Raw genomic sequence first — 111845 nt, forward strand, 5'->3', positions numbered from 1 at the left:
GGTGCGGTCATGCGCACAGGTCGCGGTCGGGCCACCGGTCGGCGGCTGCGGCGATGCTAGCGCGGCACGCCCGGGTCAGCTGCCGGGTCGCCCGGTTGTCCGGGGTCTGCCCGCAGCGCGGGCACGAGAAGCGCACATCGCCGGCGAGTTCGTCGACCGCCGCGTCGAGCGGGCGGGCGCACGGACGGCACCAGCGATGGCCGCTGACCGGCACCGCGTGGTGCGGGGAGGAGACGCACTGGTGGAGCCAGCGGCGATGCGTCCGGCAGGTGATCCGGTCGAACGGGTCGAGCTCGGCTTCTTCCCGGGCGTCTTCGTCGGTCAGCGTGCTCGCGAGCCGGAGGTCGGCGAGCTCGGCGTACCGGGCGTCGACGCGAGCGCTCGGCAGCAGCCCCAGCGCGGCCGTCCGCGCCGCCGGCACGCGATCGGGGGAGATTCGGTCAATGCTCATGGTCGCCTCGCTTTCGTTGCGTCTGAGCTTCCGCCGCGACGCTCCGCTGAACGAGGGCCGCACTGCCCGTTCCGGAGGGTCCGCCAGCTGGCGGCGACGGGCGGTTTTCTGTGCTGTCCGGGGACTTTGGCCACCGGATCGGCACCTATCGCGGTGCCGCGTCCCGAGGCTCGGCCGAGATCGCGGGCACGGACTGCCCGTTCGCGGCGGACCGAAGGACTGCCTGGACGACTGTCCCGTCGACGGTCTCCTCTTCGCGCAGCCGCTCCGCGAGCCTGCCGAGTGCGTCGCGATGCTGTTCGAGCAGCGCCACCGCCCGGGCTTCCGCCTCGCGCACCAGGCGAGCGATTTCCCGGTCCACCACCCGTTGCGTTTGTTCGGAGTACGGTCGGCCGAGCAGTTCCGGGCCGTCGCCTGCGACCCCCGGGGCACCGCCGCGGCTGTATCCGATCGGGCCGAGCGCAGGGGAAAGACCGAACTCGGTGACCATTTTCGCGGCCACCGCGGTGGCGCTGGCGAGGTCGTTGGCCGCGCCGGTCGACGCTTCGCCCAGCACGACCAGTTCAGCCGCGCGTCCGCCCAGCCGCACCGCGAGCAGATCGGCGAGGTAGCTCTCGGAGTAGAGCCGCCGCTCGGCCTCCGGCAGTTGCTCGGTGGCGCCGAGCGCCAGGCCGGCGGGCAGGATCGTCACCTTCGCCACCGGGTCGGCGTGCTCGCACAGCGCCGCGACGAGAGCGTGCCCGGCCTCGTGCACGGCGACAGATCGGCGTTCTTCGGGCAGCAGCGCGTTCGACGCGTCGCGGCGGCCGAGCAGGACGCGGTCGCGCGCGGTCGCGAGGTCGTCCGCGGTCAGTACGGTGCGGTCGTCCCGCACGGCGTTGATCGCCGCCTCGTTGACGAGGTTGGCCAGATCGGCGCCGGAGAACCCGGGAGTGCCGCGCGCGACCACCGTCAGGTCGACGTCCGGGGCGAGCTGCTTTCCGTTGATGTGGACCGCGAGAATCGACGCGCGTTCGGCCTGATTCGGCAACGGCACGGTGACCTGCCGGTCGAACCGGCCGGGCCGCAGCAGCGCCGGGTCGAGGGTTTCCGGCCGGTTGGTCGCGGCGAGCACGACGGTGCCGCTGCTCTGGTCGAAACCGTCCATTTCGGCCAGCAGCTGGTTCAGGGTCTGCTCGCGTTCCTCGTGCCCGCCGGTGCCGCCGATGCCGCGACGGCTGCCGACGGCGTCGATCTCGTCGATGAAGATGATCGACGGCGCGCGGTCGCGGGCTTCGGAGAACAGGTCGCGCACGCGGGAGGCGCCGACGCCGACGAACATCTCCACGAACGCCGACCCGGTGATCGACAGGAACGGCACGCTCGCCTCGCCGGCCACCGCGCGGGCGAGCAGCGTCTTGCCGGTGCCCGGCGGCCCGACCATCAGCACCCCGCGCGGCCCTTTCGCCCCGGCGGCGGCGTAACGCGAGGGATCGCGCAGGAAGTCGACGACCTCGGCGATCTCCTGCTTCACCCCTTCGTATCCGGCGACGTCGGCGAAGCGGGTGTCCGGGCGTTGCGCTTCGATGATCCTGGCCTTCGACCGGCCGAACCCGCCGATGCCGCCGAGCCCGCCCGGACCGCCCGCGGCGAGGGTGCGCTGGGCCCGGCGGCCCGCCCACCAGAGGAGGCCGAAGATCAGCAGGATGGGCAGATAGGCCAGCAGCGTGGTGGCGATCGAATCCCCGCTGCTGGTCTTCGTGCCGGTGACGGGGACGTTCTTTTCGCGCAGTTTCTCCGCCAGCCGCGGATCGCCCAGCGCGGTGGGGAGCTGGCTGGTGAACTTGCCGCCGTCGCGGAAGTTCCCGGAGACCGCGCCGTCGCCGCCGACCGTGACCGCGGCGACCTGATTTGCGTCCACTTTGGACAGAAGTTCGGTGTAGGCGAGCGCCGGGACCGACGAGGTCCACAGCGACGGACCGGCGATGAGCACCACGGTCACCATGACGGCGGCGGTGAGCAGGAGCCCGATGAGTCCGCCGTAGTGGCGTTCTTCGGGCTGGTGCGGGGGCGGGTCCGGAGGCGGCCCGGGGCGGGCGGTGCGCGACATCCGGGCCTACTCGCCCCTGCGGCGGCGCCGCCGGGCGTGTGCGGGCCCGTGGAAGACGCTGGCGACGAGCACGGCGCCGACGACGAAACCGAGGTCGTAGAGATGCCCGTTGTTGCGCACCTCGTAGATGCCGACGTGGTCGTTGAACAACGACACGAGGAAGGTGATCGGGCAGATGAACCCGTGCCAGAGCCCCAGCCAGAACCCCGGGCTCAGACCGGGTTCGGCGAGGGCGTCGGCGCGGGCCGCGCAAGCGGCGAGGGCAGGCATCAGCGCCAGGAGGACACCGGACGCGGCGAGCCGGCGCCGCGCGGGAGCAGTCATGGGACGACTCTGCGCAACGACGGCACCGGGCGAGAAGAGCCTAATGTCCCCGGCGGGCGGGACCTGCGGACGTCGTTCGGCGCCCGGCCCGGCGACATGCTGGACCGGGCACGCCGGACGAGAGGAGCCGCGATGACGGCGGAAATGCGAGGCTGGCGGGTGCGCGCGCCCGGACCGATGGCGGGCGGACCGCTGGTGCGGGAGCGGATGCCGGTCCCGGAGCCCCGTGACGGCGAACTGCTGGTGCGGGTGCGCGTGTGCGGCGTGTGCCGCACCGATCTGCACGTGGCCGAGGGCGATCTGCCGGTGCACCGGGCGGGCGTGGTGCCGGGCCATGAGGTCGTCGGCGAGGTGGTCGCGCCGCGGGCGGGCGGATTCGAGGCGGGGGACCGGGTCGGCATCGCGTGGTTGCGCGGTACCTGCGGCGTGTGCCGCTATTGCCGGTCCGGGAGGGAGAACTTGTGCCCGGAGTCGCGGTACACCGGCTGGGACGCCGACGGCGGCTACGCGGAGTACGCCGTCGTCTCGGCTGCGTACGCGCATCGGCTGCCGGCCGGGTACTCCGACGAAGAGCTCGCTCCGCTGCTGTGCGCCGGCGTGATCGGCTATCGCGCGTTGCGGCGGGCCCAGGTCCCTGACGGAGGACGGCTGGGTATCTACGGTTTCGGCGGCAGCGCGCACCTCGCCGCGCAAGTCGCGCTCGCCCGCGGGGCGACAGTGCACGTGCTGACCCGCAGTCCGGAAGCGCGGAAGCTGGCGCTCGAACTCGGTGCCGCGTCGGCGGGCGACGCGGCCGAGGCGCCGCCGGAGCCGCTGGATTCCGCGATCCTCTTCGCCCCAGCCGGGGAATTGGTGCCGGTCGCTCTGGCGGCGCTGGACCGCGGCGGCACGCTCTCGATCGCGGGGATCCATCTCTCGGAGATTCCCGTGCTGGACTACCAGCGCCATCTCTTCCAGGAGCGGCAGGTGCGCAGCGTCACCGCGAACACGAGAGCGGACGCGCGGGAGTTCCTCGAGTTCGCGGGAGCGCACCGGCTGCACGTCCGGACGATGTCTTATCCGCTGTCCGCGGCTGCGGAGGCGTTGGCGGATCTGGCGGCGGACCGGGTCACCGGTGCCGCCGTCCTGCACGCCGACTGAATCTGTCCACAGTGGACCAGAACGAAATCGCCGGGGAGGCGTCATGACACGGTGGCGGAATCAGCTGCCGGGCGAAGCGGTGCTGCTCGTCGCGGTCGCCGCGCTGTTGCTCGCCGGGGGAATTCTCTGGCTGTCGCGAACACCCGGCTCCGGCGGCTGCTGGGCGGCGGCGACCGCGGTCGCGCTGGCGCCCGCGCTCTGGTGGGTGGCCGAGGATCTGCGCCATCGGCGCTGGGGCGCGGATTCGCTGGCGGTGCTCGCGCTCGCCTCGACCCTCGCGGTGGGCGAGTTTCTCGCGGGCGCGGTGGTCGCGGTGATGGTCGCGACCGGGCGGGTGCTCGAATCGCGGGCACAGCGCCGGGCCGCGCGGGACTTGACCGCGCTGCTGGACCGGGTGCCGCAGACCGTGCACGTGCGGTCCGGAGACGACCTTCGCGAGATTCCGGCGGGCGAAGTGGCCGCGGGGAACACGGTGGTCGTTCTGCCGGGCGAGGTCGTACCGGTCGACGGGAAGCTCCCGGCCGCGGGGGTGTTCGACGAGTCCGCGCTCACCGGCGAACCGCTCCCGGTCGCCCGTCCGGCCGGAGACGCGGTCCGCAGCGGAGTGGTGAACGCCGGCGCCGCCGTGGAGATCACGGCGGCGGCGAGCGCGGACGAGAGCACTTACGCCGGAGTGGTGCGGCTGGCGGAGTCGGCGGCAGCGCAGAGCGCGCCCGTTGCCCGGCTGGCGGATCGGGCCGCGGTCTATTTCTTGCCCGCCGCGTTGCTGATGGCCGGTGCGGCGTGGCTGCTGAGCGGCGACGTGACGCGCGCCGTCGCGGTGCTGGTGACGGCGACTCCGTGCCCGCTGCTGCTCGCGGTGCCGATCGCGGTGACCGCGGGCATGTCGCGGACGGCGCGGGCGGGGGTCGTGGTCAAGGACGGCGCGGCGCTGGAATCGCTCGGCCGGGCCCGGGTGCTGCTCATGGACAAGACCGGCACGATCACCGCCGGGCGGCCCGAGGTGACCGACGTGGTGTGCGCTCCGGGACGTACCGCCGAGGACGTGCTCCGGCTGGCCGCGAGCGTCGAGTACTACTCGCCGCACGTGCTGGCCGCGGCTGTGGTGCGGGCGGCGGAATCGGCCGGGATCGAACGCGTCCCCGCCGCGGAGGTCGGCGAGGTGCCCGGCTCCGGGGTCCGCGGACGCGTCGGGGGACACCTGGTCCGGGTGGGCAGGCTGACCGCTGACCAGCAGACACCGTCATGGGCGCGCAGTGCGGCACGCCGGGGACGGCTCGACCTGGCGACCGTGCTGTGGGTAGAACAAGACGGCGAGCCGGTGGCGGCGCTGCTGGCGAAGGACCGGGTCCGCCCCGACGCCGCCCGCACGACGCGCCGGCTGCGGGCGGCGGGGATCACCACGATCGGGCTGCTCACCGGCGATCGGGTCGACAACGCGCGGGAAGTGGCGGCTTTGCTCGGCCTCGACCGCGTCCAGGCGGAGGTCACCCCGGCGGAGAAGCTCGCGGCGGTTTCCGCGGCTCGGGCCGAGGGGCTCGTCGTGATGACCGGCGACGGGGTCAACGACGCTCCGGCGCTCGCCGCCGCGGACGTCGGCGTCGCGCTGGGATCCCGGGGTGCGACGGCAGCGGCGCAGGCGGCCGACGCGGTGATCCTGGACGACCGGCTCGACCGGCTCGCCGACGCCGCAGAGATCGCCCGGCGCGCGCGGCGGCTGGCAGTGCAGAGCGCGGTGGCCGGAGTGGCTCTGTCGCTGGCGGCGATGGCTGCCGCCGCGACCGGTTTCCTGACACCGGTCTGGGGCGCGGTCGTGCAGGAAGGCATTGACGTCGCGGTCATCCTCAACGCCTTGCGTGCGTTGCGGGTGCCCGCGATCGCCGCTCCCGCGCCCGCCCAGCTGGTCCATCGCTTCGAGGCCGAGCACGAGCGGCTCCGCCCCGCGCTGCTGGCGATCCGGCAGGCCGCGGACGCACTGGCCGACGGACCGGTCCCGGCGGCGGATCGGGCCGTCCGCCACGCCTGCGACGTCCTGCTCGGGCAAGTCCTGCCGCACGAGACGGCGGAGGAGACCGAGCTGTACCCGGCGCTGGCCAGTGCACTGGGCGGTCCGGAAAGCACAGTGCCGATGAGCCGCGCACACGCCGAGATCGCCCGGCTGACGCGGCGGCTGGAGCGGCACCTGGCGGAGTCGCCGTCGGGGATCCAGGCGGATCAGGTCGACGATCTGCGTGCGACGCTGTACGGGCTGGACGCGGTGCTGACCCTGCATTTCGCGCAGGAGGAAGAGGCTTATTTCACGCTGCCGGCGTCGTGAGCGGGCCGGATGCCGAGCCCGGCGAGTTCGAGGGCTTGGGCGAGGTCGCCCGGTGCGGCGACTCCGACGAGTGCGCCGTGTTCGACGACGAGCACCAGGTCCTGCCCAGGACGCAGCCGCACGCTGCTGAGCACCTCGGACAGGGGCGTGTCCGGCCCGGCGATCAGGCAGGCGGGCGGTTTGACGCAGATGTCCTCCAGCCGCGTCGCGGTCCGCTCGGTTTCCGGCACCCGGGACAGTGCGGAAAGACTGACGGCGCCGACCGGGGTTCCGGTGAAGGTCACCACCGGGAAGGTCCGGAAGCGCGTGTGCGCGGCCTGGTCGAGGAAGCCCTGCACGGTGTACCAGCCGGGCGCGGTGACCGGGTCGGTGCTCATGACGTCGCGGAGCCGGAGCCGGGAAAGGAGCTGGCGCAGCGGGGCGGCGGAGAGCTCCGCGCGCGCGGCGACGGCGAGGAACCAGCTGATGGCGATCATCCACAGGCCGGAAAGCGTGCCCAGCGCCAGGATTTGCCAGGCGCCGAAGGCAGCGAGCGCGCTCGCGAGCACTTGGCCGCCCGCAGCGGCGATGCGCCGGGCACGGGTCCGGTTCCCGGTCAGCCGCCACGCGACGGCCTCCAGGATGCGCCCGCCGTCCAGCGGTGTTCCCGGCAGCAGGTTGAAGACCGCGAGCACGCCGTTGGCCCAGCCGAGCCAGGTGAGCGCCACGGTGACCACCGCGGGCAGCACCGGCGAGGCGAGCGCGCCCGCCCCGAGGAAGCCGCCGCCGACGACCAAGCTCGCGGCCGGGCCTGCCGCCGCGATGAGCAGTGCGGAGCGCGGGGTCGGCGGTTCCTCGGGCAGCTCCGCGGCGCCGCCGAGCAACCACAGAGTGATGCGTTCCGCCCGGAGTCCGTAATGCCGCGCGACGAGGGCGTGGCACAGCTCGTGCGCGAGCAGCGATGCCAGGAACACCAGCGCGCTCGCCGCGGCGACCGTCCAGTTGACCGCGACCGGCGAACCGCGGGCGCCGAGCGGAAGGACAGTTGTCGCGAGGAGATCGGCCAGCAGACCCATCACGATCAGCACGGACCAGTGCGCGCCGACGCGGATTCCGGCGATGCGGCCCAGCGGGAAAGTCGCGGATGTCATAGCCCGAATCTCTCGCCGAGCAGGCACGGGCGGCAGGGCCGCAGCGCCTCTCGCCCCGGGACCAAAGACTCCGCCGACGCGGACGTCCGCCCGCAGCGACCGGGGCCGGCGCGGCCATAGCGTCGGCTCAGAGACCCGGCTCGGAGGAGGCACGCGATGGACGAGAAGGAGAAAGCGCTGATCGAGGAGGAGGCCCGGCGCAGCGTCGCGGAGCGCGGGCAGCACGGCAAACACGGCCCGGCGATGCGGCGGTACCTGCTCGCCGAGGAACAACGGGCGGCCAGCGAGAACGAACGCGACGTCGTCCCGGAATCGGCGCCAGAGCCGCCCCGATGATTCCGCCGGTGGTCGCCGGGGTCGACGGATCGGCGGAGTCGCTGGCCGCCGTGCGATGGGCGGCGGCGCAGGCCCGTCCGCGCGGCAGCGGACTGGTGGTCTTCCGCGCCGAACGGTTCGCCGACCCGGACCTGATGCCGCACGGGAAACCGCCCGCAGGCACGGATTTGGTGCTCGAACCCGGGTATCGCCTCCTGCGCCAGGCGGCCGACGAGGCGCGCCGCGCGGTGCCCGAAGTCCGCGTGCGGATGTGTCTCCGGCTCGGGGCCGCCGCGGGTCTGCTGGCCGCGCAGTCGGCCGAGGCCGGGCTGCTGGTTCTGGGCTCGCCCAGAGCGGCCGGCGTGCGGGGAGCGGTCACCGGTTCAGTGGCGCTCAGCGTGGCGGCGTCCGCCCGGTGCCCGGTGGCGGTCGTGCGCGGGTGCGCGGATCCGGAAGGGCCGGTGGTGGTCGGGGTCGACGATTCCGGCGGCAGCGAGCGCGCGCTGGCTTTCGCTTTCGAAACCGCTGATGTGCACCGAGCTGTGGTGGAGGCAGTGCACGTGCGGCACGACGACGACCGGGAAAGCGGCGTCGGGGAGCAGGTCGAAGCGTGGTCCCGGAAATACCCGGCGGTTCCGGTGCGGGTCCGCGCGGTGCGGGCGCGTTCGGCGGGCCGGGCGCTCGCGGGCATTTCCCCCGGCGCACGGCTGGTCGTCGTGGGCAGCCGCGGTCGCGGACCGGTCGCGGGCGGCCTGCTCGGCTCCACCGGCAATGGGCTGCTGGCGCACGCGTCCTGCCCGGTCGTGGTCGCCCGCTGAACACGACGGAAGGACGGAGTCTCATGAGAATCGTTGTCGCGGTGGCGACCCGGCACGGGGCGACTCGCGAGATCGCGGAGCAGATCGCGGCGTCGCTGCGCGGCGAGCTCGCCGGCGCGGGCACGACCGCCGAGGTCGTCGTGGCGGACGCGGGCAGCGTCACGTCGTTCGACGGCTGCGACGCGGCGGTGCTCGGCAGCGCGGTCTACCTCGGACACTGGCTGGAGCCCGCCCGGACCTTGGTGCGCGAGCATCAGGACGAGCTGGCGCGCATCCCCGTGTGGTTGTTCTCCAGCGGGCCGGTCGGAGAGCGGACCAAACCCGGGGAGGACCCGGTGGACGTCACCGAGGTGCTGGCCCGCAGCGGCGCCAGGGAACACCGGCTGTTCGGCGGCAGGCTCGACCGGTCCCTGCTGCGGTTCCCGGAACGCGCGATGGCCGCGGCCTTGCGGGTGCGCGACGGCGACAACCGCGACTGGCCGGTGATCCGCGCCTGGGGCCGCGCCGTCGCGCGCGAGCTGAGTGCACTGGCCGGTGACCTTCGTCCATCGCCTTCAGGCAATCCGGCCGCGTCGCCGCGCCGGGCGCCCGGAGTTGCATGAAGGTGCGACACCGTTCGCGAAGAGAGGAGTGCGCAATGACGTCACTGTTGCCTGGATCCCGGATGGCGCTGCCGAGCATCGCCGCCTGGCTCGACCACCCTTGGCCGTTCACGGAGCACAACCCGGTGCGGATCGAGGAGTCCACTGAGGACGGCAAGTACACGGTGCGGGCCGAGCTGCCGGGGTTCGACCCGGACAAGCACATCACCGTGACGACGCACGACGGCCTGCTGACCATCGAGGCGGAGCGCGAAGCGAAGAAGAACGACGGCGGCCGCAGCGAATTCTACTACGGCAAGTTCAGCCGCACGGTGGGCCTGCCCGCAGGGGCCGAGGCCGCCAAGATCGCCGCGAAGTACACCGACGGCATCCTCGAGATCTCGATGCCGCTGGCGCAGCAGCCGCACGAGAAGCAGGTCACCATCCACGTCGACAAGGCATGACGCCCGGTGGCGGCGGGCGCGGTCGCGGCCGTGCCCGCCGCCTCGTGCGGAAAGGAGCTCCGATGAGCGCGGACCAGCCCGCCCGGGTGCTGCTGGCCGACGGACAGGTCGGCCTCGTGCGTCCGCTCGGACCGGCCGACACCGAGGCCGTGCTGCGGCTGCACACCGGCCTCGGGGAGCGGGATCGCTATTTCCGCTTCTTCGGGCCGCTTCCGTCCACTGTGGACAAGCTGGCGGCGGAGATCACCTCGGCGCCTGGCGAATGCCACCTGGCCGTCGGCTGCTTTCTCGACGGGACGCTGGCCGGAGTCGCGCACTGCGAACGGATCGGGGACACCGCCGATGCCGAGATCGCGCTCGTCGTCGACGGGAATCAGCGCACGCACGGAATCGCGACGCTGCTGATCGAACACCTCGCCGCGGCGGCGCGGGCGAACGGGATCAGCCGGTTCGTCGCGGAGGTGCTGGCCGAGAACGCGAAGGTGATCCGGGTGTTCGCCGAACTCGGCCTGCGGTACGAGATCGACCACGAGGGCCCGGAATGGTCGGTGACGATCTGGCTCGACGGCGAGGACGGTTATCCGGACGCGTTCGCCCGCCGCGACGAGGTCGCCGAAGCGGCGAGCCTGGCGCACCTGCTGCGTCCGGCGTCGGTCGTGGTGATCGGCGCGGGCAGGCGGGCCGGGTCGGTGGGGCACGCGGTCCTCGCGAACCTGGCGGCCAGCGGCTTTCCCGGTTCGGTGGAGGTCGTGCACCCGGTGGCGGAAGAGATCCTCGGCGTGCGCTGCGTGCCGTCGGTCGCGGACCTGGCCGGGACTCCCGAACTGGCGGTGATCTGCCTTCCGGCGGAGGCCGCCGCGGACGCGGTGGAGGAATGCGGCAAACGCGGCGTGGCCGCGGCGGTCGTCGTTTCGTCCGGGCTGACCGGGACCGCAGCGGGCGCGCGCGTCCGGGAAGCGGTGCGCAGACACGGCATGCGGCTGGTCGGACCGAACTGCCTCGGCGTGCTCTCGACGGATCCGTCCTGCCCGGTCGACGCGACCTTCCTCGCCCGCCGTCCGCGGGCCGGGAACATCGGCGTCGCGACCCAGTCCGGCGGCGTCGGGATCGCGCTCGTCGAGGCGCTGACCGGCCTCGGCCTCGGGCTTTCCTCGCTGGTCTCCACCGGCGACAAATACGACGTCAGCGGCAACGACCTGCTGCTGTGGTGGGCGAGCGACCGGCGCACCGAGCTCGTGGTGCTGTACCTCGAATCCTTCGGCAATCCCCGCAAATTCTCCCGGCTGGCGGCGCGGCTGGCGCGGACCAGGCCGGTGCTCGCGGTGCGGGCCGGAAGCGGCGGGACCGCCCAGCGCGCCGCTGCTTCGCACACGGCCGCCGCGGCGACGCCTGCGGTGACCCGCGACGCGCTTTACGCGCAGGCGGGCATCATCGCCGTCGACACGGTCGCCGAACTGGTGGATGTGCTCGCAGGTGTTTCCTGGCAACCGCTTCCGCGCGGCAGGCGTATCGCCGTGCTGAGCAACGCGGGCGGGGCCGGGGTCCTCGCGGCCGACGCGTGCGAGCGAGAAGGCCTCACGATGGCGAGCTTGTCCGCGGAGACGGCGGAAGGCCTGCGCGAGCTGCTGCCCGCCGAGGCCGCGGTGCACAACCCGGTCGACACGACGGCCGCGGTTCCGGCGGAGAAATTCGGGCAGGCACTGCAGATCGTGCTCGCCGACCCCGGCGTCGACGCGGTCATCGCGGCGACGGTGCCGACCGCGGTCGGGAACCCCGCGGCCGCGCTAGCCGACGTGCTGCCGGGCGCGGACAAGACCGTGCTCGCGGTCCGGCCGGGACAACGGGAACGGGTGTCGCCGCTGTGCGCGGACGGACCCGCGGTCACCGCTTGCTACGACGACCCGGCGACCGCCGCGCTTGTGCTCGCCCGGCAGGCCGAGTACGCCGAGTGGCTCGCCCGGCCCAAGACGGATGCCTCGCCGCTGCCGGAGATCGACGCCGCTGCGGTGCGGGAGTTCGCGACAGCACGAGCGGCGGAGCGCGAGGGCTGGATGGCGCCGGCCGCCGCGGCGGAACTGCTCCGGCTCGCGGGAATCCCGTTGGTGCCGACCCGCTACGCCCGCGACGAGACCGAAGCCGTTGGCGCGGCGGAGGAATTCGACGGCCCGCTCGCGGTGAAGGCGGACGCCGAGGGGCTGCTGCACAAGTCCGCGGGCGGCGGCGTGTTGCTCGGCGTCGACGGACCGCTCGGCGCGCGGGACGCGTACCGGCTGCTGCTGACGCGATTCGGTCCGGGACTGCGCGGCGTGGTGATCCAGCCGATGGCCGACCGAGGCCGTGAACTGCTCGTCGGCGTGCGGTCGGACCCGGTGTTCGGGCCGCTGGTCGTGTTCGGGCTGGGCGGGGTCGACACCGACCTGGTGGCCGACCGGGCCGCGCGGCTCGCCCCGCTCACCGGTCCGGACGCGGACCTGCTGCTCGACGGCCTTCGCTCGGCCGAGGCGCTGTGGGCGTCCGGGATCGACCGGGCCGCGGTGCGCGAACTGCTGCTGAAGACCGGCCGGCTGGCGACGCTCGTGCCGGAGCTGGCGGAGCTGGACCTGAATCCGGTCGCGGCGCGGGCGGACGGCTGCGCCGCGCTCGACGTCCGGGTCCGGCTGGAGCGCCGGAAGCCCGCCGACCCGTACCTGCGCAAGCTGTCCGGCTGAGGCGACCACGAGGAGAACCCAGTGCGAATCCTGACCCTGAACCCCGGTTCGTCCAGCCTGAAGGCGGCAGTCGTGCACGACGGCGTCGCGGTGGGCTGGGCGGCTTGGCAGAGCGAAATGTCGCGTGCGGTCGTCGATGCCGTGGAGCGCTGGCCGCTGCCGGACGCGGTGGCGGTCCGGTTCGTCCACGGCGGGACGCAGAAGAGCCCGGTGCTGGTGACCGACCGGGTGGTGGCGAATCTCGACCGGCTCGTCCCGCTGGCTCCGATTCACCAGCCGCTGTCGCTGGACGTCGCCCGGCAGGTCCGGGACCTGCTGCCGGGTGTGCCGGTGGTGGCCTGCTTCGACACCGCGTTCCACGCGAACCTGCCCGACGCGGCCGCGCACTATCCGCTGCCGCGCCAGTGGACGCGGCAGAACCGGTTGCGCCGCTACGGTTTCCACGGTTTGTCGGTGCAGTACGCGGTGCGCCGGACGGCGGAGTTGCTGCGGCGGCCGGTCGATGAGCTGCAACTGGTCTGTGCGCACGTCGGAGCCGGAGTGTCGGTGACCGCGGTGCGCGCCGGGCGGAGCGTGGACACGTCGATGGGATTCACCCCGCTGGAGGGACCCGCGATGGCCACCCGGTCGGGCTCGATCGACCCGGGATTGCTGCTGCACGTGATGAAAACCGCGCCGATGGGACCCGACGAGCTGGCCGACGCGCTGTGCCTGCGGTCCGGGCTCGCCGGGATGAGCGGGACGAGCGGCGATCTCGGCGAGGTGCGGGCGGCCGCAGCGGCCGGGAACGCCGATGCCGCGCTGGCGGTCGAGGTCTACGTCCACCGTCTCCGCCGGGAGATCGGCGCGGCCGCGGTCAGCCTCGGCCGGCTGGACGCTTTGGTGTTCACCGGCGGGGTCGCGCACTACCAGCCGGAGACGGTCGCCGAGGTCGCGCACGGTCTCGGGGTGCTGGGGGTGCGGGTCGGAGAACTCGCGCAGTCCGATGCGGACCGGGTGATCAGCTCGGCGGGCTCGGCGGTGCCGGTGCTGGTCGTCCGCGCCCGGGAAGACCTGGAACTCGCCCGCGGCGCGGAAGCCGTGCTCGCGGATCTGGGAAGTGAGGTGCACCGTGCACGTACTGCTGACCGAAGCGAAGTTCGGTGACTGCGACGCGCTCAGCGGGCCGTTGCGGGACAACGGGTGCCGGGTCAGCCGGTGCCATTCGCGGGAAGGGATCTGCCTCGCCCTCGGGCCGGGGACCTCGTGCCCGCTCGACGACCGCGCCGACCCGCCGGTGCTCGCCGTGGACGTCCGCGGCTCCGGGGACGAGATCACCGCGCGGGAGTACGGCGTCGTGTGCGCGCTGCGGGCGCTCGTCCCGGTCGCGTTGGTCCCGCCGGAACCGGGCCTGCCGGTGACCGTGCCCGCGGGGCTAGAGGACCGGGTCACCGTCACCGACGCCGCGAGTTTGCTGGCCACGTGCCGGGCGGCGTCCCTGGCGCCTGCGGGAGCGGGCAGATGACCGACGTCGCGTTCGCCTGGGACCGCTGCACGCGGGCGGTGCTCGTCGACGCGCTGGCGCGGCTGGACGTGCGCCGGTTCGTGGTCGAGACCCGGACCGGCGAGCTGGCGATCGCTCGCGTCGGCAGGCTCCGGCACGATCCCGGCGGACGCCACGTGCTCGCCGGATGCGGCACCGCGCTGTCCGCGGCCTGGATCGTGCTGCGGGGGCTGGGAATCCGTCCGGTGCTGTCGTTTCCGTGCGATCCGGGCCGCCCGGACGTCGTGGCGGCGGTGACCCCGGGCGCGGACGATCCGGCGACCACGAGCGACTGGGACCGGTATCTCGCCCTGCGCGCGGTCGCCGGGCCGCCGCGCGGCCGGGCGGTGCCGGTCGAGGACCCGGCGGTGCTCGCCGGGCTGGCGGGGGAGAACCCGTGGCCGCGCACCCAGGTGACGCCGCACGCGGGCAGCCCCGGCCTCGCGGTGACAGCCGACGGCGACAGCTGCGTCGACCGGGTTCTGGTGGGCGCGGCGGCCCATTCGCTGCGGGTCGCCGCCGCGGTCCGCGGGTTGACGACTGAGGTGCGCCCCGGGAACCAGGGCCGCGCGCCGCAGGCGGTCGTCCTGGTGTTCGAGAGCTGACTTCGAGAGCTGAAGGAGTCCGATGACCACGCATCTTCGCCCGCCGCCCGCGACCGCGGAGCCGGACATCGACGCACGGGAGCCGATCGGCCTGCTGCTGCGCGATCTCCGTTCCGTGCCGGGCGGTCTGACCAGCCGCGAGGCGGCCCGGCGGCTGCAGGCCTACGGGCCGAACGAGCTGCCGCACAAGGGCGGCAGGCAGTGGCCGCTGGCTTTGCTGCGCCAGCTGGTCCACCCGCTCGCCCTGCTGCTGTGGGTCGCGGCCGGGCTGGCGTGGTTCGCGGGCACCACCAACCTGGCGATCGCGATCGTCGGGGTGATCATCCTGAACGGCCTGCTCGCGTTCTTCCAGGAGCAGCAAGCCGAACGCGCGGTCGAAGCGCTCGGCAAGTACCTGCCGGAGCGCAGCGCCGTGCTGCGCGACGGACTGGTCGCGCATCTCGAATCGGCCGAACTGGTCCGCGGCGACATCGTCCTGCTCGCCGAAGGCGATCGGGTCCCGGCGGACGCGCGGCTGATCGAGGGCACCGTGGACGTCGACGCGTCGATGCTCACCGGCGAGTCGGCCCCGGTGACCCGGACCGCCGATGCCGCGGACGACGCCGACCGCGCGCTCGACTCCCCGGTGCTGGTCTTCAGCGGCACCGTCTGTGTCGCGGGTTCGGCGCGGGCGGTGGTGCACGCGACCGGGCGACGCACCGAAATCGGCCGGATCGCGTCGCTGTCGGCCCGGATCGGCCGCGAGGAAAGCCCGCTGGAGCGGCAGGTGCGGCGGGTCGCGTGGCTGATCGCCGGGGTCGCGGTGGTGGTCGGCGTCGGGTTCCTGCCGCTCGGCGTGGCTGCCGGACTGTCGTGGTCGGCCGCCTTCGTGTTCGCGATCGGCTTGCTGGTGGCGAACGTGCCCGAGGGCCTGTTGCCCACGATCACGCTCGCGCTGGCGGCCGGGGTGCGGTCGATGGCGAAAGCGGGCGCGCTCGTGAAACGGCTGTCGGCGGTGGAGACGCTGGGTTCGACCACCGTCATCTGCACCGACAAAACCGGCACGCTGACCCAGAACTCGATGCGAGTGGAGGAACTGCGCGGCCCGGACGGGGCGGAATCCGCGCACCCGCGCGAAACCGCCGCCGTGCTCGCCCGGTGCAGCACCGCGGATGTGGCCGGCGGCTCCGGCGACCCGACCGAACTCGCGCTGCTGCGATTCGCCGATGACCATGGCCAGAACGTCACCACGAGCGCCCGCGAGGCCGCCCGGAAAGCGTTGTACCCGTTCGATCCCCGGCTCAAGCGAATGTCCACAGTGGACCTAGTGGACGGCGGACTCGTCGTCGCGGTGAAGGGCGCGCCCGAGCAGGTGCTGCCGTTGTGCAGCACGGAACTGGGCGGAGCGGAGCTGACCGCGGACCGGCGGGCGCGGCTGTCCGCGCTGGTCGACAGCATGGCCGGGCGCGCGCTGCGAGTGCTGGCCGTGGCCCGGCGGGACGCACCGGCGATCCCGGGCAGCCGGGCCGAAGCGGAGGACGGGTTGTGCCTGCTCGGCTTCGTCGGCCTGGTCGACCCGCCTCGTCCCGAGGTCGCCGACGCGGTGGCGGACTGCCATTCCGCCGGGATCACGGTGCACGTCGTGACCGGGGACAACGGGCTGACCGCGGCCGAGATCGCCCGCCGGGTGGGCATTGGCGCCGACCGGGTGGTGGACGGCGCCGCGCTCGCGCGGATGCCGGAGCCGGACCTCGACTCGGTGCTCGTCGGCGGCGACGAGGTGGTGTTCTCGCGCGCCGCGCCGGAGGACAAACTCCGCATCGCCGACGCGTTGCGCGACTGCGGCGAGGTCGTCGCGATGACCGGCGACGGGGTGAACGACGCGCCGGCGCTGCGGCGGGCCGACATCGGGGTGGCGATGGGCGTCGGCGGCACCGATGTCGCGAAGGAAGCCGCGACCGTCGTACTGACCGACGACAATTTCGCGACCATCGTCGCCGGGGTCCGCGAGGGCCGCCGGGTGTTCGACAACGTCCGCAAGTTCGTGCTCTACATCTTCGCGCACGCGGTGCCGGAAGTGCTGCCGTTCCTGCTGTTCGCGATTTCCGGCGGCGCGATCCCGCTGCCGCTGACGGTGTTGCAGATCCTCGCGATCGACCTCGGCACCGAAACGCTGCCCGCGCTCGCCCTCGGCCGGGAACCCGCCGAGCCCGGGCTGATGGCCCGCCGCCCGCGCTCCCGCCGCGAAGGCGTGGTGACCGGCCGGATGCTCCTGCGGGCCTGGGGAATCATGGGAGTGCTGTCGGCCGTGCTCGTGCTCGGCGCCTACTTCGCGGTGCTGTACGCCGCGGGCTGGCATCCCGGTGCGGACGTGTCCGACAGCTCGCCGCTGCACCACGCCTATCTCCAAGCCACGACGGCCAGCTTCGCCGCGATCGTGTTCTGCCAGATCGGAACCGCGTTCGCCGCCCGCACCGAGCGGGTGTCGCTGCGGGCGATCGGTCTGGGCACCAACAAGCTTCTGCTCGGCGGCATCGCCTTCGAACTCCTTTTCGCCGCCGCGCTCATCTACCTGCCCTGGCTGCAGGACGTCTTCGGCACCGCGGCGCTGCCCGCGTGGGTGTACGCGGTGCTAGTGCCGATGCCGGTGCTGGTCTGGGGCGCGGACGAACTGTTCCGGCTCCTGACCCGCCGTTCTTGAGGAGGACTGTCATGACACACGTGCGAAAACTGGCCGACATCCGGCTTTCCGACGCCGAGACCGCGGGCGGCAAGGGGGCGAACCTCGGCGAGCTGATCGCCGCGGGCTACCCGGTGCCGGACGGGTTCGTCGTCACCCGCGACGCGTACTGGTCCGCGCTGGAGGCCGCGGGGGTCCGCACCGAGGTCGCCGATCTGCACGCGAAAACGCTGACCGCGGTGGACGATGCGGCAGCGCTGGCAGCGGCGTGCGAGCGGCTGCGCGAGCTGGTGCGCTCGGCCGGGCTGCCGCAGGAGCTGGCGTCCGAGGTGACCGGCGCGTACCGGGCACTCGGCGACCAGCCCGTGGTGGCGGTGCGCTCGTCGGCCACCGGGGAGGACGGCAGCGAAGCCTCCTTCGCGGGCATGAACGCCAGCTACACCAACGTCGTCGACGAAGAAGCCTTGGCCGCGCGACTGGTCGACTGCTGGACGTCGCTGTTCTCGCCGCGAGTGGTGAGCTACCGGGCGAGCCGGGGATTCACCGGCGAACCGGCGATCGCGGTCGTCGTGCAGCGGATGATCCCGGCAGAGCGGTCGGGCGTGATCTTCACCGCCGACCCGCGCACCGGCGACCGCGACCGGGCAGTGGTCGAAGCAGTGTTCGGCCAGGGCGAGGCGATCGTGAGCGGCGCGGTGGACCCGGACACCTACGTGGTGGCGAAAGAGGACCTCCGGGTGCTCAGCGCGCGGATCGGCGCCCAGACGCACAAGATCATCCCGGAAGCGGGCGGGGGAGACGTGAAGGTCGCGCTGACCGCGCAGGTCGGCGGCAGGCGCGTGCTCGACGACGCCACCGTGCTCGGGCTGACGCGGCTCGCCTGCCGGGTCGAGGACCACTACGGCGTTCCGCAGGACATCGAGTTCGCGATCGCCGAGCACAAGACGTGGCTCGTGCAGTCCCGCCCGATCACGACCCTGCCTCCGGTGCAGGAAGAAGCCGCCGGAGTCCTGGTGACCGGGCTCGCCGCCTCGCCCGGCGAGGGCAGCGGCGCGGTCCGGGTGCTGCACGACCCGGCCGAGGCACGGCGGCTGCGCGACGGCGAGGTGCTGGTAGCCCCGATGACGACCCCGGACTGGGTCCCGGCGATCCGCCGGGCCGCGGCGCTGGTCACCGACGGCGGCGGCATGACGTGCCACGCCGCGGTGGTCGCCCGCGAACTGGGCGTCCCGTGCGTCGTCGGCACCGGCGACGCCACCCGGGTGCTCGCGGACCGCACGCTGATCACGGTCGACGGCACGAAAGGCGAGGTGCGGGCGGGAGCGATCACGCACGAGGCGGTGCACGCGACCCCCGTCGCCGCTCCGGCGGCGACCGAGGCGATCGGCACCCGGCTTTACGTCAACCTCGCGATGCCCGACCACGCCGAGGAGGTCGCGGCTGAGCCGGTCGACGGCGTCGGCCTGCTCCGCGCCGAATTCCTGCTGACCTCCGCGCTCGGCGGACGGCATCCGCGCGCCTTGCTCGCCCGCGGCGAGGAAGAGTCCTTTGTGGACGCGATGGCGGAATCGCTGCTGCGGATCACGACCGCGTTCGGCTCGCGTCCGGTCGTCTACCGGGCCACCGACCTGCGCAGCAACGAATTCCGCGGCCTCGAGGGCGGAGCCGAGTACGAACCGGTCGAGAACAACCCGATGATCGGCTACCGCGGCTGCTACCGGTACGTGCGCGAGCACGACCTGTTCGCGCTGGAGCTGCGGACGCTGGCGCGGGTGCGGGAGCGGACGCCGAACCTGCACCTGATGATCCCGTTCGTGCGCACGAAGTGGGAGCTGGAGGCGTGCCTGGAGGCGGTGGACGCGAGCCCGCTCGGCAAGCAGCGCGGGCTGCACCGGTGGATCATGGCCGAGGTCCCGTCGGTCGTCTACTGGCTGCGCGAGTACGCCGGGCTGGGCATCGACGGGGTGTCGATCGGCAGCAACGACCTGACCCAGCTGATGCTCGGCGTCGACCGGGATTCGGCGGTGTGCGCCGAACTGTTCGACGAGGCCGACCCCGCCGTGCTCGACGCGATCACCCGGATCGTGAGCACCGCCCGCGCCCGCGGCATCACGTCGTCGCTGTGCGGCCAGGCGCCGTCGACGAATCCCGCGTTCGCCGAACATCTCGTGCGCGCCGGGATCACGTCGATCTCGGTCAACCCGGACGCGATCGGGGCGGCGCGCGGCGCGATCGCCGCGGCCGAACGCCGCGTCCTGCTGGAAAAGGCGCGCTGAGCGCCCGAGCCTGTGCGGAGGAGAAAGTCATGACCACAGCCAATGAACAGGAAATCGTCGTAGGCGTCGACGGATCGGCGGGCAGTGCCGCGGCGGTCCGCTGGGCGCTGACGGAAGCTAAGGCCAGCGGCCGGACCGTGGTGGCGTTGCGGGCCTGGACGTTCGACCCGCTCGCCGACATCGAGTCGGCCGTCAGCCGCACGCCGTCCGAGATCGCGTCCCGCTATCAGCACGAACTGGACCACGTGCTGGACGAGGCGCGCGGTGACTTCGAGGGGGTGCGGGTGCGCAGCGGCACGATCGACGGCGCCCCCGGCCCGGCGCTGGTCCGCGCGTCGGCGGACGCCGCGATGCTGGTGCTGGGCAGCCACGGGCACAGCCGGGTCTTGCGCCTGCTGGTCGGCTCGGTTTCCGAGTACTGCCTGCGCCAGTCGCGCTGCCCGGTCGTGATCGTCCCGGCCCGGTCGGCCGAAGAACGGGAACCGTTGCCGGACAAGGAAACCGCGGGCTCGTACTACCCCGGACCCCTGCTGTGAGGAGCGGAAGATGAAGAGAATACGCCGGATCCGCTCGGTGATGACCACCGACGTCGCGCGGATCGCATCGGGCACGTCGTTCAAAGCCGTCGCCGCACTGCTGGAAGAACGCGGCGTCGGCGGCGCACCGGTCGTCGACAAGGACGGCCGGGTGCTCGGCGTCGTTTCGCGCGGCGATCTGCTGGAGCGGAACGTCGAACACCACGGCATCGGACCGAAGGCGCGCCACGGCAGGCACAAGGCCGAAGCGCTCTTCGCTGCCGATTTGATGACCACGCCGGCGATCACCGTCTCTGCCGACGACGACGTTCTGCGCGCGGCCCAGCTCATGGAGAGCCATCGAGTGCACCGGCTGCCGGTGCTCGAATCGGACGGAACGCTCGCCGGGATCGTCTCGCGGGCGGATCTGGTGCGCGCGTATTTGCGGCCGGACAACGAGATTCGCGAGGAAGTGCGCGACGAAGTCCTGAGGCAGGAGATGTGCGTCGACCCGTCCACGCTGTACGTTTCGGTGCACGACGGGGTGGTGTCGCTGGACGGGACTGTCGAGCGCTACAGCATGATCCCGGTGCTGAAGGCCCTCGTCGGCCGGGTCGACGGCGTGGTGGAGGTGAAGGCGCGCCTGCGGGCGGAGCTGGACGACCGCGACATCCGGCCGGGGGAGCCCGCGCAGGGCGGGTTGTTCCCGGACCGGTCGATCCATCGGCCGTGAGTCCGGGCCGGGTGTTCGCCGACGGGAGTGCGCGGACGAGTGTCTCGCCGCGGTACGTCCCGTAACAGTCTCGGTTGCCCGGGCGACTCCCCACCACAACTACACCGTCGACTCCGCTGGGGTGCCGATGCCTGAGACGTTCGAGATGGACCGCGTGGACCGGATTGCCGACATTCTGTACGGTGTCGCCTCCGGGGGAGGCTTGATCCAGTACGTGCCGCTCGGCAGACGCGTCGGCGTACAGCCGAATCACCTGGGCTACTTCCTGGAGCAAGTCTCGATCCGGGCGGCGGATCAGGAAGCGCCCCTGTGGAGCGCGCTCGTCGTCTCCAAGGACAGCGGCCGGCCGAGCGAAGGCTTTTACGGCCTGGCCCGGCGACTGCGAAGCGAATACCGCGACCTCGACGAATCGACGCTGTGGCACCAAGAACGGCAGCGCTGCTACGAGGCCGCGCGCCCCGCCTGATACGGGCTGAAGGTGCGTGAGGGTTCCCCTCACGCACCTTCAGCCGGACCGCAGCGGCTCACTCGCGGAACAGAGCGACCTTCAGCGCTCCGCTGTCCTGCGGATGCGCGAAAACGTCATAAGCCTCATCCATCTCCTGCAACCCGAACCGGTGCGTGACCATCCGGCTCACGTCGAGGTGTCCGCCCGCCAGCATCCGCAGCAGCATGGGCGTGCTGGAGGTGTCGACCAGGCCGGTGGTGATGGTGACGTCCCGGATCCAGAGCCGTTCGAGATGCAGCGTGGCCGGTTTCCCGTGCACGCCGATGTTCGCGACCCGGCCGCCGGGGCGGACGAGCTCCGCGCACAGTTCGAATGTTTCCGGGACACCGACTGCTTCGACGGCCACGTCCGCACCGAGCCCGCCGCCTGCCTCGCGGACCGCGGCTTCCGCGTCCGAGGGCTGGACCGTCACGTCGGCACCCGCCGCTTTGGCTGCCGCCAGCCGGGCGGGTTCCTTGTCGATCACGATGACGGACGACGGGCTGTAGAGCCGGGCCGCGGTGATGGCGGCGAGGCCGATCGGGCCCGCGCCGACGATGGCCACTACGTCGCCGGGGCCGACCTGTCCATTGCGGACTCCGACCTCGTAGGACGTGGGAATGATGTCGGCCAGCAGCAGCGCCGACTCGTCGCTCACCGCGGGCGGCAGCAGGTAGACGGAGGTGTCGGCGAACGGGATCCGCGCGAACTCCGCCTGTACGCCGTCGACCAGGTGGCCGAGGATCCAGCCGCCTCCGCCGAGGCATTGGCCGTAGGCGCCGCGGCGGCAGTATTCGCAGCGGCCGCACGCGCTGATGCAGGACACGAGCACCCGGTCGCCCGGCTTGACCGCGGAGACCGCGTTGCCGATCCGCACGATGGTGCCGACCGCCTCGTGGCCGAGGATCCGGCCGCGTTCGACCTCGGGCACGTCGCCTTTCAGGATGTGCAGGTCGGTGCCGCAGATGGTGACGGCGTCGATCCGGACGATCGCGTCGGTCGGCGCGAGGATTTCCGGGTCCGGGCGGTCGGTCCAGGACCGGCGTCCGGGGCCGTCGTAGACGAGTGCCTTCACAGTTTCTCCTTCGCGAGACTGCGGGCGTCCGCCAGGACAGCGGACGCCCGTAAGCGGTTCAGCGCAGCCAGGTCCGGTCGCCGACGAAGGCGGCCCAGCGGCGGCCGATTCCCCACGTGTCCCCGGCGCACGCCGCGGCGAGCGCGATCAGGACGAGGGCGTAGACGAGGTGGTAGTCGAGGATCGGGTTGGTCGAGTGCGTGGGCGCCCCGGCGCCCGTGGTGCGGGCGAGCGGCCATTCCGCGGCCCACATGAGCAGCATCAGCACGGTGCCGGAAACGGCGGCGATCCGCAGCCCGGCCCCGGCGACCAGCGCGAGCCCGATGCCGAGCAGGCTCAGCATGAACAGCCAGTCGGCCCACCAGGTTCCGGCCCAGGCGTGGAACATCGAAGCGAACGGGCCGACGTCGACGTTGCTCAGGAAGCCGTTGGTGGGCGAGCCGCCGCGCAGCCAGGCCCCGGCGGCGGGGGTGGCGTAGCCAAGGCCGAACAGCTTGTCGGCGAACGGCCACAGGAACAGCAAGCCGGCGGCGATCCGCAGGACGGCGAGCGACCGCGCGCCGTAGCCTGCCCGCGGCGAGTCCGGTTCGGGGCGGTGCGCGGGAGTCCGTCCCGCGGCGGGCTTGTCGTGCTCGGGTTTGAGGGACATGGCGACCTCCATTCGTCTCTGGCCCGAGTCTGATCCGCAGGTCGGCGAACGCTCTGGAGCCGAAAGTCCCCGTCGGGCGGGCCGTTGGACGCGGACCGGCGCGGAGGGGCCGAAGGTCCGTCCGCGAGGGGACCGACGCCGCTGCCGCACGGTGCCGTCCGCGCCTACCGTCCGAGGGAAACCTGTTGCCGGAAAGGCGGAACCGATGACCGAACCCGCACTCGTCGCCGCAGTCGACGGCTCGCTGGCTTCCCTGCACGCGGTCGGCTGGGCGGCGCGCGCCGCGGCGGGGCGCGGAGTCCCGCTGCGGCTCGTGCACGTGCTCGACGAGCTGGCCCTCGACTTCCCCCGTCCATTGCGGACACTGGAGAACTTCGACCGCGTGCTCACCGCGCGCGGGCACCGGATCCTGCGCACCGCCCGCGACGCCGCCAAAGAAGCCGTACCCGCGCTGACGCCGGATCTGGTGCTGCTGCGCGGAATCGTCGGGAAGTGCCTGGTCGCGCAGTCCCGCGAGGCGGTGCTGCTGGTGCTCGGCACGCCCGGTCTGCGTCCGCTGGGCCGGATCCTGCTCGGCTCGGTCTCAGTGTCCCTCGCCGCGCACGCGGACTGCCCGGTGGCGCTCGTCCGGCCGCACGCGGGCGACGAAGAACCGCCAGCCGCCGGACCGGTCGTCGTGGGAGTCGACGGTTCGCCGTCGAGCGAACGGGCACTGGGGACGGCGTTCGAGGAAGCCTCGTGGCGGAACGCTCCGCTGACCGCGGTGCACTGCTGGGACGACCGGCTGCTGTCGGCGATCTTCCGGGAGAACCGCTGGACAGCCGACAGCGGGATCGAGCAGGAGGCGCACGTGGTGCTCGCCGAGCGAGTCGCCGGGTGGGCGGAGAAGTACCCGGGCGTGGACGTGCGGCAGCTGGTCGTGCGCGGCCGCCCGGCCGAGCAGCTGCTGGATCTGGCCGACCGGGCGCAGCTGCTCGTCGTGGGAAGCCGCGGGCGCGGCGGGTTCGGCGGGCTGCTGCTCGGGTCGACGAGCCAGGCGGCGATGTCCTACGCGCTGTGCCCGGTCATCGTCGCCGGCTCCGGCGAGGAACCGCCCGGCCCCAGCGGAAGTACGCCAGCGGACCCGCGAAATTGACGGCGATCGCGATCGCCCAGGCGGACTTCGGGCCGTTGACCCGGTCCTCCGGCCGTTTCGCGAGATCCCACCAGGCCGCCGCGGCCAGCAGCACCTGCACGGCCGCGGCGGCGATGAGGCTCCGCCGCTGCGCGGGGGACAGGTCGGAAAGCTTCCGGTGTGCTCGCATGGGCTCCTCCTCCGGTCGCGCTCCAGGCAACACCCCCCGCGCGGCGCGCGGAAAGGGGCGAACGGCCCGGCGGCCGGGGACCGCGGACTCCGGTCGCCGGCACCGGAAAAGCCTACCGTGCAAAGAAAACGCGGAGGTGCTGTGATGACCGGACTGCTGGTTTCGGATGTGATGAACTGGCCGGTGGTGACGGCCGCCCGGACACGCCGTTCAAGGAACTGATCGATCTTCTCGCTGCCAACGGCATCTCGGCGGTGCCGGTGACGAACGGTTCGGGCCGGCCGGTCGGGGTGGTTTCGGAACGTGAACTGCTCGCCAGGTACGACCGCCGGGCCGAAGGACCGAGACCGGGACTTTTCGCCTCTTCGCGCCGCCGGCGCGGCTGGGCGCGAGCGCGGGGCCGAAAGGCCGTCGACGTGATGAGCACCCCGGTGCGCGTCGTCCGGCAGGACGAACCGCTGGCCGACGCCGCGCGGTGGATGGTCGAGGCGAACCTGCGGCGGTTGTTCGTCGTCGACGGTTCCGGGGCGCTCACCGGAGTGCTCGCCCGCCGGGATGTGCTCGCGGTGTTCCTCCGGCCGGACGCGGAGATCAAGGAAATGGTCGAACGCCGGGTGCTGCGCCAGGCGCTGTGGGCCGACCCCGCGACGACGTCGGTGCGGGTCGACGACGGCGTGGTCACGCTGACCGGAATCGTGGACAGCCCCGGCGAGGTGCTGCGCGCCGAGCGGTTGACCGAGGTGCTGCCCGGAGTGGTCGGCGTGCGAAACCAGTTGCGCTGCGCTGGAGACCGGCACGAGGTCGGCGTCCGGCCGTGACGATGACGGAACGGCCGCCGCGGATTCCGGTCCGCGGCGGCCGTTCCGCGGTCAGCCTTGGTCGAGGGCGCGCCCGATGACTTCGGCGAGTTCGACAGTGCGGGCCACATAGCCCCATTCGTTGTCGTACCAGCCGAACGCCTTGACCAGGTGCCCGTCGGCTTTGGTGAGGCCCGAATCGAAGACGCACGACGACGGGTCGCCGATGATGTCGCGCGACACCAGGGGCGCTTCGGTGTAGCGGAGGATTCCCTTGAGCTGCCCGTCGGCGGCGTGCGCGAACGCGCGGTTGACCTCGTCCGCGGTGACGTCCCGCTCGAGTTCGACGGTCAGGTCGGTGAGCGAACCGTCCTCGACCGGGACCCGGATCGCGACCCCGTCGAGCTTGCCCGCGAGCGCCGGGATCACCTCGCCGATCGCCCGCGCGGCTCCGGTGCTCGTCGGGATCAGGTTCACCGCGGCCGACCTGGCCCGCCGCGGGTCCCGGTGCGGCCGGTCGAGCAGAGCCTGGTCCCCGGTGTAGCTGTGGATCGTGGTGAGCAGTCCCCGGCGGATCCCGAACGCCTCGTGCAGCACCTTGACCATCGGCGCGGCGCAGTTCGTGGTGCAGGAGGCGTTGGAGACGACGTCGTGGCGCGCCGGGTCGTAGTCGCCGTCGTTGACGCCGAGCACCAGCGTCGCGTCGAGTCCCTTGCCCGGCGCGGAAACGAGCACCTTCCGCGCGCCCGCGGCGAGGTGCCCGGCGGCCGCCTCGCGGGTGCGGAAGCGGCCGGTCGCCTCGATCCCGATCGACACGCCGAACTCGTTCCACGGCAGGTTCGCCGGTTCGGTCACGGACGTCACCTGCACGACGTGGTCGCCCACCTCGATCGCGTCGCCGATCACCCGCACCGGCAGCCGCAGCGGGCCGTAGGTGGAATCGTGGGCGAGCAGGTGGGCGAGAGTGTCCGGCGTGGTGACGTCGTTGACCGCGACCACTTCGACCGGGCTGTCCGGCCGTTCCAGGACGCGGCGCAGGATGTCGCGGCCGATGCGGCCGAAGCCGTTGATGCCGACTCGTACGGTCATGGTCTCTCCACAAGGTTGTCGGTGTTCGGACGGGTTCTTCCGGGAGCGCGGCCGAGCGCGCCCCATCCGCTGCCCGCGCGGAACGGCAGGCCGAGCCGGAACCGGGCCGATAGCGCGGCCTCGGCCAGTCGCGCGCCCGCGCGCCAGAACGCGCCGGTGCTGACCCAGTAGCGCGAGGACGACTCGTCGACGCGGGCCGGATTGTCGCCGGGGGCGAGCGGGATCTGGGCGAAGGCGGCGTCGTCGAGCAGGTCCAGCACCTGCCGCACGACCGGGGACGGCCCGGCGGACAGGGTCGTCCCGCGTCGCTGCGCGGCGATCGCGCCGACGGCCGCGTCGGCCTGAAGCAGCGCGAGATACCCCAGTTTCAGGGGGAAATCCCCGGCATCGCCGGGCCCGAAGACCTCCGGCCGCCCGAGCACCGCTCGGCCGAGCGGATCGCAGCGCAGGAATCCGCGCTCGTCGCACGGGAGACCGGAGTAATGGACGGAAGCGACCTGCGGCGGGAACGTGGCGAGGACGTCGAATTCCCGCACAGAGCCGTCGGCGAAAACGGCGCTGCGTTCGGTCGCCTTGGCCAGCGTCGCCGCGGTGCGGCCCTCGATGCCGCGCGCCTCGAACTGCCGGGAGACGAGCTCGTGCAGTTTGGGGCCGAAGGCCTGGACGTAGCTCTCCTCGCAGGTGTCGAAGGCGATTTCCACGCTGTCGCGGATCTGCTTGCGGCGCAGCCACGTGTCGAGCATCAGCGCGACCTCGTACAGCGGTGCCGCGCACTGATTGCCTGGCGGCAACACGAAAAGCACTCGCTGCGGGCGGCCGTGCCGGGCGTGCTGCGCGGCCCAGCGCAGATCCTCGCCGAGCCGGTGCAGCGCACCCGCAGCGGCGATCGAATGGGCGTGCTCGGCGAGCCCGGGGATCTCCTCCGGCCTGCTCGCGGCTCCGGTGGCGAGGACGAGCCGGTCGTAGGCCATCCGGCCGCGGGAGGTGTGCACCTGCCCGCGGTCGAGGTCGATTCCTTCGGCGGTCGCGATCACCGCCCCGATCCCGCGCCGCCGGAACGCGCCGGCGAGCGGTACGTGCAATGGCGCCTCGGCTGCTCCGAACGGCAGCCGGACCGTTCCCGGCCGGTACAGGAAATCGTCACGGTCGGACACGACGGTGATTCCCACGTCGTCCTCGCTTGCCCGGGCCCGGAGCCGGAAAGCCGTTTCCAGCCCGGCGAAACCGCTGCCGAGAACGACGACCTCGGTGCGTGCCATGCTGTCTCCTCCCTTTCGCCCCGCTCACGGTGCCCGTGCCCGCCGCAGGCGCGGCAGAGACGTTGGCGGGCAGGGCGAGGGACGTTCGTCCCTCCGTCACGAGCCCGGCGCGAGATGCGCGAGCGCGATTCCGGCTGTGTCGGCCGGAGTTCCGGTGGTGTCGAGCGGGAATGCCGAGGGCCACGGCGCGGCGTCTTCCGCCATCTCGCGGGCGACGTCAGGTCCGGCGTCGGACAGCGATCCGGTCCGGGTGGCGAGTCTGCGCTCGCGCAGGTCGTCCGGCGCGGTGCAGCGCAGCGCGCACAGTTTGCTGCCGGTTTGTCTCGCGACCGCGGCGATCGCCTCTCTTTCGGTAGCGGAGGTCCACGACGCGTCGAGGACGACGGTCTCGCCGAGCCCGAGCAGTGCGGCCGAGCGCCGGGCGAGTTCGGAGTAGGTCAGCGCGGTCCACGGGGGCGTGTAGATCCCCTGCCGGTAGTCGGCGGGCACGTGGCGTTCCGGGTCGATTCCGGCGATTTCCTTGCGGATCCGGTCGCTCTGCAGCAAGGTCGCGCCGAGCGCGTCGGCGACGCGGGCGGCCACAGTGGACTTTCCCGAACCGGGCAGACCGCCGACCAGCACCGCCCGGACCTCGCCCGCCCGGAGATGGCGAAGCGTCGTTTCCGCATACGCGCTGGCCAGTTCCGCTGCCGCCGGATCCCCTTGCGCGTGGCGGAGACAGGCGACTTTGACCCGCACGAACGCGCGATACGCGAGGTAGTGGTGGCGCAGCGCCGGGGGAGCGTTGTCCCCGGAGAATTCGGCATACGCGTCGAGCAGTTCGGCGGCGAGCGCGGGCGCACCTAGCCGTTCGAGGTCCATCGCGAGGAACGCGACGTCGTCGAGCCCGTCGACGTGGCGGAGCCGGTCGTCGAATTCCAGGCAGTCGAGCACGCGCGGGCCGTCGTCGAGGCAGAAGATGTCGTCCGCGATCAGGTCGCCGTGGCCGTCGACGACCCGGCGCTCGGCGATGCGGCGGGCGAAGAGGGGCTCGCGCCCGGCGAGGAACAGGTCCGTGCGGCTCTCGATCTCCTTGGCCGCCGTCGTGTCCAGCACGACTCCGTGGAACGGCCGGACCTGGTCGAAGCTCGCGTGCCAGCGGGCGCGGACCGCGTCGCGCGTCCCGTCGGCGTCGACAGCCAAGCCGCGGTGCGCGCCCCCGTGGAAGACCGCGAGCAACCGGGCGAGCGAGCGGATGACCGGTCCGAGCGGTTCGCCGCGCCGCACCAGTTCGGACAGCCTCCGGTCGTCCGGCATCCGCCGCATCGCGACGAGGTGGTCGCAGACCGCGCCGTCCGGGCCGGTCACGGCGGCGACCCCGAGGTAGACGTCGGGCGCGAGCCTGCGGTTGAGCTCCACCTCGCGGCGGCAGACGCGCTCGCGCACGCCACGATCGGTGAAGTCGAGGAAGCCCAGGTCGACGGGTTTCTTGAGTTTCCACGCCCGGTCCCCGGCGAAGAAGACCGCGCCGCTGTGCGTCTCCCGCACCCCGGCCCACGGTTCGGTTTCGGTCATGCCGCCCACCCTCGCGGGCGCGCGGGCGGACGGGAAAGGGCGCTTGGTCCCCATGCCGGGGACTTAAGCCGGGCGGCCTCCCGCAGGTCCGTGCGGGGAACTCGGTGGGACTCAGGGGCAATGCCAGGAACTCAAGCTGCGTCGCTCCGCTGCCCGCCGCACAGGACGCCGACCTGGCCGAAATGCCCGGTTGCCTGAGCCGCACCCAATGCGGCATCGGGTTTTTCAGGAGCGTGCTGTGCGGCGGATGCGGAGCACCGGCCTGCGGAGACGCGCTGGGCGAGGCGAAGGCAGGTGAGGGGAAACCTCACGTACTTCACCCGGGCAGCCACGCCGCACACCGCACCCGCAGCCTCGCCTGAAGTGCCCGGCATCGGACTCAGATTCCCGCACAGACGATGCGGCCGCGCAGCCGGTGACGTTGGTCCCTTGACCCGGTGGCTTGCGACCGGAGCGCGGAGCGGCCTGTCCGGGGTTGGCTCAGGGTGTTCGCTACGACAGGAGTGACCGCCATGGAGAAGACAGCGGCCGCGGCCGGCTGCCGGTCCGGCGAGTGGACGCTCGCCGAAGCGGAGGTGCTGGGCCGCTCAGTCCTGCGCGCCCCCTCGGTGCACAACACGCAGCCCTGGCGGGTCGAGCTGACCGACGGCGCGGTCCTGCTGCGGGAGCGCACCGACGTCGCACTCCCTCGCCACGACCCCCTTCGCCGCGATCTGGCGATGTCCTGCGGGACCGCGCTGGCCAACCTCGAACTGGCGGTGCGGGTCCTCGGCCGCCGAGCCGAGGTGGCCATGCTGCCGGACCCGGAGCAGACCGACGTCGTCGCGCGGGTCGAGGCAGGGGAGCCCTCGCCGCCGACCGACCAGGAGTTGCAGCGGTACGGGGCGATCATGGTGCGGCGGAGCCATCGCGGGGCGTTCACCGGACTGCCGGTCAGCGCGACGCAGACCGCGCGTGTCGTCGCCGCGGCGGTGACGACCGGGGTGGAGGCGACGCGGCTGAACGGAATGGAACGGCTGGCGAAGCTCTTCGAGCACGCTGCCAGGGCGCTTCAGGACGACGGCGCCTACCAACGCGAACTCGCGCTCTGGACGATCCGGGACGAGGCCGCGCACCGGCACGGCGCGGGAATGCGATTCTCCGCGCTGCCTCCGGGCGAACTGCCGTGGGCCGGGCTGGTGCGCCGGGCGACGGTCGTGCCGGACCCGGTCTTGCTGCGGGAACGGCTCGAGGCCGAAACTCTCCTGCTCTTCACCACCGCGGACGACGCGCGCCTGGACCACATCCGTGCCGGGTACGCCCTGGAGCGCTGCTGGCTCGAAGGAGTGACCCTCGGTCTTGCCGGCGCGGTGCTGACGCAGCCGTTGCGAGTGCCCGAGGTGCGTTCGGCGCTGTGCGAGGACTACCAGCTCGCCGGATTCCCGCAGGCGCTGCTGCGGCTGGGGCGGTCGACCCGGGTGGCTCCCGCGAGTCTGCGTCGCGGGGTGGCGGAAGTCCTCGGCGAGAAGTGGAGGGAGCGGCGATGAACACGGACCCGGTTCTGGTCGGCGTCGACGGGAGCGAGTCCGCCGCGGCGGCGGCCCGGTGGGCGGCGCGCGAGGCGGTCCTGCGGCATGTGCCGCTGACGGTGCTCGCGGCGTTCGGATTCGCGGACGGCAGCTTCGTGGGCGAACGGTATCCGCCGGTGGAGTGGCTGGAAGTGAAGGAAGCTGAGGCGGAGGAGTTGCTGCAGGCCGTCCGGGACGACCTCGCGGAGGTCGAGCCGCGGGTCCGGATCGCTGTCGAGACGAGCCCGGCGGGCCCCGAGGTCGCGCTGCGGGAAGCCTCGGCGAAGGCACGGATGCTGGTGCTGGGCGAGCCGACCGGCACGCTGTCCGGGCTCCTCGCCGGCTCGCCGGACATCGATCTGGTCGCGCACGCGCACTGTCCGGTCGTGGTCGTGCGCGGCACGATCCGTCCCCGGGAGCCGGTCGTCGTCGGAGTCGACGGAAGCCCGCTCAGCGAAGCGGCGATCGGCTGCGCGTTCGAGGAAGCCGCGGTGCGCGGCGTGCCGCTGGTCGCGGTGCACGCGTGGCTCGACGCGGACCGCTCCCGGCTGTTCGGCGACCGCGATTTCCCCTTCGAGGCAAGGGAAGCCGAGCACCGGTTGCTGGCGCAACGGATTTCCGGGTACAGCGCGCTGTACCCGGACGTGCGGGTGGAGCGGATCGTCGAACAGGACCGGCCGCGCGACCGGTTGATCGAATGGAGTTCCCGGGCCTCGCTGGTGGTGCTGGGCAGCCGCGGGCGGGGCGGGTTCACCGGCATGGTCCTCGGCTCGACGAGCCACGCGCTGCTGCACCACGCCGAATGCCCGGTGCTGGTCGTCCGGGCCGGGACCACCGCCGCGGGAGACCGATGAACGCGGTCCTGAAGTCCATCGTCCACCAGGCACGGGTCGCGCTGCTTCCGGCCGAGGCCCGGGCGGTCCTGCGCGATCGCCTCACCTACTTGAGCCCGGAGAAACTGACCCGGCTGACCGGCGCCGTCCACGAGGTCGCGAAACGCGGCGTTCCGGGCGACCTCCTGGAGTTCGGGGTCGCGCTCGGCGGTTCGTCGGTGCTGCTCGCACGCCACGCCACAAACGAGCGGCAGTTCCACGGGTTCGACGTGTTCGCCCGGATCCCGGAGCCCACCTCGGCCAAGGACGACGCCAAGTCCAAGGAGCGCTACCAGGTGATCGCCGCCGGCGAGTCGCCCGGCATCGGCGGCGATCCCTATTACGGCTACCGCACGGACCTCTACGAGCAGGTGTGCGCGACGTTCGCACGCTACGGCCGTCCGGTGGACGAGAAGCGGATCTTCCTGCACCGCGGGCTGTTCGAGGAAACCTGGCCCGGCTACACCCGCGCCTCCGTCGCTTTCGCGCACCTCGACTGCGACTGGTACGACCCGGTTCGCTTCTGCCTCAACGCGGTCCTGCCGCGGCTCTCGCCGGGCGCGACGCTGATCCTCGACGACTATCACGATTACGGCGGCTGCCGGACCGCGGTGGACGAGTTCCTCCAGGAGAACAGCGGAGCCTTCGCCGTGGACGACGGCGCCAACCTCAGGCTGCGCTTCACCGCCGGTAGCTGACGCGCGTGCCCGCTGAGGACATTGGTCCTCCCCGCTGAGGACTCCGGACTGGCGTGCCGGGGTGGTCTCCCTGCCTATTTTCGAGGCAGCACAGGGAATGCGCGGACCTCACGGAGGAGCGATGAACACGATCACGACACCGGTTTCCGCGGTGATGACCGCCCGCCCGGTCTGCGTGCGGGCCGAGATGCCGGTGAAGGAAATCGCCGCGATGCTGGCCAGGGAAGGGATCAGCGCGGTCGCGGTGGTCGACCACGCCGGGACCCTCGTCGGCGTGGTGTCCGAAAAGGACCTGCTGCCGATGCTGCGGGGCGGCCGGTCCCGGTGGTGGAACCGGCGGGAAGCCCGGAAAGCCGAAGGACGGAGCGCGCGCGAGGTGATGACGAGTCCGGTCGTCACGATCGCCGCCGACGACACCGTGTCCGCGGCGGCCGCGAAGCTGGAGAAAACCGGTCTGCGGCGGCTGTTCGTCGTCGCGGACGGCCGTCCGGTGGGAGTCGTCGCCCGGCGCGACGTGCTGCGCGTGCTGACCCGTCCGGATCCGGAAATCGAACACGACGTGGTGACCGGCGTGCTGTACGAGACGCTGCACCTCGGCCCGGACCGCGCCCGCGCCGTGGTGCACGCCGGAGTGGTCACCGTCGCCGGCCGCGTGGAGCGGCGCAGCGAGATCGCCCCGGTCACCCGGCTGATCGAAGCCGTCCCCGGCGTGGTCGCGGTCCGCAACGGACTCGACTACGTGTGGAACGACGTCGCCTGACGCGAGTGGCCGCGAAACGCGGGACCTCCCGCCTGCCCAGGGCGGTCTACGAGGCGGAGCTGGCTCGTCTCCAGATCGAACTGGTGAAGCTTCAGGAATGGGTGCGCCACGAAGGAGCCCGGCTGGTCGTGGTGTTCGAGGGACGCGACGCCGCGGGCAAGGGCAGCGCGATCAAACGCTTCACCGAACACCTCAACCCGCGCGTGGTGCGGATCGCCGCGCTGCCCCGGCCCACCGACCGCGAGTCCACGCAGTGGTACTTCCAGCGGTATGTGGCGCAGCTGCCCGCGGCCGGGGAGATCGTGCTGTTCGACCGCAGCTGGTACAACCGCGCGGGCGTGGAGCGGGTGCTCGGCTTCTGCACTCCCGAGCAGTACCAGCGATTCCTGCGGCAGTGCCCGATCTTCGAACGGCTGCTCGTCGAGGACGGTCTGTTGCTGCGCAAGTACTGGTTCTCGGTGAGCCGCGACGAGCAGGAACGGCGGTTCCGCGCGCGGATCGAGGACCCGCTCCGCCGCTGGAAACTGTCCACAGTGGACCTGGAGTCGGTGCCGAGGTGGGACGACTACTCGCGCGCCAAGGACGACATGTTCGTGCACACCGACACCCCGGAGTCGCCGTGGTACGTAGTGGACGGCGACGAGAAACGGCGCGGCAGGCTGAACATGCTCGCGCACCTGCTCGCCAGCGTGCCGTACCGGGAAATCCCGCCCCCTGCGGTGAAGCTGCCGCCCCGCTCGCACGCCTCGGGCTACGCGCGGACCGACCGGCGCTTGCTGCGCGAGGTGCCGGACCACGCGGCGACTCTGGGCAAACAGCATTCCGCTTTCGTCCCCGGGGGAAGGGACTTCGGGCTCTGACCCGTGCGGCGGGCGGCGCGTGACAGTGGAATCGGGCCGCCGGAACCGGCGGCGGGACGGGAGGCAAGCGGTGACCGCGAACAAACCCGGCGACGTGGTGCTCGTCGGGATCGACGAATCGGAGACGTCGCTGACTCCGGTCCGCTGGGCGGCCGCGGAAGCGAAGCGGCGGGATTGCCGGCTGGAGCTGTTCCACGCCGGGATCGGCGAAACCGTCGACGTTCCCGCGAAAGTCGCGGAGCGGAAAGCGCGCGAGGTGTTCGGGCGCGCGCACCGGTGGCTGAGCCGGGCCGCGGAAGTGGCCGAGGACGCGGCGCCGGGAGTGCGGACCCAGCTGGTCGCCCGCGTCGGGTTCGCGGCCGATCTGCTCATCGAACTCTCCCGGTCGGTGTCGCTGGTCGTGCTGGGTTCGCACGGGCTCGGCGGGCTGCGCGGCGCGGCGATCGGCTCGGTCGCCTTGCGGGTCGCGGCGAGCGCGTCGTGCCCGGTGGTGGTGGTGCGCGGACGCGCGGCGCCCGGCGGTGCGGTCGTGGTCGGCGTCGACGGCGCCGACGGTGCCGAGCACGTCCTGGAATTCGCTTTCGACGCCGCGGCGAGCAGGCAGGCCCCGCTGGTCGCGGTGCGCGCCTGGCACGCGGCGCTGGTCGACGAGCCGGGACGAGCCGACGCGGAGGAACGCGCCCTGCGTGAACGGATCGGCGCGTGGGCGGAGAAATACCCCGCGGTCGAGACCCGTGCGCTGGCCGTGCGGGACCGCTCGGCCGCGCGGGCGCTGATGACGGTCGAGGGGGCGCAACTGGTCGTGATCGGCAGCCGCGGCCGCGGGCCGGTGGCGGGAGGGCTGCTCGGGTCCACCGGGAACCGGCTGCTCGCGCACTCGGCGTGCCCGGTCGCGGTGGTGCACTGAGCCGCCGGTCCAACGAGGACGAGGAGAAAGCCGTGCGAGCACGGGACATCATGACCCGGCCGGTGGTCCGGGTCGGGCCGGGAACTCCGGTCCGCGAAGCGATCGCGCTGCTGACCGAACACTGTGTCGCGGCGCTGCCGGTGGTCGACGAGGGCAACCGGGTGGTCGGCATCTTCACCGAGGCGGACGCGCTGGCCGGAGTGCTGACCGGCGAGCCGGTCGACCCGGGCCTGCGGGTCGACGCGGTGATGACGAAACCGGTCGAGACCGTCGACCTCGACGCCGACGGGAGCGACATCGCGGCGCGGATGCTCATCGACCGGCTGCGCAGCGTGCCGGTGGTCGACGAGGGCGGGCTGGCCGGGATCGTCAGCCGCCGCGACCTGCTGGCACCGCTGGTCCGCCGCGACGACGCGATCGCGTCCCGGCTGCGCGCGCTGCTGCGCGACTACGGCGGGCACCGGGCCCGGTGGGACGTGTCCGTCGTCGGCGGAAGGGTGACCGTCCGCGGCGCGTTCGCCGACGAAGCGGAACGCCGTCTGGTCACCGCTCTCGCGCGGACCGTCGAAGGCGTGCTCGCAGTGGAGCTTTGCCCGCCGCGGTGAGCGCGGAGGGCACGGGACCGAGGAGGAGAAATGCACGCACAGCCCGGCGACTGGCTGGTGGTGAAGGGCGTCCGGCTGGATCTGCCGGAGCAGCGCGGCCGGATCGTCGCGACCGGAAAACCGGACGGCAGCCCGCCGTTCACGGTGCGCTGGCTCGCCGACGACCGGGTCACGACGGTGTTCCCCGGATCGGACGCGATCGTGCTCACCGAGGCCGAGGTGTCCGAACAGGACCGCAACGAACGCAAACGGTTCGAGCGGCTGCGCGCGCTGCGGCGGGCCAGGAGAGGAGCCCGCGATGTCCGGGCCTGAAGAAAGCGTGGTGCTGGCCGGGATCGACGGTTCCGCGTCGGCGCGCAACGCGGCTGTGTGGGCGGCCGAGGAAGCGGACCGCCGTAGCGCGGTGCTGCGGCTGGTGCAGGCCTACCTGATTCCCTCGCCCGGCATCACCGGTCCGTTCGTGGCCGGGGTGCGCTCGGGGTTTCAGGGGCAGGCGGAGGAGTGGCTCGACGAGGCCGAAGCGGCGGTGCGCGAGCGGTGGCCCGCGGCGCGGATCGAGCGCGTCGTCGCGGAGGGAAACCCGGTCGCGGTGCTGCTGGGGGAGAGCCGCGGAGCCGAGCTGGCCGTGCTGGGATCGCGCGGGCTCGGCGGGTTCACCGGTCTGCTGGTCGGGTCGACCGCGGTCGCGCTGGCCGCGCACGCCCCCTGCCCGGTCGTGGTCGTGCGCGGGCGGATGCCGGACGACGTCCCGCCCGCGACCGGACCGGTCGTGGTGGGGCTCGACGGCGCGGCCGACAGCGACGAGGCGCTCGAGTTCGCCTGTGCCGCGGCGGCCGCGCGGAAAACGTCGCTCACGGTCGTGCGCACCTGGAACGAACTGAGCCCGGACGGCACGTTGCGGAGCATGGAGATCGTCCCGGACGAGGTCGCCGCGGGCGAACGCTGCCGGATCGAAGGCCAGCTCGCGCTGTGGCGGGAGAAATATCCGGAACTGCGGATCGACGTCGAGATCGTGCGCGGGCGGCCGGTGCGGACATTGCTGGAGTACGGCGAGAGCGCGCGGCTGGTCGTGGTGGGCAGCCGGGGCCGGGGCGGGTTCGCCGGGATGCTGCTCGGCTCCACCAGCCAGGCCCTGCTCGCGCATTCGACCTGCCCGGTGGCGGTCGTGCGGCCGAGGAGCCAGCCGTGACCACGTCGCGCGGCCGGACCGCGCAGCGGGTGCTCGCGACCTACGAGACGGTCTTCGCGGCCGCGGCGCTGGCCGGCGGGATCTGCCTGATGGTCGGCGCGCCCGGGTTCCGGCTGCCGCTCTCCGTGCTCGTGCCGCTCGGACTGTCCAGCTGGGCGTTGCCCGGGCTGGCGCTCGTGCTCGCGATCGGCGGCACGCTCAGCTGGGCCGCGCTCGCGGCGTGGCGCGGCGACCCGGAAGCGCATTGGTTCGGCTACGCCGCGAGCGTGGTGCTTTGCGGCTGGCTCGCGATCCAGTTCGTCGTGCTCGGCTTCCGCGAGCCAGTGCAGTGGGTGACGCTCGCCCTGGCCGTGCTGCTGGTCCTGCTGAGCCGGCTCGCGCAGCGGGCGGTGCCGTCATGACCCGCGCGGCGCGGCCGGTGACGTACTACGACACGACCGGCCTGCGATTGCGCCGCCACGGCATGGCGATCAGCCGCGCGGGCAGCGAATGGCAGCTCGATCTCGGCGACGGCCGGGGACGCCGCGTCGAGGCTCCCGGCGTGGAGCAGGTGCCACACGAACTGGCGCGGCTGGTCCGCGCGTACAGCCGGGATCTGGACCTGGTGCCGATGCCGAGGCAGGCCGGAGCCGGAAGCCGGATCGGCGCCGAGACCGGCACCGCTCGGCAGGTCGCGCTCGGCTACCTGGAACGCCAGGTCGAAGCGCTCGCCCGCGCCGATCTCGCGGTGCGCCTGGAGGAACCCGAGGGCGTGCACGACCTGCGGGTCGCCGCTCGGCGGATCCGGGCCACGCTGCGGACTTTCGCGCCGGTGCTCGGCGGACGGCTCGCCGGGAGGTTCCGCTCCGCGTTGCGGTGGCTCGGCGCGAGCGTGGGGCCCGCGCGAGACATCGAGGTGCAACGCGCCCGGTTCTTCGCCGCGCTGGAAAAGCTCCCGCCAGAGGTGGTTTCGGACGAGATGCGAATCGGGGCTGAGCAGGTTTTCGACGCGCAGGCGGACGAAGCGGCCGCCGAGTGCGCGGTCGTCCTCGACTCGCCGCGGTACCTGCAACTGCTGAACGCGCTCGACGTGCTCCTGGTCGTGCTGCGCGAGCAAAGCGCTGGCGCACAAGGAAAGCGGGCGCGGCGACCGGCGGCGAAAGTGCTTCCGGGCTTGGTCTGGCCGGTGGTCGAGGAAACCGATGCCCGGGTCGGTGCGATGCCAGGCGGTGCGGCAGCGGTGCACGCGGTGCGCAAGAGCGTGAAGCGCCTCCGGTACGCCGTCGAGGCGGCTGGTTCGGCCCTGCCGGTCGATCGGGACCAGGTGCTGAAGAGCTTGCGAGGCTTGCAGGAACTGCTCGGCGAGTACCAGGACTCCGTGGTCGCGCAGGGCAGGCTGGGGGAGCTCGTCGAGTCCGGCGAAGCGACGCGGGCCCACGCTCTGGTGCTGGAAGCCGAGATCCGCTGCGCCCGCCAGTGCGCCGACGCGATGCCCGCGGCGTGGCGCGAGGCGTACCGGCAGCTGGCGCCGCTGCGGCGCTGAGGACGTTGGTCCTTCCCGCCGGTGACTCCGGACCGGCGTGCCGATGCGGTCTTGTTGCCTATTTTCGGAGCAGCACGAGGAAAGGACGGACCTGATGCGCGCACGCGATCTGATGTCCGCACCGGTCGAGACGGTGCATCCGTGGACCGCCGCCAAGGAGGCGGCGGAAATCCTGTCCGAACACGGTTTCACGGCGCTGCCGGTGGTGGACGACGACGACCGGCTGATCGGCATCGTCACCGAGGCCGACCTGATCCGCGGCCGGATCCCGGCGGACACGCGGTCGGAGTACCGGCATCCCTACCACCCGGGCGCGATCGAGACGACCGTCGGGGCGGTGATGACGTCTCCGGCGACCGCGATGTCGTCCGGCACCGACGTCGCCGACCTGTGCCAGGCGCTGGTGGACGCCCAGATCCGGGCGATGCCGATCGTCGACGGCAGCCGCCTGGTCGGCATCGTCACGCGCGGTGACGTCGTGCGCGTGCTCGCGAGGGAAGACCACGCGATCGCCTCGGACGTCCGGCACCGGCTGGAGATCTACGGCGGGACGGGCCGCTGGAAGGTCGAGGTGCACGACGGGATCGTGCGGATCGTCGACCTCTACGACGACGAAACCGATCGCCACGTCGCGACGCTGCTGGCACTGGCGGTGCCCGGCGTGGTCGGAGCGGACACCGTGTCCGCGGAACAGGAGGTGGGGAGATGACTGACCGGAACCGCACGGTGCTCGTCGGAGTCGACGGCTCGGAAGGGTCTTCCGACGCGGTCCGCTGGGCCGCGCGGCTCGCTTCGGGCCGCGATCTCGAACTGGAGCTCGTGCATTGCCTGCAACTGGCCGGGCTCGTGTACGGCGGCGGGCTCGCCGGCAGTGCGGTGCTGTTCGAAGGCATCCAGCAGGACGGCGAGCGCATCGCGGCCGAGGCGCGCGAGCTGGCGCTTTCGGAGGACGCGTCGCTCAAGGTCCGCAGCGAGGTGTTCACCGATTCGGCGCCGGCACTGCTGATCGACCGTTCCAAGAAGGCCCGGATGGTCGTCCTCGGCCGCACCGGGACCGGCGGTTTCACCGGCATGCTGGTCGGAGCGACGACCGCGGCCGTGGTGAGCCACGCCGGCTGCCCGGTGGCCGTGGTCCGCGGACGGCACGGCGACGGCCCGGTGCCGCAGGACGGACCCGTGGTGGTCGGCGTCGACGGCAGCCCGAACAGCGAGGCGGCGATCGCGGTCGCGTTCGAGGAGGCCAGCTTCCGGAAGGCGCCGCTGGTCGCGGTGCACGCCTGGGTCGACGTGGTCTACGACTCGACCGAGAGCGCGGCGCGGCTGATGCCGCAATGGGAAACCCTCCAGCCGACCGAGGAACGGTTGCTGGCGCAGCGGCTCGCGGGCTGGCAGGAGAAGTACCCCGACGTGGAGGTTCAGCGGAAGCTGGTGCGCGACCGGCCGCGGCACGTGCTGCTCGACGAGTCGGACCGGGCGCAGTTGCTGGTCGTCGGCAGCCGCGGGCGGGGCGGGTTCGCCGGAATGCTGCTCGGGTCGACCAGCCAGGCGCTGGTCCACCACTCCTCGTGCCCGGTGCTCGTGGTGCGCCCGGAGCGGAAGCGGTGACCGCGACCGAAATCCCCGTCGCGACCCTCACCGAGGAGGAACTGGCGCAGGTCGACGCCCAGTGGCGAGCCGCGAACTACCTCGCCGCGGGCCAGATCTACCTGATGGGCAACCCGCTGCTGCGCGACCCGCTGACCGCCGCGCACGTGAAACCCCGGCTGCTCGGGCACTGGGGCACCTCGCCCGGCTTGAACTTCGTCTACGCCCACCTCAACCGCGCGATCCTGGCGCACGATCTCGACGCGCTGTTCGTGACCGGCCCGGGGCACGGCGGCCCGGCGCTGCTGGCGAGCACCTGGCTGGAGGGCAGCTATTCGGAGCTGTGGCCGGAGGTCTCGCGCGACGAGGAGGGGATGGACCGGCTGTTCCGGCAGTTCTCCTTCCCCGGCGGCGTGCCGAGCCACGTGTCCCCGCACGTGCCAGGGTCGATCCACGAAGGCGGCGAGCTGGGCTACTCGCTCGCGCACGCGTTCGGCGCCGCGTTCGACAACCCCGGCCTGCTCGTCGCGTGCGTCGTCGGCGACGGCGAGGCGGAGACCGGTCCGCTGGCGACGAGCTGGCAGGCCAGCCGGTTCCTCGACCCGCGCCGCGACGGTGCGGTGCTGCCGATCCTGCACCTCAACGGCTACAAGATCGCGAATCCGACGGTGCTGTCCCGGATCCCGCCGTCCGAACTGGACTCGCTGCTGCGCGGCGCGGGCTGGGACCCGGTGTACGTCGAGGGCGACGAGCCCGCGGCGATGCACCAGGCGATGGCCGCCGCGCTGGACGCGGTGGTCGCCGATCTGGCCGTGCTTCGCCGCGACGGAGCGGGCGCGTGGCCGATGATCGTGCTCCGGTCGCCGAAAGGCTGGACCGGACCGGCCACAGTGGACGGTCAGCAGGTCGAGGGGACCTGGCGGGCGCACCAGGTTCCGCTGACCCGCGTGCGCGAGGATCCGGCACACCTGCGGCAGCTGGGGGACTGGCTGCGGTCCTACCGGCCGGAAGAGCTGTTCGACGCCGCGGGCCGTCCGACCGAGGCGGTGACCGCACTGATCCCGCACGGTTCGCGACGGATGGGCGCGAACCCGCACGCGAACGGCGGAGTGCTGCTTCGTCCGCTCTCGCTTCCGCCGGTCGCGGACCACGCCGTGCAGGTCTCCGCGCCGGGGGAGCGCGCTTCGGAACCGACCCGGGCACTGGGCCGCTTCCTGCGGGAAGTGTTCCGCCGCAACGCCGAACGCGCGAACTTCCGGCTGTTCGGTCCGGACGAGACCGCGTCGAACCGGCTCGACGCGGTGTACGACGTGACCGCGAAAACCTGGGAGCTGCCGACCGGCCCGCCGGACGACCGCCTCGCGCCGGACGGACGCGTCATGGAAGTGCTGTCGGAGCACCTGTGCCAGGGCTGGCTGGAGGGCTATCTGCTCAGCGGCAGGCACGGGCTGTTCTCCTGCTACGAGGCGTTCGCGCACATCGTGGACTCGATGGTGAACCAGCACATCAAATGGCTGCGCGTGCACCGCGAAATCCCGTGGCGGCGGCCGGTGGCGTCGCTGAACTACCTGCTGACCTCGCACGTCTGGCGGCAGGACCACAACGGTTTTTCCCACCAGGACCCGGGTTTCGTGGACCACGTGGCGAACAAGGCTCCCGAGGTCGTGCGGGTCTACTTCCCGCCGGACACCAACACCCTGCTGGAAGTGGCCGCGCACTGCCTGCGCAGCCGGGACCTGGTCAACGTGGTGGTCGCGGGCAAGAACGAGACGCCGGACTGGCTCGACGCCGAAGAAGCCGCGCTGCATTGTGCGCGGGGCCTCGGCATCTGGGAATGGGCCAGCACGCACGCGGACCGGGAACCGGACGTCGTGCTCGCGTGCGCGGGCGACGCTCCCACCCTGGAAGTCCTGGCGGCGGCCGCGATCCTGCGCGAGGAACTGCCTTCGCTGGCGGTGCGGGTGGTGAACGTCGTGGACCTGATGCGGCTGCAGCCGGAATCGGAGCACCCGCACGGTCTGAGCGACTGGGAGTTCGACGCGCTGTTCACCCCGGACCGGCCGGTGATCTTCGCCTATCACGGGTACCCGTGGCTGATTCACCGCCTGGCCTACCGCCGCACGAACCACGCCGGGCTCCATGTCCGCGGCTACACGGAACATGGAACGACGACGACGCCGTTCGACATGCTGGTGCGCAACCGGATGGACCGGTTCCAGCTGGTGATCGACGTGCTGGACCGGGTGCCCGGGCTCCTCGCCACGACCGGGCCGCTGCGGCAGCGGATGACGCGCACGCAGGAACGGCACCGGCACTGGATCGCCGAGCATGGTGAGGATTTGCCCGAGGTGCGGGAATGGCGGTGGTGGGGGAGGTAGCCGCTCGGTTGTGCTCTTCGGCGGGTGCGCGGGTTGCCGCGTACCCGCCGTGCTGTTTTCGGGGGCACTGCTGGTTCCCCAGGCGGCTGCCGGGAACCCGACGTGCTCGAGGCGGCGATCGTCTTGGGCGAGGGTGCACATTCCTGCTGCACAGCTTCGTTCACGCTCTTGTCGCCAGAATTGATGTGGGCAAGGTGAAAACAGGTGCTGGCAGTTGTCCCTCGGCCTGCGCGCGGAGGCGCGGACCGTCGAGCGAGAATGGAGAATCTCCACTCCGACGCTTCGCCGGCCCGCGCCGTTCCCCGAAGCCGCTACCGCCAGCGGCTCCGGTATGCGCCGAGAACGAACGCCGCCCCGGTCATTGTCGTGAGGAACGCTCCCAGCGCGAGCCACGTGACTTCCGCGCCGGTCTCGGCCAGGGCACCTGTCCCGGCGAGGCTGTGCGATCGCGTGGCTGCCGGTGCCGCGGGCCGGGGAGGGGCAGGCGCGGGTCGCGCGCTGGGCGGGGACGTCGCGGCGTCCGGATCCGGCTGGTACGGGCCGGGCAGGACGAAGCACCGGTGGCCGTAGGACTCCCGGGGATCGATCCCGTTCACGCCGTCGCGGACGATGAAATCGGCGGGATAGACCGTTCGCCAGGGCCCCACGACTCCCACTGAGTACAGGCCCGCCGGCACGCGGTGGAAGGTGAAGGCGCCGCCGGCGCCGCTTACCGCGCGGGCGGCGATCGCTCCGGTGAGCTGGTTGCGCAGGTATACCTTCACGCCGGGCAAGGGGTCGCCCCATGGCGGCTCGGTCGGATTGATCCCCCGGAAGACATAAAGCCAGCCGGTGACCGCCGGGGCCATGCCGCCGGGAATCGAGGCCGTCGCGGCGAGGCTGATCGATCCGTTGGCAGCCGGTGGCGCACCGATCAGGCAATGGACCCGGAGATAGCCCTCGGCCGCCATTTCGCCGGTGATCCGGACTGTCAGGTCGAAGGTCCGCGTCGTCTTGGCGCGGACGACGACTCCGGGCCCGCCCTCGGCCAGCGCTCCGGCCGCGACGTTCCCCGCGCCAGTGGTCCAGCACCGCGCGGTCAGGTCCGTGAGCGGAACCGGGCCGTTGTCGGTCAGCGTCAGCCTCAAGTGCGCGACGTCGTTGTTGCGGTACGACCGGCTGGTGAACGCCATCGCGGCGGCGAGCCGGTCGCCGATCACGGGAACCGCGCGGGCCAGCACGTCGGGGTCATGGGCTTCGTCGATCTCGACGGCCCGGCTCGGCACGTACCAGTCGCCGCTGGTGAACCACGTCCAGTAGCTGCCGGCCGGAAGGGAGGGGAACACGAAACGGCCGTCGCGGTCGGTTGTCGCGGTGTAGCTGAGATACGGCACGCCGCCTGAAACCTCCACCTTGATTCCGGCCAGCGCCTCACCCGGATCCATCGTCCCGTTTCCGTTGCGGTCGCCGTAGACCGTCCCGCGGTAGCTTCCGACGGGGTGCGCGACCGGAACGGAAACCGTGACGGTGTTGTCCGCCGGATTGACGTCGGTCTGGTCGCCGGACACGACGGCGGTGACGGTGATGGTCAAGGGGCCCGACGCTGTAGTCACGTACCCGCTGGCGGTGCCCTTCACGGTCTGTCCCGGCTCGATCGGCACGCCGAGAGGGAAGAAAGGCGACCAGAGGGTGCTCGAGAGATTGCCGCTGGACTTCAGCGAAACCGAACGTGCGGTGACGGTTCCGGTGTTGGTCACCTCGGCGTGGGCGGTGATCGGTTCCGTCGCGGTGTAGGAGGATTTGTCGAACCACACTGAGAGCCGCACGTCTACGACGTCGGCGACGGGGGCGGTCGAGCGGGCCTTGGTCGACGCCGGTGCTTCCTGGCCGGTGGTCCGGGGCGCGGTCGTGGCGGGCCGGGAGGTCGCCGCGGGCGGCGGGGAAGTTTCGCCTGGCTCCGCAGCCGGACGCGTGCCGGTACCCGGAGCGGTGGCAGCCGTGGTCGCCGGGCCGGCCCCCGCGGCCGGCGGGGTGCGGTCCGCGAACGCCGTCCCGGCCGGGACGGCCAGGCACAGTGTGAACGCCGACAGCACCGCAGCGGCGGATCTCGATAGTCGTGACATCTGGGACGCCTCGATTCGCCTGGGGGTTTCGTGCTCGCGCGCGGCGGGCCCGGAGCGATCAACCGGGGCTGTCGGACGGAAGCGGTCACCGTGCAGTCCCCTCCGTGGCGAGCGCCTTCGCGTCCAGCAAATCGCTCGGGCCCGATCGCCGGAACGGCCGTGAGTCCCGGCTGTCCGGGACCAAGGGCAGGTACCCGGGCAAGGCGCGACCGCAACGGTGCCCAGGGCCCGGGAAAGGCCGGAAATGAGGTGGTCTCGATCGAGCCGGACAGGGCGATGGGCCGCCCCGGTGCCGACGACGCCGCGCGGCTCGGGCGAGGCCGGTTTTCGCCGCCGTGATACGCCGTGAGAGAGGTATCGCGGGGAAGACCGTCGAGGGTTCAGCGGTCGTGGTGGGCGATGACCAGGAAGGTGAGCCAACCGGCGGCAGCGGGCAGCAGCCAGCTGGCACAGCGGTAGAGCAGGACGGCGATCGCGGCTGCGGGAGCGGCCAGGCCGCCCGTCGTGAGCGCGGCCAGGAGCGCGGTCTCGGCGGGCCCCGCCCCGTTCGGGGTGAGCTGGAGCCCGATGCTCGCTTGGACAGCGAGGTAGCCGACGGCGAGGGCGGGCCACGGTACCGACTCCGCGACGGCGAGTCCGCAGCACCCGAGCGACCACAGGTCCAGCAGCCAGCTGAGTGCGGCGACCGCGGCGAAACCGGCGTACTCGCGTGCTCGCGGCCGGAGGCGGGCGATCCGGGCGAATATCCGGCCGGCTGCCCGAGCGCCGGCGACCGCCCAGGCTCGGTGCCGGACGATCGGCAGACAACGCAGGACCGACCCGATTCGCCGGGAAACCCAGGCCAGCGATGCGGGACGGCCGACCAGCCACGCGGCGGCGCCGAGCAGCAGTGTGAGGAAGCACGCCAGTCCGGCAGCCGGCCACCAGCCGAGCAATCCGTCGAATGCCAGCACGAAGGGCGCCGCCGCCAGGAGGACGGCCGCCGAAAGCGTCGCCGCGACGGTGGTCGCCCACAGCGAGAGCCCGGTGTCCACGCCGCGGCGCCGCAGCGCGGCGACCGTATAGACGGCACCTGCGGTGGCACCAGCGGACGGCACGGTCTGCGCGAACGCGTTGGCGACGAAGTTGACCGCCTCCACGGTCGTGGACCGCAGGCGGTGCCCGCCCGCGACCAGCAGCAGACGTTGCAACTCCCCATAGGCGATCAGCGAAGCCGTGCCGCTCACCACACCCATGCCGAGCCATTCCCACCGCAGCGAGGCCAGCCGCGCGCCGAGGCCGTCCGTGGTCGCCAAGGTCGGTGCCAACTGCCAGACGGCGACCCCGATCCCGGCGGCTGCCAGCACCCAGTCAGCCACCAGCCGCCAGCGCGACCGCCGCGCCGACCTCAGTGCCGTCCACAGTGTCATGGAGCCACGTTCCCTGGCCCCCGGCAGGCCGGCAAGGGCACTCGGGGCGTGCGCGGAGAGGCCGAAAGGCCTTGGCGGCAACGGGATCCGGACTCCCGCCCCGGCCGCTCAACGCCTCGCGCGCGACCTTCGCGCTCGCGCCGGGCGGCGGGAACCCGGTCAGACGCGGCGGTTTCCCTCCCGTTGTCCCGAGCGGCTGTTCAGCTCCGGACGGAGGTCGTGTTTTGAGCCAGCAGGATTCGGTGGGCTCCTGCGCGCCGAAGCCGCCCGCCACAGCCCGCACGAGACCCGCCGTCGAGGGGCGAGGTGCAGTTGTTCCCGGCGTAGTCGCTGTCCCGGCAACCGCCGGTCTGGACCTCGGTTATCCGTGCGCTGGTGAAGTGTCGTTTCGCGCTGGTTTCCTGTGGCTGGCCCGCGCTGGGATCCGGTACTCCGCCACCCCGGGAAACTCTCCCGGCCGATGGGTCGCGATCAGCGCGGACCGGTCCCGGGTCGCCGCGAGGACGTCGTTCGCCAAAGCTTTCGCCGTCGGCGCGTCGAGGTGAGCGGTGGGTTCGTCGAGGATCAGGATCGGGCGCGCGGACAGCAGTGCCCGCGCGATGCCGATGCGCTGGCGTTCCCCGCCGGACACCGGCGTTCCGTGCAGGCCGAGCGCGGTGTCGAGGCCTTCGGGCAGGCCGGCGAGCCACGGGCCGAGCTGGGCCAGCTCCAATGCTGCCCGGACCTCGTCGTCGGACGCGCCGGGACGGGCGAGGCGCAGGTTTTCGCGCAGCGTGCTGTCGAACAGGTGGGTTTCGGTGCCGCACCAAGCGATCTGGGCGCGGACGGCGTCGCTGGGGAAGCCGCGGGTTTCGGTGCCGTCGAGGAGGATCTTGCCGGAAGCCGGGTCCAGGTAGCGCATCAGGGCGGCGACGACGGTGCTCTTGCCCGCGCCGGACGGGCCGGTGAGCATGAGCCGTGCGCGGTGGCCGACGGAGAAATCGGCGTCGTGCACGGCGTCGCTCCGGGAGCCGGGCCAGCGGACAGACAGGTGCGCCGCGGCGAGCTTGCCGGCTGTGCGAACGGGGTGCGGGCTGGCCGGTTCGCTGGCCGGGGCGGACATCGCGGCGAGCGCGGCGAGCCGTCGTGCGGCAGTGTGGGAACCGAGAAGCCGTTGTGCGGACTCGGGAAGCCCGGCGACGAGTTCGGCGGTCGCGAGCGGAGTCAGGGCGAGCACGGCGAGGGCGGGACCGGAAAGCGTCCCGGCTCGCACGGCCAGGATGCCCAGCACGAGACACGCGACGGCGGCGAAACCCACGCCCAGCACCGCGATCCCGCTGCCGAGGCCGCGGCGGGCGGCGGATCGCCGGGCGGCGGCGGTGGCGCGGGCGTCGAGGTCGCGCAGCGCGGCGTGCCTCGGGCGGGCGGCGTCGAACGCGATGAGGTCGGCCGACGCCTGCAGCAGTTCCACGGTGCGGGCGCTGAGTTCTGCGCGCAGCCGCGTGGTGTCGCGTTCGGCCCGTCGGGCGGCGAGTGCGGTGACCGCCGGGGCGACGATCGCGGCGAGCACGAAGCCCGTTGCGGCGGCGAGGCCGGCAGCAGGGAGGATGAAGCCGAGGGTCGCCGCGGTGGCGGCGAGCACGGCGAAAGTGGCGGTGCCGGGCACGAGGCCGCGCACCACGAGGTCCTGCTGACTGTCTACATCGGACACAAGGCGGTGCAGCAGATCGCCGCGGCGCAGGCGGGCGGTGACCGCGGGGCCGATCCGTACCAGGCGGGTCCACACGCGCACGCGGAGTTCGGTGAGCACGCGCAGGGCGACGTCGTGGGTGAGCAGCCGCTCGACGTAGCGGAGAACGCCCTTCGCCAGTCCGAAAGCACGGACGGCGACGATCGCGACCATCAGGCTCAGCACCGGCGGATGCAGCGCGGCGGTCGCGATGAGCCACGAAGAGGTGGCGGTGAGCGCGACGCCGCAGCCGAGCGCCGCGGTGGCGACGAGACAGGCCAGTGCCAGGCGCAGCCGGTGCGGACGCAGCGCGGCCAGCAGCGGGCGCCACGTCCCGGGCGGACTGTCCGGTTCGGATTCGACGGGTGCGGCGGCCGGCGCGACGGCGGCGGAAGGCGCCGCAGCGGGTGGGGCGGCGGCCGGGGAGGCAGGCGCGGGCACGGTCACGACGCGGTCGCACAGGGCGAGCACGGCGGGGTGGTGGGTGACCACGATCGCCGTTCGCCCGCCCAGCACCGCCGGCAGGCGGTCGAGGATTGCCGCCTCGGTTTCGGAATCGACCCCTTCCGTCGGTTCGTCGAGCAGCAGCAGCGGCCGGTCGAGCAGGATCGCCCTGGCCAGCGCGACGCGCCGGATCTGGCCGGTGGAGAGCCCGGCTCCGAGTTCGCCGACGGTCGTGTCGAGCGGGATGTCGAGCGCGGCGGCGGTGGCGGCCGCGCGGACGTCGGCGGCGCTCGCGTGCGAGGAGCCGAGGCGGATGTTCTCCGAGACGGTCCCGGCGAGCAGGTGCGGCCGTTGCGGGACCCAGGAGATCCCGCGGCGCCAGCTCGCCTTGCCGAGGCTGGCGAGATCGGTTCCTCCCGCGAGCACCCGGCCGCGGTCCGGGCCGCGCCAGGCCAGCAGCAGGTCCAGCAGCGTCGATTTTCCCGCCCCGCTGGGGCCGACGATCCCGACGACCTCCCCGGGTGCGACCGTCAGCGAGAAGCCGTCGAGGATCGGCCCGGACCGGCCGTCCACGGTGACGTTTTTCAGGCACAGCACGTCGTGGGCGGGCGCCGGGGTCGCCGACGCGCGTTCAGGGGCTTCCTCGGTGAGCGCCACGATCTCCGCCGCGGCGGCGAGTCCTTCGGCGCTGTCGTGGAAGCGGGCGCCGACCGCCCGGAGCGGGAGATAGACCTCCGGGGCGAGGATCAGCACGACGAGCGCGGTGCGCAGGTCGAGATCCCCGGCCAGCAGCCGCAATCCGATCGACACGGCGACCACCGCGACCGACAGCGTGGCGAGCAGTTCCAGCGCGAGCGCGGAGAGGAATGCCACGCGCAGTGTCCGCATGGTCTGCGTCCGGTAGCGTTCGCAGATCTCCCGGAGCGTCGCCCGCTGCGCGCGGGCCCGGCCGAACGCGGTCAGGGTCGCCAGCCCGGCGACGAGGTCGAGAAAGTGGTCGCCCAGCACGGAAAGCGTGCGCCATTGCCTTCGGACGTCCCGTTGGGTGAACAGTCCGATGAGGATCATGAAGGCAGGGATCAGCGGCACGGTGAGCGCGACGATCAGCGCCGCGGTCCAGTCGGCGAAGAGAATGCGGGCGCCGACCACGGCGGGCACGGTCGCGGCGACGAGCAATTGCGGGAGATAGCGGGCGAAGTAGCCGTCTAGGCGGTCGACGCCGCGGGTGGCCAGTGCGGCGATCTCGGCCGGGGAGCGCGTGGCGGCCCGGGGTCCGGCGCGCAGCGCGGCTCCGACGACCGCGTCGCGCAGTTGCGACAGCGCTTTCGCCGACGCCCGGTGCGCGGCCGTTTCGGACAGCCACGCGACACCGGCGCGTGCGAGTACCACCCCGGCCAGCAGCGCGACCGGGACGGCGAGCACAGACAGCGCCGCGCCGTCGAGGAAAGCTCGCGAAATGCTGCTTGCCAGCAGTTCCGCCTGCGCCAGAACCAGCAGCGCGCTCAGCCCGCCGAGGGCGGCGCAGCCGGCGATGAACGGCCGCACCGCGCTCGCGAGCCGCAGCAGCCGAGGATCGAGCGGCCGCATCAGCGCGCGCTCGGGAGCCCGGCGCCGGCCGGGATGGAGTGCCGCCCGACCCGCTTGCGAAACACCCAGTACGTCCAGGCTTGATAGGCCAGCACGACCGGGGTGAAGGCGACCGCGACCCAGGACATGATCTGCAGTGTGTAGTGCGTGGAGGACGCGTTGGCCGTGGTGAGGCTGAACGCCGGGTCCGTGGTCGAGGGCAGGACCGCCGGGTACAGCGACCAGAAGAGCGTCGCGGTGATCCCGACGATGGCCAATGCGGTGCAGAGGAAGGAAAGCCCGTCGCGTCCGCCCGTGCCGAGCAGGATCCCGGCCGCGAGCGACACCGCTGCCGCCGCGGCGAAGACCCAGGTCCACCCGCCGTGGTCGAGGGCGGTCCAGGCGAGGAACCCGCCGCCGCAGAGCACCGCGGCCGAACCGAGCGGCGCGATGAGCGACCGGGCGCGGTCGCGCACCTGCCCGGTGGTCTTGAGGGCGAGGAACACCGTGCCGTGCAAGGCGAACACGGAGAGTGTCGCGAGCCCGCCGAGGAGCGCGTACGGGTTGAGAAGCGTGAAGAACGAGCCGGTGAAATGGTGCTGGGCGTCGAGCGGCACTCCGTGCACGATGTTGCCGAACGCGACGCCCCACAGCAGGGCGGGCACGGCCGAGCCGATCGTGATGACCCAGTCCCAGGTGCCGCGCCAGCGCGCGCTGTCGATCTTCCCGCGGAATTCGAAGGCGACGCCGCGTCCGATCAGCGCCACCAGGATCACCAGCAGCGCCAGGTAGAAGCCGGAGAACAGGCTCGCGTACCAGAGCGGGAAGGCGGCGAAGGTCGCGCCGCCCGCGACGAGCAGCCAGACCTCGTTGCCGTCCCAGACCGGGCCGATGGTGTTGACCAGCACCCGGCGGTCGGTGTCGTCGCGGCCGAGCACGCGCAGCAGGATTCCGACGCCGAAGTCGAATCCTTCGAGGACGAAGTAGCCGGTCCACAGGACCGCGATGAGCAGGAACCAGAGGTCGGTGAGGGTCATGTCGTCGCTCCGGCTCAGTAGGCGAAGGCCGCGGGGCGCGGCTCGTCGGATTCGGGGGCGTCCGGGACCGCGGGCGGCGGCCCGGCTTTGGCGTAGCGGACCATCAGCACGCCGTCGACGACCGCGAGCACTCCGTAGAGGACGGTGAAGACGATCAGCGAAGCGAGCACGCTCCCGGCGGGAACGGCCGGGGAGACCGAATCGGCGGTCTTGAGCACGCCGAACACCGACCACGGCTGCCTGCCCATCTCGGTGAAGATCCAGCCGACGCTGTTGGCCAGGAAGGGAAACGACAGCGCGAGCGTCGCCGCCGGGTAGAACCAGCGGGCGCGGGGGAGCCTGCCCCGGCGGAGCATCCACAGCCCGGCTGCCGACAGCAGCAGGCACAGGAACCCGAAGCCGATCATCAGCCGGAACGTCCAATAGGTCACCGGGATGTCGGGCCGGTAGTCGCCGGGACCGTACTTCTGCTCGGCCGCGGCCTGCAGATTGTTGATGCCCTCGACCTGGCCGTCGAACCGCCCGGTCGCCATGAACGACAGCACGCCCGGGACGCGGATGCTGAACTTCTCCTGCGAACCGTCGAGCGAGCCGACGGTGAACAGGGAGAACGACGCGGGCGAGACGGTGTCGTAGAGCGCTTCGGCGGCAGCCATCTTCATCGGCTGCTGCTGGGTCATGAGCCGGGCCTGGAGATCGCCGGTGACGATCACGCCCAGGCTGGCGACGAGCACGGTGACGAGGGCGAGTTTCATCGACGGCCGGAAGACCTCGGTGTCGCGCTTCTTCCTGAGCTGCCAGGCGCTGATGCCGGCGACGAACATGCCGCCGGTGAGGAAACAGGCGGTGATGGTGTGCGCGAACGCGCCGAGCGCGGTCGAGTTGGCCAGCACCGCGCCGAAGTCCTTCAGCTCCGCGCGCCCGGTCGCCGGGTTCACCGCGGAGCCGACCGGATGCTGCATCCACGAGTTCGCGGCGAGGATGAAGTACGCCGACAGCACGGTTCCGATCGACGCGAGCCAGATCGTGGCCAGGTGCAGCTTCTTCGGCAGCCGGTCCCAGCCGAAGATCCACAGGCCGAGGAACGTCGATTCGAGGAAGAACGCCAGCAGCCCCTCGATCGCCAGCGGCGCGCCGAAGATGTCGCCCACGAAGCTGCTGTAGTCCGACCAGTTCATGCCGAACTGGAACTCCTGGACGATGCCGGTCACCACGCCCATGGCGAAGTTGATCAGGAACAGCTTGCCCCAGAACTTCGTCATCCGCCGCCAGCGCTCGTCGCCGGTGCGGACCCACGCGGTCTGCATGCCCGCGACGAGGAACGACAGTCCGATGGTGAGCGGGACGAAGAGGAAGTGGTAGACGGTCGTGATCCCGAACTGCCACCGCGCCAGGTCGAGGGCGTTCATGCGGGCCTCCAGCTCGCTCCGGGAAAGGTCGTCGTGAGCATCCGGCGCGCGGGGCGGCCGGGAAGAGGGTCCTTGGTCATCTCCCGGGCGGCCGCAGGGCACTTCGGCGGCGCTTGACGGTGTTTCCGGGAGCCGGGAGACTGAATCGGCGCCTGTGGTGCCAGGCAACGGAACGCGCATCCGACGGGCAGGAGCGAGGGTGAGCCAGCGGGACGCACCGGAGCAGGCCGGGCTGACGTTCCCCGACCAGCCGAGGATGGAGCTCGACCAGCTGCTGGCCCAGCTGGTCGAACGGGCGCAGGAAGTCATGGCCACGCAGGGCAGGCTGCGGGGCCTGCTGCGCGCGACCCAGGCCATCACGACCGGGCTCGCGCTGCCGTCGTTGCTCCGGCGCATCGTGGAGGCCGCCAGGGAGCTCGTCGGGGCGCGGTACGCGGCGCTGGGCGTGATCGGGCCGGACGGGCGGCTGACCGAGTTCGTGCACACCGGGATGGACCCGGACGCGGTCGAGCAAATCGGCGGGCTGCCCGAGGGCAAGGGCCTGCTCGGCGCGGTGATCGAGGACCCGCGTCCGATCCGGCTGACCCGGCTGCAGGACGATCCCCGCTCAGCCGGGTTCCCCGAGGGGCATCCGCCGATGACGAGCTTCCTCGGCGTGCCGATCCAGGCGCGCGGCGAGGTCTTCGGCAACCTCTACTTCACCGATGGCGAGCGCGGTCCGTTCAGCGCCGAGGACGAGCAGCTGGCGCTCGCGCTCGCTGCGGCGGCGGGCAGCGCGATCGAGAACGCGCGGCTGTACGAAACGGCGCGGAGCCAGCAGGAATGGCTGCGCGCGTCCGCGGCCCTGACCCGGGAACTGCTGTCGGCCGAGGCGGTGGATCCGCTGGATCGCGTCGTCGACTACTTGCGGGAACTGGCCACCGCGGACTTCGTCGCGGTGTTCTTGCGGTCCGACGAGGAAGGAAGCGTCCGGATCGGACGCGTGGCCGGTTCCGGCGCGGACGACCTGACCGAACAGGAACTGACCGCACAGTCCGCTGTGGTCGGCGCGGTGCTCGCGAGCGGCGAGGCGAGACTCGGTTCGTGGCCGGACGACCCGGCGCGAGGACTCATGCCGTCCGGTGTGGACCTGAACCTCGACGCGGTGCTGCTGGTCCCGTTCGCCGGAGAGGGGCAAGAGCGCGCGGTGCTCGCGGCCGCCCGGGTGCGCGGCCGCGCGGCGTTCAGCGACGACGACGTGCAGATGGCGGCCTGGTTCGCTGACCAGGCGGCAGTGGCGGTCGAGCTGGCGCTTGCCCGCGCCGAACGCGAGGCCGCGGCGCTGCACGACGAACGGGACCGGATCGCGGCCGGACTGCAGCGCGAGATCCTGGAGCGGCTGTACACCACCGGGTTGTCGCTCCAGACCACGGCCGGGCTCGCGCGGTCGCCGGTCGTCGCCACGCGCTTGCGAGAGACCATTTCCGAGCTCGACGACATCATCGCGCAGGCGCACAGCACGGTCTTCCAGCCGGGCGACGGCCCGCCGCGGTCCCCGGAGCCGGTCCGCGACCAGGTCCTGCGGGTGCTGGCCGAAGCCGGGGAAGCGCTGGGTTTCCCGGTGTCCACGCAGCTGACCGGGAAGCTCGAGGAGGTGCGGTCCGACGCGGTGGTGCCGTTCCTCGACGAAGCGCTGCGGCTGGTCGCCCGGCACGCGGCGGCCGAGGCGGTGGAGGTCGGGATCCAGGCGGAACCCGCGCGGACGACGGTGTCCGTCTCGTACGAAGGCGGTGGCGACCTCGCCGGGTCCGCCGCGGCGGAACTGTCCGCGCTGGCGGAGCAGGCGATCCGCCGCGGCGGGACGCTGACAGTGGCGGGCGATTCCCGGCTGGTCTGGTCGGTGCCGGTGGCGGCAACGGGTTTTTCGGCCGCGGATTGAGGACTTTCGGCACCCTCCGAGGAGGACTCCAGGTCGTACGCTCGGTTTCCGGCCGCGCGGCGCACAGCCGCGCCATAAGTAGGAGAAGGACCGATGTTGCGGGTTTTTCTGGTGGACGATCACGAGGTGGTCCGGCGCGGGGTCGCCGACCTGCTTGACGAGGACGACCGGATCACGGTGGTCGGCCAGGCGGGCAACGTTTCGCAGGCGCTGGCCCGGATCCCGGCGCTGCGGCCGGACGTCGCGGTGCTCGACGTGCGGCTGCCCGACGGCAACGGCATCGAACTGGCCCGCGAGCTGCGATCCCGGCTGCCCGAGCTGAAGTGCCTGATGCTCACGTCCTACACCGACGAACAGGCGATGCTGGACGCGGTCATGGCCGGAGCCAGCGGCTACGTGATCAAGGACATCAAAGGTCTCGACCTCGTGTCGGCGGTGCTGGAAGTGGGGTCGGGCAAGTCGCTGCTGGACGCGCACGCGGCGGCCGCGCTGATGGCGAACCTGCGCGACAGCGCGGAGAAGCAGCGCGGCCCGCTGGCGAAACTGTCCGATCAGGAACGCACGCTGCTGGGGCTGATCGGGGAGGGCTTGACGAACCGGCAGATCTCCGAGCGGATGTTCCTCGCCGAGAAGACGGTCAAGAACTATGTCTCCCGGCTGCTGACGAAGCTCGGCATGGAACGGCGCACGCAGGCCGCGGTGCTCGCCACGGAACTGCGGGGCCAGCAGAAGTAAGAAGGTCACGCGCTGAGCGGCGGCGGGTCGAACAGGACGTCCTCCAGCGCCCGGCGCGGGGTCCAGGCGACCGGCGTGCCGTAGCCGAGGCGCAGCACGATCTGCGGCCAGAGCCCGCCGCCGAGCAGATCCCGGAGCCGGGCGCGGATCGCCGGGACCTCGACCGGCTGGGAGATGAACGAGGCGTCGATCCCGTCGGCGGTGGCGGTCAGCAGGACGCGCTGCATGGCCTGCCCGGCGCGGAGCCGGTCGATCGGCTGGTCGGCGAAGGTGCCGATCACGACGACCGTCGGCGTCGCGCCCGGAGCGCGGGTGCCGTCGCCGAAATCGCGCAAAACCCAGGCGTCGTCCGCGGCGGTTTCGCCGCCGGCGGCGAAGGGAACGCCGTCCCGGTGGTCCCGGCCGCGTCCGGTCCAGCGCTGCCATTCGGCGAGGAACGCGGGGTCGTTCATCTGGACGCGGTGGCTTTCGCGGACCAGTTCCTTGAGGCCGGCGAGCTGGTCCGCGTCGAGCTGCGGCATCCAGGCGTGCTCGACCTCGGCGGCGTGGCGCAGGGATCCGATGGCGTCGGCTGGGACCGGTTTCGCGGTGAACGGCGTGCGGTTGGTGTGCCTGCGCGGGATGGCCTTGGCGAGAACGGCCAGTCTGCGGTCGACGGTGGCGGCGGCTCGCGGCCGCACGACGGCCAGCAGGTCGGGGTCGCTGCGCCGGGGCAGCAGCGTCGTGACCGGTTGGACGCCGGTCGCGTGGATCGCGGTGCGCAGGTTGAACAGCGCGGCTCCGCAGGAGAGCAGCAGTTCGCGCCGGTCGGGGTCGGCGACGGGCAGGGTGCGGTCGGCGTCCGCGTGCAGTTCGATGCCTGCCGGGCCGCTGCTGAACAGCCAGGGCTGGGTGTTGTGCGTGGACGGCGCCAAAGTAGCGGAGCGCAGCACCGACGTCACTTGGTCGGCGCTGAGCTGGCCCGCGGGTGCCACGTTGAGGCTCATTGTTCTCCCATACCGCGAAAAGCGGCACACTGTGTCGTACGTAGTCGTTCCCGCCAGCATGCGTCCGCTGCGCGGGGAGTGCACAGGGGCGAAAGTCATCTGTCCGGGGCGCACGAGCGGCGAAAGCGGGACTGATGCCGGAAACCGGGGAGGGCGGCCTCAGGCTGTCCCGGACGTTGTCGCAGCTGCGGTTGCGGGAGACGTTGCGTGATCTGCAGGAGCGGATCGAGGTGTTGATCGGCACCCGGGACAAAATGGACGGCCTCCTCGAGGCGGTGCTCGCGGTCGCGTCGGGACTGGAGCTGGACGCGACGTTGCGGCGGATCGTGCAGGCGGCGGTGGAGCTGGTCGAAGCCCGGTACGGCGCGCTGGGAGTGCTCGGCGATGGCGGCGGGCCGCTCGCGGAGTTCGTGTACCTGGGCATCGACGAGGCGACCCGGCGGAAGATCGGGCCGTTGCCCGAGGGCCATGGCCTGCTGGGGCTGGTGATCGACGACGCGAAGCCGTTGCGGCTGGAGGAGATTTCGGCGCATCCGGCGTCGGTGGGTTTTCCGGCGAACCATCCGCCGATGCATTCGTTCCTCGGGGTTCCGGTGCGGGTCCGCGACGAGGTGTTCGGGAACCTCTATCTCACGGAGAAGCGGGACGGCGAGGCGTTCACCGACGACGACGAGGTGATCGTGCAGGCGCTGGCCGCGGCGGCGGGGATCGCGATCGAGAACGCGCATCTCTACGAGCAGGCGCAGGCGCGGCAGCGCTGGCTCGGTGCGACCAGCGAAATCACGACGGAACTGCTCGGCGGCACGGATCCGGTGGACGCGCTGGAACTGATCGCGGGCCGTGCGCTGGAGCTGACCGGTTCCGACCTCACGATGCTCGCCCTTCCCGGCTCGGGCCGGCTGGGCGACGAGGAGGAGTGGGAGACCGATCCCGCCGAGCTGACCGTGACGGTGTGCTCGGGCAACGGCTCCGACGAACTCGGCGGGGTTCGGATGGACGTGGCCGGGACCGTTCCGGGCTTGGTCTTTCGGGATCGCACCCCGCGGCGGGTGACGGAGCTGACCTTGTCCGAGGACCGCAGCTGCGGTCCGGCGCTGGTGGTGCCGTTGCGGGCGGGTGATCACACGTCGGGGGTGTTGATCGCGGTGCGGGATCCGGGGTCGGCGTTGTTCGAGACGGCGCAGTTGCCGGTGCTGGCGTCGTTCGCGGATCAGGCGGCGCTGGCGTTGCAGCTGGCGGCGCAGCAGCGGGCGGCGCGGGAGCGGGACGTGTTGTCGGATCGGGACCGGATCGCGCGGGATCTGCACGATCACGTGATCCAGCGGTTGTTCGCGGTGGGGTTGTCGATGCAGAGCACGCAGCGGCGGGCGAAGACGCCGGAGCTGCGGCGGCGGTTGCAGGAGAGCATCGATCAGATGCACGAGATCGTGCGGGAGATCCGGACGGCGATTTTCGATCTGCACGGCGGCGCGGCGGGCGGGGTGCGGTTGCGGAACCGGTTGCACGACGCGATCGCGGAGCTGACCGACGACGCGCCGCTGCATCCGGCGGTCAGCATGGCGGGTCCGCTCGACGCGGTGCCCGCCCAGCTGGCCGAGCACGTGGAAGCCGTGGTGCGGGAGGCGGTCAGCAACGCCGTCCGGCACGCCGGAGCGGCCACGCTGACCGTCTCGGTGGCGGCTCGGGACGACGCCGTGCGCGTCACGGTCGAGGACGACGGGAAAGGACTGCCGGAGGAAGTTTCGCCCAGCGGGCTGGGGAATCTGCGGGATCGAGCGGAGTCGGCCGGCGGCGCCTTCACTCTCGAATCGCGACCCGGGGGCGGCGTTCGGCTGGACTGGTCGGCGCCGCTGAGCTGAGCCTGTCGGCGGCGGCGTCCACGTCGTCCGCGACAGTCTCCAGCAGGCCACGGGTGAGGTCGCACAGGGCGCGTCCGGCCGCGAGATAACCGGCTACGTGCGCGAGCCCGGGCACCTCGGCCGCGCGGTGGGCCAGACCGGTGCCGGCGAATTCGTCCCCGGCACCGGTACGCAGGACGGCTCGGGCGCGGGTGCGCCGCGCGGTCTCGTCGAACGCGATCGCGAGGGTCCACCGCTGCGAGGTCTCGGTCATGCCAGCTGCGTTCCGGGCTCGCCGCCGTTCGGCCGCGTGGCCGGGCCGGTGCTCACTCCGCCGCGGCCGGGGTCAGCCGGCGCGCCGCCTCCGGCGTGATCACCACGACCGGACACCGCGAATACCGCACGCATTCCCGGGAAACGCTGCCCAGCAGCAATTCGCGAGCCAGCCCGGTGCCGTGCGCGCCGACCACCAGCAGATCCGCGTCGGTGGACGCGGTCACCAGTTCCGTCGCCGGGTCGCCGTGCGGAGTGGCGACCGAGATTTCCGGAGCGTCCGGGAACTCCCGCCGGATGGTCGCGATGCGCTGGTACGGAGGAAATTGCCCGGCAGGACGCCTGCCGTGCGGCTGGAAAGCCAGTGACGTCCCGGGAAGGAGCGCTTCCGAGGGACGGACCGCGATGGCGCGCACCCGGTCTCCGGGCTGTGCGGCGATCCGCAACGCCCAGCGCAGGGCTGCGTCGCCGTGCGGCGAGCCGTCGACTCCGACGACGATGAGACGGCCGGGAAGGTTCATGTGCCTGCCCCTTTCTCTGGGCTACCGCCGATCGTGCGGCGAGGAACCCGCGCCGGAACAGGGCCGGAGGTCATCGCTGTGCACGGGGACGTCTGCGGTCCCCGCGATGACTTTCGGCCCCAGCACCGCGCGCCGGGGGCGGTCAGCATGAACGGGCCGGGGCGACGGATCCCGGCTCCGGGAGTGATCATGAAGACCTCGGCGACCGCAGACCTCGCCCCGTTCGAAACGGCCGCGCTCGTCCGCGCGGTCAGCCGCGCCCCCTCGGTGCACAACAGCCAGCCCTGGCGGCTCAGGGTCCGCGGCGCCGACGTCGACCTCGTCGAGCGCGCTGACGTGGTGCTGCCGTGGCACGACCCCGAGGGCCGGGACCGGTTGCTCTCGTGCGGAGCCGCGCTCGCCAATCTGCAACTGGCGGCGCAGGCGCTCCGCCGCGAGATCAGCACCTCGTTCCCGTCCGACGGCGACGTGGCCGCGACGGTCCACACCAGACCCGGCGGCGCCCCGGCTCTCGCGGAGCTGGCGCGCTACTACGCGATCGGCCGCCGCCGCAGCTACCGCCGCGAGTTCGCGCCGGGGCGAATACGCGACGAAGACCTGGCGGAACTGCTCGACGCGGTCGGAGAGCCGACGGTGCGGGCGGTGGTGCCCCCGCACGTCGAAACCCTCGCGGAGCTGCTCGGCTTCGCGACCCGGGTATTCCGCGCCGACACCGCCTACCAGCGAGAACTGGACGCCTGGACCGCGCACACCTTCGGCCGTCGCGCACTGGGCGCCGTCGACGGAGTTCCGGAGGCAGCACTCGGCGACGCGCCGCTGCCCGCCGCGGGCCTCGTCCGCCGGACCACCCCGGTTCCCGACGACGTCCGGCTGGCCGAACGGCTCGCCGCGGAGACGCTCATCGTGTTCTGCACGGACGATGACACGAGACGCGCGCACCTCGCCGCGGGCGTCGCGCTCCAGCGGGTCTGGCTGGAGGCGACCGTGCACGGCCTGGCCGGATCCGTCCTCACCCAGCCGCTGCACCTGGCCGGATTCCGGGAACACGTCGTGGCCCGCCTCGGCCTTCCCGGGCTGCCGCAGGCGATTTTCCGTTGCGGGCAACCGGTTTCGGCGGCACCGCCGTCGCCTCGGCTGCCGCTGAGCGACCTGCTCGTCCAGGACGTCCCCGGAGGGCCGCGATGAGCAAGATCATCGAAATTTCTGGACTGTACAAGGCTTTCGGCCGTACTCGCGCGCTGTCCGGACTGGACTTCAGCGTCGAAGCCGGGGAGGTGCACGGTTTCCTCGGCCCGAACGGAGCGGGCAAAACCACCACCTTGCGGCTGCTGCTCGGGCTGGTGCGCGCGGACGCGGGCCGGATGAGCCTGTTCGGCGGCGACCCGTGGCGGGACGCGGTGGCCCTGCATCGACGGCTGGCCTACGTCCCGGGAGAGGTCGCGCTGTGGCCGAACCTCACCGGCGGCGAGACGATCGACCTGCTCGGCCGGTTGCGCGGCGGCACGGATCCGGTGCGCCGGGCGCGTTATCTGGAGCTTTTCGAGCTGGACCCGGCGGTCCGGGTGCGGGCGTATTCGAAGGGCAACCGGCAGAAGATCGCCGTGATCGCGGCTCTCGCCGCCGATGCCGAACTGCTCATGCTGGACGAACCGACGGCGGGACTCGACCCGCTGATGGCCGAACAGTTCCGGCAATGCGTGCGCGAGGAGCGCTCGCGCGGCCGGACCGTCCTGCTGTCCAGCCATGTCCTCGCCGAGGCCGAGGCGCTGTGCGACCGGGTGAGCATCCTGCGCGCCGGAAAGGTCGTCGACACCGGGAGCCTCGACCAATTGCGCCACCTGACCCGGACTTCGCTGACCGTGCGGATGACGGAGCCGGCAACCGGGCTCGCCCGGCTCGCGGGCGTCCACGACCTCACCGCCGAGGACGGGCTGGTGCACCTGAGCGTCGACAACACCGCGCTGAGCGGCGTGCTCGCGGAACTGGGCGCACGGGGCGTGCGGAGCCTCGTCAGCCGCCCGCCGACGTTGGAAGAACTCTTCCTGCGGCACTACCGCGAACCGGAATCGGTGTCCGCGTGAACTCCGCGGCGGGAGCCGGCGCGCTGCTCCGGCTCGCCCTTCGCCGGGACCGGGTGCGGCTCCCGGTGTGGATCGTGGTGTCCGCAGCGATGACCGCAGCCGCGGCGGCGGCGACCGCGGGCGTGTATCCGACCGACGAGGCCCGCCGCGCGGCCGTGGCGAGCATCAACGCCGTGCCCGCACTGGTCGCGCTGTACGGCCCGATCGCCGAGCCGACCGCGGGAGCGGCCGCCGTCTTCAAGCTGACGGCTTCCGGCGCCGCGCTGGTCGCCCTCCTGACGGCGCTCACCGCGGTCCGGCACACCCGGGCGGAGGAAGAGACCGGCCGGTGGGAGTTGCTGCGCGGGGCGGCGACCGGGCGGCACGCGGGACTCGCGGCGGCGGGCGCGATGCTGGTGCTGACAGCGTTCGGGCTCGGCGCGGGCGCGACGGCCGGGCTCGCGGCGGCGGGGCTTCCGTTCGGGGGCTCGCTGGCGTTCGGGCTCGGCTGGGCGGGCGCGGGCCTCGTCTTCGGCGCGCTGGCCGGGCTCGCGGCGCAGGTCGCGCGGGGCGGCCGGACCGCAACGGAAATCACGGTCCTCGCGCTCGTCGTCGCCTACCTGCTGCGCGCCGCGGGCGACGCGACCGGTCCGCGGTGGCTGTCGTGGCTTTCGCCGATCGGCTGGGCAAGCCTGCTGCGGCCGTTCGCGGGCGACCGGTGGTGGCTGCTGGCGTTTCCGCTCGCAGCGTCCCTGCTGCTCGGATTCGCGGCGTTCGCGGTCTCCCGGCACCGGGACCTCGGCGCGGGTCTGCTCGCCGTCCGCTCCGGCGCGACGCGGGCCGGGCGGCTGCTGTCCGGCCCGGCCGGGCTGGCCTGGCGGCTCGACCGCGGCGCCGTGGCGTCCTGGACGCTCGCGTTCGCTGTGCTGGGACTCGTGGTCGGCAATCTCGCCGATTCCCTGGGCACTTTCTTCTCCACCGCACAGGCCCGGCAGCTGATCGCCGCGCTCGGCGGGGAGCAGGCGCTGACCGACGCGTTCCTCGCGGCCGAGTTCGGAGTGTCCGGCGTGCTCGTGTCCGCACTCGCGATCGTCCTCGTCGGACGGTTGCGGACCGAGGAGTCGAGCGGCCGGGCGGCCGCGGTGCTGGCCGGTCCGGTCGCCCGGGCGCGGCTGGTCGGCGGTGCGGTTTCGGTCACCGTCGCGGCCACCGCCGCGCCGTTGCTCGCCGCCGGGGCGACCGCGGGCCTCGCGCACGGCGACGTGTCGCGGCTGGTCGGCGCCGCCGTCGTCCAGCTGCCCGGGGTGTGGGTGCTCACCGGGTTGGCGCTCGCGGTGTTCGGGGCGTTCCCGCGGGCGGGCTGGCTGTCCTGGGCGGCGCTGGCCGCGTTCCTGGTCCTCGGCGAGTTCGGCCCGCTGTTCCACGCACCCGGCTGGGCGCTGGGGATCTCGCCGTTCTCCCACGTCCCGCACGTCCCGGGCGGCGTCGTCGACATCGGGCCGCTGCTCTGGCTCGCCGCCGTCGCGGCGCTGCTCGGCGGGGCGGGGTTCGCCGCCTTCGGCCGCCGCGACCTGATCGCGTGACCGAGCGGGTGAGGGCCGTTGGTCCTTCGAATTCGGGACGGGCTCCGCTACTTCGGAAGCCTGTCGCGAGCGAGGCTCGTTGCAGTGCCCCACTGACCCGGAGACCGCGATGAACGTATTCCTGCCGCTAGTCGTCGACCAAGCGCTCGCCGCCGCCGTGCGCGCGCCGTCCCCGCAGAACACCCAGCCGTGGCGGTTCGTCGTCGACGGGCCCCGGATCGAGGTGTGGCTGGACCGGGACCGCGTCCTCCCGGTCGCCGACCCGGCCGGGCGCGAGGCGCGCCTGTCCTGCGGCGCGGCGGTGTGCAATCTGATGCTCACCCTGCGGGTCAACGGCGTGCGCAGCCGGGTGCGGATCGTCCCGGACGCGGCCGACCGGGATCTGCTGGCGGTGGTCTCGATCGAGGGGAACATCCGTCCGTCCACTGTGGATCGAAAGCTGGCCGAAGCGGTTTTCCGGCGGCACACCAACCGGCGTCCGCTGTCCGACCGGGCGGTGCCGGTGGCCGCGCGGGCGCTGTTGCGCTCGGCCGCGCTGGGCGAGGGCGGCCAGCTCGAATTCCTGGACGCTTCGGGCCGGTACTCGCAGGTGTCGGCGCTCATCCGGCGTGCGGAGACCGAACAGGACACGGACCCGGCATTCCGTGCGGAGGCGGCGAAATGGACGGGCCGGGAACTGGATTCCCCGGACGGAGTGCCCACCGCCGCGTTCGGGCCGCCGGCCGACGTGCCGGGAGTGGTTTCGCTGCGCTCGGCGCATGAGAACCAGTCGATCCCGCCGCGGCAGTTCGAGCAGGACCCGGTGCTGGCCGCGGTGCTGACCCGCGACCAGGGCACGGCCGCCGAGGTCCGGGGCGGGATGATCATGGAACGCGTGCTGCTGACCGCGACCGCGGAAGGGCTCGCGACGTCGTTCCTGTCGCAGCCGTTCGAGGCCCGGTCCACGCGGGCGCAGTTGCTGGAGGCGTTTCGCGGGCTCGGGCAGGTGCACACGCTGCTGCGCATCGGGTACGGGCTTCCGACCCGGCTGACCGCACGGCGGCCCGCTGCGGAGGTGACAACGGTGCGGAGTGCGCCGGTGGCGCCGGCGCTGTGAGGAATCGGCCCAGCGCGGCTCTTCGCTTTCGCTGAGGTCCGTGAAGGGCTCCTTGCGGGAACCAGATTCCGGCAAGGAGCCCTTCACGGACGTTCGCGGTGCTGGACCGCGCTGATCGACCCGCGCGGTAACGGATTCGCTCAGGACGCCCCGGCAGCGGGAAGCACTCGCAGCACGTCCCGCAGCGTGACCATGCCGACGAGAACTCCGTCGTCCAGCACCGGGAGCGAGCGGATCCCCGCCTCGGTCATCCGGCGCGCCAGTTCGCCGCACTCCAGGTCCGCGGCGGCGCCCAGCGCCGGGCACCGCATGACCGCCCCCGCCGTGCGGTGCCCGCTGATCATCGCGCCGGCGTCCGGGTCCGCGTCCCCGGGAATTCCCGCGCGGACCACGTCTTCTTCGGTCAGCAGGCCCAGCAGCCGCCCGCTGCTGTCGACGACCGGCAGGGCGGTGAACCCGTGCCTCGCCATCAGTTCGCCTGCCTCGGGCAGCGGCACCGAGGGGGTCACCGCGATCACCGGCGTGGTCATGATGTCACGCGCGTGCATGGGAGTCTCCGTTCGTCGCGCCTGCTTCGACGATCACCCCGAAACCCCGGTGCGCCAAGGGTATTTGGTCCCTGCCGCAGTGCCCTCCGAAGCGGGTCCCGCGGCCCGCGCGTGCGGGCGCAATTCCTCTTCGGACGAGGCGGCCTCCCGGCGATGCTGAAACAGAACCCGCGAAGCCTCACGGAAGGGGCGCGAGATGAAGGCGTCGGCAGACCGCGTCGTGCGGTATTGGCACATGCTCGTCCCCGGGCGCGGTTCGGTGGCCCGGCCCTCGGACCGGTTCCAGTCCGGTCTTCTTCTCGTGGCGATTCTGGTCGCACTGGCCGCGATTCCGTTCGCGGCGGCAGCGGGCTCCGAGCTCTACGCGACCCAGAAACCCGTTTCGGCCGAGCAGGTGGCGCAGCGCAGCAAGGCGACCGCCGTGCTGCTGGCGGACGGCCCGGCGACCACCGTGAGCGGGCGCAGCGGTGTCGTCGCGAATTCGGCCCCGACGGACGCGGTCTGGCAGGCCCCGGACGGCTCGCGCCGGGTCGGCAAGGTGGCCGCCGACGAGGGTTCGCAGCGCGGCGACCAGATCTCGATCTGGGTGGACCGGGCCGGGAATCCGGTGCCGCCGCCGCTGACCGCCGCGGCCGTGCTGGTCGACGCGGTGTGCGCGGCGGTGGGGCTGTGGGTGTCGGTGTGCTTGCTGCTGGCCGCGGTGTGCGGCGGAACGGTGTTCGCGCTGAGCCGGCGCCGGCTGGCCGAATGGCAGCGCGAATGGGATGCGGAGCAGGAAAAGCGCACTCATCCGTGAGGTCAGCAGATGCGCGGGAGCTGTTCGCCGATGAGCAGGTCGACGATGCGGGTCGAGCCGACGAGAGTGCGGGCGACGACGGGCGCGGGTCCTCCGGAGGGGCGGAGGAACCCGATCGCCCGTGCGTCGCGTCCGGCCGGATGGCCGTGCATCGCGGCGAGGATCGCGTCCGCGGAGCCGGGGGCGACGAAGGCCACGAGGCAGCCTTCGTTCGCGACATGCAACGGATCGAGCCCCAGCAGTTCGCACGCCGCGGCGACCGGGGCGGGCACCGGGATGTCCGCTTCGGCGATCTCGACGGTGACGTCGGAGGCTTCAGCCAGCTCGTTGAGCGCGGAGGCGAGACCGCCCCGGGTGGGGTCGCGCAGCGCGTGCACGTCCGGTCCGCCGGTCTCGATCATGGCGGCGACGAGCCCGTGCAGCGGCCGGCTGTCGGAGCGGATGCCGGATTCGAATTCGAGTCCCTCGCGGACGCTGAGAATCGCGGTGCCGTGTGCTCCGATCGGCCCGGACAGCAGCACGACGTCTCCGGGCTTCCCTCCGGACGCACTGGGAACGGCTCCGGGAAGCAGTTCGCCGATCCCCGTGGTCGTGAGATAGCAGCCGTCGGCGGCGCCATGGCTGACGACCTTGGTGTCGCCGGTGACCACGCGGACGCCGCAGCCGCTCGCGGCCGCCGCGACCGAAGCGGTGATCGCGCGCAACTCTGCTTGCGGCAAGCCTTCTTCGAGGATGTAGGCGAGCGTGAGCGCGATCGGGCGGGCGCCGCGCATCGCGAGGTCGTTGACCGTGCCGTGCACGGCGAGCGAGCCGATGTCGCCGCCCGGGAAGAACCGGGGCGTGACCACGAATCCGTCCGTGCTGACCACCAGGTCGCGGCCCACCAGCGCGGCGTCCTCGAGCGGGCCGGGCTCGCCGAGTTCGCAGGTGATCGCGGCGGCCAGCAGGTCGGCTGACAGCCGCCCGCCGGAGCCGTGGCCGAGCAGTACGCGTTCGGTCTCGGCGGCGGGCGCGGGGCACGAACGGCGGTCCGGGTCGATGGTCGTCATCGCGGTACCTCCACAGTGGACCGGCGCCGTCCGGCGTGGTGGAACGCCGCGCACGTTCCTTCCGCGGAGACCATCGGCGCGCCGAGCGGGGAGAGCGGGGTGCAGCGGGTGCCGTAGGCGGAACAGTCGGTGGGCGCCGCGGTGCCGCGAAGGATCTGCCCGGCGATGCAGTCGGGGTGTTCGACGGCATGGGTTTCGCCGCCGGGAAAGCGTTCCTCGGCGTCGTAGGCGGCGAAAGCGGGGGTGAGCGCCAGCCCGCTCGCGGGAATCGGGCCGATTCCGCGCCAGGTTCTTTCGGTCACCCGGAAAACCTGCCGGACGGCGTCTTGGGCCGCGGTGTTGCCGCCGCGGCGGACCGCGCGCGCATACTGGTTTTCGACCGTCGCGCGGCCGGTTTCGAGCTGCCGCACCGCGAGGACGATGCCTTCGAGCAGATCGAGCGGTTCGAAGCCGGTCACCACTATCGGCACACCGTACCGCTGCGCGATCGGCTCGTATTCCGTCCAGCCCATCACCGCGCACACGTGCCCGGCGGCGAGGAAGGCCTGCACCTGGTTGTCCGGCGCGTCGAGGATCGCGGTGATCGCAGGCGGCACCAGGACGTGGCTGACCAGCACGGAAAAATTGACCACGCCGGTCACGGCGGCGTGCAGGACCGCCATCGCGTTGGCAGGCGCGGTGGTCTCGAACCCGACGGCGAAGAACACCACCTCGCGATCCGGGTTGTCCCTTGCGATCGCCACCGCGTCGAGCGGGGTGTACACTACCCGCACGTCGCCGCCCCTTGCCTTGACCCCGAGCAGGTCGCCGGCCGTGCCGGGCACCCGCAGCATGTCGCCGTAGCTGGTGAAGATCACGTCCGGGCGCGCGGCGAGGGCGACGGCCTTGTCGATGGTCGCCAGCGGGGTCACGCAGACCGGGCAGCCGGGTCCGTGGATCATCCGCATCCCGGACGGCAGCAGTTCGTCGATGCCCTGGCGGACCAGCGTGTGCGTCTGCCCGCCGCACGTTTCCATGATCGCCCACGGCCGGGTCGCGGCCGCCCGCAGTTCGGCCAGCAGCTTCCGGGCCAGCACCGGATCGCGGTATTCGTCGAGGTATTTCACCGGGCGGCCTCCGGTCCGAGTTCGCTTTCCAGCGCCTCGGGGATCGCGCGGAGCACCGCCAGGGTCTTCGCGGCCTCCGCCTCGTCGACCCGGCTGATCGCGAACCCGACGTGCACGATCACGTAGTCGCCGACGCCGGCTTCCGGGGCGTAGGCCAGGCACACCGGCCGCCGCACGCCGTCGAAGTCGACCGTGCCCATGCGCGGTGCCAGGCCTTCGGCCACCTCGACGATCCGGCCGGGAATCCCGAGGCACATCGGACTCACCTCCCGTTCATCCGGGCGCAGGCGACCGCCGCCTGGCCGTAGCTGATGCCGCCGTCGTTCATCGGGACGCGCTCGCCGGCGAGCGCACGCAGCCCCGCACGAGCGAGCCCGGCGAGGACGCGAGCGGTCAGCAGGCTGTTCTGGAACACCCCGCCGCCAAGGCAGACGACTTCGGCGCCCCATGCGGCCGCGGCCTTCGCGGCGATGGCGACGACAACCTCGGCCACCGTGCGATGGAACCTCGCGGCGACCTCGCCGACCGGCGAGTCCGATGCGGACCGCAACGCGTCGCACAAGGTGGGCACTGGGTCGTAGACCCAGAGGCCGTCCTGCTCGTGCAGTGCCCAGTCCAGCGGGGCGCTGGCGTCGTGGCCCGTCGCGGCCGCTTCGAGCCGGACGGCGGCTTCGCCTTCGTAGCTGTTGTCGTCGCAGAGGCCGAGGAACGCGCTCATCGCGTCGAAAAGCCGGCCCGCGCTGGAAGCGCGGGGGCAGTTGAAGTTGCGCGCCACCGTGGCCCGGACGACAGACCGCTCCTGATCGTCCACTCTGGACAGGAGGGCGGCGGCGAGGCGTTCCGGGATCGGCGAGCCGAACGATTCGGCCCCGTAGAGGTAGCCCAAGGCCATCCGGGCCGGGCGGCGCACCGCGGCGGTCCCGCCGGGCATCGGAGCGGTGGCGAACCGGCCGAACCGCTGGAAGTCCTGGTGCCGGGCGAGGAGGACTTCGCCGCCCCAGAACGTGCCGTCGGTGCCGAGTCCGAGCCCGTCGAGCGCGATCCCGACGAACGGTTCGGTCACGCCGTGCTCAGCGGCGGTCGCCGCGACGTGCGCGTGGTGGTGCTGCACCGCGATGCGGCGGCTTTCGGGCCAGCGACGGGCGTACTGCGTGGACAAGTAGCCGGGATGCAGGTCGTGCGCGCACCATTCCGGTGCGGTTCGGTGCCACCGGAGAAGATCCCCGGCGGTGCGCTTGAACGCGGTGAACGTCTCGGCGTTCTCGAGGTCGCCGGTGTGCGGCCCGAGATGGGCCAGCCCGTCGCGGGCCAGCGTGCACGTGTGCTTCAGCTGGGCCCCGAGCGCGAGCACCGGTTCCGGCGTGGCGAAGGGCAGGGGCAATGCCGTCGGCGCGTAACCGCGCGCCCGGCGGACGAGGCTGGTGCGGCCGTGTTTGGCGCGGGCGACGGAATCGTCGTAGCGGGACCAGATCGGCCGGTCGTGGCCGAGGATGCCGTCGCAGATCGGGCCGAGCGTCGTGAACGCGTCGGCGTCGTCGGCGACGATCGGGCCGCCGGAGCGGTTGCCGCTGGTCACCACGAGGGGCCGGGACAGTTCGGCCAGCAGGAGATGGTGCAGCGGTGTCGTCGCGAGGAACACGCCGACCTCGGCGAGCCCGGGTGCGATTCCCTCGGCGAGCGGAGCACCGGGGCGGCGGGGGAGCAGCACGATGGGCGCTTCGGCCGACGTCAGCAGTTCCGCCGCTTTCTTGTCCACAGCGGACAGCCGGCGGGCTCCGGCGACGCCGTCGGCGAGCACCGCGAGAGGCTTGGCCGGGCGTGCTTTGCCCTGACGGAGCCGCTGGATCGCGGATTCGTCGGCGGCGTCGCACACCAGCTGGTAGCCGCCGAGCCCTTTCACCGCGACGATTCCGCCGTCGGCGAGCACGGCGCACGCGGCGGCGAGGGCGTTCTCGCCGCGGGTCGCCGACCACGACAGCCGGGGCCCGCAGTCCGGGCAGGCGATCGGTTCGGCGTGGAAGCGCCGGTCGGCCGGATCCTGGTATTCGGCCGCGCACGCCGCGCACAGCGGGAACGAGCGCATCGAGGTGCTGGCCCGGTCGTAGGGCAGCCGCCGGAGGATGGTCGCCCGCGGGCCGCACGCGGTGCAGGACAGGAAGGGGTAGCGGTGCCTGCGGTCGGCCGGGTCGAACAGCTCGCGGACGCAGTCCGGGCAGGTCGCCAGGTCCGGGGGCACCTCGCCGCCCTGGCCCGCGGTGCTCGGCGCGATGCGGAATCCGCGGGCCAGCCGGTCGCGGGAGGGCAGGCCGGTCACGTCGACCCCGGTGACGCTGGCGTTCGGCGGCGCGCTGGACGTCAGCCTCGGGAGGAAGTCGCCGATCCGGTTGCCCGCCAAGCGGATCACGACACAGCCGCCGGCGTTGCGCACGTCGCCGTCGAGTCCCAGTTCGGTGGCCAGCCGGTGGACGAAGGGCCGGAATCCGACGCCCTGCACGGTGCCCCGGACATCGATCCGCACCCGGCTGCCGATCCAGTCGTCCGCCATGCCGCCTCCCGCCGCGCGCTCCGGGCGTCACGGTCTCGCGGGGACGGCCGCGGCGGACAGGGGCAGGAAGCATCCGGCGAAGTGCCTTTGGTCCCTTGATCGGGTTCACCGGTGACCTTCGGCTCTAGGCCGCGTTCGCGCCGTCCCGGTTCAGTGGCGGGGTGGAAGCTGAACACGCAACGGCGGGCGGCGCGGCGACCATCGGCTTGGCCGGACTGGACGAGCTGGTGGGCGCGTTGCTCGCGGACGGGTACCGGGTGATCGGCCCGACCGTGCGCGACGACGCGATCGTGCTGGCGGAACTGGACTGCGCCGCGCAGCTGCCCCGGGGCTGGGGCGTCACGACCGGACCCGGCCAGTACCGATTGCACCGCCGCGACGACGGTGCGGCATTCGCCCATTCGGCCGGTCCGCAAGCGTGGAAACGCTATCTGCATCCGCCGCGACGCAAGCTTTTCGAAGCCGCTCCGGACGGCCGGTTCACTGTGGACGAGCCCGAGCACGTCCGTTACGCGTTCCTCGGCGTGCGCGGCTGCGATCTGGCCGCGATCGCCATTCTCGACCGGGTGCTCGGCGCGGGAGCGCATCCGGACGGCGCGTACCGGCGGCGCAGGAGCGAACTGTTCCTGATCGCGGTGAACTGCACCGAACCGGGCGGGGTGTGCTTCTGCGCGTCGATGGGAACCGGGCCCGCGGCGGGTCCCGGCTATGACCTCGCGCTCACGGAGCGCACCGGCGACGGCGAGCAGCGTTTCGTGATCGAATCCGGCAGCCCGGCAGGCGAGCGGCTGCTGGACCGGATCCGCACGCGCCCGGCTTCGCCGTCGGAAGTCGGCGAGGCCCGGGCTGCGGTGGCCGCGGCGGCGGGCCGGATGGGCCGGGCGATGCCGGACGCTGATCTGCCCGCGGCGATCCGGGACGGCCGGGAATCCCCGCAGTGGGAGGAAGTCGCCAACCGGTGTCTCACCTGCGCGAACTGCACGATGGTGTGTCCGACGTGCTTCTGCACCACCACCGAGGACCACACCGACCTCTCCGGCGGGCTCGCCGGGCGCAGCCAGCGCTGGGCGTCCTGCTTCGAACTCGACTTCTCCTACGTGCACGGCGGCAGCGTCCGGACGTCCGGGGCGAGCCGGTACCGGCAATGGTTCAGCCACAAGCTCGGCACCTGGCACGAGCAGTTCGGGTCCTCCGGCTGCGTCGGCTGCGGCCGGTGCATCGCGTGGTGCCCGGCCGGGATCGACATCACCGAGGAAGCGGCGAAGCTGACCGGAGCGGGCGGATGACGGCGGAGCCGATGCTTCCGGTGCCGTACCGGGTGTCCGGCCGGGTCGTGGAGACCGCGGACTCGGTCACGCTGCGCTTGGAGCCAGTGCACGAGCCGGTCGGCGAGGCGAAGCTCGGACAGTTCATGATGCTCTACGCCCACGGAGTCGGCGAGGTGGCGATCTCGGTCAGCGGACCGGGCCCGGCGCACACGATCCGCGCGGTCGGCGCGGTCAGCCGGGCGCTGCACGACCTGGTGCCGGGGTGCGTCGTGGGCGTGCGCGGCCCGTACGGCACCAGTTGGGACGTCGAGGACGCGGCGGGGTGCGACGTCGTGATCGTCGCGGGCGGTGCGGGGCTGTGCCCGTTGCGGCCGGTGCTCGCCGCGGTGCTGGAGGACCGCGACCGCTACCGGCGGCTCGTCGTGGTGGCGGGCGCGCGCGCCCCGGAGGAGTTCCTGTTCCCGCACGAGCTGGATTCCTGGACGCGGCGGCACGACGTCGAGGTGATCCGCACCGTCGACCGTCCGGCCGCGGGCTGGTCCGGCCCGGTCGGCTTCGTGACCAAGCCGCTCGCGGCGCTGGCGCTCGATCCGTTGGCCACCAGGGCGTTCCTGTGCGGCCCGGAGCCGATGATGCGTGCGTGCGCGGAAGTGCTGCGGAAGAAACAGATGCCCGCGTCCGCGATCCGGGTCTCGCTCGAACGGGCGATGAAGTGCGGGATCGGGCTCTGCGGGCACTGCCAGCTCGGACCGCTGCTGGTCTGCCGCGACGGCCCGGTCGTCGACTACACGGTCGCGGGCCCGCTGCTCGCGGTGAAGGAGCTGTGATGCCCGCCCCGACGCTCGCGGTCTGGAAGTTCGCCTCCTGCGACGGCTGTCAGCTGACCTTGCTCGATTGCGAGGACGAACTTCTCGCACTGTCCAAGCAGGTGCGGATCGCGCATTTCCTCGAGGCGTCCAGCACCGTGCTTCCCGGACCCTACGACCTGTCGCTGGTCGAAGGATCCGTGACCACGCCGGGAGATCTGGAGCGGATTCAGCACGTGCGGGCGGTCTCGAAAACCCTCGTGACGATCGGGGCGTGTGCCACGGCGGGCGGCGTGCAAGCGTTGCGGAACTTCGCCGACGTCGGGGAGTTCGCGTCCATTGTGTACGCGAACCCGCAGTACGTCGAAACCCTCGCGACCTCGACCCCGATCTCGGCGCACGTGCCGGTGGACTACGAGCTGCACGGCTGTCCGATCGACCGCGGGCAGCTGCTCGGCACGATCACCGCGCTGCTGGCCGGGCGGGAACCCGACTTGCCGGACACGAGTGTCTGCACCGAATGCAAACGGCGCGGGCTCACCTGCGTGCTCGTCGCGGGCGGCTCGCCGTGCCTCGGCCCGGTCACCCGGGCCGGCTGCGGCGCGCTGTGCCCGGGTGTCCGGCGCGGCTGCTTCGGCTGTTTCGGTCCGATGGCGAAACCCAACACACCGGTGCTCATCCCGCTGCTGCGTTCGCGGGGGATGAGCGAGGACGCCGTGGACCGCGTGTTCAGCACCTTCACCGTCGCGGAGACGCGACGCGAACCGGGGGAGAAATGAGTCATCGCAGCAGACAGCTTCAGGTCAGCTCGCTCGCCCGCGTCGAAGGGGAGGGCGCGCTGCGGGTGCGGATCGCGGACGGCCGGGTGGAGCGCGCGGAGCTGAACATCTACGAGCCGCCGCGGTTTTTCGAGGCGTTCCTGCGCGGCCGCGCGCACACCGAACCGCCGGACATCACCGCGCGGATCTGCGGAATCTGCCCGGTGGCGTACCAGACCAGCGCGTGCAACGCGATCGAGGACGCCTGCCGGGTCGCGCTCGACCAGCCGCTCGCCGAAATGCGCAGGCTGCTCTACTGCGGCGAGTGGATCTCCAGCCACACCCTGCACATCTACCTCCTGCACGCCCCGGACTTCCTCGGGCTGCCGGACGCGATCGCCCTCGCGAGCAGCCACCGGGACCTCGTCGAACGGGGCCTCGCGCTGAAGAAGGCCGGGAACACGCTGATGGAGACCGTCGGCGGGCGCGCGATCCACCCGGTCAACGTCCGGGTCGGCGGGTTCTACTCGCTGCCGACGCGAGCCGGACTGCGGCCGCTGGCCGAAACGTTGCGGCGCGCCCTCGACGACGCGATCGCCACCGTGCGGTGGGCGGCCGGCTTCGAGTTCCCCGACCTCGAACTCGACCACGACCTGCTCGCCGCGGCGGAGCCGGGAAGGTACGCGATCGCCGGCGGAGAGCTGCGGACCGCGTCCGGGCTGACCTTCCCGCCCAGCGAATTTCCCGCGCACGTAGTGGAAAAGCAGGTCCCGCATTCCACTGCCCTGCACGCGGAACTCGACGGGCGCTGCTACCTGACCGGTCCGCTCGCTCGCTACACCCTGAACTCCGGCCAGCTCTCCGAGACCGCTCGCCAAGTCGCCGCCGAAGCCGGGCTGGGCTCGGCATGCCGCAACCCGTTCCGCAGCATTCTCGTGCGCGGCGTCGAAGTCGTGTACGCGGTCGAGGAAGCGCTGCGGATCCTGGACGACTACGAACGGCCGGCCCGGGCATACGTCGACGTGCCGCCGCGCGAAGGCATCGGCCACGGCGTCAGCGAAGCACCGAGAGGCACGCTTTACCATCGCTACGAACTCGATGCGGCCGGATTGATCCGAACCGCCGACATCGTCCCGCCGACCTCGCAGAACCAGGCCGCGATCGAATCGGATCTGCGGCGTGTCCTCGACGAACGCCTCGACTCCGACGACGCCGCGCTGACCGCGCTGGCCGAGCGCACGATCCGGAATTACGACCCGTGCATCTCGTGCTCGGCGCACTTCCTCGAGTTCACCAGGGAAGACGGATGAACCGGGCGGTCGTGATCGGCGTCGGCAACGAATACCGGCGCGACGACGGCGTGGCGCTCGCGGTGCTCACCGCCCTCGAAGAGGATCCGATCCCGGACGTCCCGCTCGTTCTCTGCGACGGCGAGCCCGCGGGCCTGCTCGCCGCCTGGACCGACGCGGACACCGCGGTCGTGGTCGACGCCGTGCTGTGCGAGCCGAGTACCCCGGGCCGGATCTGGAATTCCACTGTGGACCGCTGGCCGCACACCGTCACCGCGGGCGGGTCGCACGCACTCGGCATCCCGGACGCGGTGCGGCTCGGCGCGGCGCTCGGGCGGATGCCGGGGAAACTGGTCGTCTACGCGGTCGAGGCGGCGGACCTGGGGCTGGGCACCGGGCTGACGCCGGCGGTCCGCGCCGCCGTCCCCGAGATGGTGCGGACCGTGCGGCGCCTGCTGAGCTGACCCTCCCCGAAGCCGCGGTTCAGCTTCCGGTGACCTCCGAGATCTTCCGCCCGAGCCGGCTTTCCGGAGCCAGGGCGCGAGGCGGCACGACGGCGACCGGACAGGACGCGCGGCGCAGGCACGCGGTGCTCACCGACCCGGTGAGAGCTTGCCGGACCATGCCCTTGCCATGGCTGCCGACGACGAGCAGCGCCGCATTGCGGGCACGATCGATGAGCATGCTCGCCGCGTCGCCTTCCGGTGCCGAACACCGCACTGTCACAGCCGGGTCCTTGACAGTCTCCGCGACGAACGCCTCCAGCTCGGCCAGATGCGCGGCGCTGGCTTCGTCGACGTTCCGCCCGATCGAAAGGTCGTCCAGCAGCGGATCGTGCAGCCACGCGGACACGACCCGCAGTTCCGCCCCGCTCGCCGCGGCGGCCGCCGCGGCCCAGAGCAACGCGCCGACGCTCGCGCTGGATCCGTCCACGCCGACCACGACGAACCGCGGTGTCTTCATCGTCGTTCCTCCTTCGCTCGAGGCTGGTTCAGGACACCAGGCTGGGCGCGATCCGCGCGCGGAGCCTGGCCGCCGCCGTCTCCGGAGCCACGGTGACGACCGGGATCCCGGTGGCGAGTTCGAGGCCCGCGGCGATCTCGAGCCGGGGCACCAGCCGCACCGACCACGAGGCGAACGGCGCGTCCTCGTATCCGGTGGGGGCGGTGTGGACCACGAGGTTGTAGGCGGGGTCGGAAAGCTCGGCGCGCAGCGCGGCGAGCACGGCACGCAGACTCCGGGCGAGCGCCTCGACGGTCGAGCGCGGGGCGGCGGCGAAATCGGCGGCGGACGTCCGCGGCATGAACCACACCTCGTAGCTCGCGGTTCCGGCGAACGGGCTGAGCGCGACGATCTCCTCGTCGGAGCAGACGATCCGGCTGCCGGTGCTCAACTCGACGGTGAGCATGTCCTCGGCGAGACTGCGCCCGGTCAGCGCGTGGTGCTCGCGGGCGATCTCCAGGTTCCGGCGCGCCGGTTCGGAGAGCACCGGCAGACCGGCGATCTGGGAATGGGGGTGGGCCAGGGAGATCCCGGCCGCGGGGCCGTGGTTGCGGAACACCGCGATCTGCGCGGCTCCGGAGCGGAATTCGCGATGCCGGTGCTGCCAGGCGGACAGCACCGCGGCCGCCTCGGCGACTGTCGCGGTCGAAAGATCCCAGTCGTGGTGCGGTGACTCGATGACGATCTCGTGCCGGTCGCTCAGCGCGTACCGGTTCGGCACGGCGCGGACGAGCCAGCCGTCGCCGTCCGGCAGCCGCCAGGTTTCCGGCGGGGTGTCCTCTCCGGGCCCCGGGCAGAACGGACAGCCCTCGCGGCCGCTCACGTGCGGCCGGTCCTTCCTGCCGGGCGCCAGGATCGACCATGCTTGCGATGCGCTGTTCCAGCGGAGCTGCCCGCCGTGCCATCGACGGGTGGTCATGATCGTCCTTTCCCGGCCGTCGCGAGAAAATCGTCCCGGCATCCGGCCGAGCAGAACCGGTGCCGGGCGCCGTCGCGATCGGCGGTGAACGACGCGTCGTCCGGCACGAGCGACAATCCGCAGACCGGATCGCGGTCGCCGTGGCGGGTCATCAGCGCGCCGGGCGGGTCGCCGTGCGCGAGGCCGTCCAGCAAGGTCAGCTCGTCGAGCACGAGCCGCGGAAGAAGGAAATGCCTGCGGACGCGCTGATGCCCGGACGCGCCGAGGGCCGCCGCGCGGGCGTGATCGGCGAGCAGCGCCGACAGTTCCCGGGCACACTCCTCCGTCGAGCCGACGAGGACGCCGCCGCTGCCGTCGGCGACCTGGAGGGGGATGCCGCCCGCGCGTCCGGCCACCACCGGCGTGTTCTTCCACAGCGCCTCGGACACCACCAGGCCGAACCCCTCGCGGACCGACTTCTGCACCATCGCTTTCGAGGTCCGCTGGAAGGCGTTGACCTCGACGTTGCCCACGCCGGTCAGATTGGTGAAGACGTGCACCTCCGGATCGGCCCGGCTCGCGTCGCTGATGGCGCGGTAGACGTCCCAGGCTTCGGGGTCGTCCAGCGCCATCGACCCGACGAGGGCGAGCTGGAGCCCGGGGACCTCGTCGCGCACCAGCCGGTAGGCCTCGAGCACGCCGAGCGGGTCCTTCCACGGATCGAACCGGGAGACCTGGGTGATGAGCGGCCGGGCCGGGTCGATGCCGATCCAGTTGAGCACGGCGTGCGCGGTCCGGTCGTCCAGCGACAGGTTCTTCGGGCTGAGCGGATCGATGGCGGGCGGGATGACGTCGACGCGGTCGGCGGCCAGCGACCGGGGGACGAACGCGGCGAGGGTGAACACGGTCGCGTCGTAGCCGTCGACGAACTTGGCCGCGTAGTCCCACGCTTCCGGCTGGGGCTGGGAGGTGTCGATGTGGCACCGCCACACCCATTTCGCCTTCGCCTTGTCCGCGAAGGACAAAACGGCGGCGGGCTGGGGGTCGTGCACGAACACGAAGTCCCAGTCGCGGAAACTCTCCTCGGCCGCGTTGCGCCGCGCGGTCTCCTCGTAGACGGCGCGTTCGGCGAGGGTGAGCGGGACAGTCGCGCCCTGCAGCGCGTTGTGCAGTTTCTTGGTGGCCGCGAAGAACGCGGGCGCGCCGCTGACGATCTTCCACGTGGCGTGCACTCCGAGGTCCCGGTACAGCGGGATCGCGGAGCGGAGCAGTTCCGACACGCCGCCGCCGTACGGGGTCGCGCTGAGGTGCAGCACCCTGGCTCCGCGCAGTCGCTCGGCGACCGTGCCGAGCGCGTCGAGGATCCAGTCCGGGGCGACCGTGCGGTAGGCCGATACCGCCAGTTCGCCGACGTCCACGGTCTGCATGCCAGGAGCCTCTCGTCGGATTGCGCCCAGCCAACGCGACGGAGGCGGGGCACGGAAGGGGCCAAAGACCCCGGGTCAGGGGACTGAGGGACGAGCGCGCGGATCCGGGACCGTCGTCGTGCGGGCGAGGGACTTGCGGCTCTCCCGCGTTTCGTTCTCGCCGCCGCATCCTGAGCGGGGATCGACCGGAAGGGGCGGGACCGCGATGAACGCGCTGCGCACGGACCTCTACGAGATCAGGATGGCGGTCAGCTACCTGCGGCGGGGGATGACCGGCCCGGCCGCGTTCAGCCTCTTCGCCCGAAACCTTCCGCCCGAGCGCGGATTCCTCGTCGCGGCCGGCCTCGACGAGGCGCTCGCCGAACTGCACGGCTTCCGGTTCGAGCCCGAGGAACTCGGCTACCTGCGCGAGAGTGTCCGTCTGCCCGCCGCCGACGTCGAGGCCTTGTCCCAGTTGCGGTTCACCGGTGACGTGCGCGCGGTGCCGGAAGGACGGGTCGTGTTCGCGGGCGAGCCGCTGCTGGAAGTGACCGCGCCGTTGCCGGAAGCCCAGCTCGTGGAAACCGTGCTGCTGAACACGATCACGTTCACGACCGCCATCGCCACGAAGGCGGCCCGGTGCCGGCTGGCCGCGCCGGACGCGGAGCTGATCGACTTCTCCGCCCGGCGTACGCACGGCGCCAGCGCCGCGCTCGCATCGGCCCGGCTGACCGCTCTCGCGGGTTTCCGCGGCACCAGCAACGTCGAAGGCGCGTTCCGGCACGGTCTGCGCGCCGCCGGAACGATGGCGCATTCGTATGTGCAGGCGTTCCCCAGCGAACTCGACGCGTTTCGCGCGTTCGCGGAGGATTTCCCGGCCGCACCGGTGTTTCTGGTCGACACCGTCGACCCCGTGCGCGGGATCGCGCACGCGATCGAGGTCGCGGGCGAACTCGGCCTGGCTCCCGCGAGCGTGGGAATCCGGCTGGACTCGGACGATCTGCTGGCGCAGTCCAGGACCGCGCGCCGGATGCTCGACGACGCCGGGCTCGCGGCCGCGCGGATCATGGCCAGCGGCGGGCTCGACGAATACGAACTCGAGCGGCTGACGGCTGCCGGGGCGCCGATCGACGCGTACGGCGTCGGCACCGCGGTGGGCGTCTCGGCCGACGCGCCGGCGCTGGACACCGCGTACAAGCTGGTCGAATACGCCGGTCGGCCGGTCATGAAACTTTCGGCGGGAAAACGGACGTTGCCCGGTGCGAAACAGGTGTACCGGTTTCGCACCGGCGGTCCGGACGTGCTCGCCCTGGCCAGGGAATCCCGCCCCGGCGGCGAAGCTCTTCTGGTTCCGGTCATGCTGCACGGCCGCCGGGTCGGCAGCCAGGATCTGACCAGGGCCCGGGCCAGGCTCGCGCGCGACCTCGCGTGGCTGCCGCAGTCGGCGCGCCTGCTGCGCCGCCCGGTCCCGGTCGAGGTCCGGTGCTCGGCGGCGCTGTCGTGTCTTGCCGGCGAGGTCGCGGCCCGGATGCCGATCCGGCGCCAGCCCGCACTGATTCGATGAGGAAAGGGGTCCGCGATGCGCGCGATCGTCGTGTACGAGTCCATGTTCGGCACTACCGAGGAAGTCGCCAGGGCCGTCGCCGACGGACTGGACTGCGCGGACCTGTTCCCGGTGGACGGAGCGCCGCGGAAACTCGACGGCTACGACCTGCTGGTGGTCGGGGCTCCGACGCACGCGCACGGGCTGAGCCGCCGGTCGACGCGCAAGGCGGCGGCCGCGCAGAGCACGGAGGGCACGCGCACCCGCGAGCCCGGGATGCGGGAATGGCTCGGCGGGTTCGGCGTCCTGCCCCCGGCGATGGACACCGCGGTGTTCGACACCCGGCTCGGCAAACCGCGCTGGCTGACCGGTTCGGCCGCGCACTCCGCGGCGAAACTCCTGCGCGGCCTCGGCCATCCGCCCGCGGCGCCGGAGGCGAGTTTCGTGGTCGAGGTCGAGGGAGACGAGACGAAACTGGCCTCCGGAGAAGCCGAACGCGCCCGAGCGTGGGGCGCCGGGCTCCGGTCTCGCCGGCAGCCGATTCCGGAATGACCGCGCCGGGCGAGCCGGAACCCGCCGGCCTGTCGATCGGGGACTCTGCGGCGATCACGGACGATCTCGCGGAGCTGACGGCGCGGGAACCGGGGCGCGTCTTGTTCTGCCGCGAGACCGGGGAGGGCTGGACCGGCGTCACCGCTGCCGAGTTCTCCGCCGAGGTGCGCGCATTGGCTCTCGGGCTCGTCGCGGCCGGGGTCCGGCCGGGCGACCGCGTCGCCCTGATGGCGGCGACGAGCTACGAGTGGACGCTCTGCGACTACGCGATCTGGACCGCGGGCGCGGTCTCGGTTCCGGTCTACGACACCGCTTCCGGGGACCAGGCCGATCGTATTCTCCGCGATTCCGGTGCGGTGGCGGCTTTCGCCCTCGGGGACAAGTGCGCGCAGGTGATGTCCGGGGCGGGCCGGGTCTGGCGGATGGACGGCGAGGACTTGGCCGTCCTCCGCGCCGGCGGCGCGTCCGTCGATCCGGCGGTGCTGCCGGCCCGCCGGGAGACGATCGTCGCGGACGACCCCGCGACGATCGTGTACACCTCAGGCACCACGGGCAGGCCGAAGGGCTGCGTGCTCACCCACCGGAACTTGCTCGCCGAGGTGCACGGCACGCTCACCGCGCCCGGGATCAGCGAAGCGGTGCTGACCCCGGGCAGCTCGGTCCTGCTGTTCCTGCCCCTGGCGCACATCCTGACCAGAGTCGTCCTGCTCGCCGCCGTGCGCGCCGGAGCCCGGACGGGACACCTCGGCGACCTGGCGCGTCTGCCGGACGCGCTGGGCTCGTTCCGGCCGACCGCGGTCGCCGCCGTTCCCCGGTTCTTCGAAAAGCTCCGCGACACCGCCGAGCGGGAAGCCGGCCACGGATTCGCGGGCCGCGTTTTCCGGGCCGCCGAGCGGACCGCCGTGTCCTGGAGCGAAGCGGAACGGCCCGGGCCGGTGCTGTCGGTGCGCCGGTTCTTCTTCGACCTGCTGGTCTTCCGGCGGCTGCGCGCGGCGCTCGGCGGACGGGTGGAGTACGCGGTGAGCGGAGGCGCGCCTCTCGCGCCGAGGCTGGCGCACTTCCTGCGCGGCGCCGGGATCCGGATTCTCGAAGGCTACGGGCTCACCGAAACCACCGCCGGGGTCACGCTCAACGTCCCTGGCGCGCAACGGATCGGCACCGTGGGTCAGCCGATCCCGGGCGCCGAGGTGCGGATCGCCGCCGACGGCGAGATTCTGGTGCGCGGGCCCGCGGTGTTCGCCCGGTACTGGCGGGCCGAGGCGGAGACCGCCGAGGCCTTCGACGCCGGCGGGTGGTTCCGCACCGGCGACCTCGGCTCGGTCCAGGACGGGTTCCTCACCGTCTCCGGCCGCAAAAAGGACCTGCTCGTCACCGCGAACGGCAAGAACATCGCGGCGGCCTGGTTCGAGGACACGCTCCGGGCGCACTGGCTGATCGACCAGTGCGTGGTGACCGGGGACCGGCTGCCGTTCGTCGGCGCGCTGCTGGCGCTCGACACCGCGGCGTTCGCCGAGTGGAAGCTCGACCGGGCGAAACCGCCCGAAGCGACCGTCGCCGACCTGCGAGACGACGGAGACCTTCTCGCGGTGCTCCAGGAAGCCGTCGACGACGTGAACGCGACGGTGTCGCACGCGGAGGCGATCAAGCGCTTCCGCGTGCTCGCCGCGGAGTTCGAGGTCGGCGACGAACTGACTCCGACGCTCAAGGTCCGGCGTTCGCGGGTGCTGGAGAAGTACGCGGACGAGGTGGCCGCGCTCTACGCCGCGCGGCGGTGAGCGCGGCGGTCAGCCGTCCTCGCGGCGGTAGGCGTCGAGCGCGCGCCGGCGGGCGTCCTGGGCGATCGTGCGCAGCAGGGCGGCATGAACGACCAGCGCGAACGGCGAGGCCACCCGCCAGTAACGGCGGAATTTCAGCCAGCTCGGCGGGTCGGACAGCAGCACGCGGGTGTCGAGCGTGAGCAGGCTCCGGTGGGCGCCGTAGGGCCGGACGCCGAACGTGATGACGAGTTTTCCGTAGCCTGGCTCGGAAAACGCGGCGAAGTCGTCCGGCTCGACCCGCCGCCAGGCGATGACCGGCCGCCAGAACTTTCCCGCCACGCCGAGCGCGAACTCGCTGCCGGGATGTTCGCCGAGCAGCGCCCAGTCCGTGCCCGCGTCGAGGTCGTCGAGGGTGAGCCGGGTGGGGCGGCGCGGCGGCCCCGCGCGGCGGGACTGCCATCGAGCGGGCAGCTCGCGAAGCCAGCCGGCGGCGGTCGCGAGCCCGCTGTGGATCTCGGTGAGGTCGATCGCGCGCGCCGCGGCGTAGGTCTGCTCGACCGGCGCGTCGACGATCGCGTGCCGGACGAGCGAGAAGTGCGGCTTCGGGATGAACCGGTCGCCGAGCAGTTCGCGGGTTTCTTGTGTGGTCATGGGATCTCCCGGGCGACGATGGAATGTCCAGCATCGGTCGTCGTCCTGGTGCGGCGACAGGGCGGCCGGGAGTGTCCCGGAGCCGATTTCGTCACCGGGGCGGGGGACTTCCTGCCCTGGCCGGCGGCGGGTGCTCCCCGGGACCGTTGGCTGATGAGCATCGAGGAAGCCACCGCGCCGGTCCGGGTCGAGGCGGAGCTGGACGATTCGCTCTCGCGCTGGCTGTGGCTCGTCAAATGGCTGCTGCTGGCGCCGCACTGGATCGTGCTCGCGCTGTTGTGGCTCGGGTATCCGGTGGTGTGGCTGTGCGCGTTCTTCGCGATCCTGGCGACCGGCCGTTATCCGCGTCCGTTGTTCGCGTTCATCGCCGGGGTGCTGCGCTGGAGCTGGCGGGTGCACTACTACGGCTACGCCGCGCTGGGCACCGACCGTTACCCGCCGTTCACCCTCGCCGACGTTCCGGATTATCCGGCGCGGCTCGAAATCGCTTATCCGGAAAGGCTTTCCCGCGGGCTGGCGCTCGTGAAGTGGTGGCTGCTGGCGCTGCCGCACCTGGTCGTCGTCGCCGTGTTCGCGGGCGGCGGCTGGTCGCCGACGCGTTCGGACGCGGGGTGGGGCGGCGGCCTGATCGCCGTCTTGGTGCTGATCGCCGCGATCGTGCTGCTGTGCACCGGCCGGTATCCGCGCCCGGTGTTCGATTTCGTGCTCGGCATGGACCGCTGGGCGCTGCGCGTCGCCGCCTACGTCTCGCTGCTCACCGACGAGTATCCGCCGTTCCGCCTCGACCAGGGCGGGCGGGAACCGTGAGCGGCCTGCCCGCACCGCGGATCGCCGCGCAGGACGCGTTGTGGCTGCGGCTGGACCGGCCAGAGAACCGGATGGTCGTCACGTCGGTGCTCTGGACGGCCACGCCGGTCGATCCGGACCGGCTGCGCTCGGTCGTCGCGGACCGGCTGCTCGCCCGCTATCCGGTCTACCTGCGGCGCCCGGCGGGCCCGCGATGGGAGACCGATCCTGACTTCGACCTGGACCGGCACCTGCGGATCGGCACGGTGCCGAGGCCCGGAACCCAGGCACAGCTGCAGGAATTCGCGGCCGCCCGGCGCGGCGGCGCGTTCGACCCGGATCATCCATTGTGGACGGTGGACCTGCTGCAAGGGTACGGCTCGGGCGGCGCGGTGGTCGTGTGCACGCACCATTCGATGGCCGACGGGATCCGCCTGACCCAGGTGCTGTTCAGCCTGCTGGACCCGGACTCCGGTACCGGCGGGCCGCCCGCGCGCGTCGGGGGAGCCGCACCTCGCCGCCCGTCTTCGGACCGTCCGGTCGCGCGGGCCGGAGCGTCGGTCGTCCGCTCGCTCGACGACCTGGGCGCGGCGGTGCGGCGAGCGGCGGCGAAAGCCGGGCCGGTGGCCGAGAGCCTCGTCGCGGTCCCGGTGCACGCGACGACCGCGGCAGCCGGAATCACGGCGGCGGCAACGGGTTTCGGCGCGAGCCTGGTGGGCGGCGGCCCCCGGCGGGCGCTGGAGCGGGCCGCGTCGGCGGTGACCTCGCTGCGGCACAGCGCGGCCGGGCTGGCCGCACTGGCGCTCGCGCCGGAAGCCTCGCCGGAGTGGGACGGGCAGCCAGGGCCGGACAAGACCGCCGCCTGGGGCGATCCGGTCCCGCTCGCCGGACTGGCGGACCTCGGCCATGCCACCGGAACCACCGTCAACGACGTGTGCCTCGCGCTGGTCGCCGGTGCGTTCGACCGGTACCTGGACCGGCCCGGGGAGGACCGGGAGCGAACCGGCCTGCCGTGGCTCGTCCCGGTCAGCCTCACCGCGTTCGACGCGGAGCTGCCCGACCGGCTCGGCAACCATTTCTCGCTGGTGTTCGCCCGGTTGCCGCGAGGGCTGGGCACGTTCGCCGAACGGCTCGCCGAGACCCACCGCCTCCTCGCGCGGATCCGGGACTCCTACGAGCCAGTGGTGAACTACGGGCTGCAGCACCTCGTCGCCCGCGCGCCGGGCCCGGTCTCCGGGCTGCTGAGCGATTTCCTCTCGGCGAAAGCGGTCGGCGTGCTGACGAACGTGCCCGGTCCCCGCGAAACGCGGACGCTGGCCGGTGCGCGGGTCGAGGGAATCGTGGGCTGGGCGCCGTGTTCCGGAAAACAGGCGATCACGGTCTGTGTCTTCAGCTACGCCGGTCAGGTGCGCTTCGGATTCGGCACGGACCGGCGGCTGTTGCCCGAGCCCGGCGAGCTCGTGGCCGCGCTCGACGAGGAAGTCGCCGCGGCTTTGAGCGCGGCGAGACCGGACACGACGGAGTCCGCGAGCACCCGGGCCTCCGGTGCCAGGCCCGCGTCGGCGGTCACCCCGACGAAGACGCGGTCGCCGTAGGTCAGCAGCGCGACGCCGGTCCGGACGCGAAGGGCGATCGGGACGTAGGGGTAGAGCTCCAGGACTTCGCGGCCCGCCACAGTCAGCGGCCCGGCCGGGCCGGGAACGTTCGTGGTCACGGTGACGACGTTGTGCTGGGGGAGCCGAAGCACCGCCCGCAGCGCCCACGCGGCCGGAGCGAACGGTCCGCGCGAAGCCGCCGCGGTGACGAACTTGCCCGCGGTGGCCTCCTTGCCGGTCTTGCAGGCCAGCAGTCGCCGGTGCACCCGGATCAAACGCTGGACCGGATCGGGCTGGTCCACCGGCAGCAGCGGAAGCAGAAGGGAAACGTCGTTGCCGATCGCGCGGTCGCCGGCAGCGCGCACCGAGACCGGTACCAGGCTCCGCACGCTGTCCGGCGCGGTCTCTTCGCCGCGGCGCACGAGGATCTCGCGGAATCCGCCGGTGATCGCGGCCAGGAGCACATCGTTGTGGGTGACGCCGAAAGCGTCCGCGACGACAGCCACGTCCGCAAGCGGAACCCAGGAGGCGGCGTAGCCGCGCGGCCCGCTGATCGGTCCGGTGAGCGACGACGGCGCGACCGGCATCAGCGCCTCGGCGAGCGTGGCGAGGCCGTGTGCGACATCGGTGGTGCGCTGCGCGAGCGCGCGCGGATGCCAGAGACTGCCCGCGATCGCGCGGAGCTGCTTGAACGGGCCGGTGACCACATCGCCGAGCGACGACTTCAGCAGCCGCAGAGCGCCCGGATCCGGTTGCGGGGCGGGGGCGGCGGGCGGCGGGGTTTCGGTGAACAGCAGCTGGTGCAGCTGGGCCGCGGAGATCCCGTCGGCGAGGCAATGGTGCACTTTGGCAAGCAGCGCCCAGCGCCCGTCCGGCAGCCCCTCGAGAATCCAGAACTGCCACAGCGGACGGTCGCGGTCCAGCCGTTCGGCCATCAGGAGCGCGACGAGTTCGCACAGGGCGGCGTCGTCGTGCGGGGCCGGCACCGAAAGCCGCCGCAGATGCGCGGCCGGATCGAAGGAATCGTCGTCGACCCACACCGGGGCGCCGAGATCCAGCGGCACCCGGCGGACTTTCTGCCGGTACCGGGGAACCTTGGCCAGCCCGGCGGTCACCGCGGCGGCGAATTCCTCCTGGCCGGGCGCGGGTCCGCTGGCGATCGCGAGGGAGGCGATCGCCAGCGACGCGTGCGGGTCCTCGTCCTCGATCGCCAGGAAAGCCGCGTCGAGTGGGCTCAGCCGCTCCACGGCGGCCTCCTTCGGTTCAGTGGGCGAGGTCGAGGGCGATCCGCTCGACGTGGTTCACCGCGTCCGGCAGGGCGAGGACGCGGAACGGCAGCTTGGCTCGGGTCCCGACGGCGAAGGTGCACTGGCCTTGGAAGAACCCGGCGAACCGCACTGCCCGCAACGACGGCCAGCTCGCGAGCCGCGCGGAGGGATAGAGGTAGTCGCCGGTGGCGGCGAGGACCCGGCCCGGTTGATGGCCGCTGGTGTCCGCGCCCTGTTCCGGGGCCCGGATCACGACCTGCAGCACCGCACCGCCCGGCACCGGCAGCGGCCGGCCGGACGGATCCGCGGTCACGAGCGGGACGTACCGCACCGAGTACCCGGCCGCCGCCGTCCCGTTGATCGTGAACACGACCCGGTCGTAGCAGTCGTGCCGCCCGACGCGGACCAGGTAGAGCGCGTCGGTGCTCGAACCGGCGGCTTCCTTGGCGCCCGTGCCCCAGTTCGCCGACGGACAGCCCGGCGGCGCAGGGGGAGCGTCGGTGCGCGGCGGGGGAGGCGAGGCCGGCGGCGTCGTGGGCGGAGCGGCCGGGCTCTGCGACGTCGCCGGCGCCGAGGTGGCGGTCGGCGCGGCTGCGGAGGAAGAGCCGGGCGCGCCGCTGTTCTGGCTGCACGCGGACAGGACCGCGAGCGCGGCCGCGGCGGCAATCGCGTGGGCGGTTCGGCGCATCGCGGTCCTCCGGTCAGTGCCGGAGCGCTTCGCGGCGGCGGTCGTACTCGTCCTGGTCGATCTCGCCGCGCGCGAACCGCTGCCGCAAAATGGCGGTGGCGGGGTCGGCCTCGTGGCCGAGCCCGGCCGGGCGGCGGACGAGCAGCGCGGTGACCACGCCGATCGCGGCGAGCAGCGCGACTGCCACGATGCTCATCACGACCGGGCCGACCCATTCGGCGGCGCTTCCGTAGTGCCAGTACATCATTCTTCTCTCCTCGGCTCAGGACCGCTGACGGGTGTCGGCGGCTTCGAGCGGCTGCAGCACTTCGTCGATCTCCCGCCGGGGAGTCGCTGGCAGCGGGTCGGCGTTGGCCGGCGCCCAGCCGACGCGCAGGACCATCTGCGGGAACGCGCCCGAGGTGACCTTATCCTCGACGGTGCGCCGGACGTCCGGCAATTCGAGCGGCTCGGTCAGCGGGCAGCTGGCGAGGCCGAAACGGGTCGCGGTGAGCAGCGCGGCGCTCGTCGCTTCCCCCGCGCGCAGCCGCGACATCCGGTCGTCGGACGCGGTGCTCAGCACGAGCAGCACCGTCTCGTCATCTTCGCCGGCCGCGCCGGCGGCTTCGGGCAGTTCCGGGTTCGGGAACTGACGGCCGGGCAACGCACCGGGAGTCTCGTCCGGCAGGGGGGTGTTGCGGGACGGGACGCCGTCCGGGGAGGCGTGCCGTCCGCTCCACGCGGCGAGTTCGATCCGGTAGGCGGGATCGTGGCGATGCCGCAGCGACGCTTCCTCGATCGCGGTGGCCAGGTAGTACCGCTCGGCGTCTTCGGCGACGCGCAGGACGACGCCTTCGTCCGCCACTGCCTGGGCGATCGCTTCGAGATGCCCTCGCGGAACGCGCCAGGAACTGTGCCGGCGGCGGTCGGTGCGGCGGCGGGGGATCGCGGCGGCGAGCGCGACCTCGTCGAGAGTGGGCTCGTGCCGATGGAGCTCGATCGAGGCGAGATGCCCCGGTTCGGCCGGATTGGGCAGCCGCCGCACCTCGGTGCGCCAGCCGAGCGCTGCGAAGGCGATCCGCGCGTGGTGCAGCGCGGCCCCGCAGCTGATCATCAGGTCCCGCCCGTCCGGATCGGTCTGGGTGAGCTGCCGCGACGGATCGGCGTAGAGGTGCAGGGACCGGTGCCCGACCGCGAACCGCCACGGCTGGGAGTTGTGCACCGACGGCGCACGGACGGCCATCCCGACCGCGGTCGTGACGGTGTAGTCGTCGGGAAGTCCGCGTTCCATGACCGACCTGCCTTGTCGTCTCGTCCGGTGATGCGTCGACAGTGGCAGCCGCGGCGGGATGCGGAGCAGGGCCGGAATTCCCCGGGTGCGGGGACTTTCGCCGGTCGTCGCCCGCCGTGGCGGCGCGGGTGACCTTCGCGGTCCCGCACGGGCCGAAAGACCTCTGCCGCCGCTGGGCGCCCGGGAGGTTGCATGGCGACCGATCGGGGGCGGTTTCGGCGACAGGAGTGAAATGTCCAAAGCACACGAAGCGGACCGGGAAACCCCGGCCGCGTCCCGGATCCGGGCGCTGGGCCTGACCTCGGCGACCGGGCTGGTAGCGGGCAGCGTGATCGGCACCGGGGTCTTCACCATGCCCGCCGTGCTGGCCGGCGCGGGAACCAGTTCGCTGCTGGTGCTCGGCGTCGTCGCGGCCGGCGCCGCCGTGCTGGCGGTCCTTTTCGGACAGTTGACGAAGCGGGCTCCGGATTCCGACGGCGGGCTCTACGCCTACGCCCGGCGGGAATTCGGCGATTTCGCGGGCTATCTGGTCGGCTGGTGCTACTGGGTTTCGGCGTGGGCGGGCAATGCCGCGATCGTCGCGTCGTGGGTGCTCTACGTCGAAGCGCTCTTCGGCATCGAACACCCCTCGGTGTGGGCGGACCTCGGCATCGCGCTGGCCGGGCTGTGGATCCCGGCCGCGGTCAACCTCGCAGGCGTGCGGCAGATGGCGTGGTTCCAGAACACCACCGTGGTGCTGAAGTTCCTGCCGCTGCTGTTCGTGGGCGTGGTGGGCTGGTTCTTCGTCTCGAAGGCCAATTTCGGTGCGTTCAACGCGTCCGGCGGAAGCCTTTACACCGCGATCGGGATCGCCGCGGGCGTCGCGCTGTTCGCGTTCATCGGGGTCGAAGTCGCGGCGGTGACGGCGAAACGGGTGCGCGAGCCGGGGCGCAACGTCGGCCGGGCCTCGGTGCTGGGCACCGCCGCCAGCGCGGTGGTGTACCTGGCGGTGTCCGCGGCGGTGATGGGACTCGTCCCGCACGACGTCCTCGTCTCGAGCGGAACTCCGTTCGTGCCCGCGTTCGAGGCGATCCTGCCCGGCGGCGGCTGGGCCGGGAAGCTGGTCGCCGCGCTTGCCGTCGTGTCGGGAATCGGCGCGCTGAACGGCTGGACGTTGGTGACGACAGAGGTGTCGCGCGCCGCGGCGGCGGACGGGCTGTTCCCGCGGGCGTTCGCCTGGGCCGACCGCAAGGACACCGCGTGGTTCGGCATCGTGCTCGCGGCGCTGCTGCCCTCGCTGCTGATGGTGTGGCGCTACACCTCGGGCACCGGGCTGGCGGTCTTTTCCTTCCTGGTGAACCTGGCCGTCGTCACGGTCGCCATCCCGTACGTCTTCTCCGCCTGCGCCCAGCTGGCGTACCTGGTGTCGCGGAGGCGCCGGGTGCACGGCTTGCTGCTGGTCCGCGACCTCGGCATCACCGCCGCCGCCGTGCTCTTCTCGCTGTGGGTGACCTTCGCCGCCGGCTACGCCGCGGTGTACGAGGCGATGCTCGTCCTGCTGGCGGGCCTGGTCCTGCACGCGCTGCTCAAGGGCCGTGCCGCGGCGGGCAGGCAAAAGGCGGCTGCCGAGGAGACCGGCGACCGATGGCCACGCGCGGCTTGACCGCCGCCGTCCCGACGAAAGGCACCGCATGAACTTCGCTGTCGCGTCCGAAACCGGCAGGCTCCGGCAAGTGATCCTGCACCGCCCGGGTCCGGAACTGGCCCGGCTGACCCCGCGAAACATTCACGAACTGCTCTTCGACGACGTCATGTGGGCGAGAAAGGCGAAGGAGGAACACGACGTCTTCGCCGAGGCGCTGCGCGAGCAAGGCGTACGGGTGCACTACTTCGACCGGCTGCTCGCCGAAACCCTCGACGACCCGGACGGCCGCGCGTTCGTGCTCGACCGGGTCTGCACCCCGCGGACCGTCGGCCCGGCGCTGGCTCCGACGCTGCGAAAGCTGTTCGACGACCTCGACAGCCCGAGCCTCGCCGAGTCGCTGATCGGCGGCGTCCTGAAGGCCGACCTGCACCCGCTGCGCACCAGCAGCCTGAAATGGCACATGCTGCGGGCCGACGACTTCCTGCTGCCGCCGCTGCCGAACCACCTGTTCCCGCGCGACACCTCCTGCTGGATCTACGGCGGCGTCTCGATCAACCCGATGGCGAAACCCGCGAGGCAGCGGGAAACCCTGCACGCGCGGGCGATCTACCGCTACCACCCGATGTTCGCCGGAGCCGGATTCCGCACGTATTTCGACGGCGACGAGGACTGCTTCCCGGCGACCGTCGAGGGCGGCGACGTCCACGTCCTCGGCGGCGGCGCGGTCCTCGTCGGCATGGGGGAGCGGACGACGCCGATGGCGGTCGAACTGCTTGCCCGGGAGCTGTTCGGCAGCGGCCAGGCGAACACCGTGCTCGCGGTCGAACTGCCCCGGTCGCACGCGACGATGCACCTGGACACGCTGATGACCATGGTCGACAGGGCCACGTTCGTGCTCTGCCCGTACTTCGACCCGAAGCTGCGCTCGTGGACGGTGACTCCCGGTCCGGACGCTCTGGAGATCCAGCGGAACGACAGTCTGTGGGAGAGCCTCGGCCAAGCGCTCGGCGTCGAGCGGGTCACTGTGCTCTCCACCGACGAGGACGTCCGCGCCGCCGAGCGCGAACAGTGGGACGACGGCAACAACTACCTCGCCGTCGCGCCGGGCGTAGTCATCGGCTACGACCGCAACGTCGCCACGAACACCATGCTGCGCAAACACGGCGTCGAGGTGATCACCGTGCCCGGCGGCGAACTCGGCCGCGGCCGGGGCGGGCCGCGCTGCATGAGCTGCCCGATAGAACGCGACCCGGCCCGCTGAACGCCCGGACCGCCCGACCGAACAGGAGCTTCCGATGAATCTGCAGGGCCGCAACCTGCTCAAGGAAACCGACCTCACCGCCGCCGAGTTCCGTTCCCTCGTGGACCTCGCCGCCCGGCTGCGCCAGGAGAAACGATCAGGCGCGCCGGCGCGGCGGCTCGCCGGGCGCAACATCGCGCTGGTCTTCGAGAAGAGCTCGACGCGCACCCGGTCCGGATTCGAGGTCGCCGCCCACGACGAGGGCGCGCACATCACCTACCTAGGCCCGGAGGAATCGCACCTGGGCCACAAGGAATCCGTGAAGGACACCGCACGGGTGCTCGGCCGCGTGTTCGACGGCATCGAGTTCCGCGGCTCGTCCCAGGAGGCGGCCGAAACCCTCGGCGCGTACGCCGGGGTCCCGGTGTGGAACGGGCTCACCGACACCTGGCACCCGACGCAGATGCTCGCCGACATCCTCACCATGCGCGACCACGCGCCGGGCTCGCTCGACGACGTGTCGTACTGCTACCTCGGCGACGGGCGCAACAACGTCGCCAACTCCCTGCTCGTCACCGGTGCGCTGCTGGGTCTCGATGTCCGTGTTTGCGCGCCGGAGCCGTTGTGGCCGAGGGAAGAGATCCGGCGGATCGCTGCCGGGCTCGCGGGCGAGTCGGGCGCGAAACTGCTCGTGTCCGACGACGTCGCCGAGGCGGTGCGCGGAGCCGGCTTCCTGTACACCGACGTCTGGCTGTCGATGGGCGAACCGGAGGACGCCTGGGGCCCGCGGATCGAACAGCTGCTGCCGTACCAGGTCAACGCCAAGGTGCTCGCCGAGACGGGGAATCCGGCGGTGAAGTTCTTGCACTGCCTGCCCGCGCTGCACGGACGGGACACCGAAATCGGGAAGCGGCTCGGCGACCGGTACGGGCTCGACGCCCTCGAAGTCACCGACGAGGTTTTCGAATCGGCGGCGTCGGTCGTGTTCGACCAGGCGGAGAACCGGATGCACACCATCAAAGCCGTCATGGTCGCGACGGTGGGAGCATGAGGATCGTCGCCGCGCTCGGCGGCAACGCCCTGCTGGAACGCGGGGAACCGGCCGAGTCCGACATTCAGGAGCACCACGTCCTCGCCGCCGCCGAAGCGCTCGCCGCGGTGGCCCGCGAGCACGAACTCGTCCTGACCCACGGCAACGGCCCGCAGGTCGGGCTGCTGGCGCTGGAGAGCGAACGCGATCCGGCGCTGCGCAGGCCTTATCCGTTCGATGTGCTCGGCGCGCAGACCCAGGGGATGATCGGCTACTGGCTCGCGCAGGCACTGCAGAACGCCACCGGCCGCCCGGCGGCGGGGCTGGTGAGCCGCACGCTGGTGCGTGCCGACGATCCGGCTTTCGCTGTCCCGGCCAAGTTCGTGGGCCCGGTGTACGACCGCGCGACCGCCGAGCGGCTCGCCGCGGAACGGGGGTGGGAGGTCCGGCCGGACGGCGCGGCGTGGCGGCGGGTGGTGCCGTCGCCGGAACCGGTCGAGCTGATCGAGTTGCCCTTCGTGAAAGCCCTGATGGAATCGGGCGCGATCGTGGTGTGCGGGGGAGGCGGCGGGATCCCGGTGGCCGCCGCCTCCCCGGGGTTGCGGGGTGTCGAAGCGGTCGTCGACAAGGATCTGACCGCCGCGCTGATCGCGCGCGAGATCGGGGCCGACGCTCTGGTGCTGCTGACCGACGTCGAGGCGGTGCAGGACGATTACGGCACGCCGCGGGCACGGCCGATCCGGGACGTCGGCAGCCGCGAACTGCGGTCCCGGGATTTCCCCGCCGGTTCGATGGGGCCGAAGGTCGAGGCCGCCTGCCGGTTCGTGGAGAACGGCGGGAAGTTCGCCGCGATCGGCAGGCTGACCGCGGCGGCCGGACTGGTGGCGGGCACAGCGGGAACGATCGTCCGCGCGTGCGGCCCTGGCTTCAGCTGACGAGCGCCCAGGCCAGCACCAGCCCGCCGGAGTTGGTGGCCAGGTGCACCAGCATCGGGGCGAGCAGCCCTCGCCCGGTGTAGCGCCACCAGCACAGGAACACGCCCGCTCCGGCGGCAGCGGCCATCGCCAGCACCGAAACCATCGCGAGCGGCAGCCCGCCGACCGTCTGGTGCACGGCCGCGTTCTGGGTGAGTGCGAGCGACGGCAGCAGATGCCAGAGCCCGAACAGCGCGGACGCGCCGAGCACCGGCCACCATCGCCACCGCTCGCCTGCTCCGAGCAGCGCCGGAAGCACGCCGCGGAACGCGACCTCTTCGACGAGCACGGTGCCGAGCGGAATCCGCACCAGCGCGAGCCACATGAGCTGGCCGAAGCCCGGCGAACCGATCCGGCCGTCGTGGAACAGCACGCGCAACGACGGAATCGCGGCCGCGAGGCCGAACCCGAGCGCTACGGCCGCGAACCCGCCCAGCCCGAACCACAGCATCCGGCGCGCGTGCGCGCGGCCGAATCCGATCTCGGCCCAGCGGACCCCGGCGAAGCGAGCGAGGACCAGGAGCACGGCGGCGGTGACCGCGCCGCAGACGGGGTAGGCCCAGCCGGGCAGCACCCGGTTGGCCAGCACAGTCGCCGCCGCGAGCAGCAGGACGGCGGGAACCACAGTGAGAGCACGACGCCGGAGATCGGTGACTTCCGGCAGTTTCGGGACAACGGCGGAGACAGACATCGTCATTCCAGTGTGCCTGCCGAAAGGGACAATGGCGATGACGACCATGGAACGCGAACCGTATCTGGACTTTCTGCGTGCGGTCAGCCTGGTCGTGGTCGTGCTGTGGCACTGGGCGTTCACGATCCTGCACTGGACGCCGACCGGGCCGCAGCCCACGAATCCGCTCGCGTACTTCCGGGGCCTGTGGGTGCTCACCTGGTTCCTGCAGGTCCTGCCGGTGTTCTTCTACGTCGGCGGGTCGGTGCACCTCGCGTCGTGGGAGCGTGCCCGGGCCAGGGGCCAGTCACGGCGCTCGTACGTCTGGCTCCATGTGAAGGAACTGGTCGCGCCGGCCGGGATGCTGGTCCTTTTCTGGACCACAGCCGGGATCGTGCTGGCCGAGGCGTTCGGCGTACGGTGGATCGGCGGCGCGGTAATGCTGATTCTGAGCCCCCTGTGGTTCCTCGCGGTTTACGTCGGCCTGCTTCTGCTGCTGCCGCTCATGGCGTGGCTGCACGAGCGCTTCGACATCCTGGTCCTGGTGTGGCTCGCCGGGGCCGCCCTGCTGATCGACGTCCTGCGGCTGCGCTTCGGCTGGGACGCGGTGAGCTGGGTCAACGTCGCCGCGGTGTGGGGCTTGGCCTACCAGGCGGGTTTTTTCCATCGGCGCATCGTCGCGGCCTCGCGACACGTCGCCGGAACGCTGCTGTGGGCGGGCTTGTTCGCTCTCGCCGGACTGGTGCTGTCGGGCTTGTATCCCGGTTCGATGGTCGGAGTTCCGGGGGAGCGGATGTCGAACATGTCGCCGCCGACGTTCGTCATCGTCGCGCTGCTGGCCTTCCAGATCGGGCTGTGCGAGATGCTGCGCCCGGCCGTCGAGCGTGCTTTGGCCAAGCCACGCCGGCAGCGCGCGACCGCAGTCTTCACCCGATACGCGCTGCCGCTGTTTCTCTTTCACACCACGGGAATGGCCCTGGCCCGCGCAGTCGTGTACTTCGGCTTCGACCGGCACCTGGCCGACGACCGGGCGCCGGACTGGATCTGGTGGGCTGAGCGCCCGCTGGCGATTCTCGGTCCGCTGCTTTTCACCGTGCCGCTGATCGCCCTCTTCCGGCAGCGACATGCCGTGCACCAAGCGGCGCACGAGTAGGGCCGCGGCTTTCCGCGCCACTGGCTGCCCGACGTGGAGCGTGTCCGGGCGGCGCGGCGCCGGGATCAGGTGCAGTTGAACAGGGTCATGAAGCCGTAGTCCATGTGCAGTTGCTGGTGGCAGTGCAGCAGCGAGAGGCCCGGTTGGTCGGCGACGAAGTCGAGGTCGAGTTTCTGGTAGCCGCCGAGCATGACGACGTCCTTGAACAGCCCCGCGGTGGGAGTGCCGGCGACGGCGGCGACCTCGACGGTGTGCCGGTGCAGGTGCACGGGGTGCACGTCGTCGGTGGCATTGCGCAGCCGCAGCCGGTACCGCTTGCCGCGCTGGACCGGGATCACCGGCTGGTTGAGGGCCGTTGAGTAGGACTGGCCGTTGAGGGTCCAGGCGTTGAAGCCGCCGACGGCGGCGTTGCGCTTCTCCACCAGCAGGTCGATCGTCTGGTCCGGGGCCGCGGCGGCGGCTCCGGCGCGGGCGAAAGTCCGGTAGTCCCAGGTGAACGGGCCGGGTGCGGTCCACTGCGGGGGACCGGTGCGGCCGGCGTATTCGACGGCGATGCCCATCCCGGCGCCGCGGTCGCTGTCGGCCAGGTCGCCGAGGACCCACACTCCGGGACGGTTCATCTCCACCACCGCGGAGACGCGTTCCGCCGTGCCGATCCACAGCACCGGAACCCGCGCCGGGGCGGGCACCGGATTGCCGTCCAGCGCGACGACGCGGAAGACATGGCCGGGCAAGGCGAGGCTGCGGATCTCGGTGGCGCTGCCGTTGAGCACGTGCAGCAGCATTCGCTGCCCGGCCCGGACCTTGATCGGTTCGCCTTGGCCGAGCTTGCGGCCGTTGACGCTGAACGCGCCGTAGCCGACCTCGTAGCCGCGCGGCATCCCTCGGCCGAGCGAATCGGCCATCGCTTTCTCGCCCCGCTCCTTGAGTTCCGGATCGGGCGCACCGGCCAGGAAATCGGCGGCCATGTCCCCGGCGCGGCTGAACGTGGGCGCGAATTCCTTCAATACCAGGAAAACTCCCTGGTCGTAGGCGCCGGGATTGAGCTTCGGCTCGATGTAGACCGGTCCGACGAGCCCACCGTACTGGCCCTTCGCCAGATCGCTCCCGGCGATCAGATGGCTGTGGTAGAAACGGAATCCCGCCGGTCCGGGCGTGAACGAGACACGTCGCATGCCGTGCGCGGGAACGAACGGAGTGCCCTCCTCCGCGGATCCGTCGACGTCCGCGGGCACCTGCTGGCCGTGCCAGTGCACCTGCTCCGGGACGTCGGTGTCGTTGTGAACGTCCACCACCGCGGGGCGGTCCTCGGCGAACCGCAGCAACGGACCTGGGAACTGCCCGTTGTAGGTCGTGGTGGAGAAGATCGCGTCCGGAGCGAGTTCGACCAGTCCGCTGCCGATCCGCAGCGTATAGTCGGCTTTTCCTTCCGGCAGGGGCGCGGAGGGCGACGTGTCGCAGCCCGCGACCATGTCGCCTGCGCTGGCGGTGGCCGCGGCCCCCACGGTGATCTTCAACAGGTCACGGCGATTGATCGGCATCGAGCACACGCTCCCTTGGGTGAGCACGTCCAGCCGTCAGCGGAGAGACCCGAGGCCGCGATCTGTGCGGCACGGCCGCGAGTCTCAAGCATCGTACTCCGATGACGGCACCCGAAAATGGGCTCGAACACGGGAAACCGGGTACCCGGCCCGGGTGCCCACAGGGTCGGCGAACCTCGCCGGAGTCCGGTTCGGTCAAGGGTGGACGGTGCGTCCTGCTTTGCTGAGAGCAGGCATTCCGCGGCGGACAGGACGTTCGATGAAGGACTAACGCGGGCGGCGCCGACCGGCTGAGGGCCAGCGGGTGCGGTGCGCGGGCCGGGACGGACGAGTTCCGGCGGATCCTGCTCAGGGTTTCCAGTCTGAAGGGACGACGGTGCGGTCGTCGGCATCGTGCTCGGCGTGCGCGGTGGCGTAGCGCTGTGTGTCGTGGTCGTACCAATCCTGATAGCCGCGCATCCAATCCTGCATTCCCTCGATGTACCCGGCCAATGCCGGGCTGGCCCAGTCGCGGGTCGGTCGCGCCAGACTGCTGAACGCGACGATCTCCGCGCGCACTCGTCCGGCGGTCGCTTCGACAGCCTCGGTCAGGGTGCGGCCTTGGGAGGCGTAGAGGGTGACCATATTGCGGAACTGCCCGGGCTGCCGCGCCTCGACCGGCAGGCTCTGGATGTCGTTGGCCCAGCACACCACGTTGTTGGCGTGCATGCGCAATTGGTGGACAGCCGGATGGTGGTATTCGTCGGCGGTCACGGGTGCGCAGCCTGCAGTCCGGCGGTGGACGCCCAGAGCCGCATGCCGGTGGCGAACCGGTCGAAGTGCTCAGGCGACAGCCGGGCACGCAGCCGGCGGCACACGTCCAGCCACGCCGTTTCGCCGTAGACCGGGCACGCCCGGCTCCGGTCGTGATCGAGAACGTCGATCATCGCGGTCAGGTTGGCCAAGGTGTCAGGCGTGTCGGTGTCGACGCGGTCCACGAAGAGGTCGTCGGTGAGGAAAAACCACAGAAAATAATCGGCGATGATCTGCAGCAACGCCGTATCGGCGCGGGGATAGCACCGGGCGGCGAGGTAACTGTAGCGGGTACGGGCCACCCGATCGCGGTAATCGGCGGTCGGAATGAGCCCGTTGTCTTGTCCCCAGCCGATCATGGTCTGTTCCACCGCGGCGGCCTCGGGATGGCAGGCGCCAGGCCAGGGGACCTGAAAACCGGGAACCTCGATCGCGGCGAATTCGGCGGCGTCGTCCATGGCTGCCTTCCGGTCGTGCGCGGAACTCAGGGGGTCCGGCGCTCGATCGCGGAGTCCCTGGCCGCGAACGCCGGTTTCCTGCGGTGGCTCGCCTCATCGTGATCGAGCCATCGTAGCTCTCGAGGACGCCTGCCGCGCGGGTCGGGGCGAGAGCGCCGACGATGCGCGGTACGCAAGATTTCCTGATATAGCTCGGCATACGATGCCGCGCGCGGGTGTCCGGCATCAGCTGATCGGCCGCGGCGGCGGAGATGCGTCCCGATCTGCTCGACGGCGCACCTGTCGACGACCCAGCTCTCCTGCTCGGGCCTGAGGGCACCGACGCCATCAGCTGCGCCGAGCGGTGACCCCCCTGCGGAGATCGCCCGGCAACGGACGGACGCGCTGGAGATCGCGGCGTCTGCTCGACCGCAGCTGCCACGGGACGCTGGTGACCATGACGCCGGGTTCGAACAGCAGTCGTCCCTTGAGCCGCAGGGAGCTCTGGTTGTGCAGGATGTTCTCCCACCAGCGGCCGACGACGTACTCCGGGATGTAGATGCACACGACGTCGCGTGGGCTGGACCGGGCGAAGTTCTTCACGTAGGCGACGACCGGGCGGGTGATTTCGCGGTAGGGCGATTCCACGACCTTCAACGGGATTTTGATGCCGCGGCGTTCCCATTGCCGTTGCAGCTCGCGGGTTTCGGCGTCGTCGACGTTCACGGTGATCGCGGTGAGCGTGTCGGGCCGGGTGGCGCGGGCGAAGGCGATCGCACGCTGGCTCGGTTTGTGCAAAGTGGACACGAGCACGATGGCGTGGACGCGGCTGGGCAGCAGTTCGCTTTCCTCGTCGGGAAGCAGTTCTTCGCGGACGTGGGTGTAGTGCCGGTGAACGGCGCGCATCATCACGTACAGCGCGGGGATGGCGATGACGACGAGGTAGGCCCCGTGGGTGAACTTGGTGACCAGCACGACCGCGAGGACGATCGCGGTGAGGGTCGCGCCGAGGGCGTTGATGGCGCGGGAGCGCTGGATCGCGTGCCGGCTTCCGGTGCCCGCGGCCAGTTCGCGGTTCCAGTGCCGCACCATGCCCGCCTGGCACAGCGTGAACGAGGTGAACACGCCGAGGATGTAGAGCTGGATGAGCCGGGTGGTCGAGCCGTCGAACGCGTAGATCAGGACGGCGGCGATGAGCGCGAGCGCGATGATGCCGTTGGAGAACGCCAGCCGGTCGCCGCGCGTGTGCAGTTGGCGGGGGAGATAGCGGTCCTTGGCGAGGATCGAGGCCAGCAGCGGGAAGCCGTTGAACGCGGTGTTCGCGGCGAGGATCAGGATCAGCGCGGTCGTGGCCTGGAGGAAATAGAACAGGACGGCGTGGTCGCCGCCGAAGACCGCGGCGCCGATCTGGCTGATCACCGTGCGCTGCGGGTCGGTCGCGCACTGGCCGGCGAACCCGGCCAGATCGCAGGCGTTCTCGGCGATGTGCACCTTCGCGATCAGCGCGAGCGCGGTGATGCCGCCGAACATGACGACCGCGATGACGCCCATCGCGGTCATCGTGCGGGCCGCGTTGACGGCTTTCGGCTTGCGGAACGCGGGCACGCCGTTGGAGATGGCTTCGACGCCGGTGAGCGCGGTGCAGCCGGACGAGAACGACCGCAGCAGCAGGAAAATTAGGGCGAATCCGGTCAATCCCACTTGTTCGGGACGGATCGCGTAGCCCGCGCTCTCGGCGACCGGTGCGTGCCCGGCGAGCGTGCGGGAGAAGCCGACGGCGATCATCAGCAGCACCGCGACCACGAAGAGGTAGGTCGGCGCGGCGAACGCGCGCCCGGATTCGCGGAGGCCGCGCAGGTTCATCGCGGTCAGGACGACGATGAAGCCGATGTCGAGTGCGATCCGGTAGCCGTTGAGGCCGGGCACGGCGGAGATGATGTTGTCGACGCCGGAGGCGACCGACACCGCCACGGTCATGATGTAGTCGACCATCAGCGCGCCGGCGACGACGAGCCCGGCGTGGCTGCCGAGGTTGCGCGAGGCGACCTCGTACGAGCCGCCTCCGCTGGGATAGGCCTTCACCACCTGCCGATAGGACACGACCACGACGCTGAGCAGGACCGCGACGGCGAGCCCGACCCACGGGGCCAGCACCAGATACGTCAGCCCGCCGATCGAGAGGATCAGCAGGATCTCCTGGGTGGCGTAGGCGACCGACGACAGCGGGTCGCTGGCGAAAATGGGCAGGGCGAGCCACTTGGGCAACAGCGTTTCGCCGAGGGTGTCGCTCCGGAACGGCCGCCCGAGCACCAGCCGTTTGAGCCATGACATAGGTGCTGGCACGTACCGCAGCGTCCCTCGGGGACCGGTGCGGCAGCGTATGGATCTCGTCAGGATCCCGGCCTGGCCGTAGAGATTCCGTTAACGCGCGTCAGAAATTCGTCAAAGTCGGACCGGCGGGTTCGGCGGGTGCTTACTCTCCCGCGCCATGGTCGACGACCGCGTCGTGCGGATCCTTCGCCGCACTGGCGCGGCGGAGGTGATCGACGCGCTTCTCACCGGTCCGGCGTGCCTGTCCCGCCTGCGCCGCACGGTGCCGCGCCGGACGCTGGAGCGGTCGGTCCGCGCGCTGGCGGCGGAGGGCGCGCTCGTCCGGGCCGACGCGGGCAGCTGGGACACCGGTCTCCGTGCGGACACGGAGTTGCGGCTTACCGCGAGCGGCCTGGCGGTCGCGGCCGTTTTGTCCGATTGGGACGTCTGGGTCCGGGTGTACGAGGACTATCTCCGCGATCGGTAGCTCCGCGTGTCCCGTCGTCGGCGGACGCGCGCGAGGGGACCTCGGTTTGCCCGGGGCGGGTCTTTGCGGCATCTTTACGCGTGGAGTGCCGGGAAGTCTGGTCGGCCTGCCCGTGCCCAGCCGGGCGACGGGCGGTCGAGCCGACCCCCGGGGAGTCCGATGGCGCTGGTGCTGGCGTTCGGCGTGGTGCTGCTGGTCAGCGTGTCGCTGTCCGGCGTGGCCGCGCGGACGGTGCTGTCGACGGCGTTGCTGTTCCTGCTCGCGGGCGCTCTGCTGGGCGACGGCGGGTTCGGCCTGATCCACATCGCGCCCCGGGATCCGCTGGTCACGTCGCTCGCCGACATCGCGTTGTTCACGGTGCTGTTCACCGACGGCCAGCGGGCGAGCGTGCCCGCGCTGCGGGAGAACTGGCGGCTGTCCGGGCGGGCGCTCGGGCTGGGGATGCCGTTGACGATGGTGGGCATCGCGGTGCCCGCGCATTTCCTGGTCGGACTGGACTGGCCGACGTCGTTGCTGCTGGGCGCGATCCTCTCGCCGACCGACCCGGTGTTCGCGGCGGCGATCGTGGGCCGCGACGACGTGCCGTTGCGGCTGCGGCGGCTGCTGAACGTGGAGTCCGGGCTGAACGACGGGCTCGCGCTGCCGTTCGTGCTGATCTTCCTGGCGACCGCGACGCACACGTCGTCGGATCTGGGCACGGTCGTGTTCGAGCTGGTGCTGGGATTGGTGCTGGGGATAGCGATTCCCGCGCTGGTCGCTCTCGCGTGGCGGCTGCGGGTGCTGACCGCCGAGCCGCGGCTGCAGGCGCTCGGTCCGCTGGCGGTCGCGGTGCTGCTTTACGCGGCGTGCCACCTGACCGACGCGAATCCTTATCTGGCGGCGTTCGCGGCCGGCTCCACACTGGCCACTGTGGACAAGACAGCGGCCGAGCACTTCGAGCCGCTGGGGGACCTGCTTTCGGAGATCACGAAGTTCGCCGCGCTGCTGGTGTTCGGCGCGCTGATCACGCCGGACCGGCTCTCGCACTTGAGCGTCGGCGCGTGGGTGCTCGCGGTGCTGGCCATCGTTCTGGTGCGGCCCGCGGCGCTGGCGCTGTCGCTGCTGCGGACTCCGATGTCGGGACGCGAACGCGCGACCGCCGCGTGGTTCGGGCCGAAAGGGTTCGCGTCGGTGGTGTACGGGCTGCTGGCGCTGCAGTCCGGGATCGCCGACAGCGAGCTGGTGTTCGATCTGGTCGCGGTGACGATCGCGCTCTCGATCGTGCTGCATTCCTCCACCGACGTGCCGATCGCGAGACTGCTGCGGATCGAGCCGCCGGACAAGCTGCCTACCGGCCGTCCGGCGAGCGCGGGCGGCGACCGCAAAGAGAAAGGAAAGAAATCATGAGTTCCGGCGGAGCCGCCCGGCTCGTCGTAGCCTGGGGGCATGCGCGCAGCGGAGCTGGCCGAGGAGTTCCCGGTCGTCGACCTCGATTCGGACGCGCTGGCGGCCGCGCGCCTGCTCGCCGAGCACCGGTTGCCCGGGCTGGTGGTGACGGAAGCGTCCGGGTGTCCGCACACGGTGCTGCCCGCCTCCGACGTCGTGCAGTTCCTGGTTCCGCCTTATGTGCGCGACGATCCGTCGCTGGCCGGGGTGCTCAGCGAGTCGATGGCGGACCGGGTCGCGGACAAACTCGGCGGGCGGACCGTGCGCGAGCTGCTGCCCGGCGAACCGCGCGAGCTGCCGAGGGTGGACGCGGACGACACGATCGTGGAGGTCGCCGCGACGATGGCCCGGCTGCGGTGTCCGCTCGTGGCGGTCATGCGGGACCGGACGCTGCTGGGCGTGGTGTCCGCGTCGCGGCTGCTGGAGCACGCGTTGACGCCTCGCTGATCCCGGCGGTCCGCCGATGAGCACGGTCATCGCGGTCGTCGTGTTCGTGGTGGCCTACGTTTTCATCGCGACCGAGAAGATCCCGAAAATGACGGCCGCGCTGGCCGGGGCGGGCGTGGTGCTCGCGACCGGGGTCAGCGGGTCGGCCGACGCGTTCTTCTCCGAGGACACCGGCGTCGACTGGAACGTGCTGTTCCTGCTGCTCGGCATGATGATCATTGTCGGGATCCTGCGCCGCACCGGGGTGTTCGAGTTCGTCGCGATCTGGGCGGCCAAGCGCGCCAAGGGGTCGCCGCTGCGGATCATGCTGCTGCTGGTGCTGATCACCGCGGTCGCCTCGGCGTTCCTGGACAACGTGACCACGGTGCTGCTGATCGCGCCGGTGACGCTGCTGGTGTGCGACCGGCTCGACATCAGCCCGGTGCCCTTCCTGATCGCCGAGGTGCTGGCTTCCAACATCGGCGGCACCGCGACCCTGATCGGCGACCCGCCGAACATCATCATCGGCAGCCGCGCGGGCCTGGCGTTCAACGACTTCCTGCTCAACCTCGCGCCGATCGTCGCGCTCGAACTCGTCGTGCTGGGGCTGGTGCTGCCGTGGCTGTTCCGCGGTTCGTTCACCGTCGACCCGCAGCGGGTCGCCGACGTCATGGCGCTGAACGAACGCGAAGCGATCCGGCAGCCGAAGCTGCTGATCAAGTCCGGCGCCGTGCTGCTGCTGGTGTTCGCGGGGTTCGTGCTGCATTCGGTGGTGCACCTGGACCCGTCGGTGGTCGCGCTGCTCGGCGCGGGCCTGCTCGTGCTGCTGTCGGGCACGCCGCCGAAGCAGTACCTGGACGGCGTCGAATGGGAAACCCTGCTGTTCTTCGCCGGCCTGTTCATCATGATCGGGGCGCTGGTCAAGACCGGTGTGATCGACTGGCTCGCGAAGCTCGCCGCTGGCGCCACCGGCGGGAACGCGCTGCTGGCGGTGTTCCTGATCCTCGGGGTGTCCGCGCTGCTGTCCGGCGTTATCGACAACATCCCTTACGTGGCAACGATGAGCCCGCTCGTGCTCGCGCTCACCCACGACATCCCGGACCCCGCGCATTCCGAGGCGCTGTGGTGGTCCCTGGCGCTCGGCGCGGACTTCGGCGGCAACATGACCGCGGTCGGGGCCAGCGCCAACGTGGTCGTGCTGGGTCTCGCCGCTCGGGCGGGCGCGCCGATCTCGTTCTGGGAATTCACGAAGAAGGGCGCGGTCGTCACGGTGATCACCGTGCTCGTCGCCGCGCCGTACCTGTGGTTGCGCTACTTCGTCTTCTGATCCGCCGTCCGCGGGCGCGAGCGCTGTTCGCTGTGAGGCGTGGCTGTCCAGCTCGCAGGGCCTGTCGGGACCGCGGTGGCTCGGCGAAGTATGTGAAGGGAACCCTGAGGAACTCTGAGTACGCAAGGATTCCCCTCACGTCTCTACCAAGCCGGATATACGGGCGGATCGGGCATTTCGCCGACCATTTGGGGCCGTTGTGGACGGTAGTCGAGCGGAAACGCCGCGGCTTAAGTTCCGGGCGCAGGGATCAGGCGCCCTCGCGGACTTCTGCGGACAGGGAGCCGCGCACCGCTGCCGAAAAATGTCCTTGCCGCCCGGTCCGGTGTGAGCGATCCCGCAACCATGTCCGTGCGCAATTGTTGCATACTGCATCAATGTCGTCGGGTGAGAGTGCGGGGAAACGCGGGCTGGTCGTGCCGGTGCGCCAGCCGGTGGGCCGGTGGGTGCGGGAGAGCCGGGCCGGGCTGGTCGGGCTGGCGGTGCTGATCGGGGCGGGCGCGGGTTTGGGCGCGGTGGTGTTCCGGTGGTTGATCACCACGTTCACGCACGTGTTCTCCGGGCATGCGGACTATTCGGACGCCGGGCGTGCGGCGCATTCTTGGTTCCCGGCGCTGGGCCCCTGGTTCCTGCTGCTGGCCCCGGTGATCGCGGGCTTGGTTTACGGGCCGCTGGTCTACCGGTTCGCCCCGGAGGCGCGCGGGCACGGGGTGCCGGAGGTGATGTACGCCGTGGCCGAGCGGGGCGGGCGGATTCCGGTGCAGGTGAGCGTGGTGAAGGCGCTGGCGTCGGCGTTGACGATCGGCTCCGGCGGCTCGGTGGGCCGGGAAGGCCCAATCGTGCAGATCGGGTCCGCGCTGGGCTCGGCGCTGGGACGGGCGGCGCGGCTGCCGGAGTCGCGACTGCGCGTGCTGGTGGCGTGCGGTGCGGCGGGCGGGATCGCGGCGACGTTCAACGCGCCGCTGGCCGGTCCGTTCTTCGCGATGGAACTGATTCTCCGCGATTTCGCGGCCGAGTCGTTCGGTGCGGTGGTGCTCGCGAGCGTGACGGCGAGCGTCGTCGGGCGTGCGGTGCTGGGGAACGCGCCGTTTTTGGATCTGCCGCCGTTCACGCTGCGGAATCCGGTGGAGTATCTGCTGTTCGTGGCGCTCGGCTTGGTGGTCGGTGCGTGCGGAGTGCTGTTCACCAGGGTGTTGTACTGGATCGAGGATCTGTGCGACCGGCTGTGGCGGGGCCCGGAGTGGCTGCGCCCGGCGGTGGGCGGGGTGTTCCTCGGCGGGTTGCTGCTTCTGCTGCCGCAGATGTACGGGGTGGGCTATCCGGTGCTGCAGAACGCCGTCGAGGGCAAGTACGTCCTCGGGTTCCTGCTGGTTCTGATGCTGGGGAAGATCGTGGCGACCAGTCTGACGATCGGGATCGGCGGCTCGGGCGGGGTGTTCGCGCCGTCGCTGTTCATCGGCGCGATGGCCGGCACCGCGTTCGGGATCGCTGTGCATACGTGGTTTCCGTCGGTGACCGCGTCGCCGGGGGTGTACGGGCTGATCGGGATGGGTGCGGCGTTCGCGGGTTCGGCGCGGGCCCCGATCACGGCAGTGATCGTGCTGTTCGAGCTGACCGGCCAGTATTCGGTGATCCTGCCGATGCTGACCGCCATCGTGATCGCGACCGCCGTGAGCCGCGCGCTGAGCCGGGACACGATCTACACGCTGAAACTGCGCCGCCGCGGCATCGACCTGGACAAACACCCCTCCGCGCAACGGCTGGCGGGCACGAAGGTCGCCGCGGTCACCGAACCGCTGCCGGAGCCGCTGAGCGCGGACCTGCCGCTGGAACTGGCCGCGCACGCACTCGCATTGTCCGGCCACGGAATCCTGCCGGTGATCGACGCGGAGGGCCGCTACCAGGGCTGCGCCACCGCCCGCGCGGTCGCCGAGGCGGTCGCCGAGGACCAGTCGGGCCAGGTGGGAGACCTCGCGGAGTTGCCGCCGCTGGTGACGAGCGATTCCACGCTCGCCGACGCGCTGGACGCACTCGCCCAAGCTCCGGGAACCGGTCTTCCGGTGCTGACCGGCGGCGATGAGCTGACCGGGTGGATCACGCACCAGTCGGTGCTGAGCGCGCTGGAGCCGGCGGCGGTGAGCGCGACCGGCCGGACCTCGGCGGGGCTGCCCTAGGCGGAAACGCGGAGTCCGTCCAGCAGAAGGTCCAGCAGCCGGGCCGCCATTGCCTTGTGTTCGGCGGAACCGGCCACGGTGAAGATGCCGATGAGCGCTGCCGCGATGTCTTCGGCGGGGACATCGCCGCGGAGTTCGCCACTGCTGCGGCCTGCTTCGAGGAGGCCGTCGATGGCCGCGAGCAGTTCGGTTCGGGTGTGGGCGTGGGCGATCTCGCCCGACTCGACCATCGCGAGCAGCGTCTCGAGCATTCCGTTCTTGGTCGCGATCCAGTCCCCGAACAAGTCCATCCAGCGGCGCAGCGCCGCGGCCGGGCCGAGTTCCGCGAGCAGGTCCTTGGCTCCGGCGGTGAGGCGCGAGACCTGGTCTTGGTAGACCGCGTCGACGAGCGACTCGCGGGTGGGGAAGTGCCGGTAGAGGGTGGCGATGCCGACTCCGGCCTCGGCGGCGATCGCGCGCATCGAGGGCTCGGTCCCGGCCGCTGCGAACAAGCGGGTCGCGACGTCCAGCAACTGCTGGCGGTTGCGGGTCGCGTCTGCCCGGGGGGTCTTCGCGGCGGCCAAAACGGATCACGCTCCACTTGTGCTAGCTTCGAGGATGTAAACGGAGCATAGTCCGTTTACCTGACCCCGAGGAGACAGATGAGCGGGAAAGAAGCGAGCCGGGCGGTGCGATTCGAGGCGTTCGGCGGTCCGGAGTCGTTGCGCGTCCGCGAAGTGCCGGTGCCGCAGGCTGGTCCGGGGCAGATTCGCGTACGGGTGGCCGCGGCTGGGCTGAACCCGATGGACTGGTTCATGACCTCGGACTCGGAGACCGCCGCGCGGTTCGGGCTCAGCCTGCCGTGCGGATTCGGGACCGACTACGCCGGGACCGTCGACCAGATCGGCGACGGAGTAAGCGAGTTCGCGGTCGGCGACCGCGTCTTCGGCGGCGCGCTGTCCCGTGCGGTGGCTGACTATGTCGTCGTGGACGTCGCCGGGACCATCGCGGTGGGCGGCGAGGCGCACCGCACTCCGGACGGTGTCGACGACCGCACCGCAGCCGCGCTTGCGATCGCGGGCTGCACGGCGGCTGCGGCGCTGGCGGTGGTCAGTCCGGGCCCGGGCGACACGGTGCTCGTCGGCGGCGCCGGAGGCGGGGTCGGCGTGTTCGCGGTCCAGCTCGCACGCCTTGCCGGTGCGCGAGTGATCGGGACGGGGTCGGCGTCCTCGGCCGAGGCGCTGCAAGCGCTGGGGGCTGAGCCGGTCGCGTATGGCGAGGGCCTGGTCGACCGGGTCCGTGCGTTGGCTCCCGCCGGCGTCACCGCCGCGATGGATCTGCACGGGGCGGAAACGGCGCAGGCGGCCCGCGAACTCGGCGTGCCGGACGGACGCATCACCACCATTGCGGGCCAGATCGACGGGATCACTCCGGCGAACGGCGCCAACGCAGCGCCCGGAGCCATCGAGGAGATCGCCGGTCTGGTGGCGGCGGGACAGCTCCGGGTGCCGATCGCGGCGAGCTTTCCGGTCGAGGAGATCCAGACCGCGGTCGAGCTTCAGGCGGGGCGGCACGTGCACGGCAAGGTCGTCATCGACCTCTAGCCGGCCGGAGTGGTTCGCGACCAGGGGTAGCGACCGGCGTCCGCGTCGCCGTAGTCCGGGGCGAGATAGATGTGCAGGCGCTGGCGGCCGAACGGCTTCGCGACCACATCGCGCACACGGCGCAGCTGCTGATCAGCTGCGCCGAGGACGAACCGAACCGGCCGTTGCAGTCCCGACCGCGCCGGTCAGGGCGCGGCCGGGGTGAAGTTCTCCCGGTGGATCATGCGCGGCGCCATGCGGCGGCGTTTGAACGCCTTCACCCCGGCGTCGACCATCGGCGGCGGCCCGCAGAGCCAGCCCGACCAGCCGCGGGCGCTGGGGACGTCGTCGAGGAACCGGTCGGTCGGGAAACCGGTGCGGTGCGTGCTGTTCCCGGGTTCGTGCGACAGCACCGGAAGGAACGAGAAACCCGGGTAGCTGTCGGCGAGTTCGGCCATCAGGTCGAGGTCGTAGAGATCGGCCGCGCCGCGAACCCCGTGATACAGCACCACTTTCCGGTTCGGATCCCGGGAAAGCGCGGTGCGGGCGAGGCCGATCAGCGGGGCGAGCCCGGTGCCGCCGCCGATGAGCGCCATCGGGCCGCCGTCGTCCTCCTCGGCAGGCGGCAGGAAGAAGTCGCCGAGCGGGCCGGTGACCTGGACCTGCTCTCCGACGGCGAGCCCAGCGAAGATCCACTGCTCGGTCGCCGCCCCGCCGGGCACCAAACGGACGTGCAGCTCCAGGACTTTGTCCTCGTCGGCGGTGTTGACCAGCGAGTACTGGCGGCGCACGCCGGTGCCGGGCACGGTGAGCTCGACGTACTGGCCCGCGTTGAACGCCAGCGGTTCGGGCAGGCCGAGCCGCAATCGCCGGGTGTCGCGGGCGATGTCCTGGATTTCGCGGACGGTCGCGGTGAGGTCGCGCAGCGGGTGCGTGGCCCGGCCGCCGCCGCTCGCGGTTTCGACGACGACGTTCGAGCGGAGCCGGGCCTGGCAGGCCAGTGCGAGGCCCGCCGCCCGCTCGTCCTCGGTCAGGGTGTCGGCGGGGGAGTCGCAGTGGTCGACAGCGCCGTCGACCACGCGCAGTTTGCAGGTGCCGCAGGTGCCCTGGTTGCACGAGTTCGGCATCCAGACGCCGGCGCGGAGGAAGGCGTCGAGCATCGGCTGGTCTTGCCCGCACGGCACTTCCCGGCCGCCGACGGTCGCGGTGAACGACATGTCAGGCCTCCCAGGCGACGTGCAGCGACGTCGGCCCGCGGAAGCCCCAGCCCCAGAACTCGACGTCCGAGGAGGTGTCGCGCTCGAGATTCGGAATCGACTCGAACAGTTCCTCCAGCGCGATCCGCATGACGTGGTTGGCGAAGTAGATCCCGGCGCAGGCGTGGTTCCCGGCGCCGAACGCCAGGTGCGGCAGCGGAGGACGGTGCAGGTCGTAGCGGGTCGGGGCCTCGTAGACGCCGGTGTCGTGGTTGGCCGATCCGTAGGACAGGATCACCGGCGTGCCCGCGGGCAGGCCGACCCCGGCGACGGTGACCGCCTTGGTCGAGATGCGCGCGGTGGCCGACCAGATCGGCGAGGTCCAGCGCATCCCCTCGGAGATCGCGCGGGGGATCAGCGCCGGGTCGTCCACCACCTGCTCGAGCTGGTCGGGTTCGCTGAACAGGCCGGTCAGGGTCGAGGCCATGCCGTGGCCCGGTTCCTGCATCGCGCCGAGCAAGTACACGTAGATCGTCGGGTAGATGTACTCGCGGTCGCGGGTTTTGCCCGGCGGCATCCCGTCGTGCAGCCAGTGCGAGATCGCGGTGTCGGCGGGCTCGACGATCCACTTGTCGATCAGCGGGTCGACGGTCGCCTGGATCTCGGCCTTCGCCTCGTCGCCCTGGACGAAGCCTTCCGGGTTGGCGAATTCGCCGTCCTCGGTCATGGCCGCGTTGGTGAAGGACCGGCTCAGTTTCGCGAACCATTCGCGCAGTTTGTCCGAGCTGACGTCCTGCAGCCCCAGAAGATCGCCGAGAGAGCGGACGCTGACCGGCTCGCAGTACTGGGACACGAGTTCCGCGCGGCCGTCGTTCTCGAACTTCTCGAGGTAGCGGCGGGCGATGGGGCGGACGAGGTCGTCGATCCACCGGTCGACCTCGACGGGCTGCAGCGCGGGCTCGACCATCGAACGCAGGTCGGCGTGGATGTCGCCGTTGACCCCGATGATCGCCGGATGGCCGAAGGTGCGCCCGCCCGCCGGGGTGATGACGGCTTCGAAATCGGGGCTGGTGGCGATCTCGCGGCAGATCTCCGCTGTCGTCGCCACATATGAGCCGAGCACCGGCACGTACGCCAGCGGGGCCTCGCGGCGCAGCCGTTCGTAGGGCTCGTACGGATTGCGTTCCAGCTGGGCCATGGTGATGTCGCCGATCCAGGAAAGGTCCGGGACGGTGGTGCTGTTCGTCGTCATTGACGCGGCCTCCTTCGTGCGTGGTGGGGCGAAGGTAGGTCCGCGCCGGCCGGGCCCACGACACGCTAAGCGCGGATCCGGTACGGATCGCGCGACGAATCCGGCACGTCGCCGCTGATCAGCTAGCATGCGTCCATGTCCGCACGCCGTGGTGCGGCGCCGCGGGACTGGGAGCGAGTCTCGAAGTCGGTGGCCGACGCCTACTTTCCGCACCAGCTGACGCCGCTGCGCGCCGGCCGCGAACCGCGGCTGACCCTGCGGACGCTCGACCTCGGCCCGGTGCTGATCGGATACGTCGGATGGGGAGCCGACGTCGAGATCGCCTGCGACTACCCCTCCGCGTACGAGGTCAATCTGCCGCTGACCGGCCACCTCGCCAGCCGCGCCAGGCACGGGTCGGTGACGTCGGTGCCGGGGCAGGCGACGGTCTTCCGGGCCGACACGCCGTCGCTGATCACCCACTGGGACGCGACCTGCACCGTGCTGGGCGTCAAATTCGACCGGGACTGGCTGGACCGCGAGGCCGAACGGGTGCTCGGCGCCGGGACCGTCCGGGTGGCCGGTGCGCTTCCGGACCAGTTACCTCTTGAGCACGGTCCGGCGCGCGACTGGCGGCATCTCGTCGCCGGGCTGTCGTCGCAGATGCGCGACGGCTCGTTGTTCAGCGACCAGCCGATCGTGCGGGAACAACTGGCCGGCGCGGTCGCGGCCGGGTTTCTCCTGGCCGGCTGCCCGGATTCCGGCCGCGTCCCGGCGCCGCGGCCGCGGGCGATCACGCGGGTGGTCGAGGCCGTCCGCGCCGATCCGGCCCGGGCGTGGACGGCGGCGGAAATGGCGGCCGTCGCCGGGACGACGGTCCGCCGGTTGCAGGAGAGCTTCCGGGACTGGGTCGGATGCACGCCTACCGAGCATCTCGTCGGGGTGCGGTTGCAGCATGCCCGCGCGGATCTCGAAGCGCACCACGAGCTGTCGGTCAGCGAGATCGCGGCCCGGTGGGGATTCTCGAGCGCCAGCCGGTTCGCTGCGGCGTTCAGGAATCGCTACGGGCACCCGCCGTCACAGGCCCGCTGAACCCTTCTTCCGGACCACGGGCAGGCACCAGTGCTTGCCCGTGGTCCAGCCGAGGAAACGCCGTCCTGCTCCGTCGTCCGTCCGGCCGTCCGCCGTGAACCGGCCGCCTTCCACGACGTGCGCCAAGCCGTTCACTGCCGGGGCGAACCGTTCGGCCAGGCCCGCGCGGGCCATCTGCTCGGCGAGCCGGCGGACGGTCGCGCGCTGAGCGTCTTCGTCGCAGAAGCTCAAAAAGAACAGCGCCTGCCGCCACGCGTAGGCGGCGTTCTTGACCGCTTGCAGGGCTGCGTGGTGATGGTCGGTGCGGGTCGCCAGCCGGGTCACCGTCCACGTCAACGACTGTGCGGCCAGTTCGGGCGCCGCTGCCTGGAGCCGGTCCCGCAGATCGAGTGTGTGCACCAGTACTGCCAGATTCTGCGTGGTGAGAATCTGGCTCTGTTCCAGCACGGTGCCGTTCACGGCGACCGAGCGGAAGCGCCACGACGGCCGCGCTCCGCCGGCTCGGGCCACGCACACGTCGGCGAAGTCGTCGGCGGTGCGCTTGGCGAGCGCGCGGAACGGGCGCGGGCGTGGTGCCGACGCCCAGGACTCCGGCAGGTCGTAGTAGCGGGCGTAGACCGTGCCCGCCATCGTGCGGCTCGCGAATTCTGCTGCCGTGCGCCATTTCGCGGTGAACGTACCCATGAAGATGTCCGCGGCGACCTCCTCCACCAGCGGCATCGGCATCCCGGCCTGTTTCGCCAGCGCGCCGAGTTCGCGCACCAGCGTGTTCGGCAGGATCGCCTGCGGGAACGCGGTGAGCGCGAGCAAGACTGTCTGGTCGAGGGTCTGGCGGGCCGCCCGGGTGGCGTCTGGACGCCGCGCTCGCAGCGGGTCGATCGCGTGGACCCAGGGCAGTTCCTCGATCCGGACCTGGTTTTCCAGGTCGAGCAGCAGCAAGCCGCGCCGGCGGCGGAAGGCCGCGTAGGTCTGGGCGTAGAGCGTCGAAAGCTGCTCGTCGTCGAAGTTCGCGGCCAGCAGTTGCGCGGTGATCTGCGGCAGGACCGTCGCGAGGACGTCGGCCGAAGTGATCACCTTCCGCGCGACCAGCTCCTCGATCGGCGCCTCCAGCGCGCGGGCGACCTTGGCGACCAGGTGCGCCGGAGCGTCCTCCGCGACCGGCTCGATCGACGGCAGCCCGCCGTCGGCCGGGAAGCGGTCCAGCCGTTCGACCATCGCGGCGGCGAGTTCGGCGTGGATGGGCCGTGCGGCGACCGAGGCTTGCAGCGCCCGGAGTGCTGCGCGCGGTTCCGAGTCCGGCTCGCCGTGCTTGGTGATCGTGTTCGCCAGGGCACGGCGGATCCAGCCGACGTCCCGGCCGGTCAGTTCCGTGCTGTCGTGCTCGCACGCCAGCAACGCGCGATGCAGCCGGGCGAAGTTGCTCTTCGGGTGCGCGTGCGCGGTCGACGCGGTGTGCTGGGCGCTCGCGCTCGCATAGTCCGCGAGCCATTCGCCGCGGCGCTGCTGCCAGTCCCGCGGCCAGGTGCGGCACGGCCAGCCGCCGGTGACGCCGGTTTCGTCCAGCCGCGGCAGGTCGCCTTCGACGGTGTCGCACCACAGCGCGACCAGCCGGTCGAACAGCGGATGCCAGACCTTGAGCGTTTCGAGCATTGCCGCGACCGCGGGCGGGGTGCTCGCCGACCGCAGCGATTCCCGGACTTCGCCGACGGTGCTCAGCCGAACCGACGCGCCAGCCGGTCGCGGCGCCGCGCCGGGCAGCGGGGCGAGGCGCAAGCGATGGAAGTACGGACGAAGCTCCTCGATCAAGTCGAGCGCGGATTCGGCGTGCCCGTGCTCCAGCAGCCACGCCACGGTCGGCAGCGCGGCGTCCTCCGGAACTTCGATCCGGTAGGACTCGGTGGCGAGCATGCCCCGCAGCGTGGCGAGCCCGCCGTCGGTGAGGTACCAGAGGTTGAGCCGCTCGCGGTCGTTCGTGCCCGACAGCGCTGCTTCCTCCGGAGACAGCGGGACCTCGGCCAGGAACCGCCCGGTGGCGAACCCGCCGTGCACGACCTCGAGGGTGATCCATGCCGGAGTGTCCGCGACCGGAGTCCGCGAGCCGATCCGCAGGGAACCGGCGGCCATGCCGGTGAGGACGTCCTGCCACTGGCTGGCTTTCGCCTGCGCCCGCTTGCGGGTCGCGCCGTCCTTCGCGGACAGGGCGGTGCGGACGGCTCGCTGGAGCTGCCCGTAGGCGTACGTCGGCGACGCGGTGTGTCCCATGTGGATTCCCCCCGGTGGTCAAGACTTGGAGGCAGGATTCGAACCTGCGCCTTCCCGGGGAACAGCCGGGTGTTCTGCCTGCTGAACTACTCCAAGAGGCGGGGGATGGACATGGAGGCGGGACTCGAACCCGCGCCTTCCCGGTCCCGAGCCAGGCGATCTGCCGCTGATCTACTCCATGTCGTTCCCCGCGCCGGAATCCTATGCTGCCGGGGGATGCTGCTGCTACTGATATAGCGCTTTCGCTGTGGGGCAGGGAAAATCCCGCGGGCAGGCAAGACCGCCGAAGCGGCTGGCGGGTCGCCCGCCAGCCAGCCCCGGGTCAGCGAGCCGCGGCGCGGCGCTTGGTCCAGATGTCGTACGCGACCGCGGCGAGCAGGACGGCGCCTTTGACCAGCATGACGCGTTCGCTGGGCGCCCCGATCAAGGACATTCCGTTGTTGATGACCGCCATGATCAGGCCGCCGGTGATGGCTCCGACCACCTTGCCGACCCCGCCCTGGACCGCCGCGCCGCCGATGAACGCGGCGGCGATGGCGTCGAGTTCGAAGTTGACGCCCGCGGTGGGCCCCGCCTGGTTGAGCCGTCCGGCGAAGATGATGCCGGCGAGCGCGGCGAGGACGCCCATGTTGACGAAGACCCAGAACGTCACGGATTTGACCTTGACCCCGGACAGGGTCGCGGCCTGGAGGTTCCCGCCGATGGCGTAGACGTGCCTGCCGAACACCGATTTCCCGGCGACGAGGGAGTAGCCGAGCACAAGCACCGCGAGCAGGACGAGGACCCAGGGCAGATTGCGGAACCGGGCCAGCTGCACGACCACGGCGAGCACCAGCGCGGCGG

At 72.0% G+C, this 111845-nt stretch carries 101 protein-coding genes, 2 tRNA genes and 2 pseudogenes (2 of these 105 only partly in view); 61 read left to right on the forward strand and 44 right to left on the reverse strand.

The window, feature by feature from the left end; all coding sequences use genetic code 11:
* The 4 genes from L3Q65_RS11915 to L3Q65_RS11930 form a co-directional block, all read right to left on the reverse strand.
* Positions 1-11: the start of an ANTAR domain-containing protein gene (locus tag L3Q65_RS11915; protein WP_237599649.1), read on the reverse strand. The gene continues 646 nt to the left of window position 1, outside the view; the window shows 11 of its 657 coding nt (coding positions 1-11); it begins with the start codon at positions 9-11; its stop codon lies beyond the left edge, outside the window.
* Complete coding sequence (locus L3Q65_RS11920; protein ID WP_237599650.1) at positions 8-451, reverse strand: hypothetical protein; 444 nt, start codon at positions 449-451, stop codon at positions 8-10. The genes L3Q65_RS11915 and L3Q65_RS11920 overlap by 4 nt, the downstream gene beginning before the upstream one ends.
* 145 nt (positions 452-596) lie before the next feature.
* On the reverse strand, positions 597-2540 hold the full coding sequence (gene ftsH, locus L3Q65_RS11925) for an ATP-dependent zinc metalloprotease FtsH (protein WP_237599651.1): 1944 nt from the start codon (positions 2538-2540) through the stop codon (positions 597-599).
* Positions 2541-2546: 6 nt separating this feature from the next.
* Positions 2547-2864, reverse strand: a complete 318-nt coding sequence (locus L3Q65_RS11930; protein WP_182896200.1) for a hypothetical protein — start codon at positions 2862-2864, stop codon at positions 2547-2549.
* Positions 2865-3008: 144 nt separating this feature from the next.
* On the opposite strand from L3Q65_RS11930, the gene L3Q65_RS11935 reads away from it, so the two are divergent.
* A complete protein-coding gene (locus L3Q65_RS11935; protein ID WP_237600884.1) occupies positions 3009-4004 on the forward strand; it encodes a zinc-binding alcohol dehydrogenase family protein in 996 nt (331 codons plus the stop codon).
* Positions 4005-4047: 43 nt separating this feature from the next.
* Entirely contained in the window at positions 4048-6321 is a 2274-nt protein-coding gene (locus tag L3Q65_RS11940) for a heavy metal translocating P-type ATPase (protein WP_237599652.1), read from the forward strand.
* Here L3Q65_RS11940 and L3Q65_RS11945 read toward each other — a convergent pair.
* Positions 6297-7451 carry a site-2 protease family protein gene (locus L3Q65_RS11945; RefSeq protein ID WP_237599653.1) on the reverse strand — a complete coding sequence of 385 codons (1155 nt, stop codon included), beginning with the start codon at positions 7449-7451 and terminating at the stop codon, positions 6297-6299. The two genes, L3Q65_RS11940 and L3Q65_RS11945, sit on opposite strands and share 25 nt — an antisense overlap.
* A 156-nt stretch (positions 7452-7607) precedes the next feature.
* Between L3Q65_RS11945 and L3Q65_RS11950 the strand changes: the two genes are divergently transcribed.
* From L3Q65_RS11950 to L3Q65_RS12010, 13 genes are all read left to right on the forward strand, one after another.
* A complete protein-coding gene (locus L3Q65_RS11950; protein ID WP_182896197.1) occupies positions 7608-7787 on the forward strand; it encodes a hypothetical protein in 180 nt (59 codons plus the stop codon).
* Positions 7784-8584 carry a universal stress protein gene (locus L3Q65_RS11955; RefSeq protein ID WP_237599654.1) on the forward strand — a complete coding sequence of 267 codons (801 nt, stop codon included), beginning with the start codon at positions 7784-7786 and terminating at the stop codon, positions 8582-8584. The genes L3Q65_RS11950 and L3Q65_RS11955 overlap by 4 nt, the downstream gene beginning before the upstream one ends.
* Positions 8585-8607: 23 nt before the next feature.
* Positions 8608-9186 (forward strand): flavodoxin domain-containing protein, encoded by a 579-nt coding sequence (locus tag L3Q65_RS11960; RefSeq protein ID WP_182896195.1) that lies wholly within the window; start codon positions 8608-8610, stop codon positions 9184-9186.
* A 35-nt stretch (positions 9187-9221) separates the two neighbouring features.
* A complete protein-coding gene (locus L3Q65_RS11965) occupies positions 9222-9629 on the forward strand; it encodes an Hsp20/alpha crystallin family protein (protein ID WP_182896194.1) in 408 nt (135 codons plus the stop codon).
* A gap of 62 nt (positions 9630-9691) precedes the next feature.
* Positions 9692-12337 (forward strand): GNAT family N-acetyltransferase, encoded by a 2646-nt coding sequence (locus L3Q65_RS11970; protein WP_182896193.1) that lies wholly within the window; start codon positions 9692-9694, stop codon positions 12335-12337.
* 21 nt (positions 12338-12358) lie between these two features.
* Positions 12359-13483 (forward strand): acetate/propionate family kinase, encoded by a 1125-nt coding sequence (locus L3Q65_RS11975; RefSeq protein ID WP_237599655.1) that lies wholly within the window; start codon positions 12359-12361, stop codon positions 13481-13483.
* Positions 13449-13841 (forward strand): hypothetical protein, encoded by a 393-nt coding sequence (locus tag L3Q65_RS11980; RefSeq protein WP_182896191.1) that lies wholly within the window; start codon positions 13449-13451, stop codon positions 13839-13841. Before L3Q65_RS11975 ends, L3Q65_RS11980 begins: the two co-directional genes overlap by 35 nt.
* Entirely contained in the window at positions 13838-14464 is a 627-nt protein-coding gene (locus L3Q65_RS11985) for a hypothetical protein (protein ID WP_237599656.1), read from the forward strand. Before L3Q65_RS11980 ends, L3Q65_RS11985 begins: the two co-directional genes overlap by 4 nt.
* A gap of 22 nt (positions 14465-14486) precedes the next feature.
* The gene (locus L3Q65_RS11990) at positions 14487-17144 is read left to right on the forward strand and encodes a cation-transporting P-type ATPase (protein ID WP_182896189.1); all 2658 of its coding nucleotides are present in this window, start codon (positions 14487-14489) and stop codon (positions 17142-17144) included.
* A gap of 11 nt (positions 17145-17155) precedes the next feature.
* On the forward strand, positions 17156-19399 hold the full coding sequence (gene ppsA / locus L3Q65_RS11995; protein ID WP_237599657.1) for a phosphoenolpyruvate synthase: 2244 nt from the start codon (positions 17156-17158) through the stop codon (positions 19397-19399).
* 29 nt (positions 19400-19428) lie between these two features.
* Positions 19429-19935, forward strand: a complete 507-nt coding sequence (locus L3Q65_RS12000; protein WP_182896187.1) for a universal stress protein — start codon at positions 19429-19431, stop codon at positions 19933-19935.
* A gap of 10 nt (positions 19936-19945) precedes the next feature.
* Complete coding sequence (locus L3Q65_RS12005; protein ID WP_182896186.1) at positions 19946-20647, forward strand: CBS domain-containing protein; 702 nt, start codon at positions 19946-19948, stop codon at positions 20645-20647.
* Positions 20648-20774: 127 nt separating this feature from the next.
* Positions 20775-21113 (forward strand): hypothetical protein, encoded by a 339-nt coding sequence (locus tag L3Q65_RS12010; protein ID WP_182896185.1) that lies wholly within the window; start codon positions 20775-20777, stop codon positions 21111-21113.
* A 58-nt stretch (positions 21114-21171) separates the two neighbouring features.
* On the opposite strand, the gene L3Q65_RS12015 is transcribed toward L3Q65_RS12010, so the two are convergent.
* Entirely contained in the window at positions 21172-22209 is a 1038-nt protein-coding gene (locus L3Q65_RS12015) for an alcohol dehydrogenase catalytic domain-containing protein (protein WP_182896184.1), read from the reverse strand.
* 58 nt (positions 22210-22267) lie between these two features.
* Positions 22268-22858: a hypothetical protein gene (locus L3Q65_RS12020; protein WP_182896183.1), complete on the reverse strand. Its 591-nt coding sequence runs from the start codon at positions 22856-22858 to the stop codon at positions 22268-22270.
* Positions 22859-23063: 205 nt separating this feature from the next.
* On the opposite strand from L3Q65_RS12020, the gene L3Q65_RS12025 reads away from it, so the two are divergent.
* Positions 23064-23993, forward strand: a complete 930-nt coding sequence (locus L3Q65_RS12025; protein WP_182896182.1) for a universal stress protein — start codon at positions 23064-23066, stop codon at positions 23991-23993.
* Here the strand turns inward: L3Q65_RS12025 and L3Q65_RS12030 are convergent.
* Complete coding sequence (locus tag L3Q65_RS12030; protein WP_237599658.1) at positions 23923-24162, reverse strand: PLDc N-terminal domain-containing protein; 240 nt, start codon at positions 24160-24162, stop codon at positions 23923-23925. The genes L3Q65_RS12025 and L3Q65_RS12030 overlap by 71 nt on opposite strands.
* Positions 24163-24581: 419 nt before the next feature.
* Here L3Q65_RS12030 and L3Q65_RS12040 point away from each other — a divergent pair, with 419 nt between their 5' ends.
* On the forward strand, positions 24582-24980 hold the full coding sequence (locus tag L3Q65_RS12040) for a BON domain-containing protein (protein WP_237600885.1): 399 nt from the start codon (positions 24582-24584) through the stop codon (positions 24978-24980).
* Positions 24981-25031: 51 nt separating this feature from the next.
* On the opposite strand, the gene gap is transcribed toward L3Q65_RS12040, so the two are convergent.
* The 3 genes from gap to L3Q65_RS12055 all read right to left on the reverse strand — a co-directional run bounded on the left by gap (position 25032) and on the right by L3Q65_RS12055 (position 28861).
* A complete protein-coding gene (gap, locus tag L3Q65_RS12045) occupies positions 25032-26048 on the reverse strand; it encodes a type I glyceraldehyde-3-phosphate dehydrogenase (protein WP_182896179.1) in 1017 nt (338 codons plus the stop codon).
* The gene (locus L3Q65_RS12050) at positions 26045-27307 is read right to left on the reverse strand and encodes an NAD(P)/FAD-dependent oxidoreductase (RefSeq protein ID WP_237599659.1); all 1263 of its coding nucleotides are present in this window, start codon (positions 27305-27307) and stop codon (positions 26045-26047) included. The genes gap and L3Q65_RS12050 overlap by 4 nt, the downstream gene beginning before the upstream one ends.
* A gap of 96 nt (positions 27308-27403) precedes the next feature.
* Positions 27404-28861: an AAA family ATPase gene (locus L3Q65_RS12055; RefSeq protein ID WP_237599660.1), complete on the reverse strand. Its 1458-nt coding sequence runs from the start codon at positions 28859-28861 to the stop codon at positions 27404-27406.
* A 512-nt stretch (positions 28862-29373) separates the two neighbouring features.
* On the opposite strand from L3Q65_RS12055, the gene L3Q65_RS12060 reads away from it, so the two are divergent.
* From L3Q65_RS12060 to L3Q65_RS12125, 14 genes are all read left to right on the forward strand, one after another.
* On the forward strand, positions 29374-30387 hold the full coding sequence (locus tag L3Q65_RS12060; RefSeq protein WP_237599661.1) for a nitroreductase: 1014 nt from the start codon (positions 29374-29376) through the stop codon (positions 30385-30387).
* Positions 30384-31262, forward strand: a complete 879-nt coding sequence (locus L3Q65_RS12065) for a universal stress protein (protein ID WP_237599662.1) — start codon at positions 30384-30386, stop codon at positions 31260-31262. Before L3Q65_RS12060 ends, L3Q65_RS12065 begins: the two co-directional genes overlap by 4 nt.
* Positions 31259-31978, forward strand: coding sequence for a TylF/MycF/NovP-related O-methyltransferase (locus L3Q65_RS12070; protein ID WP_237599663.1), 720 nt, complete (start codon positions 31259-31261; stop codon positions 31976-31978). Before L3Q65_RS12065 ends, L3Q65_RS12070 begins: the two co-directional genes overlap by 4 nt.
* A 121-nt stretch (positions 31979-32099) precedes the next feature.
* The gene (locus L3Q65_RS12075) at positions 32100-32738 is read left to right on the forward strand and encodes a CBS domain-containing protein (protein ID WP_237599664.1); all 639 of its coding nucleotides are present in this window, start codon (positions 32100-32102) and stop codon (positions 32736-32738) included.
* 5 nt (positions 32739-32743) lie between these two features.
* Entirely contained in the window at positions 32744-33598 is an 855-nt protein-coding gene (gene ppk2 / locus L3Q65_RS12080; protein WP_182896172.1) for a polyphosphate kinase 2, read from the forward strand.
* A 70-nt stretch (positions 33599-33668) separates the two neighbouring features.
* Positions 33669-34505: a universal stress protein gene (locus L3Q65_RS12085; protein WP_182896171.1), complete on the forward strand. Its 837-nt coding sequence runs from the start codon at positions 33669-33671 to the stop codon at positions 34503-34505.
* Positions 34506-34537: 32 nt separating this feature from the next.
* Positions 34538-35110 (forward strand): CBS domain-containing protein, encoded by a 573-nt coding sequence (locus tag L3Q65_RS12090; protein ID WP_182896170.1) that lies wholly within the window; start codon positions 34538-34540, stop codon positions 35108-35110.
* A gap of 30 nt (positions 35111-35140) precedes the next feature.
* Entirely contained in the window at positions 35141-35422 is a 282-nt protein-coding gene (locus L3Q65_RS12095) for a DUF1918 domain-containing protein (RefSeq protein WP_182896169.1), read from the forward strand.
* A complete protein-coding gene (locus L3Q65_RS12100) occupies positions 35409-36299 on the forward strand; it encodes a universal stress protein (protein ID WP_182896168.1) in 891 nt (296 codons plus the stop codon). Before L3Q65_RS12095 ends, L3Q65_RS12100 begins: the two co-directional genes overlap by 14 nt.
* The gene (locus tag L3Q65_RS12105; RefSeq protein WP_182896167.1) at positions 36296-36700 is read left to right on the forward strand and encodes a hypothetical protein; all 405 of its coding nucleotides are present in this window, start codon (positions 36296-36298) and stop codon (positions 36698-36700) included. The genes L3Q65_RS12100 and L3Q65_RS12105 overlap by 4 nt, the downstream gene beginning before the upstream one ends.
* Positions 36697-37821, forward strand: coding sequence for a CHAD domain-containing protein (locus tag L3Q65_RS12110; protein WP_237599665.1), 1125 nt, complete (start codon positions 36697-36699; stop codon positions 37819-37821). Before L3Q65_RS12105 ends, L3Q65_RS12110 begins: the two co-directional genes overlap by 4 nt.
* 94 nt (positions 37822-37915) lie before the next feature.
* Complete coding sequence (locus tag L3Q65_RS12115) at positions 37916-38530, forward strand: HPP family protein (RefSeq protein ID WP_182896165.1); 615 nt, start codon at positions 37916-37918, stop codon at positions 38528-38530.
* The gene (locus L3Q65_RS12120; RefSeq protein ID WP_182896164.1) at positions 38527-39426 is read left to right on the forward strand and encodes a universal stress protein; all 900 of its coding nucleotides are present in this window, start codon (positions 38527-38529) and stop codon (positions 39424-39426) included. The genes L3Q65_RS12115 and L3Q65_RS12120 overlap by 4 nt, the downstream gene beginning before the upstream one ends.
* Complete coding sequence (locus L3Q65_RS12125) at positions 39423-41783, forward strand: phosphoketolase (protein ID WP_237599666.1); 2361 nt, start codon at positions 39423-39425, stop codon at positions 41781-41783. Before L3Q65_RS12120 ends, L3Q65_RS12125 begins: the two co-directional genes overlap by 4 nt.
* Before the next feature lie 311 nt (positions 41784-42094).
* Here the strand turns inward: L3Q65_RS12125 and L3Q65_RS12130 are convergent, their stop codons facing one another.
* From L3Q65_RS12130 to L3Q65_RS12150, 5 genes are all read right to left on the reverse strand, one after another.
* Positions 42095-43885, reverse strand: a complete 1791-nt coding sequence (locus L3Q65_RS12130) for an SdrD B-like domain-containing protein (RefSeq protein WP_237599667.1) — start codon at positions 43883-43885, stop codon at positions 42095-42097.
* A gap of 380 nt (positions 43886-44265) precedes the next feature.
* Complete coding sequence (locus tag L3Q65_RS12135; RefSeq protein WP_237599668.1) at positions 44266-45294, reverse strand: lysylphosphatidylglycerol synthase domain-containing protein; 1029 nt, start codon at positions 45292-45294, stop codon at positions 44266-44268.
* A 361-nt stretch (positions 45295-45655) separates the two neighbouring features.
* A complete protein-coding gene (gene cydD, locus L3Q65_RS12140) occupies positions 45656-49033 on the reverse strand; it encodes a thiol reductant ABC exporter subunit CydD (RefSeq protein ID WP_237599669.1) in 3378 nt (1125 codons plus the stop codon).
* Positions 49033-50049: a cytochrome d ubiquinol oxidase subunit II gene (gene cydB / locus L3Q65_RS12145; RefSeq protein WP_237599670.1), complete on the reverse strand. Its 1017-nt coding sequence runs from the start codon at positions 50047-50049 to the stop codon at positions 49033-49035. Before cydB ends, cydD begins: the two co-directional genes overlap by 1 nt.
* A gap of 14 nt (positions 50050-50063) precedes the next feature.
* Positions 50064-51458, reverse strand: a complete 1395-nt coding sequence (locus L3Q65_RS12150) for a cytochrome ubiquinol oxidase subunit I (RefSeq protein ID WP_237599671.1) — start codon at positions 51456-51458, stop codon at positions 50064-50066.
* A 199-nt stretch (positions 51459-51657) separates the two neighbouring features.
* Between L3Q65_RS12150 and L3Q65_RS12155 the strand changes: the two genes are divergently transcribed.
* Positions 51658-53376, forward strand: a complete 1719-nt coding sequence (locus L3Q65_RS12155; protein WP_237599672.1) for a GAF domain-containing protein — start codon at positions 51658-51660, stop codon at positions 53374-53376.
* Positions 53377-53469: 93 nt separating this feature from the next.
* Entirely contained in the window at positions 53470-54111 is a 642-nt protein-coding gene (locus L3Q65_RS12160; RefSeq protein ID WP_237599673.1) for a response regulator transcription factor, read from the forward strand.
* A gap of 5 nt (positions 54112-54116) precedes the next feature.
* On the opposite strand, the gene L3Q65_RS12165 is transcribed toward L3Q65_RS12160, so the two are convergent.
* A complete protein-coding gene (locus L3Q65_RS12165) occupies positions 54117-55097 on the reverse strand; it encodes a hypothetical protein (RefSeq protein WP_237599674.1) in 981 nt (326 codons plus the stop codon).
* A gap of 134 nt (positions 55098-55231) precedes the next feature.
* Here L3Q65_RS12165 and L3Q65_RS12170 point away from each other — a divergent pair, with 134 nt between their 5' ends.
* Positions 55232-56956, forward strand: coding sequence for a GAF domain-containing sensor histidine kinase (locus tag L3Q65_RS12170; RefSeq protein ID WP_237599675.1), 1725 nt, complete (start codon positions 55232-55234; stop codon positions 56954-56956).
* Here the strand turns inward: L3Q65_RS12170 and L3Q65_RS12175 are convergent.
* Both L3Q65_RS12175 and L3Q65_RS12180 read right to left on the reverse strand, forming a co-directional pair.
* A complete protein-coding gene (locus tag L3Q65_RS12175; RefSeq protein WP_182889485.1) occupies positions 56895-57209 on the reverse strand; it encodes a dsRBD fold-containing protein in 315 nt (104 codons plus the stop codon). The genes L3Q65_RS12170 and L3Q65_RS12175 overlap by 62 nt on opposite strands.
* Before the next feature lie 52 nt (positions 57210-57261).
* Positions 57262-57729: a universal stress protein gene (locus L3Q65_RS12180; protein ID WP_237599676.1), complete on the reverse strand. Its 468-nt coding sequence runs from the start codon at positions 57727-57729 to the stop codon at positions 57262-57264.
* Positions 57730-57918: 189 nt separating this feature from the next.
* Here L3Q65_RS12180 and L3Q65_RS12185 point away from each other — a divergent pair, with 189 nt between their 5' ends.
* The 4 genes from L3Q65_RS12185 (at position 57919) to L3Q65_RS12200 (ending at position 62468) form a co-directional block, all read left to right on the forward strand.
* On the forward strand, positions 57919-58914 hold the full coding sequence (locus L3Q65_RS12185) for a nitroreductase family protein (protein ID WP_237599677.1): 996 nt from the start codon (positions 57919-57921) through the stop codon (positions 58912-58914).
* Entirely contained in the window at positions 58911-59810 is a 900-nt protein-coding gene (locus L3Q65_RS12190; protein WP_182889482.1) for an ABC transporter ATP-binding protein, read from the forward strand. The genes L3Q65_RS12185 and L3Q65_RS12190 overlap by 4 nt, the downstream gene beginning before the upstream one ends.
* Positions 59807-61372, forward strand: coding sequence for an ABC transporter permease (locus L3Q65_RS12195; RefSeq protein WP_182889481.1), 1566 nt, complete (start codon positions 59807-59809; stop codon positions 61370-61372). The genes L3Q65_RS12190 and L3Q65_RS12195 overlap by 4 nt, the downstream gene beginning before the upstream one ends.
* Before the next feature lie 109 nt (positions 61373-61481).
* Positions 61482-62468, forward strand: a complete 987-nt coding sequence (locus tag L3Q65_RS12200; RefSeq protein ID WP_182889480.1) for a hypothetical protein — start codon at positions 61482-61484, stop codon at positions 62466-62468.
* Between the two features lie 140 nt (positions 62469-62608).
* On the opposite strand, the gene L3Q65_RS12205 is transcribed toward L3Q65_RS12200, so the two are convergent.
* On the reverse strand, positions 62609-63016 hold the full coding sequence (locus L3Q65_RS12205) for an HPP family protein (protein WP_237599678.1): 408 nt from the start codon (positions 63014-63016) through the stop codon (positions 62609-62611).
* A gap of 196 nt (positions 63017-63212) precedes the next feature.
* Here L3Q65_RS12205 and L3Q65_RS12210 point away from each other — a divergent pair, with 196 nt between their 5' ends.
* Entirely contained in the window at positions 63213-63812 is a 600-nt protein-coding gene (locus tag L3Q65_RS12210; protein ID WP_237599679.1) for a hypothetical protein, read from the forward strand.
* 2 nt (positions 63813-63814) lie between these two features.
* Here the strand turns inward: L3Q65_RS12210 and hypE are convergent, their stop codons facing one another.
* From hypE to hypF, 4 genes are read right to left on the reverse strand one after another with little or no spacing between them, the layout of a single operon-like run.
* Positions 63815-64861 carry a hydrogenase expression/formation protein HypE gene (gene hypE / locus L3Q65_RS12215; protein ID WP_237599680.1) on the reverse strand — a complete coding sequence of 349 codons (1047 nt, stop codon included), beginning with the start codon at positions 64859-64861 and terminating at the stop codon, positions 63815-63817.
* On the reverse strand, positions 64858-65967 hold the full coding sequence (gene hypD, locus L3Q65_RS12220) for a hydrogenase formation protein HypD (protein WP_237599681.1): 1110 nt from the start codon (positions 65965-65967) through the stop codon (positions 64858-64860). Before hypD ends, hypE begins: the two co-directional genes overlap by 4 nt.
* Positions 65964-66224: a HypC/HybG/HupF family hydrogenase formation chaperone gene (locus L3Q65_RS12225; RefSeq protein ID WP_237599682.1), complete on the reverse strand. Its 261-nt coding sequence runs from the start codon at positions 66222-66224 to the stop codon at positions 65964-65966. The genes hypD and L3Q65_RS12225 overlap by 4 nt, the downstream gene beginning before the upstream one ends.
* A 5-nt stretch (positions 66225-66229) precedes the next feature.
* The gene (hypF, locus tag L3Q65_RS12230) at positions 66230-68512 is read right to left on the reverse strand and encodes a carbamoyltransferase HypF (protein ID WP_220506610.1); all 2283 of its coding nucleotides are present in this window, start codon (positions 68510-68512) and stop codon (positions 66230-66232) included.
* Between the two features lie 161 nt (positions 68513-68673).
* Between hypF and L3Q65_RS12235 the strand changes: the two genes are divergently transcribed.
* The 5 genes from L3Q65_RS12235 to L3Q65_RS12255 are packed head-to-tail and all read left to right on the forward strand — an operon-like array spanning position 68674 to position 73097.
* The gene (locus L3Q65_RS12235) at positions 68674-69798 is read left to right on the forward strand and encodes a 4Fe-4S dicluster domain-containing protein (protein ID WP_237599683.1); all 1125 of its coding nucleotides are present in this window, start codon (positions 68674-68676) and stop codon (positions 69796-69798) included.
* Entirely contained in the window at positions 69795-70607 is an 813-nt protein-coding gene (locus L3Q65_RS12240) for an FAD/NAD(P)-binding protein (protein WP_237599684.1), read from the forward strand. The genes L3Q65_RS12235 and L3Q65_RS12240 overlap by 4 nt, the downstream gene beginning before the upstream one ends.
* Complete coding sequence (locus L3Q65_RS12245) at positions 70607-71365, forward strand: oxidoreductase (RefSeq protein ID WP_237599685.1); 759 nt, start codon at positions 70607-70609, stop codon at positions 71363-71365. Before L3Q65_RS12240 ends, L3Q65_RS12245 begins: the two co-directional genes overlap by 1 nt.
* Positions 71362-72654, forward strand: a complete 1293-nt coding sequence (locus L3Q65_RS12250) for a Ni/Fe hydrogenase subunit alpha (RefSeq protein WP_182889472.1) — start codon at positions 71362-71364, stop codon at positions 72652-72654. The genes L3Q65_RS12245 and L3Q65_RS12250 overlap by 4 nt, the downstream gene beginning before the upstream one ends.
* Positions 72651-73097: a hydrogenase maturation protease gene (locus L3Q65_RS12255; RefSeq protein ID WP_237599686.1), complete on the forward strand. Its 447-nt coding sequence runs from the start codon at positions 72651-72653 to the stop codon at positions 73095-73097. Before L3Q65_RS12250 ends, L3Q65_RS12255 begins: the two co-directional genes overlap by 4 nt.
* Positions 73098-73116: 19 nt before the next feature.
* Here the strand turns inward: L3Q65_RS12255 and L3Q65_RS12260 are convergent, their stop codons facing one another.
* Genes L3Q65_RS12260 through L3Q65_RS12270 form a run of 3 tightly spaced genes read right to left on the reverse strand, consistent with a single transcriptional unit; the run spans position 73117 to position 75960 of the window.
* A complete protein-coding gene (locus L3Q65_RS12260; protein ID WP_182889470.1) occupies positions 73117-73596 on the reverse strand; it encodes a universal stress protein in 480 nt (159 codons plus the stop codon).
* A gap of 28 nt (positions 73597-73624) precedes the next feature.
* A complete protein-coding gene (locus tag L3Q65_RS12265) occupies positions 73625-74554 on the reverse strand; it encodes a DUF4931 domain-containing protein (protein WP_182889469.1) in 930 nt (309 codons plus the stop codon).
* Positions 74551-75960 (reverse strand): glycosyltransferase, encoded by a 1410-nt coding sequence (locus L3Q65_RS12270; protein WP_182889468.1) that lies wholly within the window; start codon positions 75958-75960, stop codon positions 74551-74553. Before L3Q65_RS12270 ends, L3Q65_RS12265 begins: the two co-directional genes overlap by 4 nt.
* Before the next feature lie 205 nt (positions 75961-76165).
* On the opposite strand from L3Q65_RS12270, the gene L3Q65_RS12275 reads away from it, so the two are divergent.
* From L3Q65_RS12275 to L3Q65_RS12285, 3 genes are read left to right on the forward strand one after another with little or no spacing between them, the layout of a single operon-like run.
* The gene (locus tag L3Q65_RS12275; RefSeq protein ID WP_237599687.1) at positions 76166-77503 is read left to right on the forward strand and encodes a nicotinate phosphoribosyltransferase; all 1338 of its coding nucleotides are present in this window, start codon (positions 76166-76168) and stop codon (positions 77501-77503) included.
* Positions 77504-77518: 15 nt separating this feature from the next.
* Positions 77519-78034, forward strand: coding sequence for a flavodoxin domain-containing protein (locus L3Q65_RS12280; RefSeq protein ID WP_182889466.1), 516 nt, complete (start codon positions 77519-77521; stop codon positions 78032-78034).
* Positions 78031-79809 carry a long-chain fatty acid--CoA ligase gene (locus tag L3Q65_RS12285; protein ID WP_237599688.1) on the forward strand — a complete coding sequence of 593 codons (1779 nt, stop codon included), beginning with the start codon at positions 78031-78033 and terminating at the stop codon, positions 79807-79809. The genes L3Q65_RS12280 and L3Q65_RS12285 overlap by 4 nt, the downstream gene beginning before the upstream one ends.
* 9 nt (positions 79810-79818) lie before the next feature.
* On the opposite strand, the gene L3Q65_RS12290 is transcribed toward L3Q65_RS12285, so the two are convergent.
* Positions 79819-80442 carry a hypothetical protein gene (locus L3Q65_RS12290; protein WP_182889464.1) on the reverse strand — a complete coding sequence of 208 codons (624 nt, stop codon included), beginning with the start codon at positions 80440-80442 and terminating at the stop codon, positions 79819-79821.
* A 153-nt stretch (positions 80443-80595) separates the two neighbouring features.
* Here L3Q65_RS12290 and L3Q65_RS12295 point away from each other — a divergent pair.
* Positions 80596-81246, forward strand: a pseudogene (locus tag L3Q65_RS12295) (DUF4389 domain-containing protein); the annotation flags it as partial.
* 74 nt (positions 81247-81320) lie between these two features.
* Positions 81321-82652, forward strand: a pseudogene (locus L3Q65_RS12300) (WS/DGAT domain-containing protein); the annotation flags it as partial.
* On the opposite strand, the gene L3Q65_RS12305 reads toward L3Q65_RS12300, so the two are convergent.
* The 4 genes from L3Q65_RS12305 to L3Q65_RS12320 are packed head-to-tail and all read right to left on the reverse strand — an operon-like array spanning position 82631 to position 86049.
* Positions 82631-84070, reverse strand: a complete 1440-nt coding sequence (locus tag L3Q65_RS12305) for a wax ester/triacylglycerol synthase family O-acyltransferase (RefSeq protein ID WP_237599689.1) — start codon at positions 84068-84070, stop codon at positions 82631-82633. The pseudogene L3Q65_RS12300 and the gene L3Q65_RS12305 overlap by 22 nt on opposite strands.
* Positions 84071-84086: 16 nt before the next feature.
* Positions 84087-84779, reverse strand: coding sequence for a hypothetical protein (locus L3Q65_RS12310; RefSeq protein ID WP_237599690.1), 693 nt, complete (start codon positions 84777-84779; stop codon positions 84087-84089).
* 13 nt (positions 84780-84792) lie between these two features.
* The gene (locus L3Q65_RS12315; RefSeq protein WP_237599691.1) at positions 84793-85026 is read right to left on the reverse strand and encodes an SHOCT domain-containing protein; all 234 of its coding nucleotides are present in this window, start codon (positions 85024-85026) and stop codon (positions 84793-84795) included.
* Between the two features lie 15 nt (positions 85027-85041).
* Positions 85042-86049: an NAD(P)H nitroreductase gene (locus L3Q65_RS12320; protein WP_237599692.1), complete on the reverse strand. Its 1008-nt coding sequence runs from the start codon at positions 86047-86049 to the stop codon at positions 85042-85044.
* 232 nt (positions 86050-86281) lie between these two features.
* Between L3Q65_RS12320 and L3Q65_RS12325 the strand changes: the two genes are divergently transcribed.
* The 4 genes from L3Q65_RS12325 to L3Q65_RS12340 are packed head-to-tail and all read left to right on the forward strand — an operon-like array spanning position 86282 to position 90878.
* On the forward strand, positions 86282-87691 hold the full coding sequence (locus tag L3Q65_RS12325) for an amino acid permease (protein ID WP_237599693.1): 1410 nt from the start codon (positions 86282-86284) through the stop codon (positions 87689-87691).
* A gap of 28 nt (positions 87692-87719) precedes the next feature.
* Positions 87720-88934 carry an arginine deiminase gene (locus L3Q65_RS12330; RefSeq protein ID WP_237599694.1) on the forward strand — a complete coding sequence of 405 codons (1215 nt, stop codon included), beginning with the start codon at positions 87720-87722 and terminating at the stop codon, positions 88932-88934.
* Positions 88935-88968: 34 nt separating this feature from the next.
* A complete protein-coding gene (argF, locus tag L3Q65_RS12335) occupies positions 88969-89964 on the forward strand; it encodes an ornithine carbamoyltransferase (RefSeq protein ID WP_182889457.1) in 996 nt (331 codons plus the stop codon).
* Positions 89961-90878, forward strand: a complete 918-nt coding sequence (locus L3Q65_RS12340; RefSeq protein WP_182889456.1) for a carbamate kinase — start codon at positions 89961-89963, stop codon at positions 90876-90878. The genes argF and L3Q65_RS12340 overlap by 4 nt, the downstream gene beginning before the upstream one ends.
* On the opposite strand, the gene L3Q65_RS12345 is transcribed toward L3Q65_RS12340, so the two are convergent.
* Positions 90871-91614 carry a CPBP family intramembrane glutamic endopeptidase gene (locus L3Q65_RS12345; protein ID WP_182889455.1) on the reverse strand — a complete coding sequence of 248 codons (744 nt, stop codon included), beginning with the start codon at positions 91612-91614 and terminating at the stop codon, positions 90871-90873. The genes L3Q65_RS12340 and L3Q65_RS12345 overlap by 8 nt on opposite strands.
* Before the next feature lie 31 nt (positions 91615-91645).
* Here L3Q65_RS12345 and L3Q65_RS12350 point away from each other — a divergent pair, with 31 nt between their 5' ends.
* Entirely contained in the window at positions 91646-92740 is a 1095-nt protein-coding gene (locus L3Q65_RS12350) for an acyltransferase (RefSeq protein ID WP_182889454.1), read from the forward strand.
* Between the two features lie 65 nt (positions 92741-92805).
* On the opposite strand, the gene L3Q65_RS12355 is transcribed toward L3Q65_RS12350, so the two are convergent.
* The 4 genes from L3Q65_RS12355 to L3Q65_RS12365 all read right to left on the reverse strand — a co-directional run bounded on the left by L3Q65_RS12355 (position 92806) and on the right by L3Q65_RS12365 (position 97841).
* The gene (locus tag L3Q65_RS12355) at positions 92806-94281 is read right to left on the reverse strand and encodes a multicopper oxidase family protein (RefSeq protein WP_237599695.1); all 1476 of its coding nucleotides are present in this window, start codon (positions 94279-94281) and stop codon (positions 92806-92808) included.
* 348 nt (positions 94282-94629) lie between these two features.
* Positions 94630-95034: a hypothetical protein gene (locus tag L3Q65_RS47315; RefSeq protein ID WP_255751347.1), complete on the reverse strand. Its 405-nt coding sequence runs from the start codon at positions 95032-95034 to the stop codon at positions 94630-94632.
* Positions 95031-95531, reverse strand: a complete 501-nt coding sequence (locus L3Q65_RS47320) for a hypothetical protein (RefSeq protein WP_255751348.1) — start codon at positions 95529-95531, stop codon at positions 95031-95033. Before L3Q65_RS47320 ends, L3Q65_RS47315 begins: the two co-directional genes overlap by 4 nt.
* Positions 95532-95858: 327 nt before the next feature.
* Entirely contained in the window at positions 95859-97841 is a 1983-nt protein-coding gene (locus tag L3Q65_RS12365) for an APC family permease (protein ID WP_220506734.1), read from the reverse strand.
* A 157-nt stretch (positions 97842-97998) separates the two neighbouring features.
* Here L3Q65_RS12365 and L3Q65_RS12370 point away from each other — a divergent pair, with 157 nt between their 5' ends.
* The 5 genes from L3Q65_RS12370 (at position 97999) to L3Q65_RS12390 (ending at position 103659) form a co-directional block, all read left to right on the forward strand.
* Complete coding sequence (locus L3Q65_RS12370) at positions 97999-98307, forward strand: hypothetical protein (RefSeq protein WP_182889451.1); 309 nt, start codon at positions 97999-98001, stop codon at positions 98305-98307.
* A gap of 159 nt (positions 98308-98466) precedes the next feature.
* Positions 98467-99693, forward strand: coding sequence for a sodium:proton antiporter (locus L3Q65_RS12375; protein ID WP_182889450.1), 1227 nt, complete (start codon positions 98467-98469; stop codon positions 99691-99693).
* A gap of 39 nt (positions 99694-99732) precedes the next feature.
* Entirely contained in the window at positions 99733-100179 is a 447-nt protein-coding gene (locus L3Q65_RS12380) for a CBS domain-containing protein (RefSeq protein WP_182889449.1), read from the forward strand.
* A 16-nt stretch (positions 100180-100195) separates the two neighbouring features.
* The gene (locus L3Q65_RS12385) at positions 100196-101485 is read left to right on the forward strand and encodes an ArsB/NhaD family transporter (protein ID WP_237599696.1); all 1290 of its coding nucleotides are present in this window, start codon (positions 100196-100198) and stop codon (positions 101483-101485) included.
* A gap of 377 nt (positions 101486-101862) precedes the next feature.
* A complete protein-coding gene (locus L3Q65_RS12390) occupies positions 101863-103659 on the forward strand; it encodes a chloride channel protein (RefSeq protein WP_237599697.1) in 1797 nt (598 codons plus the stop codon).
* Here the strand turns inward: L3Q65_RS12390 and L3Q65_RS12395 are convergent.
* Complete coding sequence (locus tag L3Q65_RS12395; RefSeq protein ID WP_237599698.1) at positions 103656-104222, reverse strand: TetR/AcrR family transcriptional regulator; 567 nt, start codon at positions 104220-104222, stop codon at positions 103656-103658. The genes L3Q65_RS12390 and L3Q65_RS12395 overlap by 4 nt on opposite strands.
* A gap of 78 nt (positions 104223-104300) precedes the next feature.
* On the opposite strand from L3Q65_RS12395, the gene L3Q65_RS12400 reads away from it, so the two are divergent.
* On the forward strand, positions 104301-105242 hold the full coding sequence (locus L3Q65_RS12400; protein WP_182889445.1) for an NADP-dependent oxidoreductase: 942 nt from the start codon (positions 104301-104303) through the stop codon (positions 105240-105242).
* A gap of 185 nt (positions 105243-105427) precedes the next feature.
* On the opposite strand, the gene L3Q65_RS12405 is transcribed toward L3Q65_RS12400, so the two are convergent.
* Together L3Q65_RS12405 and L3Q65_RS12410 are read right to left on the reverse strand one after the other, a co-directional pair.
* A complete protein-coding gene (locus tag L3Q65_RS12405) occupies positions 105428-106438 on the reverse strand; it encodes an FAD-binding oxidoreductase (RefSeq protein ID WP_237599699.1) in 1011 nt (336 codons plus the stop codon).
* A 1-nt stretch (position 106439) separates the two neighbouring features.
* Positions 106440-107669: a cytochrome P450 gene (locus L3Q65_RS12410; protein ID WP_237599700.1), complete on the reverse strand. Its 1230-nt coding sequence runs from the start codon at positions 107667-107669 to the stop codon at positions 106440-106442.
* 135 nt (positions 107670-107804) lie between these two features.
* On the opposite strand from L3Q65_RS12410, the gene L3Q65_RS12415 reads away from it, so the two are divergent.
* Complete coding sequence (locus L3Q65_RS12415; RefSeq protein ID WP_182889442.1) at positions 107805-108740, forward strand: AraC family transcriptional regulator; 936 nt, start codon at positions 107805-107807, stop codon at positions 108738-108740.
* Here the strand turns inward: L3Q65_RS12415 and L3Q65_RS12420 are convergent.
* From L3Q65_RS12420 to mmsB, 4 genes are all read right to left on the reverse strand, one after another.
* The gene (locus L3Q65_RS12420) at positions 108726-111002 is read right to left on the reverse strand and encodes a hypothetical protein (protein ID WP_237599701.1); all 2277 of its coding nucleotides are present in this window, start codon (positions 111000-111002) and stop codon (positions 108726-108728) included. The genes L3Q65_RS12415 and L3Q65_RS12420 overlap by 15 nt on opposite strands.
* Positions 111003-111025: 23 nt before the next feature.
* Positions 111026-111098 (reverse strand) — tRNA-Asn (locus L3Q65_RS12425).
* Positions 111099-111108: 10 nt separating this feature from the next.
* Positions 111109-111183 (reverse strand) — tRNA-Pro (locus L3Q65_RS12430).
* Between the two features lie 141 nt (positions 111184-111324).
* Positions 111325-111845, reverse strand: partial view of a multiple monosaccharide ABC transporter permease gene (mmsB, locus tag L3Q65_RS12435; protein WP_237599702.1) — the end only. It continues 715 nt past the right edge of the window; only the last 521 of its 1236 coding nucleotides appear in the window; its start codon lies beyond the right edge, outside the window — the gene reads right to left on this strand; it ends in the stop codon at positions 111325-111327.

The organism is Amycolatopsis sp. FU40, assembly GCF_021903635.1.
GTDB lineage: Bacteria > Actinomycetota > Actinomycetes > Mycobacteriales > Pseudonocardiaceae > Amycolatopsis > Amycolatopsis dendrobii.

Excerpts from the sequence above, each read along its gene's own strand:
- L3Q65_RS11920 (WP_237599650.1), bottom strand. The coding sequence starts at position 451 with ATGAGCATTGACCGAATCTCCCCCGATCGCGTGCCGGCGGCGCGGACG.
- ftsH (WP_237599651.1), bottom strand. The coding sequence starts at position 2,540 with ATGTCGCGCACCGCCCGCCCCGGGCCGCCTCCGGACCCGCCCCCGCAC.
- L3Q65_RS11930 (WP_182896200.1), bottom strand. The coding sequence starts at position 2,864 with ATGACTGCTCCCGCGCGGCGCCGGCTCGCCGCGTCCGGTGTCCTCCTG.
- L3Q65_RS11935 (WP_237600884.1), top strand. The coding sequence starts at position 3,009 with ATGCGAGGCTGGCGGGTGCGCGCGCCCGGACCGATGGCGGGCGGACCG.
- L3Q65_RS11940 (WP_237599652.1), top strand. The coding sequence starts at position 4,048 with ATGACACGGTGGCGGAATCAGCTGCCGGGCGAAGCGGTGCTGCTCGTC.
- L3Q65_RS11945 (WP_237599653.1), bottom strand. The coding sequence starts at position 7,451 with ATGACATCCGCGACTTTCCCGCTGGGCCGCATCGCCGGAATCCGCGTC.
- L3Q65_RS11950 (WP_182896197.1), top strand. The coding sequence starts at position 7,608 with ATGGACGAGAAGGAGAAAGCGCTGATCGAGGAGGAGGCCCGGCGCAGC.
- L3Q65_RS11955 (WP_237599654.1), top strand. The coding sequence starts at position 7,784 with ATGATTCCGCCGGTGGTCGCCGGGGTCGACGGATCGGCGGAGTCGCTG.
- L3Q65_RS11960 (WP_182896195.1), top strand. The coding sequence starts at position 8,608 with ATGAGAATCGTTGTCGCGGTGGCGACCCGGCACGGGGCGACTCGCGAG.
- L3Q65_RS11965 (WP_182896194.1), top strand. The coding sequence starts at position 9,222 with ATGACGTCACTGTTGCCTGGATCCCGGATGGCGCTGCCGAGCATCGCC.
- L3Q65_RS11970 (WP_182896193.1), top strand. The coding sequence starts at position 9,692 with ATGAGCGCGGACCAGCCCGCCCGGGTGCTGCTGGCCGACGGACAGGTC.
- L3Q65_RS11985 (WP_237599656.1), top strand. The coding sequence starts at position 13,838 with ATGACCGACGTCGCGTTCGCCTGGGACCGCTGCACGCGGGCGGTGCTC.
- L3Q65_RS11990 (WP_182896189.1), top strand. The coding sequence starts at position 14,487 with ATGACCACGCATCTTCGCCCGCCGCCCGCGACCGCGGAGCCGGACATC.
- ppsA (WP_237599657.1), top strand. The coding sequence starts at position 17,156 with ATGACACACGTGCGAAAACTGGCCGACATCCGGCTTTCCGACGCCGAG.
- L3Q65_RS12000 (WP_182896187.1), top strand. The coding sequence starts at position 19,429 with ATGACCACAGCCAATGAACAGGAAATCGTCGTAGGCGTCGACGGATCG.
- L3Q65_RS12005 (WP_182896186.1), top strand. The coding sequence starts at position 19,946 with ATGAAGAGAATACGCCGGATCCGCTCGGTGATGACCACCGACGTCGCG.
- L3Q65_RS12010 (WP_182896185.1), top strand. The coding sequence starts at position 20,775 with ATGCCTGAGACGTTCGAGATGGACCGCGTGGACCGGATTGCCGACATT.
- L3Q65_RS12020 (WP_182896183.1), bottom strand. The coding sequence starts at position 22,858 with ATGTCCCTCAAACCCGAGCACGACAAGCCCGCCGCGGGACGGACTCCC.
- L3Q65_RS12025 (WP_182896182.1), top strand. The coding sequence starts at position 23,064 with ATGACCGAACCCGCACTCGTCGCCGCAGTCGACGGCTCGCTGGCTTCC.
- L3Q65_RS12030 (WP_237599658.1), bottom strand. The coding sequence starts at position 24,162 with ATGCGAGCACACCGGAAGCTTTCCGACCTGTCCCCCGCGCAGCGGCGG.
- L3Q65_RS12040 (WP_237600885.1), top strand. The coding sequence starts at position 24,582 with ATGAGCACCCCGGTGCGCGTCGTCCGGCAGGACGAACCGCTGGCCGAC.
- gap (WP_182896179.1), bottom strand. The coding sequence starts at position 26,048 with ATGACCGTACGAGTCGGCATCAACGGCTTCGGCCGCATCGGCCGCGAC.
- L3Q65_RS12050 (WP_237599659.1), bottom strand. The coding sequence starts at position 27,307 with ATGGCACGCACCGAGGTCGTCGTTCTCGGCAGCGGTTTCGCCGGGCTG.
- L3Q65_RS12055 (WP_237599660.1), bottom strand. The coding sequence starts at position 28,861 with ATGACCGAAACCGAACCGTGGGCCGGGGTGCGGGAGACGCACAGCGGC.
- L3Q65_RS12060 (WP_237599661.1), top strand. The coding sequence starts at position 29,374 with ATGGAGAAGACAGCGGCCGCGGCCGGCTGCCGGTCCGGCGAGTGGACG.
- L3Q65_RS12065 (WP_237599662.1), top strand. The coding sequence starts at position 30,384 with ATGAACACGGACCCGGTTCTGGTCGGCGTCGACGGGAGCGAGTCCGCC.
- L3Q65_RS12070 (WP_237599663.1), top strand. The coding sequence starts at position 31,259 with ATGAACGCGGTCCTGAAGTCCATCGTCCACCAGGCACGGGTCGCGCTG.
- L3Q65_RS12075 (WP_237599664.1), top strand. The coding sequence starts at position 32,100 with ATGAACACGATCACGACACCGGTTTCCGCGGTGATGACCGCCCGCCCG.
- L3Q65_RS12095 (WP_182896169.1), top strand. The coding sequence starts at position 35,141 with ATGCACGCACAGCCCGGCGACTGGCTGGTGGTGAAGGGCGTCCGGCTG.
- L3Q65_RS12100 (WP_182896168.1), top strand. The coding sequence starts at position 35,409 with ATGTCCGGGCCTGAAGAAAGCGTGGTGCTGGCCGGGATCGACGGTTCC.
- L3Q65_RS12110 (WP_237599665.1), top strand. The coding sequence starts at position 36,697 with ATGACCCGCGCGGCGCGGCCGGTGACGTACTACGACACGACCGGCCTG.
- L3Q65_RS12115 (WP_182896165.1), top strand. The coding sequence starts at position 37,916 with ATGCGCGCACGCGATCTGATGTCCGCACCGGTCGAGACGGTGCATCCG.
- L3Q65_RS12120 (WP_182896164.1), top strand. The coding sequence starts at position 38,527 with ATGACTGACCGGAACCGCACGGTGCTCGTCGGAGTCGACGGCTCGGAA.
- L3Q65_RS12130 (WP_237599667.1), bottom strand. The coding sequence starts at position 43,885 with ATGTCACGACTATCGAGATCCGCCGCTGCGGTGCTGTCGGCGTTCACA.
- L3Q65_RS12135 (WP_237599668.1), bottom strand. The coding sequence starts at position 45,294 with ATGACACTGTGGACGGCACTGAGGTCGGCGCGGCGGTCGCGCTGGCGG.
- cydD (WP_237599669.1), bottom strand. The coding sequence starts at position 49,033 with ATGCGGCCGCTCGATCCTCGGCTGCTGCGGCTCGCGAGCGCGGTGCGG.
- cydB (WP_237599670.1), bottom strand. The coding sequence starts at position 50,049 with ATGACCCTCACCGACCTCTGGTTCCTGCTCATCGCGGTCCTGTGGACC.
- L3Q65_RS12150 (WP_237599671.1), bottom strand. The coding sequence starts at position 51,458 with ATGAACGCCCTCGACCTGGCGCGGTGGCAGTTCGGGATCACGACCGTC.
- L3Q65_RS12160 (WP_237599673.1), top strand. The coding sequence starts at position 53,470 with ATGTTGCGGGTTTTTCTGGTGGACGATCACGAGGTGGTCCGGCGCGGG.
- L3Q65_RS12165 (WP_237599674.1), bottom strand. The coding sequence starts at position 55,097 with ATGAGCCTCAACGTGGCACCCGCGGGCCAGCTCAGCGCCGACCAAGTG.
- L3Q65_RS12170 (WP_237599675.1), top strand. The coding sequence starts at position 55,232 with ATGCCGGAAACCGGGGAGGGCGGCCTCAGGCTGTCCCGGACGTTGTCG.
- L3Q65_RS12175 (WP_182889485.1), bottom strand. The coding sequence starts at position 57,209 with ATGACCGAGACCTCGCAGCGGTGGACCCTCGCGATCGCGTTCGACGAG.
- L3Q65_RS12180 (WP_237599676.1), bottom strand. The coding sequence starts at position 57,729 with ATGAACCTTCCCGGCCGTCTCATCGTCGTCGGAGTCGACGGCTCGCCG.
- L3Q65_RS12185 (WP_237599677.1), top strand. The coding sequence starts at position 57,919 with ATGAAGACCTCGGCGACCGCAGACCTCGCCCCGTTCGAAACGGCCGCG.
- L3Q65_RS12190 (WP_182889482.1), top strand. The coding sequence starts at position 58,911 with ATGAGCAAGATCATCGAAATTTCTGGACTGTACAAGGCTTTCGGCCGT.
- L3Q65_RS12200 (WP_182889480.1), top strand. The coding sequence starts at position 61,482 with ATGAACGTATTCCTGCCGCTAGTCGTCGACCAAGCGCTCGCCGCCGCC.
- L3Q65_RS12205 (WP_237599678.1), bottom strand. The coding sequence starts at position 63,016 with ATGCACGCGCGTGACATCATGACCACGCCGGTGATCGCGGTGACCCCC.
- L3Q65_RS12210 (WP_237599679.1), top strand. The coding sequence starts at position 63,213 with ATGAAGGCGTCGGCAGACCGCGTCGTGCGGTATTGGCACATGCTCGTC.
- hypE (WP_237599680.1), bottom strand. The coding sequence starts at position 64,861 with ATGACGACCATCGACCCGGACCGCCGTTCGTGCCCCGCGCCCGCCGCC.
- L3Q65_RS12225 (WP_237599682.1), bottom strand. The coding sequence starts at position 66,224 with ATGTGCCTCGGGATTCCCGGCCGGATCGTCGAGGTGGCCGAAGGCCTG.
- hypF (WP_220506610.1), bottom strand. The coding sequence starts at position 68,512 with ATGGCGGACGACTGGATCGGCAGCCGGGTGCGGATCGATGTCCGGGGC.
- L3Q65_RS12240 (WP_237599684.1), top strand. The coding sequence starts at position 69,795 with ATGACGGCGGAGCCGATGCTTCCGGTGCCGTACCGGGTGTCCGGCCGG.
- L3Q65_RS12245 (WP_237599685.1), top strand. The coding sequence starts at position 70,607 with ATGCCCGCCCCGACGCTCGCGGTCTGGAAGTTCGCCTCCTGCGACGGC.
- L3Q65_RS12250 (WP_182889472.1), top strand. The coding sequence starts at position 71,362 with ATGAGTCATCGCAGCAGACAGCTTCAGGTCAGCTCGCTCGCCCGCGTC.
- L3Q65_RS12255 (WP_237599686.1), top strand. The coding sequence starts at position 72,651 with ATGAACCGGGCGGTCGTGATCGGCGTCGGCAACGAATACCGGCGCGAC.
- L3Q65_RS12260 (WP_182889470.1), bottom strand. The coding sequence starts at position 73,596 with ATGAAGACACCGCGGTTCGTCGTGGTCGGCGTGGACGGATCCAGCGCG.
- L3Q65_RS12265 (WP_182889469.1), bottom strand. The coding sequence starts at position 74,554 with ATGACCACCCGTCGATGGCACGGCGGGCAGCTCCGCTGGAACAGCGCA.
- L3Q65_RS12270 (WP_182889468.1), bottom strand. The coding sequence starts at position 75,960 with ATGCAGACCGTGGACGTCGGCGAACTGGCGGTATCGGCCTACCGCACG.
- L3Q65_RS12275 (WP_237599687.1), top strand. The coding sequence starts at position 76,166 with ATGAACGCGCTGCGCACGGACCTCTACGAGATCAGGATGGCGGTCAGC.
- L3Q65_RS12280 (WP_182889466.1), top strand. The coding sequence starts at position 77,519 with ATGCGCGCGATCGTCGTGTACGAGTCCATGTTCGGCACTACCGAGGAA.
- L3Q65_RS12285 (WP_237599688.1), top strand. The coding sequence starts at position 78,031 with ATGACCGCGCCGGGCGAGCCGGAACCCGCCGGCCTGTCGATCGGGGAC.
- L3Q65_RS12290 (WP_182889464.1), bottom strand. The coding sequence starts at position 80,442 with ATGACCACACAAGAAACCCGCGAACTGCTCGGCGACCGGTTCATCCCG.
- L3Q65_RS12310 (WP_237599690.1), bottom strand. The coding sequence starts at position 84,779 with ATGCGCCGAACCGCCCACGCGATTGCCGCCGCGGCCGCGCTCGCGGTC.
- L3Q65_RS12315 (WP_237599691.1), bottom strand. The coding sequence starts at position 85,026 with ATGATGTACTGGCACTACGGAAGCGCCGCCGAATGGGTCGGCCCGGTC.
- L3Q65_RS12320 (WP_237599692.1), bottom strand. The coding sequence starts at position 86,049 with ATGGAACGCGGACTTCCCGACGACTACACCGTCACGACCGCGGTCGGG.
- L3Q65_RS12325 (WP_237599693.1), top strand. The coding sequence starts at position 86,282 with ATGTCCAAAGCACACGAAGCGGACCGGGAAACCCCGGCCGCGTCCCGG.
- L3Q65_RS12330 (WP_237599694.1), top strand. The coding sequence starts at position 87,720 with ATGAACTTCGCTGTCGCGTCCGAAACCGGCAGGCTCCGGCAAGTGATC.
- argF (WP_182889457.1), top strand. The coding sequence starts at position 88,969 with ATGAATCTGCAGGGCCGCAACCTGCTCAAGGAAACCGACCTCACCGCC.
- L3Q65_RS12340 (WP_182889456.1), top strand. The coding sequence starts at position 89,961 with ATGAGGATCGTCGCCGCGCTCGGCGGCAACGCCCTGCTGGAACGCGGG.
- L3Q65_RS12345 (WP_182889455.1), bottom strand. The coding sequence starts at position 91,614 with ATGACGATGTCTGTCTCCGCCGTTGTCCCGAAACTGCCGGAAGTCACC.
- L3Q65_RS12350 (WP_182889454.1), top strand. The coding sequence starts at position 91,646 with ATGACGACCATGGAACGCGAACCGTATCTGGACTTTCTGCGTGCGGTC.
- L3Q65_RS12355 (WP_237599695.1), bottom strand. The coding sequence starts at position 94,281 with ATGCCGATCAATCGCCGTGACCTGTTGAAGATCACCGTGGGGGCCGCG.
- L3Q65_RS47320 (WP_255751348.1), bottom strand. The coding sequence starts at position 95,531 with ATGGACGACGCCGCCGAATTCGCCGCGATCGAGGTTCCCGGTTTTCAG.
- L3Q65_RS12365 (WP_220506734.1), bottom strand. The coding sequence starts at position 97,841 with ATGTCATGGCTCAAACGGCTGGTGCTCGGGCGGCCGTTCCGGAGCGAC.
- L3Q65_RS12370 (WP_182889451.1), top strand. The coding sequence starts at position 97,999 with ATGGTCGACGACCGCGTCGTGCGGATCCTTCGCCGCACTGGCGCGGCG.
- L3Q65_RS12375 (WP_182889450.1), top strand. The coding sequence starts at position 98,467 with ATGGCGCTGGTGCTGGCGTTCGGCGTGGTGCTGCTGGTCAGCGTGTCG.
- L3Q65_RS12380 (WP_182889449.1), top strand. The coding sequence starts at position 99,733 with ATGCGCGCAGCGGAGCTGGCCGAGGAGTTCCCGGTCGTCGACCTCGAT.
- L3Q65_RS12385 (WP_237599696.1), top strand. The coding sequence starts at position 100,196 with ATGAGCACGGTCATCGCGGTCGTCGTGTTCGTGGTGGCCTACGTTTTC.
- L3Q65_RS12390 (WP_237599697.1), top strand. The coding sequence starts at position 101,863 with ATGTCGTCGGGTGAGAGTGCGGGGAAACGCGGGCTGGTCGTGCCGGTG.
- L3Q65_RS12400 (WP_182889445.1), top strand. The coding sequence starts at position 104,301 with ATGAGCGGGAAAGAAGCGAGCCGGGCGGTGCGATTCGAGGCGTTCGGC.
- L3Q65_RS12405 (WP_237599699.1), bottom strand. The coding sequence starts at position 106,438 with ATGTCGTTCACCGCGACCGTCGGCGGCCGGGAAGTGCCGTGCGGGCAA.
- L3Q65_RS12410 (WP_237599700.1), bottom strand. The coding sequence starts at position 107,669 with ATGACGACGAACAGCACCACCGTCCCGGACCTTTCCTGGATCGGCGAC.
- L3Q65_RS12415 (WP_182889442.1), top strand. The coding sequence starts at position 107,805 with ATGTCCGCACGCCGTGGTGCGGCGCCGCGGGACTGGGAGCGAGTCTCG.
- L3Q65_RS12420 (WP_237599701.1), bottom strand. The coding sequence starts at position 111,002 with ATGGGACACACCGCGTCGCCGACGTACGCCTACGGGCAGCTCCAGCGA.